Source organism: Aeromonas sp. V90_14 (assembly GCF_029967615.1).
Classification (GTDB): Bacteria; Pseudomonadota; Gammaproteobacteria; order Enterobacterales; family Aeromonadaceae; genus Aeromonas; species Aeromonas hydrophila.
On the sequence record NZ_JASCAS010000045.1, the window covers coordinates 1 to 114122 of the forward strand.

The window sequence follows — 114122 nt, forward strand, 5'->3', positions numbered from 1 at the left end:
GCCTCCCAAATACAAAGCTAAGGGGTCGTATGGCCCTCATGTTCATACCATCTTTTTGATGGATGAAGGGAACCTTAGCCTTCACGAGTCCCATTGGATCGCCCAGATCAGCCGCCTTGTAGTATTTGCGGAGATCATTCTGCTCAAGCAACTGCCTCACTGCAGTCTCCAATTTCTCGGTTGCAGAGGGCTGCTTGGCAAAACTATGGTGAACATAGTGCTCGTAGAGCTTTTCAAGATACTCAGCTAAATCTCCATCCACTAAAGCAGGCTTTGCCTGGCTGAAGTAGATCAGCCCTTCTTTAGCTTTAGTTGCCTCGTGGAAAAGGCGAAGTGTGCTATCAGGGCTACCCAGATAGAGGCTCGTCTCTTGAACCCGTTGCAGCTCATCAGACACGAACTTTGCCACCATCCTCGGGAGCTTCACATCAAGCTCACTGAAGAAGCCGGTAACTCGAGAGAAACGCGTTGTTTCAATGCGATAGTCCAAAAAGCCCGCTTTAGGGGCACATAGAACCACCCCCACGTTGGCAAACTCTTCGGTTTCACGATAGGGGCGGAACTGAACGACTGCGTAGACAACTTGATGTGTCATAGCTCTATCCACCTCCAAAAATGATTCTCAAACCGTCCCAGAAGAGGCATCACGACATCATCAATGATGTCCCCGCCTCCCAGTTGGCTGTTCGCTTCCTCCCTCCAATGAGGTGGGATTGCGGCGATGACCTGGGGTAACTGGCTCATGGCCTGAACCATGCGTTCAATATACTCATCTTGTGTTGCGATGTCATTGAGGGAGATCCCTGCATTGTCACCAGAGAAGACATGGTTGCTCCGGATCTTGATGTCCTCTTCCTCTGGCAGCAAAGCCAAATTGTGGTCAAAAACAACAAATGGGGGAGCGCTGGCTGTATCGAAGAGCAGGTTTACGTTTCCACCCAAGTCAGACAACGTCCGGTCCCCATTCTTGATCCAGACATCGAACACGAGGATATCCGTCTTTAGCTTGGAAGGCGTCGCCCTGGCCATCGCCATGTTCACGGCCATGGTGTTGCCATGAAACCGTGATGCAAACCCGACAGTATCGTCATCCCAGAAAGAATGGCTTCCCTGGAGTCTCATTAACTCAGGAATCCCCTCAACCAGGCGGCATTCGGGGGTCATCAAGCCAAACGCTTGAGCTAAATGACTACACACCCATTCAGCTATCAGCTGCCTAGGGGTGACCTCATCAAGGGTTTTGACAACGTACAGTAGCCCATCATGACATTCACACAAGCGGGCACCAGTGCTGCCTTCTCGCATGACCTCAATGATACGTGTGACCTGATAAGGCGCGGACTCGACTGTGAGCAACTTGGGTTGAATATCTTGCAAATAGCACTATCCCCATACCAAGTGCTGACACCTGTTAAAGGGAAGACCTCCATCCAGACGAAAATCCGAGCAAGTATACTGTAGCACCCGAAACGAATGGAACCCATTGGAATACCTAAATTTTTGTCTTTTGCCCCCAATCACAACTTCCCCAAAGCATCTCGGGGGGCAAGCCCTCGCCTTCCTCCCCTCCTTACAACTCCCCCTCTGCAAAATCTGCGATCCCCTCTCATATCCCCCTTCTTTTCGCTCAACAACCAGCATCGTTTGAGATACGATTTCCGCACGGTGCCCAAGCTCCATGCAAGGCTTACCTATGACAAGGAAGTGTCATCTGATCGCAGGTCAAAAGCAAAAAACCAGTGTTCCAAGGCTCTTAAAGTTGCAAAAAATAAGACATATCACTATTACATACTAGGATTTAACATGGAAATAAAGGATATAGATAGTTGGGATGACTTTGACAAATTAGTCAGCAGGATGAATTATCGAAAGTGGATTTTCAGAGGCCAAGCCAGTTCAGATTGGCTTCTGGAGAGTTCACTACATAGAGCCTTTGAAGATGCCCAGTCAATATTTAGATTGAAATTCAATGGAAGTAAAAAAATAAACAGATTGGAACACGAAAAGGTAATGATAGACCGATTCAAATGCAACGCTCATTTGTTTCTTACTCACCTCCCAAAACCTGAAGATGACTTAAGTTGGCTATCATTAATGCAACATCATGGAGCTCCCACTAGGCTTTTAGATTTCTCTCTTTCGCCTTATGTTGCACTTTTCTTCGCTTTAGAGGTTGGCGACACTGATGCAGTTATTTATTGCATAAATCATAATTCAATAGTAAGTGATGATGAAGATTATTTTGGAAGTAAAAGACCAGATGTATATTCAAAAATACTTGACCCTCTCCCAACTGAAGATAGTATTTGCCTCTTTGCTTTTGAGCCAACATTCTCAAACCAACGATTACTAGCACAACAAGGGCTTTTTGTTGCAACAAACACACTAGATATTAGTCATGATAAAATCTTGCAAGACTACAATATTAGCAAGAGAGATGCTTTTAAAATCGTTATACCAGCAAAGCTAAGATTTGATGGCCTCCGAAAACTTAATAAAATGAATATTAACTCAGCAAACATATATCCTGGACTAGACGGCTTTTGTAAAAGCATGCGCCGACAACCAGTTTTTGGCCTTGAATGGCAAAAAAGAATTGGTAATATTCTTTAAGAGGAATAGCCATGCACCACCTGTAAGATAGATGATATGTACTAGGGGAATAAATGGCACTTTTTGATATATTTATTCGTTCTGAATTAGAACGTTTGATTAATCTGTCCGACAATAAAGTTCGGGATGAATTTCATTTAGGTCAGGTTGTTGGTGAGGACGACTATACATCTAACCTAACACTTCGCATCCGAAGCGAAATAATGAGATGCTTACCTTTACAGGTAACTGCATTTTCACAAAAACTTCCCCCTACATTAGAAAGGAAATGGGGAGTGGATGCTTGCATCATATTAATTGACAATAATAGCAAAGAGTATAAAATTTGTTTGTTTGAAGCCAAAGAAAACAAAAACTCATGGGACTATAAGCAAAAAAATAAAAAAACAAGCCTCTCTCATTTCTCAACTCAATTACATCGGCAAACCATTCCAAACAAATTAGGATATGTGGTATGGGAACAATTCTACTCAAGAGCGCCTAATGGGAATTCTATTGGAAGAACAAATTTAAATGGTTCGACGTGTATTCTACACAATATTGCACATACACACAAAGGGGTTCATCCGAATCACAACGTATGGAGCATGAATGATGTAGATTATTTGGCCTCTATTCAATCATTTTTACCTAAAACAATGGGGGGGCTAGTAAAGACAGTTTGCGAGTGTAGGGTTGGAGTTGCTCGTTCAATGATGGAACTAGACACATTTCTTAAAAGCGAAATTCCAGCTAAGCACCTTCTTTTTCTGGAAGGTGGGATAAATAACTCAAGTGAACAAAATCTTATAAGTTACGCTGACTCATATATCAAAAACCATCCTAAACATCTTAACCTTGCTATTTATTAAGCGCTCAGAACGACCTCGCCAACAATCAAGATAACACTTCATCCATATGCTATGTCTTTCGACATAGTGTATGGAGCCATCATGTCATTAAAATGACACCCATGCGTGCAACGAAAGTTAACAATTGAACCAGATATATTTTATATACGTAATTCACTCCATAAAACTAGTGTTAGTTTAAATGCTAATGTTAATGGTATAAACTATATGCCAATAGCTATGTACCGACCTAGTTATCACCGGCCTCAGGCCGGTGTATCACTTCCCCTTATGAACAACCCCTTTATCTTCCCTGCTTCCTAGTAGCACTACGTGCTGTGCGGGATTATCTCCCTGCCCCCACATTTTACCTCACTCCTTCGCGCGCTTACTCTGCCAGCACCTGCTCCAACGGCCCCCTGCTCTGAGTGCTCCCGCAGAAATACCCGGACAACGGCCTCCATCTCACGGGCCTCATCCACACCTGGCAGCTAGTCGGAGCAACTAGGAAGCTTGTTTTAGCTGCTGTGCCCCAACTCCTCTACAAACTCCCTGCCTCAACCCCAACAGATCTGTGATCCACTCGGAATTAATCACTCATATGACTCCCGACTGATAATCATATGAGTTATGATCGTAAATTGGTCTTATACACCATACAGACCAATCCATGGCAAAAAGCAGTCACGTAATAACCAGTAAAGAGTAGCCATCTGAGGGCTGTAACTTAGGGACGGTTGCGTACCAATTTTTAATATGATTCTCCCCTCAACAGCCCAAATACGAAAAAGCAATTTTAAGACAACTCAGCTATCTCATTATTTTTTACTAATAATTTGTTCAAAGGTTATTTTATGGAAACTGAAGTTAAAAGTTATGATGAAGTAATTAATTATTTACATAAAAAAAACAGAACCCCTCATCTTTTATTAGGGAACGGTTTTAGCATGGCATATGACCATGAAATATTCTCTTATAATGCTTTGTATAGATTTATTGAGGATCAGAAAGACCCTCTAATCACATCTCTATTCAAGGTAGTGCAAACCAAAAACTTTGAACTTGTCATGCGACAGTTAAGTAATTTTATTGAGCTTGGGCTTGCGTTTCAAGCAGATAAAGCATTAATAGAAAAGATAGAATATGCGGAAGGCAGGCTAAAGGAAAGTCTCATTGATGCTGTTGAATCACTTCACCCTGAACATGTCTTTAAGTTAAGCGAGACCGAGATTAATAAATGTTCAGAGTTTTTATCTTTTTATACAAAAAATGAAGGCTCAATATTTAGCACTAACTATGACATTTTATTATACTGGGTCCTTATGAGAAAGGGGATTAAAAACTCAATTGATGGTTTTGGAAGAGATAGAGAAGATGATGGTTCATCTCCAGAAGATGCGGAATATTCAGAACTCAGATGGGGGGTTAACAGCTCTAAACAAAACATATTTTATGTTCATGGAGCACTCCCCATTTTCGATGAGGGGGTTCACATAACAAAAGAGCAATATACTGGTTCCAGCTATCTGTTAGAAAATATTAAAAAGAGAATAGATGCGGATCAATATCCTGTTTTTGTCGCATCAGGGAATGGTGATGATAAATTGAATCATATATTGCACAATAGATATTTAACTTTCTGCTACGACTCGCTATGTAATGTAGTGGGCTCGCTTGTAACCTTTGGGTTTAATTTCGGCGATTATGACCATCATATAATCAACGCCATAAATAAAGCCGCTAAGCCTGGTAGAAAAACGGGGGATAAGCTTCTAAGTATATATATTGGGGTCTATAGTGATGAAGATATGAAGCATATTTTGAGAATAAAAGATAAGTTCAAATGTAAAGTCAATCTGTTCGATGCAAAATCAGTTAGGGTATGGAGGTAAGACGTCCACTTAAATTACGAGCGAATTATCCATGGTATATTATTACTCCCCTCATACCATTGATGTACAAATTTTGCTAACACCGGCCTCAGGCCGGTGTATCCCGCTCTTCCCTTCTTCTTCTGAACAGCGCCTTTAGGCTTGCAACCCCCCGTTGCCCCGTTTCTTGGTAGAACTCAGGGCTGTACCTCTTCGTACTAGGCCCCTCAAGTTACGCCCCCATCACACTCACACCTTGTCGGGCTTTCTCAGCCAACACCTTCCGCAGCTCAGCCTTGACCTCCTCTGCAGGCACACTGCGATCCCGCAGGTACACCCTCACCTCCGCCTCCATCTCACATACTCGCAGAGACACCTGGCGGCCAACTGACGCGGTGCGGGGAACTGGATTATTCCGCAGGATAACAGCCCGCACCTCCGCTGGCCGTGGCGCAAACTGCCGCTCGACATCCTCCCCAAGCTGCAGCACCGCCTCGCGGATCTGCTGCGCATTGAAACCTCTGAGCATGCTCCCCCAGGCCAACGCCACGCCGCGGGCATTGCTGTCCAGCTGGTTGGCACTGGCTGGCCAAAGTCCGGCCATCAGCGGCAGCAGCTCCTCGGCCAGGAACACCGACATCCGGGCGCTGACCTGCTGAACATCCCCTGGTGCGCTCAGAGCCGTAGCCTCGTCAGAGTGGAGTGCTGTCGTCATAGACTCCCCTCCCCGACTCTCTGAGTGCCTTAGCAGCCTGCTGGGCCGCCTGTAGGTTTTCCAGTGGCTTGCGCTGCGCAGTGGTCCGGAACGAGCTGGCAGCACGGCGAATCCAGTTACGCCAGGTCTTCTCCCAGTCCAGCTTGATGGCCTTGGCGCCGGGCAGCGCCTGCCAGTAATCAGCGAAAGTGGCCGCCTCCAGCAGGATCCGCTCTCTGGGGAGTCCAGTCTCCTGCATAGCCCACCTCCCCCACTCGCCAGGAAGCACCCAGTCGTTCGGCAAGCGTGTACCTCGTCGTGGCGGCTCACTGTCTGGGCGTTTGTCCCCTTGGGGGGATACAGGGGGGATCTTTGGTTCAATGACTGGATCTAAAGAGTGACTGATTCTATGTGCAGCTCCTGCACCACCCCCTAGTGCAGCTCCTGCACTACCCTGGTGAATCTCCTGCACCTCTGGATGTGCAGCTCCTGCACCATCCAATGTCAGCACATAGACGTTCGATCTCTTCCCTTGAGGTCCTACCCGAGACTCCTTAGTCAGGAGCCCAGAGTCACATAGCGCATCGATATGATTAATCACTGAGCGCCGGGAGATCTCACACTGATCTGCAATGTGTTGGTACGACGGCCAGCATTCGCCAGTATCGCTGGCGTTGTCCGCCAGCTTGATCAGCACCAACTTCCGCAGTGGATTACCCACCTTGATGCTCATGGCCTTGGCCATCAGTAGCATGCTCATGCCGCCACCTTCCCTTTCTTCTTATCTTCCCTCGCCTGCTGGCGCTGTTTCTTCTGGACCAGCTTGGCCATGCGCTTGGCGACCCGCAGACACTCCGAGAACACGGCCCCCTTGCGGAAACCTGAACTCTTCTCGTAGTGGCTGACAGCCTCCTTACAGGCCAGGTGGGTAGCTTCGGCAGAGAAACCGTCAGCGAGCAGAAGTTTGCGAACATGGCGCTCGATGAACTCCTTAGGATGCATGGCGTACCTCCTGCTCGGTGTAGGCACAGGCCGGGCACTCAAATGCGTGGTCATCGGTACTGGATCGCAGTTCACTGCCGCATCGCGGGCAGTGGTCGAGATCATGAGGTAATGGGTGGCCCCCATGGGCCATGGTTGAATTGGTCATTGGATGGGTCCTGGTATAAAGCCCGGTGGTTAAGCGGGCCCGGATAAATTAGGCGCTTGGCTGCTTCTCGGCGCGTTCAAGAGTGCGTGCCTCAAGCTCTCGAGCCAGGCGGACAGCTTGGCGGTCGGTGCCGGCGGCGTGGGCAGTCGAAATCAGCGGCTCATCGAGGGCCAGGGCCAGCTCATGCATGACCGATTTCAGGATGATGTTGTCCCGATCGCTGACATGCTGGGATGCCGGGCGCGGCGGGCGAAGTTGCGTGGTCATGTGGTTACCTCCCGAGGACGAAGTTGATGAGTTTTTGCAGGGGGCGTAGGGGGCGCTCCTCGTTGTAGGCGGCCTCGTCTTCCGGGCTGAACTGAAGCAAGCCGCGCTCGGGAAGGCCGGAGCCGTCCAGGATCTCCTCGACGGTCACAGGCGGAAATCCCTGCTCCAGCAAGCTCCGATTGGCCCGTTTCACGGCCCTAGCCAGGATTTGCGGCTCATGTTGGGATATGGCCTTGAGCAGGATCAGCAGCGAGGTGCGGGCAAATGCAGTTTCGGTCATGCGCAGTTCTGCGCCCACTTCCTGCCACACCTGGCGCTGGCCCGGGGTGCCACGCACCTTCAGCGGTGACAGCGTGTCGAGTTTTTCATGATCGGGGAGCGATATTCTTCCCATGGAGTTGGTCCTCTGTGTTGGGTGGGAAAGCGGGCCGGTGGTTAGGCGGCCTGCTTAGAGTCCTGTTGAACAGGACGGTAATCTTCCAAGCCGAAATCCAGCTTTCCTCCGGACTTGAAGTGGATGCGGGTTGCAAACTGCTCCGGAATGACTTCAGGCCATTCAGACACGGTGCTTTTGCCTGCCCCCAGCGCCCGGGCAAGAGCGTTATTGCCGCCAAAGAAATTGATGGCGTCCTGTTTTTTCATTGGTCAGGGTCCTTTGTTGCTCCCTTATAGTGGAGGCGCCATTTTGGTTCGGTTTCGCGAACGTGTCAATCATCGACATTTCGGACATGCAATAGGTGAAAATACATCTGTGTTTTAATTAGCGAACGGGAACGACATGACCTCTTTTAGAGATCGACTGGAATACATGATGAAGGAGCGTGGCTACAAGCAGGCTGACCTAGTGCGCAAGTCAGGGATCAGCAAGGCCGTGATCTCCGTCCTGCTGTCGGACCCGTTAAAAGATTTGCGAGTGAGTAGCCTTCTCTCTATTGCCAAAGCCCTTGGCTGTGACCCGCTCTGGCTCTACACCGGCAAGGAAAGTGGTACCTATGTGACCGACACCAACCTCGGGAAAGTACCTGTATGGGAGATGTCAGAACTGGGGAAGCATCCGTCTGATGCGCTCTCAACCCTGGATAGCGGACGCCATATATTTAGCGAGTTAGACGGGCAGCTCATTGGTGTGGTTGCCAACGATGACAATCTTGCTGGCTCCGGCATCAAGACTGGTGATATCTGCGTGATTGACTTGGCAGACAGAGCCCCCAGTCATGAAGACATACTTTTAGTCCAGTTAGGTGACAACAAGCAGCATAGGCTTCTCAAAGCCCTTGATGGCCTATCAGGCATCAGCCTTGTAACAGATGATCAGCGTCTTGGCACTGTGCCAATCAAAGATGCAATTGTTTATGGGCGGATGGTAGAACTACGCCGTGACGTAAAGGAGTAGCCCACCCCATCCCCATCAAGCCCGCTTCACGCGGGCTTTTTTGTGCCTGTCATTTAGGGGGCGACGGCACCGCCTCCAAAAAAGTTCGTTTTAGCGAACATTTTTCATTGACGTTAATGTTCTTCAATATTAACCTTCGCCTTGTTCGGTAAAACAATCGAATCGCTCATAGATAGAGCGCAAAACCAAACCAAACCAGAGGACCAACTCATGAAAGTGAATGACCAAGTGCAGTACACCAACCCCCGTACCCGCGTCTCCGTGCCGGCGGTGATCACCGACATCACCGACCTCGGCAAACGCCGCGGAGGTGGTCTCTTCTACACCGTCAAGACCGAGGCGGGTAAGGAACACCGGGCACGTGCAGCAAGCCTGCAAGCAGCTGCGTAACGAGTTGCTCCCGTCGAGCGCGGGAGCACTCAACCGCATGAGCATTGGCTCAGTGTTCAACCGGTTGAGAAGCATCATCGACAACCAGCAACAGGACCCAGCCCCTAACCAGGGCAGAAGAAAAGCGCCTGACCAGCGCGTAAGAACGACAAAGCCCGCACAAGGCGGGCTTCGAAGGACTGGGGTACCACCCCAATCAGATGTCACCAGGGGACCAACCCCAGCAACGGGACCCATCCAGCCAAAAAGCTAGGAAGGGAGTTAACGAGGACCAACTCGTCAACAGGAGCAAATGTACCATGACCAAGCACATTTTTTCCAGGGCCGCAAAACGTGCCGACCAAGTGGTAGCAGCCATCACTGACCGCCTGAATGGCAACGCCGCTCGCCGCCGCAACATCAAACAACGTCTGCACTTGGCCATGATGGCCGCAGAGCAACACCACATCGTTGCCGCACGCGCCGCCCAGAAGCGCACCGCCGGCATCACCAAGCACGGCGCACTCCTCCACTGGCGCGCCGAGTTCCACCGCAACGCCGTCTGACCCGGGTCTGGCGCTTCCCTTATAGCGCCGTAACCAAAGCCTCTTTCTCAAGCACCACAAGGATGCTTTGGCTTCGCTCACGCCAAATTCGGCTGAGCTCGCTCTTTAACAACCTGGAATGGGCAGTCACCGCTCGTAATTTGCTGGCCCGGCAAATCCCCGTTAACCCGTTCAATCCGGAATGTGGGGCAGGAAGGTGACAAGGTGTCTCCTGCACTACTCAGGGGACATCCCAGATCATTCCCTGGAGTGCTCTGGGATGTCAGAAAGAAGAAGCGCCTGCAAAAGCAGGCGCATCGTAACAACCACGTTAATCGACATACTCGCAGTTACAGCTGCTGTAGTCCAAATTCTTGCCCGTGTACACGTGGCATGACTTCTCATGCACGTTGTCCTTATAGAGCCGCACCGTCAGATGGGTTTTGTTATCCGTCGCTGTCTCATGAGGACCTGCTACAACCATAGCCCCCGACCTGGCTCCAGCCATGTTGCTATAGGCCGCGACTGCTTTGCACTGCATGACCACGTTGGTAGCCGCCTTTTTACTCATTGGCTTTGTGGATGGCGCATCCCAATTCGGCGTGAAATCGAGATAAGCAGCCAACGCGCTTTGAGAAAACACCAACAGCATGGCTGTAATCGCTACAGAGATAATTGTTTTCATCCTTAAAGACCTCATTGATTGCTGCGGTGAAATACCGCACGAGAAACCTAGCTGGAATAAGCAACCAACTCAAATGATACAAATATCAGTAGAGAAAACTCCTTTCTGATACTAGCGAAAGCAAACGAGGGATAAACAAGCCCCAGTTCGCTCCTTTCGCACGCCTGCATTGCTCACAACCACCACAGGACCCAGACCATGAAAAAGCGTACCGACCAAAGCAACCTTACCATCCCCCCTCTCAATGACGCATGCCGCAAGCGTCTGCGTCAGTTGCGTGAGCACCTCGGCCTGAGCCGGCCGAAGTTCGCCGACATGCTGGGCATCCCGCCCACCACGCTCAAGAACTACGAGTTGAACTACCGGGAAATCAGCGGCGGTACCCTGCTGTTGATCGCGCAGCACCCCGAGCTCTCAGCCCACTTCACCTGGCTGACGACCGGACAGGGCGAACCATTGGCCATGGCAGCCTGAGAGTAGAGGAACTCTTCATGAAGCAATTGACCGAAGCCCAGGTGATGGGCTTTCGCGGCTCAATGCCGCCCCGCACTGAGCACCACTACAGCGTGAACGTCGAGCCTGGTACCGAAGAACGCCAGGTTGCCCATAAACGCACTGCCACCCGCCGCGCTATCGAGGAATACCACGAGGAGCGTGCTCTCCGCCTTGAAATGGGGATCTAGCCATGTCTCTTGGCATCGAATATCGCTATTCCGAACGAGGGCCAGAGCCAGAACCAGTATCCGACAACGCCCCTGAGCCTGTGCTTATTGGCCCACCTATCCCGCGCCACATCACCAACCAACGTCAATTCCGCATCATCACCGAATCCAGGGCTCGCATGGACAAAGCCAAATCCATCGCTCTGGATAAGGCGCTGGCTGCCATGGACGCACTATTTAACAAACGAGGACCAACCATGGATAACTTCAACCAGAAAACCCAGATTGCCGACGCCATTGTTACCAAGTTCGAGCCTGCAGCCCCTGGCATTTACCCCGGGATCCCCGGCGAGGCCTACCACGGTGGACCAGGTTTATCCAAAAGTGGCTTGGATTGGGCTTTGGTGTCTGGCCAGCACTATCACTACTACCAAGTAGAAGGTAACGACCAGAAGCAAACTGCAGCACTGCGAGAAGGCCGGATCCTGCACAAAGTCGTGCTGGAGTTTGAGGACTTCAACAGCGAATTCGTTGTTGAGCCTGAATGGCCAGAAGATGCCATCAACGGTGCCGAGCAGATGAAGGCCATCATCCAGGCCTACAACGAAAACCTCGAGCAGAAACCAGCTGTCGAGGAACTCGTCCAGGCGATCGAGATCCACAACGCTAAGCTGCCGAAGCCAATTGACGCAGGCAAAAGCGTGGGGGAACACGAGGCAGCTTATGAACTGCTGCCCGAAGCATTCCAAACTCTGGGTGAAGATGACAAGCGAACAGCCACAGTGCTCAAAGCCTGTATCAAGGCCTACAACGACAGCCTACCCAAGCCTGTCAAAACATCTGGTAGCTATCAAGCCGTGCTCGAGAATTACGCCCTGCTGGGCATCCAGCAGGCAGAGCGGGCAGCACATATCAGCGCCCTGCCCTGCACACTCCCGCTGAATGGTACTAAAGCGGAAATGGCCGAGCGGATCCGCACTTTCAACCCTGATGCAGTGTTCCTTGATGAACTCAAAGAACAGTTCATGCAAGAAGCCGGCGGACGCGAGGTGTTGACGGCCAACGAGTATCAGCATGCCCTTCGCTATCGGGAGGCCGTGATGGCTCATCCCGAAGCGGCTGTGTTGCTTGATGAAGGGGTCGCCGAATCAAGCCTCTACTGGCATCACCCCGAAACCAAAGCTCTGCTCAAATGCCGGCCTGACTGGATGCGTCCCGATCACGTCCTGGTAGATCTGAAATTCGTGCGTAACGCCAGCCCTAGCGGTTTCGCCCGGGATGGCAGCGCCCACAACTACCATATTCAGGACGCCCACTACTGCGATGGCTATGAAACCCTTACTGGCCACAAGCCGAGCTTTGTATTTGTCGCAGTCGAGAAGGACGGCCCCCTGGGCCGAGACGTGTTCAAGCCCATTCTGGTTGGCGTCTACTACTACGGTCAGGACGACCAGCGCCGGGCGCTGGAGTTGCGCAACATGGCTGTACGAAACGTGGTGCGCTGGAGCCAGGACAACTACTGGCCCGGTCACGATGGTATGGGAGAGATCATCGTCCCCACGTACCAAGCCAATGCCGAGCGCAGCAGCCTCAATGAAGATGAGAGTGGCATAACGCTCACTCAAATCACTGACGTTGAGCAGCCGCTTGACGCCCTTCCCGACAACCTCTTTGGCAGCGAGGCCGCATGATGAACAATCAAGTAGCAACCCAAGAGGCCAGCCCTGTCCTGGCCAATGAGCGTGGCCAAGCCAACATGCTCAGCCTGATGATGAACGTCGATTTCATGGCGAGCATCGACAAGATGGCATCCATGATGGCCAGCGGTAAGACAACTGTTCCTCAGCATCTGCGAGGCAACCAGGCTGACTGCTTCGCCATCTGCCTTCAGGCGATCCAATGGGGGATGAACCCCTTCCCCGTGGCCCAGAAGACACACCTGGTCAATGGAACCCTCGGTTATGAGGCGCAGTTGGTCAACGCAGTGGTGGTCAACTCCGGTGCGATCAAGGGGCGCTTTGACTACGAGTTCTTCGGCCCCTGGGAACGGGTGATCGGCAAGTTCAAGGTGATACGCAAAGAAAAAGAAGGGAAACCCGTCGAGTATCGCGTACCTGACTGGACATTTGCAGATGAGACGGGGTGCGGCGTCAAGGTCATTGCGCACCTTGCCAGCGGTCAGACTCGTGATGTGACCCTGTTACTGCAGCAAGCTCGCACTCGAAACTCCACCCTTTGGGCTGATGACCCTAAACAGCAGTTGGCCTATCTCGGGGTCAAGCGGTGGGCCCGACTCTACACCCCAGAAGTGATCCTCGGGGTTTACTCCGTCGATGAGCTGGAGGAGATAGACGTAACGCCCCCGAGTGACGGCCCGCAAGGCGGAGCTGATGCAAAAGCAGAACTCACCCGCAAAGCGGCCGAACGCCGCGCCCAACAGCAAAAAGGACAAGTTATCGAAGGTAAAGCCCAGGTCGTCAGCGTCGGACATGAGCCCGCGGCAGAGCCCATCTCAGATACCAATGAGCAAAATGAGCCAAAGGACCTCGAAGCAGAAGACCTCCTCGCCGATATCCTGTTCAAGATGGATCTCGCTCAGTCTGGTTCTGAGATGAAAACCCTGGTTACCGAGGTCAGCCTGCTAGGCCCCCGCCTTACCACTGAACAGAAGAAGTCAGCATCTGGCATCTACCAGAAAAACGTTGACCGCCTTGGGCTCAGTACCAAGAAAGCTGCATAACCCATCTATCCAGCCCACAAACCAGTGGGCTCTTTTCTCCAAGGACCCAACCATGACTACCAAGCTGAACCCCAGCGAGGAGACCAGCCTCGCCCTGAATACCTTTAGCACTCAACTTCGGGCCATCCTCCAGATGCCGGACGGCTCGGCCAAGGTCGCCATCGCCAGCGTCGAAACCCTTCTCGCCGCCAACCTGACCATGATTAGCGACGCGGCAACTGCCGGATCCACGATGTCAGCAAGATAACCCTTGTGCTGGCGGGTACAGAACCCATCAGTGTTGCAGCCTGATACCCCAGCCATGATTTTGGGTGACAAGTAATCACGGCCCTTCCTTCAACTCAACCAGCGCCCCATCCTCTAGGACAGGAGGGCCACGCCATGCAACAACTTCAACTGACCATCGACCAAGACAGCCAGCTACTCAACGAACTGGTAAGCACCGTGCGCTCCCCCACCCTTTCCCGTTCGGCCAAGCTTGCCGAGATCGGCCGTATCCTGGCGCACTTCGACCTGCCTATCGAAGCGCCCCGGGTAACCGGCCAGCTCTGGAGCGCCACCGAGCTGGGCAAGGAGCTGGGGGTCAGTGCCCAGGCCATTGGCCGGCTGGCCAACCAGAACAACCTGAAAACCACCGAACTGGGGGAATACCGCCTTGACCAGGCGGCCAACTCCCGCAAGCAAGTTCAAACCTTCTACTACAACCAGCTCGGGCGTCACCGGCTCGAGTTTCTTTTAACCGCGAGGACCAAACCATGCAGCAATTTGTCTATCCCTGCGCCAAATGGGTAAGACCAAAGCTTTTCGCTGAACTGACTGGCATGACAGAGAAAGCCGCCGAAGGGCGCCGCTTGAAAGGAGAGTGGCCAGAGGGGCGCGTCTGGCTCAGAGCCCCTGACAACCAGATTCGTTACAACGTTGCGGAGTATGACAAGTGGGTAGAGTCAAGCATGATGATCTAGTGGCTGGAGTCACCGGATTGGAAGTTCATGGCAAAAAACTGCGCATCAACTTCACCTACAAAGGTGTTAGGTGTCGGGAGGTCTTGGATCTCCCCATCACCAAGGCGAACGTGAAATTTGCCGCAAACAAGCTGGCCACGATAAAGCACGAGATCGCCATCAACACCTTCAACTACGCCTCCCACTTTCCAAACAGCGGCACAGCGGACAAATTCGGCCCGGTAAGAAAACGCCATCAGCTGGGGAGCGCCTACGCCGAGTTCTGGCAGCTGCTGGAACCAACCCTCAAGCCGACCACCAGAAAGATTTACCCTTATGGGTTCAAGTCCTGCCTTGCTATTCTCGGTCAGGAACGTGACATGGCCAGCTTGAAGCCAAAGGATCTTGAGCGGCTGCGAAATGAGCTGATGGTTCAACTGCGCCCCGCCACGGTGAACACCTACCTGAAACGTTTCTGCCAGTTCCTACTCTGGTGCGAGCGCAACGACATATTGAAGAATGCCGGCAAGATGCTGTCGGCCGTGAAGCTGGTATCCTCTAGCAACGGCTCGCCTGCCGACCCCCTCGAATATTCAGAATACCTGCTGGCGCTGAAGTCCTGCACCCACGTCCAGCACCAAAACATGATCACCGTCTCCGTTTATACCGGGCTGCGTCCGGGTGAACTGCGCGCCTTGGCGTGGGAAGATATTGATTTCGACAAGCGGACGATTACGGTGAGGCGCAGCGTCGGCCCAGGTGGTGACTACTTCAAGCTGCCAAAGACCAGCTTGGTCAGGGTTGTGGATATGCAGCCCCCGGTGATAGAGGCGCTATCAGGCCAGCGTGAGCTCACTTACTCGAGAAAGCCGGTGGCGATCACCGTTGACCAGACCGACGGGAAGGAAACCCTATCAGTTCGGCCAGTGTTCTCGCCCAAGCTGACTTCGACGTTTGAGCACAACTCAGGAAACTGGTTCACCCAGTCTGGCTTTGTGACCATGTGGGTTCGGGTGGTTGAGCGATCTGGCATCCGTTATCGCCGCCTTTACCAACTGAGACACACTTTCGCCAGTTGGAATTTGACATCACACGGAAACCTCGCTTATATCGCCGACCAGATGGGTCACGCAGATCTTGAAATGCTTCAGTCCGTTTACGGCAAGTGGATCGCGTCAGCCAGCAAATCTGAGGCTGCTCGGATCTGGGAACTGATGACGTCAAAAGGCCATTTTGCCCCAACCACGCCCCAAGAAAACGGCGAATAACTATAAGGCATTGTTTTTAAAGTGGTAAAAACCTACATCTACTACCCCGGCATGGAAGTGCGCGACGAGCTGTGGCTCAAATTTGCCCTGCTCTATCTGGAGCGGCTCGCCTTCGTCTTCACCGTCAGTGAGAAGAGCGGCCTCACCGCCCTGCTGCAGACGCTCGAACAGGAGACGGATCTGCTGGCCGAACGGCCGGATGCCACCTTCTTTGCCGCCATCACTCCCCAGTTGGAGAGTCAGCTGAGCAGCCTGCTCGCCCCCGACTTCGTGCGTCACAAGGTGTTTGGCAACAAGGAGCTGATCGGTCGCTGGCGCACGCCGGCCAACCACGACTGCTTCTGCCCGGCCCAGGCAGGGCTGGAGCGGCTGCACGGCTTTTGCCTGACGCACGGTTTTGCCAGCCGGGAGGAGGGTGGGTTCAGGATGGCGCGCCGCTTTGCCAACCTGCTCTCCATGCGGCTCGCCCGCGAGTGGGCGCTCGCCAATGAGGGGGCGCTCATCACCGATCACGACTATCTGGACCGGCTGCTCCACCTGCTTGAATCTCGCTATCACAACCGGGGGGGCCAGGATTGCTTTCATCTGGAAATCCCGCTGCAAGTACCCACTCACTTGGCCGACATTCCGTTTGCAGAGCTGATCGCCCTGCGCGGGCGCAGCGGCTTTCGCCAGCAGTTGGCCGAGTTCAATCAGGCGCTCGATGCCCTGCTCACCATGCTGGGCAGCGGCTACGCCGAGCCCACCGTGCTGACCCGCTTCGAGCAGGCCCAGCAGGGGCTCAACCAGCTGCTGGGGCCGCAGACCCAGAGTCTGCCGCTCACCACCCTGGTGAGTACCGGCCTGCCCGCCATGGCGATGATCCATCGTCTCAAGGCGAGCCATCCGGACAGCAAGCTGGTGTTTCACTCCATCAAGAAGAGCCACTTCCACCAGCGCAAGAGCCAGCACTTCTTCACCCGGCTGGGGCAGGTCAAGCCCTGACTCCGCGACACCCTGCGGGAGAATCGGCAATCCGCTGACGACATCGCAGCCATCCCCCGATGTCGTCAATATTCGGACACCCCAAAGAGCGGCGCCTCCCCTCAGGAGGGATTTTCCAACCGAAACTCGATGCGATCGCTGTTGCCCGCCTCATCCACCACCACCAGCTGGTATCGACCCGCCTCGCTCAGCACCTGATCCCCGTCCCAGCGCAGCCGCTGGCCGTTGAGAAACCAGGCCGGCTTGCCGACACCGCCCAGCACCTTGGGCTGCAACCGATAGCGCTGGCTGCGAATAAGATTGCCCTCCCCCAGCGCCACGATGCGAATGGGGGCCTGCAGCTCGGCGCTCTGCCCCTCCCCAGCACAACTACTTGCCAGAAGCGCCTGCCGCCGCTCACCGGGCACCCGCCACGGCTCCAGCGACAATGGCCAGAGCGCCCTAAAACCGGATTGCGCCACATCCTGGCAGCGGGTCAGCGTCGGCTTGCCCCCGGCAGTGAGTGCAACTTGACGCAGCGGCGAGGGCCAGTCCATGGGATCCGGCAAGGTGGGAGGATCCCGCCCTTCCAGCAGCCAGGCGCTCTGACGCTGCAAACAGGCCTCTGGCAGGGTCGCGCTGGCCTTGCGCCCCAGCGGCCAGCAAATCTCGGCTTCGCTCACCGTGTTGGGTTGTGCCGGCAGAGGGCTGTTGTCAGCCAGCCGCGAGTAGACCGAAAGCAGCAGTGGCACCGCTGCGCTCTGGCCGTAAAAACCGGGCATGGGGGTGCCGTCGGGGCGCCCCAGCCAGACGCCGATGGTCCAGCGACCGGAGACCCCCATCGCCCAGCTGTCGCGATAGCCATAGCTGGTACCGGTCTTCCAGGCCAGTCGATTGACCCGGCCGGTCGCCTCGCTGGCAAAGGGCTGATCCGCCCGCCCCTGCGCGCTCAATATTTGCCAGATGATCCAGGCCGCGCCCGGGCTCAGCAAGGGGCGCGACACCGCCTGCTGCCCCGCCAGCCAGACCGGCATGGCCACCTGCCCCTGCCGGGTCAGCGAGCTGTAGAGTGCCACCAGCTGTTCGAGCCGAATGCCCGCCGCCCCCAGCGCTATGGCCGGGTTGGGCTTGTCGGAGAGGGCCAGCCTCATCCCGGCGTTGTCGAGGCGGCTGACCAGTTTGTCCGGCCCAAGCGCCTCCAGCACCTGCACCGCCGGCACGTTGAGGGATTGCTGCAGCGCCTGCGCAAGGGTCACCGGCCCCTGAAAGGCACCGGAAAAGTTGGCGGGGCGATAGTCAGACCCGAGCCTCGGCGCGTCGGAGAGCAGGGAGGCCGAGTGTACCAGCCCCTCGTCCATGGCCAGACCGTAGATGAAGGGTTTCAGCGTAGAGCCGGGAGAGCGGATCGCCTGCACCATGTCGAGGTAACCATGGCGGCGCAAATTGCCATACTCGGCGCTGCCCACATAGGCGCGCACCGCCATGGTTTTGTTGTCTACCAAGAGCAACGCCGCTGAGGTCTGCTCGGGGAAGCGACGGATATAGCTCGCCACCCGCCCCTCCAACCAACGCTGCAGATCACCGTCGATGGTGGTGTGCACCAGCGCTCCCGCCTGATTGTCGGCGGCGAGACGGGCAAACAGTGGCGCCTCCATCGGCGTGAAGTGACCGCGAGCCAGCACCGGCTCGATGCGCCCCTCCAACCACACCGGCTCGGGCCAGACACCCTGTGCCACCAGCCGCTGCATCACCTTGTCGCGGGCGGCGCGGGCCCGTTCGGGATGCCGGTCCGGCCGGTTGCGGCTGGGAGCCTGCGGCAGCACCGCCAACAGCGCAGCCTCGGCATAGGTCAGCTTGGCCGCACTCTTGCCGAGATAGGCAAAACTTGCCGCCTGCACCCCCTCCAGATTGCCGCCAAACGGCGCCCGGTTGAGGTAGACGGTGAGCAGAGTGCGCTTGTCGTAGTGCCACTCCAGCTGCAGCGCGCGCGCCATCTGGCGCAGCTTGCCGGGCACGCTCCTGTGGTAGGGCTCGATGAGGCGGGCAACCTGCATGGTGAGGGTCGAGCCGCCCGACACGGCGCGCCCGTAGCGCAGCCACTGACCGATGCCGCGCACCATGGCCACCGGATTGACCCCGGGATGACGCCAGAAGTAGCGATCTTCGTAGCCGAGCAGTGCCTCGATATAGCGGGGGGAGACCTGCTCCAGGGTCACGGGGTAGCGCCACACCCCGCTGGTATCGGCAAAGGCGCGCAGCGGTCGCCCCTTCATGTCGAGCACCACTCGGGCATAGGCGGGGTCGAGTGGTGGCGGCGGGAAGAGTCGATCCAGCGCCAGCAATGACAGGCATAGAGTGATGATCCCCAATACCGAGAAACGCAGCCAGCGCGGCAGACGGCCAAGCCTGCGCCAGCCAGCGCGGCCACTGCGACCCAATTTCAGCCAGCCACGCTGCCAGAAAGTGAGCGGGCAAACCCGCTCACTGGAAGGAACGTTGCTCAGAGGGCGTCTGCGACTCATCAAGCGCCAGCTACTCAGAGATAGTTACCTCATGGATATCCTCACCCAGAGCCCTGAGCTCGGGCCGGTACATATCCTCCACCTGGGTCGGCGGCACCTGATAGCGACCCGGCGTCACCGCACGCATCAGGTAGACCAGCTGCTGGTTGCTCCCCTCGCTCAGATCCAGCGCTGCCGTGTAGCGGTCGTCGCGAAACTCCTGATGCTTGAGGTAGTCGTTCCACTCGCTCTGCCACGCCGGTTTCCCTTCAATGGAGAGATCTTCCAGCTTGATGCTGTTGCCAAGGGCCGGGTTCTCCAGCTCGAAGCCGGCGGGCACCATCTCCACCAGCAGAGCATCGGGCACCGCCGATTCGCTGCTGACGTTGAGCCGCACCACCACCAGATCGCCCACCTTCACCTTGGCGGGATCAAAACGCTGCCCATCGCTATTGAACCAGCTGCGGGTCACGCTTATCCCCTGACTCAACCGGGTAGGAGCCTGCTCGGGGTAACCGATCAAGGTGCGCTGCACATAGAGGGATCCCTTGCCCTCGTTGGTGACGGTACTCGCCGCCAGCGCCTCGGGAGTACCCTGCTGCAGCGGAGCCGAACCGCTCAGGGATCCACTGCCAAGAGAGGAAGTTACCCTGGCCTGCCAGTCGACGGCCGGGTCGAAGCGGGCAAGTCGCAGCAAGGCGAGCCGCTCCTGAGTGCTGAGCCACTGACGGTGAGCCAGGGTATCGGCCACCTTGGCACTGAGGGCTGGCCAGCGCTCCGCAGCCAGCTTGTGCTGGCGCAGCAGGGAGAGCTCAAGGGCCTGGTCGCGCAGCGCAGAGCCGTAATCACCCAGATAGTCGTCACCGCGCTCGGTCGCCAATGCCCGGCTGAGGGCCTTGGCGGCATTCTGCTCATCCCCCATGGCCGAGAGGGCCAGCGAGAGGTGGAGCAGCGGCAAGCCGGAGCGGGCGTGATCAGCCTGCTGCTCCCAGACAAGGCGCAGGGTAGCGAGCGGCGCCTTGCCCACCCGGGCCAGCACATAGGCGCTGTAGGCCTGATAGGCCAGCCGGCTGTGCTCGGGGGCACTGCTCCAGCGCTCACCATACTGGCTGTCGGTGAGATAGCTTTGCAGCCGGTTCAACGCCTGATTGAGCATCGCCTCCGGCACGGCATCGCCCGCCTCCTTGCGCGCCAGCAGGTAGTCGGCGGCGTAGGCGGTGAGCCACTGCTCCTCGTCGGAGCGACCATCCCACAGACCAAAGCCGCCGCTTGGCTGTTGCAACCGCTGCAGCCGTTGCAGCAGGGCGCGCTGCACGTCCGCCTCACTCGCCGCTTTCTTGCCCTCTGCGGGTTTGCTCCAGGCGGCCCGCTCATCCGCCGTGGTCAGCAAGTAAGGCCAGGCACGGGACAGGGTCTGCTCCAGACAGGCGTAGGGGTAGTCGGCCAGCGCCTGCCACTGGGCTGCTGGATCCCAGGGAGGGGTGCCGGAAAGGCTGAGCAGCCCCTGCAGATTGGCACGATCCAGCCCGGCCAGCTCAGCTGGCGCAAAGCTCATCTGCTGGCCGGGGGCCAGCATCTGGTAGCGCTGGCGAGTCTCTGCCGGCCAGGGGGAGCGCAGCGGCAAATACCAGTCGCGGCTGATGGCAAAATCCTTGCCGCTGGCCGCCAACTGCAGACTTGCCACACCGCTCGCCCCGGTCACGGTGAGCGACAGGGTCAGCCACTGCTCCTCGCCATTTTTAAGGGAAAGGGTGCGGGGCAGCTCGCCGTTTGCTTTCAACCCGCCATTGAGGGTCCAAGCAAGGGAGAGGCTCTGATCCTCACCGCTCATGTTGCGCAGCTGCACCAGCGCCCGGGTCTCATCCCCTCTGGCGCCAAAGCGCGGCCAGCCGATCTCGGCCACCAGCGGCGCCACCACCTTGACGGCGCGCTCGGCCTCACCGACCTGCTGTTCGTTCCAGGCCAGCGCCATCAGTGCCAACTCGCCGTTGAAGTTGGGCAGATCGAGCGGGATCACCGCCTTGCCCTGTTCATCAAAACTCACCTCGCCACTCCACAGCGCTGCTATTTCGACCCGACTCTCCAGCGCGCCGCCCTTTTTCAGCGGCGCCCGATCGCCCCCGTAGTTGAGGCGGGCCAGCTTGCCATCCTGCGGCGGGATCACCTGGCCGTAGTTGTCGAACAAATCTTGGGCGAAGCGCTTGCGGCCAAAGAAGAGCTCGAACGGGTCGAGGGGCTGGTAGTCGCTGATATTGAGCACGCCCCGATCCACCGCCGCCAGCACCACGCGGCCCTGACTGTTGGGGGTGGAAGTGGCGGTCACCTCCAGCCGGGTGAGCGGAACCGCTTTATCCGGCGCGCTCAGGGTAAGCGGCAGACGGCGCGCTTCCCGATCCAGGGTGAGCGGCACCAGCCCGACCGAGCGCAGGCTTTGCCCCTGCTGCTTGCCAGCCGGTTTGGAGGCGCTGTCTGGCGCGGCGATCTGGGCCGAAATGTGCAGGTCATGACGCTGCCACTCGGGGCTGACCGGGATCTCGAACTCGCCACGGGCATCCTTGGCATCGCCGCCGGCGCCCTTGAGTTCGATGCGCTGCCACCAGCGCAGGCCGTCGCCATCCTCCACCAGCAGCAACCCCTTGCCGGGGCGCGGCGCCACCAGCGTCACCTTGGCCTTGTCACCCGCCTGATAGGCGCGCTTGTCGAGGGTGATGGCAATCTTGTCGGGCCGCGCCTGCTCGCCACCGCCACCCCAGGCGTAACTGCCGATCTCCACCCGCAGGCTGGATTGATGGCCCTGACTGTTCTCAACCTCCAACCGATACCAGCCCGCCGCCAGTTGCAGCGTGAGCGGGGTCGGCCCCTTGCCATCCAGTTGCAGGGTTTGCTCCTGCTCCAGATAAGGCTGGCTGTTGAATTCATACTTCCACCCCTCGCCATCGGCGTAGTGCCAGTAGTAATCGCGGTACTCGTTGACAAGGCGCACCTTCACCGCCCCCGCCTGCGGCTGGCCCTTGTCATCGAGGTTGAGGATCTGGAAGGGCAGCGGCTTGCCCCCCTCTACCCGCTCCGCCACGAAATCGGCCTTGAGCGCGGGCCACTGGCTACCCGCGGGCCAGCCATACTGGGTGCGGCTGCGATTGACGGCGCGGCCACCGGGCTCTGAGAGCGACACCCGATAGGCCACCTCCAGCGGCCCGAGAGCGCGCACTCCATCGAGCTCATCAGCAAGCGAAAAAGTCCCCTGCCCCTGCGCATCTAGGGTGAGATTGAGGGGCTCGAGATCCTTGGCCTGCTCGGCGAGCAGCACGTCACCCAGAGTGAACTCCTGCCACTGGGTAAAGGGCATAGTAGCGCGGCTGATTTTCACCTCCGCCTTGGCCTTGGTGGCACTCGCCGGCGCGCCGTAGAGATAGTCCCCTTGCAGCGATAGGCTGAGGGCGGCGTCCAGATCCATTACTTCCCCATCCTGCCCCTTGCCAAGCTGCAATTTCAGCCGTTCCGGCAGAAACTCCTCCACCAGAAAGGGCCACTCGAAGCGGCTGCCGGCGGCGGTTTTGAGGTTGATGGTCCAGCGCCCGAGCGGCGCATCGTCCGGTAGACGCAGGCCGTAGTGGGCGGCGCCAAGGCTATCGGGCAGCAGCCGTTTCTGTTCGAGCAGCTGGCCGTCCGGCTGTTTCACCTCCAGCTCTACCGCCATCCCCGGCAACAGCTGGCCATCCTGTCCTTTTAGCAGGATCTCGCTGTCGAGCCGCTCGCCGGGGCGATAGAGATCCCGCCCGCTGAACAGATAAAGCTGCTGGGCCTGCCAGGGCTGGGTGCCGAGATCGAAGGTGGAGAGATCAAGCGCCGCCCCATCGAGGCGCAGCACCGCCAGATGGCTGCCCTGTTCGGCCAGCAGCAAGCGGGCCCCCTGCACCTGATCGAAGCGACGATGGCCCTGCGGATCCGTGGTTTGCACCTGCAACCGGTTGCCCTTCTCGTCGAGCAGGGAGAGCTGCACATCCTTGAGCGGGTCGGCGCTGGCCAGGGAGCTCACGAACACCTCCAGCTCATCGCGGTAACGGCGGGCACTGAGCCCCATGTCGCTCACCGCAAAATAGGTGGTCTCCTTGCGCCAGTCGTAGTTGCCAAGGGGCGACATCACCGCAAAGTAGACGCCAGCTTCGGCCAGCTGCGGCTCCTTCACATTGATAAGGCGGGTCTCGCGCCGGTTGGCATCGAGTTCCAGCGCGTAGCGGCCGCTGAACACCCGCTTGGCCCGCTTGGTGATCTGTTCAAGCTCCCAGTTGCCCATGCCGGCACCGGGACGATACTCGGCCAGAAAACGGGGCAGATATTCCGCATCGACCCGGAAGAAATCGATATTGACCTCGTCCACGTTGACCGCGCTGATGGGCAGGCGCAGCTCGTCGCGCAGCGGCAACACCATGCCACTGGCGGTAAACGAAGCCCCCGCCTCCAGCGGCCGGGTCTTGAGAGTCCAGCTCTGGGGGGATGGGCCCAGCCCCGCCTTGAGGCTCACCTCATAGCTCTTGTCGGGCTGTACGTTCGGGAAATAGAGGGTGCGGCCATCGTCGGCCAGGATCCACTCCCCCTGCACCTGCTTGCCCCCCTCGCTCACCGAAAGCCAGCTCTGCCAGTTTGCCTTGGGTGCCAAGGGGCCGGAGAAGACCAGCGCCAGCGCCGGGGCATCGCGATATTGACGGGCATTGGCCTGCACAACTGAACTCGGCGCCCCGGCCTCCTGCTGGACAGCCGCTTGTGTGGTCGGCCCATTGGCGACAACAGGCTTGTCGGGGCCGCAGCCGCTCAGCAGCAGTGCCGTGAATCCCGCCAGCAGCAGGGCTGGCCAGCGGCGCCCCGGGGCGGTCATCTGTTGCGGTGAGGAACAAGAGAGGCGAGGGTGAGAGTCGACGCGGCGCATAAATGTCATCCCTGATTGGCTCGCTGCCAGTGCAGCGCAATAGCCAACAGGATAAGGGATCAGGCTCGCTTGACACAAAACTCATTGCCATGTTTGCGACAACACAGGAGGTAACTGCCACTATGACGACAGGGTGCTCTCGCGAGACACCCTGCCTTTATTTACCCGTAGTCAATGCTCAACGCAGCTATTGTGCCGGACCCGCCGATTTGGCCAGTACGCTAAGCGCGGTCGCCGTATTGACCCTGGCCCCGACCGGAATGGCGGCCAGATCCACGAAGAAATCGGGATTGTGCAACCCATAAGGGAAGGTTTTTCCCTCCGCCCTGGCCTTGGCAAATACCGCGGGCGGTGCCACTCCGATGAATTGATAGGCATAAGGGACATTCATCCCCTTGAAGGCTTCGGCAAAATCTTCTGAGCCCATGGCAGAGGGGAAATCACTGATCACGTTCTGCTCCCCCAGCAGCTGACGCAAGACAGGCGTGACTCGGCTCATCAACTCGGCATCATTGACCACGGCACCGGCACTGCCTTTCATCAGCCGGGTCGGCAACTTGTCATCCGGTACCCCGGCAGCGATGGCGATGCCCCGGTTGACCTCGTCGATACGCCGCAGCAGCAGTTCACGCACTTCGTGGCTGAACCAGCGCAGATTGAGCTTGAGCACGGCACTGGCCGGGATCACGTTGTTGTCACGCCCCGCCTCGATGGCACCCACCGTCAGCACCGCTGGTTGCTGGGGATCGAGATTGCGGCTGATGATGGTCTGATAGGCCAGCACCGCCTGGGCCGCCATCACCACGGGATCCAGCGTCAGCTCGGGGGTCGAACCGTGACCGCCTACCCCGTGAAAAGTAATGTCGAGCTGATCGACCCCCGCCATCCGCACTCCCGCCGCGCTGGCAACCAGCCCGGTGGGGCCAGGTACCACGTGGGCACCAAAGGCGTAATCCGGCTTGGGGAAACCGCGCTGCCACAGACCGTCATCCACCATGCTCTGCGCCCCGGTCCCTGGCTCCTCCGCAGGCTGGGCATATACCACCAGGGTACCTGACCAGGCGGGCTTGAGCGCGACCATGGCCTTGGCCATGCCAAGCAACCAGGTGACATGGGCATCGTGACCACAAGCATGCATCACATCGATCTCGCTGCCATCTGCCAGGCGTTGTTTGGTCTTGGCGGCATAATCGAACCCAGTCGCCTCCCGTACCTGCAGCGCATCCATGTCAGCCCGATACCAGACCGTCGGACCGTCCCCGTTTCTGAGCACCCCGACCACCCCGGTCTTGGCGATCCCTTCGGTGACGTCGAACCCCAACTCGCGTAACTGCTGACTGACGATACCGGCGGTGCGCACCTCCGTGTAGCCAATTTCGGGATGCTGGTGCAAGTCCTTGTAAAGCGCGATCAGACGCTCGCTGTCACTTGCCACTGTATCATTAAGCTGGGTCAGCAGCTGGCTGGAGAGAAGATGGGCCTGCGTCGGCAAACTCTCTCTTGCATTCGTTACCGGCGTGATGGCCGAGGAAAGGGCCAGCATGGCGGCGATGGAGAGCCCCTGGCAACATGTGGATTTGTTCATTCAGATCCCTTTGCATGAGATGAAAACGGGGTGGACCGTCAAGGGCGGAAGACACGTGTAGATGCCAGTGCTGGTAGCCCGCGCCAAGCAACGCCCTGGATGGCGATTGCCAGCATGGCACAGGCAAACAACCTCAGCGAGAAATAAGTTGCGTTCGAGTCGCCACAAGCCGGTTAGTGTTCGCAGTGAGACCTACCCTACCAATGGCGGTATTGTCTTCACGTTGACAGGGTTATAACCACCGCAAGCTGTACCGGGGTTTAATCTGTAACGGCAAACCGGCGGAAAACATGTTTCAAAATATGACAAGCACCGGTTTGGTACACATCAACACATGGATGCTGTCAGCATGCTTCCTGTCAATGTCCAACTGTCAACATCGAGCACCTGGCTGCGGACACGTCTTCCTCACCGCCATCTGTGGCAACAGAAATATCCAGCCATGACAGGGCCGCAATATCCGCCATTCTACTGCGCACGCTGCCGACGCTATTTTATATAGGCAAATCCGCCCCGTTTTCTGGCTGCAGACTAGACTGGAAACAACTGTTCTCTGGTGCCGCAGGTGATCGGACTCCTTATTATCCAGCCTCATCAGCGCCATTGAACCAATCGACTAGATATCAATCAGTTAAATATTTATTAAACATGGATTGTCGGCACAACAAATAAACCGGGGGCAACCTCGAAATACCCCCTACACTCTGAACTCAGTCTATTTATTACCGTACAACCCGCTTGCTGGGCAGTCCTTCACGTCAGACAAGCACGGTTGTGTGCTCATCCCTCGTTGGAGTCATACCAGAATGGAAAATAACGATCTGTCCATCGTCGAAAAGCGATTGGTTGCCCGGTTCCTGGATATGTTCATCAAGTTCGGCCTGATCCTGGCGTTGGGCTCTTTCTGCTTCACCGTGTTCTCCCCCTTCATGAACATGATGTTGTGGGCCCTGATCCTGGCCGTCACCCTCTATCCTCTCCACCAGCGCTTTGCCGTGCGGCTGGGGGGAAAACAGGGGCGGGCCTCCACCCTGCTGGTCTTGCTGGGCATCCTGCTGATCGTGGTTCCCACCGTGGCCATGCTGAGTTCCCTGGGTGACAGCGTCAGCGCCCTGATGGAGCGAATGGACAGCAACACCCTGCAGATCCCGGCGCCTTCCGCCGACATCGCCAGCCTCCCGCTGATCGGCACCAAGCTCCACGCCATCTGGCTGAAGGCATCGGTGGACTTGCCCAGCCTCCTCATCAGCTACAAGCCGCAACTCGGCGATCTCGCCAAGCAGGTGGTCGGCATGCTGGCCAGCATGGGGGGTGGACTGCTGGGCTTCGTCGTCTCCTTCATCGTGGCCGGCATCATGATGGCCTGGGGAGCTCCGGGCGCCCTGAGCGCCGATCGCATCGCCATGCGCATCACGGATGAACGCAAGGGATTGTCGCTGACCAAGTTGTGCACCAGCACCATCCGGGCCGTGGCCATGGGGGTCATCGGAGTGGCCTTCATCCAGGCCCTGCTGGCGGGGATCGTCATGATGCTGGCAGGGATCCCGGCGGTCGGCATCTTCTTCGTCCTGGCGCTGCTCCTCGGTATCGCCCAGGTGCCCGTGATCCTGGTAACGGGGCCCGCCATCGCCTACATGTGGAGCGCAGGCGATCACGGCACCCTGTTGAACATCTTCTACAGCGTCCTGCTGATCGTCGCCGGCATGGCCGACAACGTGCTCAAACCGCTGCTGCTGGGGCGCGGGGTCGATGCGCCCATGCCGGTAGTATTGCTGGGCGCCCTTGGCGGCATGGCCACCAGCGGCATCCTCGGCATGTTCATCGGGGCCACCCTGCTCTCCATCGGTTATCGCATCTTCATGGCCTGGGTCAACGAAGGTCTGGCTACTGCGGGAAAATAGCCCCATGGCCGCCCAGCGTCATACCATGCGCCCTCTGCTCACGGGGGGCGCATGCCTGCTGTTGAGTGCCTGCACCCTGCTTGGCCCTGACTATCAGGCGCCCCGCGTCGAGGAGATGGCCGGCTGGCACCCCGCCAGCACAGGCCAGCAGGTATCTTCGGCCACCGACTATCGCCAGTGGTGGACCCGGTTGCACGACCCCGTGCTGAGCACGCTGGTGGAAGAGGCGTTCATCAAGAACCCGGATGTGCGAATAGCGGGATTGCGGATCCTCGAGGCCCGGGCCCAGCTCGGCATCGCCGAGAGCCTGCTCGGCCCCCAGGCCACCATCGGCACCGCCGAGCTGCTGCAGGCGGGCCAGACCCGCAACGGCCACAGCAGCTCGGGCAGCAGCTATGGCGCCGGCTTCAACCTCGGTTGGGAACTCGACTTCTGGGGCAAGTTCCAGCGCGGGATCGAGGCGGCGGATGCCAACTACTTCGCCACCCTGGCGCAATATGATGACATCCAGGTCCTGCTGGCGGCTCAGGTGGCCCAGCTCTATGTGAGCATTCGCACCGTCGAGGCCAGACTGCAGATCGCTCGCGAGAATGCCCGTATCCAGCAGCGCAGCCTGGAGATCACCGAACGGTTGTTCAAGAGCGGCAACAGTGCCGAACTGGACGTGCAGCAGGCCAAGACCCAGTACCTGGGCACCCTCTCCGGCATTCCGCAGCTCGAAACCAGCCTGCGCCAGAGCCAGAATGCCCTCTCCACCCTGCTCGCCAGAGCCCCGGGGCCCCTGCCCGAGATGAATGCCGATACCGGCAAGATCCCCCGGGGAGAGCTGGCACTGGTCACCGAACTGCCGGCCGATCTGCTGCGCCGTCGCCCCGATGTGCGGGTAGCGGAGCGACAGCTGGCCGCCCAGTCGGCGCTGATCGGCGTGGCCGAGAGCGAACTCTACCCCTCCATTACCCTGCTCGGTACCCTGGGCATCAGCGCCACCAGCGGGGAGAGCGGCACCTTCTCCTGGGCCGCCGGGCCGTCGCTGAGCTGGAACCTGCTCGATCAGGGGCGGCTCGGCAACCAGATCCTGGTGCAGGACGCCCGCTTCCAGCAGTTGCACGAACGCTATCGCGACAGCGTGTTCAAAGCGGCCAGAGAGGTGGACGACGCGGCCGTGGCCTACGCCAACGGCCAGGACGAGATCGCTCTGCTGACCCAGACCGGCGAGGCCGCCCGCCGCTCCCTCAACATCGCCAACACCCAGTATCGCGAGGGGATGGCGGACTTCCAGCGGGTACTCGACTCCCAGCGCGCCCTGTTCAATCAGCAAGAGCGGCTGGTCAACAGCCGTGGCGCCCGGATGCGCGATCTCATCACCCTCTACAAGGCACTGGGTGGCGGTTGGGAACAGGGGCGAGAACGTCCTCTGGTCACCCCGGCAGTGGAAGCCCGCTTGCGCCAGCGCGCCGACTGGGCCCCGCTGCTCGACGCCGCCCACCCCTCATCCTCTGCCCGAAAGGTAACCTCGAATGACTGACAGCTCCGCTTCCCCCGGCCAGGCCAGCCGCCGCGCCACGCTCGGCTTGCTGGTACTCATCCTCCTGCTGCTCATCTGGTATCTGCTGGCTGACCGGCTGACCCCCTACAGCTCCCAGGCTCGCGTGCAGGCCTTCGTGGTTCCCGTCGCCGCCGAGGTATCCGGCCAGATCAAGCAGGTATATGTACGCGACAATCAGGACGTGGAAGCCGGCGCCCCCTTGTTCGAGATCGATGCCGAACCCTATGACATCGCGCTGGCCAAGGCGCGCTCCGATTACCAGACGGTGTTGAGCGGTGTCAGAGCAAATAGCGAAGGGGTCAAGGCGGCCGAAGCGGCCCTGATGGCCATGCGCGCCGCCTACGACAACGCGGCCAAGGACGCCGAGCGGCAGGAGCGGCTCTATCGGGAAGATCCGGGCGCCATCTCGGTGCGTCGCCTCGAGGTGGCCCAGGCCAGCCGCGAGACGGCCAGGAGCCAGGTGGCGGCAGCCCAGGCCGACGTGCGCCGCGCCATCGAGGCCGCCGGGGAGAGCGGCGATCACAACTCCCAGCTGCTCAGCGCCCGTGCGGCGGTACACAAGGCCGAGCTGGATCGCCAGAACACCCGGGTGGTGGCACCGGGCCGCGGTCTCATCACGGATCTTCACACGGATGCAGGCCAGTTTATCGGTGCCGGTGCCCCGGCCATGACCCTGATCGCCATCCACGACGTCTGGGTGTCGGCGGATCTGACGGAGAACAACCTCGGCAACATTCACGCCGGTGACAGGGTCGCCATCCTGCTCGACAGCCTGCCCGGCCGCCTGTTCGAGGGGGAGGTGCGCAGCATCGGCTACGGGGTGAGCGACGGCAAGGGTCAACCGGCGGGCACTTTGCCAAGCGTGGACAACAACCGCGACTGGCTGCGCCAGGCTCAGCGCTTCCCGGTCAAGATCGCCTTCAAGGCCGCTGACTTCCCCCCGGTCGAGGCGCTGCGGGTCGGCGGTCAGGCCGACGTGCTGGTCTATACCGGTGGCAGCGCCGGCGGCAGCTGGGTGATGAACCTGCTGGGCTCGCTCCATATCCGGCTGATGAGCCTCTGCTCCTTCCTCTACTGAGGCACCCATGCATAACGCCGACAGGACCGTACTGCGCATTGGCACCAGCATCGCACTGGCAACCCTGATCTGCTACGGGCTGGCGCTGCCCATGCCGCATCTCGGGGTCATCATGGCCTGGGTGGTGCTGTGTCGCCCCGGCGAGCCGCTCAGCCTTGGCAAAGGGTTGCTGAGTGGCGCCCTGCTGCTGGCCGTGATGGTCGGCGGCGTGCTGCTGGTGCCCCTGCTGACCCACTATGCGCTGGCGGCGGTGCTGCTCGTCGCACTGCTGCTCCATGGTCTGATGCAACAGGTGCTGGCGGGCAAGGGGGCGGCTGCCATGCTGCTCATCATGGCCATCACAGTGCTCCCGGTGGCCGGCCTCATCGAGCAGGCACTTGCCATCGCCCTTGCCCAGCTGATGGCGCTGGGGATCCTGATAGGCACCCTGGTCAACCGGCTGGCCCACAGCCTGTTCCCGCCCCAGCCGGTGACGGGAACCCAGACCAGGGCCACGCCTCAGCGCCCCGAACGTCCCGAGCGACTCGCGCTACGGGCCGTGGCCACCGTGCTGCCGGTGTGGCTGCTGGCGCTCGGCAATCCGGCCTTCTATATCCCGGCAGTGATGAAGACGGTGATGCTGGCCCAGCAGAGCAGCTCGCTCACTGCCAAAGAGGCAGGCAAGGAGCTGGTGCTGTCGACCCTGACAGGCGCCCTGCTGGCGTTCCTGCTCTGGCAGGGGCTCGGCCTCTGGCCCTCGCTGTTGATGCTGGTGCTGCTGCTGGCCTTGATGACGCTCTGGCTGGCACGACGGCTGGTGCGGCTGGTGCCAAGTCGCTTTCCGCCCTCGTTCTGGAGCAACGCCTGGATCACCGCGCTGATCCTGTTTGGTCCGGCGATCGAGGACAGTGCCACCGGCAAGGATGTCTGGCTGGCAGCCGCGATGCGCTGCGGCCTCTATCTGTTGGTGGCCGGCTACGGCTGGCTCTGTATCTGGCTGCTTGAACAGTGCTGGCCCGTCGGCCGGCCACTGGCACAAGCATCGATAGGAGAGTGATATGTTTTCCATTTTTCTGGTCGGCATCCCGGTGATCCTGGCCAACATGCTGCTGCAATCCCTGATGTCCGTCTGGTGTATCCGCTTCTACGTCAAGCGGTTCAGCGAACGGGAAGGCATGCTGGCCGGGGTGCTGGCGCTGTTTGGCATCATCACCCTGGTGATGCTGGGCAACCTGGTGCAGATCGGCATCTGGGGCGCCCTGTTCCTGTGGCTGGGCGAGTTCAACACGCTGCAGGAGGCCGTCTATCACTCGGGTGTCAATTTCGCCACCCTGGGCTATGGCGACATCGTCATGAGTGCGCAGTGGAAGCTGCTCGGGCCGCTCGAGGCGGTCAATGGCGCCCTGATGATAGGCCTCTCCGGTGCCTGCATGCTGGCGATCCTGCAACACCATGTTCGCAAGCAACTGGGCAACACGCCGCACTAGCCATCCATCCGTTAAGCAATGAAAACAAAAAGGCCACTCTCTGGAGTGGCCTTTGGTTGACATTGCCTCTTATGCCCTCCTCGGGCCAACGCTATTCGGCGGTGGCCATCTGCCAGGTCTTGAAGCCGCCGGAGAGGTTCTTGACCTTGAAGCCGTGCTGGCTCAGCAGGCGACAGGCCACATGACCGCGCAAGCCCACCTGGCAGCTGATGAGCAGCTCTTTATCCCTGGGCAGCTCATGAAGGCGGCCACGCAGCTCATCGAGGGGGATATGCAGCGCACCCGGAATGCGACCCAGCTTGTCGAGTTCGGGGCCATTGCGCACGTCCAGCACCTGCTGATGGGGGTGACGGGCCTCTACCTCCGCTGCGTGGCAGAGCAGGGTATCCCCCTTCAAGTGGTTGCTCGCCACGAAGCCGGCCATGTTGATCACGTCCTTGGCCGAGCCGAAGGGCGGCGCATAGGTGAGCTCCAGATCCTGCAGATCAAACACGGTGAGACCGGCGCGCTGGGCCACCGCCAGCACGTCGATGCGCTTGTCGACCCCGTCCTTGCCGATGGCCTGGGCGCCATAAACCTTGCCATCGGGGGCAAACAGCAGCTTGAGGCTGACCGGATGAGCACCGGGATAGTAACCGGCGTGGCTGCCCGGGTGGACATAGGCCTTCTCGAACGGCAGCCCCAGCTGCAGCAACCGCTTCTCGTTGAGACCGGTGCTGGCTACCGCCAGATCGAACAGCTTGCAGATGGCGGTGCCCTGGGTCTTCTTGTAGGTTTCGGCTCGGCCCAGCATGTTGTCGGCGGCGATGCGCCCCTGCCGGTTGGCGGGGCCCGCCAGCGGGATCAGCACAGACTCGCCGGTGACGAAGTCGGTCTCCTCCACCGCATCCCCCACCGCATAGATGAAGGGATCCGAGCTGCGCATGCCGGCGTCCACCTTGATGCCGCCGCGCGGCCCCAGCTCCAGCCCTGCCTTGGCGGCGAGCAGGGTTTCCGGTTTGACGCCGATGGCGAGGATCAACAGGCCGGTATCGAGCCGGGAGCCATCGCTTAGGGTCAGGCGCAGCCCGCCCCGCTGCGCGGTCGCCACCGCCGAGGTCTTTTCGGCCGGCACGTCCAGGCTCTCGATGGCCGAGAGGCCGGTACGCAGACGCAGATCGACCCCCTCCTCCCGGATGCGGGCATGGAGCATGTTGGCCATCTCTTTATCCACCGGCGCCATCACCTGATCGGAGAGCTCCAGCAGGGTGACCGCCAGCTTGCGCTGGTGCAGCGCCTCCATCATCTCCAGCCCGATGAAGCCGCCCCCCACCACGGTGACATGGCGCGGCTGATCGTGCGCCAGCGCCGCCAGAATGCGATCCATGTCGGGAATATTGCGCAAGGTGTGCACACCCGGGCTGTCGATGCCGGGGAACGGAGGCCGGATGGGGGCCGCCCCCGGGCTCAGCAGCAGCACGTCATAGGCTTCACGGCGCTCTTCGCCGGTCAACAGGTTGCGCACCAGCAGGCTCTTGCCGGCCTTGTCTATCTCGATGACGTCGTGAAAGACCCGCACATCCACGTTGAAGCGGCGTTTGAAGCTCTGGGGGGTCTGCAACAGCAGGGCATCCCGGTTGGGGATGTCGCCACTGATGTGATAAGGCAGCCCGCAGTTGGCGAAGCTGACGAACTCGCCCCGCTCGAACATCACAATTTCCGCTTCTTCGCTCAGACGGCGGGCTCTGGCCGCCGCAGAAGCACCACCGGCCACACCGCCTACAATCAGGATCCGTTTCATCAGCAAGACTCCAGTCAACGACAGATTGCCATTAAATTAGTATTTTCTAATTTAGAATTCAATGAAATTTTGTTTGTACCGATTTTGCAGTATTCTTGCCACCCGACAGTCGTTCAACAGGATGTTATCAGTTCATGTCGTCAACCGCGCTCAGTCACCTTTCTTCTGCCAGCCAGACACCGCTGTTCTTTCGTCTGGACGTGCGCAGCCAGCGGCTGGTCGCCCTGACCGATGTGATGCAAACCCCGCTCTACTGGCTCGATGAGCCCAGAGGCCCCTGGCCGGCCCAGTTGCCGGATGCGCTGCGCCTGCCCATCGAGCAGGCCCTCACCAGCGGCCAGGGCGGCAAGCTGGTGCTGCGCTTTGCCGGCCAGCAGTGGCACGTTGCCCTCTCCCACGAACAAGATGCCTTCTGGCTCATCTGCCTGCAGACCCTGCGCCAGGAGCCGGTGGCCGATCTGGCGCTGCACCTGCCGCGCCTGAGCCAGATGGCGAGCCAGCAGCAGTTTGCCGCCATGCTGGAGACCCTCAAGGAGAGCCTGGGGGCCGATCGCCTCATCCTCTGGCACTATCAGGCCAACGGGCCCCTCGGCAGCGAGCAGCTGACCCCGGTCTTCACCCTGGGGGCCGACGAAGTGGCTGCCATTCGCGGCGACAGCCGCTACATCCGCGCCCTGCGCACCCGCAAGTCCCTAAGCTTTTCGGAGGCTGCGCACCAGCCCATGCTGAGCCAGCACTACTATCTGGCCAGTGCGGGGGTGAGCTCACGCCTCGACGGCGCGTTGCTGGAGCAGGAAAAACTCATCGGCGTGCTGAGCCTCGAATACCTCAACGCCACTCCGCTCAGCGAGGAGATGCTGCAACTGGTGCGGCACAGCGCCCAGCTACTCGGCCACTGGCAACCGCTCCCCGAACCTGTGCACAACCCAGTGCTGGCCCTGCCGGCCGAGCTCACCCTGCTGACTGGCATCGCCTATTGCCGCGCGCTGGTGCGCTGGGGCATGAGCGTCAGTGGCGCGCGCATCGGCTGGATCGGCGAGTACCAGCCCCGCGGCCAGGAGCTGTGGATGATCCCGCGCTGCGTGCTGGAGGGGGAGACCTTCTCGGTGCTCAAACCCATCCAGATGGACCCGGGCCCCGGCCAGGAGCTGTTCCAGCACGGCCAGGCGGTCTATGTGGAAGACCTGCCCCTGCGCTATCCCCAGGCCAGCCAGCTGCTGGCCCTCAATGCCCACGTCTATGTCGGCATTCCCCTGCACGGCCAGCACGGTGCCCCCATCGGCCAGCTCACCCTGCTGCTTGACACGCCGCTGGCCGACCCCATGCCGCTGCTCGACGCTCTCAGCAGCCAGCACGAGCGGGCCGCCGTCGAACTGCAACGGCTGGCCGCCGACGAAGCCTTGCGGCTGGCCGAGGTGGCTTTCAACACCCACGACGGCCTGCTGGTGATGGATCACAAGGGGATCATCCTCAAGGTCAACAACTCCTTTACCCGCATCACCGGCTTTGCCGACGATGAGATGATCGGCCAGCATATCGTCCGGCTCAGGCCCACCTACTATGGCGATCACCTGAAACAGGATGTGCGTCAGGCGGTGGCGGCCCAGGAGTTCTGGATGGGGGAAGAGCGCTGCCTGCACAAGGATGGCCACCTGTTCCCGGTCCGCTTGATGGTGAGCGGGGTGCAGGACGAGCACGGCGAGATCAGCCACTACGTCTGCAGCTTCTACGACATCAGCAAGGAGAAGGAGGCGGCGCGCCACATCGAGCAGCTCGCCTATTACGACGATCTGTGCGGTCTCTACAACCGCCGCAGCCTCAACGACATCATGCAGCGTACCCTGCAGGAGGCCAGCGGCCAGTGGGGCGCCCTGCTGCTGGTGGATCTGGACAACTTCAAGTCGATCAACGACTCCCTCGGCCATGCCTGCGGCGATCTGCTGCTGCAGGCGGTGGTGGAGCGGCTCAAGGGGCTGCCGCAGGACAACCTGGTGCTGGCCCGCATCTCGGGGGACGAATTCGCCCTGCTGTTCACCGCTCTGGGCCAGGGCTATGTCACCGCCAAGATCCTGGCCGAGCACTTCGCCCGCGAGCTGATGGGGCTGTTTCGTATTCCGTTCGACATCGAGGATCACAAGCTGCACTGCAGCGCCTCGGTGGGGATCAGCCTCTTCTCCAGCGAGGACAAGGATCACCTGGTGCTGATGCAGCAGGCCGACACCGCCACCCACATGGCCAAGCGATCCGGCCAGGGCAACTATGTGTTCTTCAGCGAGGCGATGGCCGAGAAGGAGAAGAGCAAGCTGGCGCTCAACAACCAGCTGCGCGACGCCCTGCGCCACCACGAGCTGCAACTGCACTATCAGCCGCAATACCGGGTCGACAACGGCGCACTGTCCGGCATCGAGGCGCTGCTGCGCTGGCAGCGCAGCGACGGCAGCATGGTGCCGCCGGCGGAGTTCATCCCCATTGCCGAAGAGACCAGCCTCATCCAGGACATCGGCTACTGGGTGATGAAGACCGCCTGCGCCCAGTACAGCTTCTGGCTCAACCGCGGGCTGGCCATTCCCCATCTGTCGGTCAACGTCAGCGCCCGCCAGTTCCACACCGTCGGCTTCGTGCAGCAGGTGGAATACATCCTGCGCGATACCGGGGTGCCTCCTTCCCGCCTGCTGCTGGAGGTGACCGAATCCGTGGTGCTGGAGAACCGGCTGGAGAGCATCGCCAGAATGCGCCAGCTCAAGGAGCTCGGCATCCTGCTCTCCATCGATGATTTCGGCACCGGCTACTCGTCGCTCGCCTATCTGCGCGACCTGCCGGCGGACGAGGTGAAGCTCGACAGAAGCTTCATCCAGACCCTGGTACACAGCGAACAGGACAAGGCCATCGTCAAGGCAATTCTGGAACTGGCCAAGGTTTTTCGTTTTACCGTCACCGCCGAAGGGGTGGAGGATGAAGAGCAACTTGCCATCCTCAAATCCCTCGGATGCCAGCATTATCAAGGCTTCCTGACCAGCCGGCCGCTCACCGCCAAAGCCCTCGAGAGCCTGCTGGGTGCCCCGGTACCGGGCTAAACATGTAGGATTTATAGGGCTTTATGTAATAAAATAACGGCCTGCTCGAATCATTGGAGTCGTCTATGTCTGTCATTAATCGGATCCCCACTGTCGAAGTCAGCGCCACCGCCGCTGAAACCAGTGTGACCGCCGATGCATCCGGGGTCATTGGCCGGATCCATTCCGTTGAAACCTGCGGCACCGTCGATGGCCCCGGAATACGCTTCATCGTGTTCATGCAGGGCTGCCTGATGCGCTGCAAGTACTGCCACAACCGCGACACCTGGGACACCCAGGGCGGCCGCGAGGTGACAGTGCCGGAGTTGATGAGCGACATCACCAGCTATCGTCACTTCATGAATGCCTCGGGTGGTGGCGTCACCGCCTCCGGTGGCGAAGCCATGCTGCAGCAAAATTTCATCGCCGAACTGTTCGCCGCCTGCAAGGAGAAGGGCATCCACACCTGCCTCGACACCAACGGCTTCGTGCGCCACTACGACGAGCAGCTCGACAAGGTGCTCGACAATACCGATCTGGTGCTGCTCGACATCAAGCAGATCAACGACGACAAGCACATTCCGCTGACCCACGTCAGCAACAAGTACACCCTGGAGTTTGCCCGTTATCTGGCCGCCAAGGGCAAGACCATGTGGATCCGCTACGTGGTGGTGCCGACCTGGTCGGATGACGACGAGAGCGCCGAAGGGCTCGGCCAATTCATCGCCGAACTGGGAGAGTGCGTCGAGAAGGTGGAACTGCTGCCCTACCACGAACTTGGCAAGCACAAGTGGGACGTACTGGGCGACACCTATGATCTCAACGGGATCAAGCCGCCCAGCAAGGAGACCATGGACCGCGTCCAGGGCATCCTCGCCAAATACCACAACAACGTAAAATACTGATAGCTCAGGGGCTGGCCGGGAAAACGCCGGCCCCTTTCACATCGGGCTTCGCCCATCTGCATGCCGTCACCGGACAAGGATCTGCCATGAGTGAAGGACAAGCCGCCGCCCTGCTGCTCTGGGTACTGCTGCTCATATTCAGCCTGCGCGGCACCTTGCTGCGCACCCTCTATCACCATCCGCTCTATCAGCATCTCTGCCTCGGCGGTGCCATCGTGCTGGTGCCGCTCTGGACCCTGCGGGCCGGCCTGCACGAGGGACTGGACGTGCACTTTCTCGGCCTCACCAGCCTGACCCTGCTGCTGGGCTGGCGTCTCGCCCTGCTCGCCCCCTGCCTCACCCTGCTGGTGCTCAGCTATTTTGGCGTAATCCCGCTGGCCGAGATCGGTTGGCAAGCCCTCATCGGCGTGGCCTTGCCGGTCGCCACCACCTGGCTGCTGTTTCTGGCCAGCTGGGCCTGGCTGCCGCACCATCTGTTCGTCTACCTGTTCGTGGTGGCCTTTCTTGGCGGCGCCCTCTCCATCTCGGTCAAGGTGGTGGCCAGCGCCCTCCTGATGGGTCTCAGCGACACCTACCCCTGGTACACCATCAGCGCCGACTACCTCTCCATCTGGCCACTGCTGCTCTTCCCCGAAGCGCTGCTCAACGGCATGACCATGACCCTGCTCGCCATCTACCGCCCCCACTGGGTCAACACCTTCTTCGACCGGGAATACCTGGGCCGCTGAGCAACACGCAGCGACAAAAAAGCCCGCGATTGCGGGCTTTTTTTATGGCGTTTACACGGTGCGGGGGCGCAGGTGGGCGTGCCAGCGGGCTTCCCACTTCTTGAACAGCCAGACGATGACGAAGGTCAACAGCATGTAGAGCAGGCCGGCGGTCAGGAACGCCTCGAACGGGCTGTAGTAGCGGGAGTTGATGATCCGCGCGGCACCGGTCAGATCGACGATGGTGATGATGCCCGCCACCGCCGAGCCCTGCAGCATGAAGATCACCTCGTTGCTGTAGGCCGGCAGTGCCCGACGAAACGAGTTGGGCAAAATGATCCGGGTCAGGGTCTGCCAGCGGGTCATGCCGAACGCGTTGGCCGCTTCAATCTGCCCCTTGGGCATGTTGAGCACGGCGCCGCGCACGATCTCGGCGGTGTAGGCCCCGGTGTTCAGGGTGAACGCCAGCAGGGCGCAGAACCAGGCTTCGGCGAACAGATCCCAGGCGATGCTGTTTTTCAGCCACTCCCACTGGGCGGCGCCGTAGTAGATGATGAACAGCTGCACCAGCAGCGGGGTGCCGCGAAAGAAGTAGATGTAGGCCCATATCGGCCCCTTGATCAGCCAGTTGCGGCTGTTGCGCAAGATACCGAGCGGCACCGCCAGCATCAGCCCGAGGATCAGGGAAGCCGCCACCAGCAGCACCGTGGTGTAGAGGCCCTGCCAGTAGGTGGGCCATTCGGTGAGAATGATTGAGAAATCCATGGCTTACCTCGTCTTTATCGCATAATGACGCTCGGCCCACTTCAGTGCCGAGGTGGAGACCGCAGTGAAGATCAGGAAGATCAGGGCCACCGCCATGTAGAAGGTGAAGGGCAGCTGGGTCGAGCCCGCAGCCAGGGACGCTTTGCGCACCATGTCATCGAGCCCGATGATGGAGACCAGCGCCGTGGTTTTCAGCAAGACCAGCCAGTTGTTGCCAAACCCCGGCAGGGCGTGGCGCATCATCTGGGGAAACAGGATCCGCACAAACACCTGGGTTGCCCGCATGCCGAAGGCCCGGGCCGCCTCCAGCTCGCCCTTGTCCACCGCCAGGATGGCGCCACGGAAGGTCTCGGTCATGTAGGCGCCGAAGATGAAGCCGATGGTGGCCACCCCGGCCGCAAACGGGCTGATGTCGATGTAATCGGGCAGCAGGGAGACCCACTCCTGATTGGGATTGCTCGCCAGCAGGTAGTTGTTGTAGCTCTCGTTGACCCAGGTACAGAGGTTGTTGATGAGCACCTGGCCGCCGAAGAACAGCAGCATCATCAGCACCAGATCGGGGATGCCGCGAATGACGGTGGTATAGGCGGTGGCAAAACCGCGGGCCCACTTGTAGGGGGAGAGCTTGGCCAGCGCTCCCAGCATGCCGAGCACTAGCGCCAGCAGCAGGGAGGCCAGCGCCACTTCCAGCGTGACCCAGGCCCCCTCCAGCAGGGAGGTTTCGTATCCTTTCAAATCAAACATATGCGGCTCCATTGCAACTCATTGAGCGGGATCTCCCGTCCCAATATCCTTTCAAACCAAACACATGCAGCTCCATTGCAACTAAGCGGGCCCATCGCTCCCTTGCGAGAGACAACGGGCCCGATGACTACAGACTAGGGTCAACCTGTCGTGATGATTCGCCGCAATTGCGCCGGCGGCTACCGCGGTAGCGCGCCTTCGGGGTTACTCGCCGTACACGTCGAAGTCGAAGTACTTGTCGTTGATCGCCTTGTACTTGCCGTTGGCACGCAGCGCCAGGATGGCGGCGTTGAATTTCTCTTTCAGATCCTTGTCGGCCTTGCGCACCGCGATGCCGGCACCCTCGCCAAACCACTTGGGATCGGTCAGTTTCGGGCCGATGAACTCGAACGCATCGCCACCCTCTTTCTTGAGCAGGCCGTCGCTGATGGCGGCGGAGTCGGCCATCACGTAGTCAACCCGGCCGGATTTCAGATCGAGATAGGCCTCGTCTGCGGTGCCGTAACGCTTGATGGTGGCGTTGGGGAAGTTGTCGGTGATGTAGGTGTCCATGGAGGTGGCGCGCTGCACGGCCACCGTCTTGCCACTCATGAACTCCTTGTCGAGCTTGATCTCGGTGCCCTTCTTGGCGGCGAAGCGAGCCGGAATGTGCTGGTACTTCTGGGTGAAGTCCACCTTCTTCTTGCGCTCTTCGGTGATGTCCATGGTGGCGATGATGGCGTCATACTTGCGCGACAGCAGCGCCGGAATGATGCCGTCCCAGTCCTGCTTGATCAGGGTGCACTTCACCTTCATCTCCTCGCACAGGGCGTTGGCGATGTCGATGTCGAAACCTTTCACCTCGCCGCTCGGCTCGGTCCAGGAGAAGGGGGGATAGGCACCTTCCACCCCGATCCGCACCTCTTTCCACTCCTTGGCCATCAGGCTGCCGGAAGACAGGGCAGTGACTATGGCGGTCGCCAGCATCAGCTTGTTCATGTATCTCTCCTTGATAAAGTCATCGACTGTTGCAATTGCAGATTATTGGGGTTCAGCTCCGGCCATCAATAGATGGAGGAGATGAATTGCTTGAACCGTTCGGACTTGGGATGGGCGAAGATCTCCTTGGGATTGCCCTCCTCCTCCACGCGGCCCTGATGCAAAAACATTACCTTGTTCGACACATCGCGGGCAAACGACATCTCATGGGTCACCACCAGCATGGTGCGCCCCTCTTCGGCCAGTTCGCGCATCAGGCCGAGCACTTCGCCCACCAGCTCGGGATCGAGCGCCGAGGTGGGTTCGTCAAACAGCATCACCTCGGGCTCCACCGCCAGCGCCCGGGCAATGGCCGCCCGCTGCTGCTGGCCGCCGGAGAGGTGACCTGGGTAGTAGTCGCGCCGCTCCCACAATCCCACCCGGTTGAGCAGGTGTTCCGCCTTGGCCATCGCCTCGGCGCGGGGCACCTTGAGCACCTGGATCGGCACCTCGATGATGTTCTGCATGATGGTCATGTGGGACCAGAGATTGAAGCTTTGAAACACCATGGCCAAGCGGCTGCGAATGCGCTCCACCTGGCGCACGTCCTCCGGCAACCGTTCACCGGCCCGGTTGGTTTTCATGCGAATAAGTTCGCCATGGAGGGAAACCGTGCCGGAAGAGGGTGTTTCCAGCAAATTGATACAGCGAAGAAAGGTCGACTTCCCCGAACCGGAGGAGCCGATAAGGGAGATGACATCCCCCTTGTGGGCGGTCATATCGATGCCCTTGAGCACTTCGTGGGTGCCGAAATACTTGTGCAGATCACGAACTTCCAGTGCGGCAACGTCGCTCATCCATTACAACCTTGTCTGTCCCTAGACGCCGCTGGGGCGTGACTCACGCCATCGCTTATTTAACAAAAAGTTAACCGATGGCAACCTTCAGCGAAAATATCACTCGGATAGTTAAAAAACAATACAGAACCGAGGTCTTTGGTGTTTTGTCTGTATTTTTATTGGCCAAACAGGTATTTTTCAGCACTTTGTCTGCATAAAACGCTAATCCACCCTGCCTGACGACACCGCCTTTTTATACCCCCAGCGCAAGGCTGGCAAGAAGATTCCTGCGTTTTGACCGCAAGCCACCCAGATTGACTTTATTCAACCATGCAGTACGCGCATCCTGTTGAAAAATGGGCCTGTCAGACCCCGTTCTGGCTGCACCAGAATGGGCCGGCGCCCCAACAGCGGGCCTCATTTCGCACCAAAAACATAACATATTGATAAAAAAGCTCCGGATGGAGCAGGTAAACACACAAATATGTGACACAGGCCCAATAAGTGATGATAAGGTGTCATTTTTGTCAGTTTTTGTGATCGAGGCCCCGATGTTGCTCAATGTGTTGCTGATCCTGCTGCCGCTGGTAATCGGCTATCTGGTACCCCTCTCCTCTGCCCGTTTGATCAAGCTGGTCAATCAATCGCTGGGCAAGATGGTCTATCTCATTTTGTTCCTGATGGGGCTGGGGCTCGCCTACGTGGAGAACCTGGGCAGCAATCTGGCGGTGATCTTCAAGGTGGCGGGAGTGATGCTCGCCGCCATTACCCTGTGCAACCTGCTGGCCCTCTGGTGGCTGGACCGGCGCTCACCTCCCACCCACGAGGCCAGTGACGGCCAGATGCCGAGCAAGCTGCACCTGTTGTGGGAGTCGCTGCAGCTCTGCTTCGTGGTGCTGGGCGGTGTCTTGCTGGGGCTGCTGGTCGACCTGCGCGCCCTGCCCATCGACAAGTGGAGCGAGTGGGCGCTGATGCTGCTGCTGTTTCTCATCGGGGTGCAGATGCGCAACTCCGGCATGCGGCTGCGCCAGATCCTGCTCAACCCCTGGGGCATGAAGATCGCCGTCACCGTCATCCTCAGCAGCTGGCTGGGCAGCCTGCTGGCCGCCCAACTGCTCGGCATGCCGCTGACCCATGGCCTGGCCCTCAGCTCCAGCTTCGGCTGGTATTCGCTCTCCGGCATCCTGGTGGCTGACAAGCTGGGGCCGGTGCTGGGCTCCGCTGCCTTCATCAACGATCTGGGGCGCGAGCTCATCGCCATCCTGATCATTCCGATGCTGATGCGCCGTCACCCCTCCGCAGCCATCGGCTATGGCGGCGCTACCGCGCTCGACTTCACCCTGCCGGTCATCCAGAAATCCGGCGGCATCCAGGTGGTGCCGGTGGCCATCGTCTCCGGCTTTATCCTGAGCCTGCTCGGCCCCATCCTGATCCTGGGCTTCCTGGCCATCTGATTGCCCCTGAGCGGCCAAGCGCCAACGACAAGCCCGGCACTGCTGCCGGGCTTGTCGTTTAAAAGAGGGGGAACCGGGCGTGACAGCCCCGCCGTCAACTAGCGGCCTTCAGGTGCGCCAGCGGCCGCCGCTCATCACCCGCTCGATGGCCAAAGTGGCCGGGTCGATCAGCAGCAGATCCGCATCCTGCCCCACCGCCAGCGTGCCCTTGGTCGCCAGCCCCAGCGCCCTGGCCGGATTGGCCGTCACCACCGCCAGCGCCACCTCCAGCGCGACCCCCTTGCTGCAACTCTCCACCAGCGCCTGCCACAGACTGCCGATCTGGCCGCAGCGCAGCTCGATGAGACGCCCCTCGCCATCGAAGCGCGGCAGGCTGGCGTTGGCGTCCGAGCTGAAGCTGATACGATCGGCAGGCACTCCGGCCGCCAGCAGTTCCACCAGGGCGTCGGCCGCCAGCTGCTCGCCATCGTCCAGCAAGTCCGGAAAGCTCGAGGTGGTGAGATCGACCCAGCCACCGGCCCGGCCCCACTCGATGGCCTCGGCAAACAGCCAGGGGTTGCGGTTGCAATGGGTGGGATAGAGCTGGCGCAGCGGGATGTCGGTGCCATCGCGCAAAGCCCGCAGCGGCGCCAGCGCCCCGCGCCCGTCCCCCAGATGAAAGAAGCTGACCCCGCTCTTGCCGGCGAGCAGCCCGGCCACCCGCGCCTCGCTCACCAGCCGCGCCAGCTCGTCGTGGGTCGGCGCGCTGGATCGGTGATCGCTGATGGCCACCTCCCCCACCCCCAGCACCTCGGGAATGAGCATGATGTCCGACTCCACCGTGCCGGTGAGGGTCTTGACCGGCAGATGGTAGGAGCCGGTATACATGAAGGCGCTCACCCCGGCGGCGCGAAACTCGCGCACCTTGCCGAGCACCTGAGCCGGACTGCGGGTCAGGCTGTCGGTACCGAGCGCCGCCACCAGGGTAGTGACCCCTGCGCTCAGCGCCTCCCTTGCCGCCAGCTCCGGCGTGCGAAAACCAAAGCCCCCCTCGCCGCCACCGCCGGTGATGTGGGCCAGCGGATCCACCAGCCCGGGCACCAGATAGCGGCCGCGGCCGTCCACCCGCGTCAGCGGCCAGTCGGCGGGGACTGACAAGCCCCGGCCGAGCCAGGCGATGCGGCCATCGGCCACCAGCAGATCCTGGCGGCCCAGCGCAATCGGGCCGTAGAGTTCGGCGCCCTCGATCAGGGTCAACATGTGCATGCTCCTCGTGATGATGATGGGCGCCACAAAGCGCCAGCCATGCTGCACTCTACCCAGCCGGCGGTCATGGAGGGAAGCACTTCCGCACGGCCAAGCGCCCGTTCCCGTAGGCAAGGGCCGCCGGATCCGCTAGGCTCAGCGACAATCCCCCTGGCTGACGTCACCCTTCATGAACTATCTCGCTCACCTGCATCTGGCAGCCCATACCCACAGCTCCCTCACCGGCAACCTGCTGGGGGATTTCGTCAAGGGCGCCCTGCCAAGCGCGCTCGGCACCGAACTCGACGAGGGGATCTGGCTGCACCGCAAGATAGATGCCTTCACCGACAGTCACCCCGAACACAGGGCGGCGGTGGCCTGCTTCGAGGCCCCCTGGCGCCGCTTTGGCGGTATCCTGGTGGACATGCTCTACGACCACTGGCTCAGCCTGCACTGGCCGCAGTTTCATGACGAGGCCCTGCCCCGCTTCCTGCAGCAGAGTTACCGGCACCTGCTGGTGGATGCAGACATCCTGCCTGATGGGTTGCCGCTGCCCCTCAGACGGATGGCGGAGCAGAACTGGATCGCCGCCTATCAGCACAGAGAGGGGCTGGCGCAGGCACTCAACGGCATCGGCCGCCGGCTGCGCCGTCCCCTGCCGCTCGGCGATGCGCTGCTCACCCTCAAGCAAGTGCAATGGCAAGGGTGCGAGGCGGGCTTTCTGCGCTTCTACCCCCAGCTGATGAGCCACAGCGTGCAGCAGTTGGCCCACTATCGCGAGACCGGCGGCCACGCCGGCTTGCGGCCATAAAAAAGGCCCCGTGAGGGGCCTTCTACCAACGCTTCATCAGGCCCCTGGCGTGGCAGGCAGGAAGGTGAACGCCTTGGCCGGCACAAACTTGTCCGCCGTTTCCCCCGCATAGAGCTGACGCTCGGTCAGCGGGAGTTTCTTGACCGGGGCGCCCGCACTCAAGTCCAGCTGGTCCATGCTCACCCAGAAGGTGTTGGGCAAATGGGTCAGCTCGAAGAAGTAGCGGCGATGCTGCTGATCCGACACGCTGCGCCAAAGGGTGGTGGAGATGTTGGGTTGATCCGGCGTACTGATCCCCATGGGCACCGAGACGTTGCGCATCACGCTCATCACACCGGCCACGGCCTCATTGGCCTGATCCGTCTTGGGCAGAGTCTTGATATAAAAAGAGGCCCGGGCGAAACGATCCGCCGACCGGTTGGTGCCCGGCAGCATGGTGAGCCCGCCTATCTCCTCCCAGTACTCGTTGAGTGCCAGCTGCTTGTCGAACACGGGGGAGTTGGTCATCACCTGATAACTGCGGTCGTGGTGGATCTGCAACTTGCCATCCACGTACTGGAAAATGGCCGAGTCACCGCTGGCATCCGAGATGGAGAGGTGCAGCTGGCCCGGCTTGCCATCCGGCGTCAGGGTGGTCACCACATAGAACTCGTCCTTCGACAGGGCGGCGACCGCCTCGCTGACGGTGGCAAAATTGTCCAGCACATACTGGGCCCAGAGGGAGATGGAGAGCGTCTTGCGCGGATCCTTGTTGCTTGGAGTCACATACTCGGACTCGGTCAGATAGAGCAGGTTGGCCACCAGCCCCTTTTCGTTCATGCCATCGGCGGTACCCGCGTCAAACCCCGCGGCGACCAGGGAGCCATAGCGCGCGTTCCACGTCATGGAGTGCGGGCCGGCCGCCCCGCTCCGTTCGATGCCACGCGGCAAGGCCCAGAGGTTGGTCGGCATGGCGGCGCGCCAGTCCATGGTGCGGCCGGTCACCACCAGACCGCCATCGCCCTGATAAACGGCGCGGGTGCAGGCCTCGGCCAGCGAGCTGACCGACAGGGCCATGGTCAAGGCCAACAGGGTTTTCTGAAACAGGGGGCGGGATTGGCGTTTCATAGGGTGCATCACTCAAGGCTGGTGAAAACGACAGGCTAACGGCTGCCGCTGTATGGGAGCTTAATGAGGATAGTCAGCGGCCCGCCCCCCTCCCACCTCGCGGCGGCCAAGATGTGATCAGGTCGACATAGTTGCTGCAAGATCAGCGAGATACAGCGGACATCTGCGTTGCCAGCAAGCCCTTGCCCCACCAGCAGTCAGGTCAACCCCGGTCGTGTCATGCCGGGGCTGCGCATCCATAAAAAAAACCGGACGCCAGGTCCGGTTTGCACAGAGCAGGCACGCTGACGCGGGCCTCAGTGATCTTGCGCCGAAGGCTCACCCTTCTTCTTGCGAATGCTCAGGCCCAGCTCGCGGCCGCGCAGGCGGGCGTAATAGATGGTGCCGATGAAGGCGAGCACGGTGAACACCAGCTCCACCACCGCCAGCCACCGCTCCCCCTCATCCGTGGTGATCAGGGTCAGGGCATGCAGGAAGTAGGGCATCAACACGAAGTTGCCCCAGGCGTGGGTGTAGGGGTTGCCCTGCACGATCCCCTTGAGCGGGAACAGCAGCGGCACCGTCCAGATCACCGGCAGCAGCCAGGGGTTGAGGTCCGGATGGGGCGAGAGCCACAGATGCCAGAGGATGACCCAGCCCAGCAGGCCGAAGAAGCCGACCAGGGTCAGCAGGCGGGCGAAGCGGGTGCTCACTTGAGGATCTCCAGCACCTGCTCGGGCGGACGGCCGATGCGGGCCTGACCGTTCTTGATGACGATGGGCCGCTCGATGAGCTTGGGATGCTGATGCATGACGCGAATGAGGTCATCGCCGCTCACCTCGGCAAGCCCCAGCTCCTTGTAGAGATCTTCCTTGGTGCGCATCAGCTGGCGTGGATCGCTGAACCCCAGCTGGCTCAGCAGGGTGCGGATCTCTTCCTCGCTCGGGGCCTGCTCCAGATAGAGCACCACATCCGGGGCGATCCCGTGCTGTTCCAGCAAGGCCAGGGTTTCACGGCTCTTGGAGCAGCGCGGATTGTGGTAGATTTGGGTCTCGCTCATGATAACTCCCTGATTAATCGCAAGATGGGACAAGAAACGGCGCTATTGTAGGGGAAACTGATGGTCAGGGTAAGCGCGAGAGTGCAGGAATTGAAACGAATTTGTTGGCTGATTGTGGCCGGCCTGCTGACGGCCTGCCACCCGGCCCCTCCGTTCACCGACAGCCAGAACCAGCCGGTGGCCCTGGCCGACTTTGCCGGCAAGCCGCTGTTGGTCAACTACTTCGCCCCCTGGTGTGCCCCCTGCCTGCGGGAGATACCGCTGCTGGAGGCGCTGGCGCGAGAGGGGCAAACTGCCGTGGTGATGGTCAACTACGACCCGGCCACCCCGGCCGAGCTCGCCGAACTGGCCGGGCAGTACCGCATCGAGGTGCCGCTGCTCATCGCCCGGCAGGAGGCGAGCCTCCCCTTCCCCCGCCCCGCCGGGCTGCCCACCAGCTATCTGCTCGATGGCGAGGGCAAGCTCCGGCAAACCCTGGTGGGCGAGCTCACCCCATCGCGGCTCGAGGTCCTCAGGGCATCCGTCAAGCCGGTGGGCCGCTGAGCGCCCAAACCCTTGCGAAAAAGCCAGCCGGCTGGCGTTCCCGCCATTCTCTTCGCCATCATAAAACACAAGGGCGCACCGAGGTGCGCCCTTGTCACGAGTGAGAGCCGCTGGCCCGTCAACCCTTGAGGCTGTCGAGATCCTTCTTGGCCCGCTCCAGCTCGGTGATGCGCGCCTCCAGCCTGGCCAGGGTCAACTTGTCGTTGGTGGTGCCACGCGCCACGATCAGCTCGTCGATGGCCGCCTGGTAGTCACCGCGCAGGGAGAGCATCTCGGCCCGTGCCATGTGCAGATCGGTCATCCTGCCCGCCTTGCGATAGGCATCGGAGAGCAGGCTCCAGGCCAGGTTGTTCTCTTCGTGCTCGCGGGCATAGGGGTCGAGAATGGCGATGGACTTCTTGTAATTGCCCCCTTCCAGATAGGCGTTGCCGAGGTTCACCACCACCACCTCGTTGTCCGGCATGCGGGTGCGGAACTTCTCGAGCCGGGCGATGGCCTGGGCGCTGCGCCCCTTGGCCAAGTCGATGTCGGTGAGGGCATCCACCACGAACAGATCTTCGGGGTGGCGAGTCGCCAGCTCCTGCATCAGGGCATCGGCCTCGTCGGTGCGCTTGAGCTGCAGCAGCGCCAGCGCCTTGCCGTAGGTGGCCGCATCCTTGAGCGGGTAGTCCCCCTTCTGCAGGCGGTTGTCAAAATAGGTGAGCAGGGCCTGCGGGCTCTCGGTGCCAAAACGCACCTGAATGCGCACCTTGGCCAGCCAGAAGTCGAGGCTCGGCGGCAGATCCCGGCGGCCATAGCTGCCCGCCCGGGCGCGCGCCTCGCTGATCCGGGTCTCCGGCAGCGGATGCGTCAGCAGCATCTCAGGCGGCTTGCTGGCGTAGCGGTACTCGGCCGCCAGCTTCTGGAAGAAGTTGGCCATGCCCATGGGATCGAAGCCGGCGTCGTAGAGGGTCTTCATGCCGATCCGGTCCGCTTCGTATTCGTTGTCGCGGGTGTAGTTGATGGCCGACTGCATGGAGAGACCGAGCGTGGTCTGCAGCGCGGCGATGCCCGCGGTGGGGTTGATCACCGCCAGCGCGATGGAGCCCACCAGCCCGGCCAGGGTCATGGCGGAGCTGCTCGCCTGCGCTTCCATGTAGCGGGCGATGTGGCGCTGGGTCACGTGGGTGATTTCGTGCGCCAGTACCGAGGCGAGTTCGCTCTCGCTGTCGGCATAGAGAAACAGGCCGGTGTGCACCTTGACCCGCCCGCCGAGGAAGGCGGCCGCGTTGATGCTGGGGTCGTTGATGAGAAAGAAGGTGAACGGGAAACGCACGCCATCGGCGTTGGAGAGCAGCCGCTGGCCCAGATCGTCGATGTACTGGCTCAAGACGGGATCATCGATGATCGGCAAGCCGGCCCGGGCAAAGCGCATGAAGGCGTTGCCGTAGCGCACCTCCTGCTCGATGGGCAGGGCGGCCACCCCGGCGGTGCCGATGTCGGGAAGCTGGTTGTTGGCCTGGGCATGGAAAGTGGCACCCATCAGGGAAGCCAGCAGGGGGAGCGATGCCATCAGGGGGGAAAAGCGTGCCACGTTATCTCTATCTCCAATCAGACCCTACCGGGACACCGGCAGAATACCCTTGCCCATCAAGGGCTACAAGCGTTGTTTCGCGCTCTCATCACGGCCATAATAGCCGCCTCACGCGCGATGGAGCCTCCATGGAATACCTCGACCTGACCCCCTGGCGCTGCCCCGAGCCGCTGATCCGGCTCAAGCTCTGGCTGCGTCAGGCCAACGCCGGTCAATCCCTGTCCATCCGGCTGGCCGATGCCGGCTCCCGGCAGGACATTCCCGCCTATCTGCAACGCCAGGGTCATGCCTTCACGTTGCAGGAGGCGCCAGACAATACCCTCTCTTTGCAGTTGGTGGTCGGGGCCCAGCACCACGGCAAGCCCCAGTAACCTAAGGATGTCGCCATGTTAGAAGTCATCAAGCGCTGGTATCAGACCCGTTTCTCCGATCCCGATGCCGTCACCCTGTTCCTGCTGCTGGTGGCCTGTTTCGCCGTGCTCTGGCTGTTCGGCGATCTCTTGGCGCCGCTGCTGGTGGCGCTGGTGATGGCCTACCTGCTGGAGTGGCCGGTGAGCCGGCTGCAACGGGCCGGGCTCTCCCGTACTCTGGCCACCAGCCTCATCCTGCTGTTGTTCATCGCCCTCACCGCCATGGCGTTCCTCGGGCTCATCCCGACACTGGCGAGCCAGGGGCTGAACCTCGCCAAGGAGTCCCCGGCCATGCTCTCCCATGCCCAGGACTATGTGCGCACCCTGCCGGAGCAGTACCCCGAGCTCATCAACGTCACCCTAGTGGAGACCATCATCGACAACATCCGCCAGCGCATCCTGACCGGGGGCGAGCAGCTGGTGAGCGCCTCCCTCAGCTCCCTCATCAACGTGGTGGCCATCCTCATCTACGCCATTCTGGTGCCGCTGATGGTGTTCTTCATGCTCAAGGACAAGCAGATCCTGATGGGCGGACTGCGCCGCTTCCTGCCGCGCAACCGCACCCTGGTCAACCGGGTCTGGGTGGAGATGAACGAGCAGATCCTCAACTACATCCGCGGCAAGGTCATCGAGATCCTGATCGTCGGGGTGATCAGCTATGTGGCCTTCGCCATGCTGGGGCTGCGCTACTCGGTGCTGCTGGCGGTGGCGGTCGGCTTCTCGGTGCTGATCCCCTACATCGGCGCCGCGGCGGTGACGGTACCGGTGGCCATGGTGGCCCTGTTCCAGTGGGGACTGACGCCGGAGTTCACCTGGCTGATGGTGGTCTACACCGTTATTCAAGTGCTCACCGGCAACGTGTTGGAGCCCATCCTCTTCTCCGAGGCGCTCAACCTCCATCCGGTGGCCATCATCATCGCCGTGCTGGTATTCGGCGGCCTGTGGGGATTCTGGGGGGTCTTCTTCGCCATTCCCCTCGCCACCCTGGTCAAGGCGGTGCTCAACGCCTGGCCCAAGCGCGAAGAGCTGCCCGCAGCGAAATAACCCACTTCCCATGCAATCGTGACAACGGAGTGTCCATGACCTTTTTGCGTCAAATCAGAGCAGCAGGGCTGACGGCCCTGCTCCTCGCGGCCGCCATGCCCGCCCGTGCCGATATCGACCTTGGTGCCATGGATCTGCTCACCAGCGACAGTCCCACCAGCCCGGTGCCACAAGGCTTTGTCGCCGGTGCGGCGCTCATCGGGGGACAAGCCCGCTATGAGGCGCAGGATAATGCCACCTACGCCATCCCGGGTTTTATCTACTTCGGCAAGCAGTTCATGTTTCTCGGCGATCGGGCGCGTTACTACTTCCACAAGGATGAACATGTCGCCCTGTATGGCTATGGCCGGGTGCGTTTTGGCAATCTGGATCCCGAGGAGTCGCCCGCCTTCACCGGCATGGAACAGCGCAAATGGCAGCTGGAAGGCGGGATCGGTGGCAACCTCACCACTCCCTACGCCCTCTTGACCGTGCGGGCCAGCAGCGACATCAGCGGCCGCAGCAAGGGTCAGGAGCTGCTGCTGTGGGCCGATTTTCCCATCCTGCGTGACAAGCTGCTGATCATGCCGGGGATGGGGGTGATGCTGCGCAGCGACAAGATGGCCAACTACTACTTCGGCGGCATCTCCGAAAGCGAGGCCACCGCCCAGCGCCCGGCCTGGGATACGGGGTCAACCCTCTCCCCCATGGCGGCGCTCATCACCAGCTATCGCTTCAGCCCCAACTGGATTGGCATGTTTGCCATGAACTACGAATGGTACGACGGCGACATCGAGCACAGCCCGCTGGTCCAGCACACTGGCGAACTCTATGCCGGCGTGGGGATCGGCTATATCTGGTAGTCGGCATAGCAGGCAACGACAAGACCACACGCGCAAAACAAAAAGGGAGCCATCGGCTCCCTTTTTCACGACCATCGTCAGGCTGATAGTGCAGCCTACTCAGGCTGCCAATTCAGGCTTACAGCGCAGCCAGAAACGCGCCGAGCTGCTCATTGACGAAGGCCGGATTTTCCAGCGAGGCGATGTGGCCGGCCGCCGGCACCTCCTTGAACGGGCAACCCAGCACCTCGGCCATCAGATAGCCTTCCAGTACCGGCCGTGCCTTGTCCTGACTGCCGGTCATCACCAGCGCAGGCACGCTGATCGCTTCCAGCCACTCGATGCGATCCTCGCGGGTCACGAAGCTGCGGCCCACCGCCACCATGGCGGCCACCTTGTCGGCCGGCCAGGCGGCGAGACGCGCCTTGAAACCGCTCATCAGGTCGGCATCCGGCTGATCGGCAAAGAACAGCGGCGCCACCTGCTCGACGATGGGGGCCGGGATGGTGCCAAGCTGCTCGATCATCGCCAGCATGCCGAGGTAGCGCTCGCTGGTGATCTGCGGCTCGAGGCCGACGAAGCTGTCCATCAGCACCAGGCCCTTGAGGCGCGCGGGTGCCATGCGTGCCAGCTCGACGCCCCACATGCCGCCGATGGAGAGACCCACCAGCACGAACTCATCGATGCCGAGCGCATCGAGCAGCGCCAGATGATCGCGCGCCAGGGTTGCCAGGGTGCAGGCCCCCTCGGGCAGCGCATCGGAATCGCCGTGGCCCCACAGCTCAGGCACGATGCAGCGATACTGCCCCTTGAGGGCCTCGATTTGCGGCGCCCACATGGCGCTGTCCCACAGGTAGCTGTGACCAAACAACAGTACCGGGCCCTGCCCCTCGTCCAGATAGCCCATCTGGCGGCCCGCGATCTCCATAAATTGCTTCATGTTTTCTCCTGTTTCTGGTGCCGACTATTGACGGGGCGGCAGTGTAGCACGACCCTCTTGGCAGTGACGCCTGCCTGGTGCAATCTGGAAAAGTGTCAATAAGGAGAAGAGCATGCCGAAGGACAAGAGCAAGAAACGCCCGCGCCTGGACAAGAAGACCTACGAGCATCACCTGGCCCATCTGCAGGAGGAGCTGGTCAAGCTGCAGGAGTGGGTCAAGCAGGAGGGGCTCAAAGTGGTGGTGCTGTTCGAGGGCCGCGACGCCGCCGGCAAGGGGGGCGTCATCAAGGCGATCACCGAGCCCCTCAACCCCCGGGTCTGCCGGGTCACGGCGCTGCCCGCCCCCTCGGATCGCGAGCGCTCCCAGTGGTACTTTCAGCGCTACGTGGCCCACCTGCCCGCCGCCGGCGAGATGGTGCTGTTCGACCGCTCCTGGTACAACCGGGCCGGGGTCGAACGGGTGATGGGCTTTTGCAGCGACAACGAGTATCGCGAGTTTTTGCGGGCCTGCCCCGAGTTCGAGCGGATGCTGATCCGCGCCGGCATCACGGTGATCAAATACTGGTTCTCGGTCAGCGACGAGGAGCAGGAAAAACGGTTCAAGGAGCGGATCAACACCCCCATCAAGCGCTGGAAGTTCAGCCCGATGGACCTGCAGTCCCGCTCGCGCTGGGTGGAGTACTCCCGCGCCAAGGACGACATGTTCACCTACACCGACACCGAGGATTGCTCCTGGTTCGTGGTGGAGGCGGACGACAAGCGCCGCGCTCGCCTCAACTGCATCTCCCACCTGCTGGGCAAAGTACCCTATGAGGCGATCCACTACGAGCCCATCACCCTGCCCCCCATCAACACCGAGGGGTATGAGCGCCCACCGCTGGCCAACCAGCACTTCGTGCCCGACATTACCGCCGCACTCGAGGGCTGAGCCCTGCCACCTCGCCTGCCGTTCTCGCCAAACGGCAGGCAATAAAAAGCCGGTCTTGCGACCGGCAAAAAGGCATTGAATCTAAAGAAAGGAAAACCTCGGCAGCCGCCCCTGATCAGGTGCGGATGTATTTGGCCGTGCGCGGGAAGGCTTGCTCCTTGGCATCGAACAGGTAGCAGGCTTCGGCCGGAATGCCGACGCTGTACTGCTGGCCGGTGGCCACATCCACGTCGGAGCTGGCCTTGACGGTGAAGTCATGCCCTGCCACGTCCATGTAGACGAAGGATTCGGCCCCCAGGTGTTCAGCCACCTGCACCACCCCGCTCACCTTGCTGTCGGCATGGGGGTGATCCAGCGGCACCAGGTGCTCGGGACGAATGCCCAGCTCCACCTTGTCGCCGACCGCGCCGCTGCGGGCATCGACCCGGGCACGCACGGTATCGCCGGTGGTCAGCTTGACCACGCACTCCTGCTCGCCAATCTCCACCAGCTCACCGGCCAGGAAGTTCATCTTGGGAGAGCCGATGAAGCCGGCCACGAACTTGTTGTCCGGGTTGTGGTAGAGCTCGAGCGGAGTACCGAACTGCTCCAGGTTGGTGGTCGCCTCGCCCTTGAGCGGGCTCAGCACCACGATGCGGTTGGCCAGGGTCATGGCCTCCACCTGGTCGTGGGTCACGTAGATGATGGTGGAGTTGAGCTCCTTGTGCAGCTTGGCAATCTCGATGCGCATCTTGACCCGCAGGGCGGCATCCAGGTTGGACAGGGGTTCGTCAAACAGGAACACCTGCGGTTGCTGGACGATGGAGCGGCCGATGGCGACCCGCTGACGCTGACCGCCGGAGAGTGCCTTGGGCTTGCGGTCCAGCAGCGGCTCGAGACCCAGGATCTCGGCGGCGCGCATCACCCGCTTGTGGATGTTCTCCTTGTCCATCTTCTTGAGCTTGAGGCCGAAGGCCATGTTCTCGTAGATGTTCATGTGCGGATAGAGGGCGTAGGACTGGAACACCATGCCCACGTTGCGCTCTACCGGCGGCACGTCGTTCATGTAACGACCGCCGATGGTCAGCTCGCCGCTGGTGATGTCTTCCAGACCCGCGATCATCCGCAGCAGGGTGGACTTGCCGCAACCGGACGGACCGACGAAGACGATGAACTCCCCTTCCTTGATGGCCAGGTTGATATTGCGCAGGGTGTCCTTGTGAACAGCCGGGTCGTAATTTTTGCGAACGTTGTTGAGTACTACTTCAGCCATGTCGAGCTCCGCTCTTGAATCTTTGCAAATCGTGATGGCGGGGGGAGTCGGCTCCCCCGGCCATGAACCTTAACCTTTCACGCCGCCAGCGGTCAGACCGCCAACCAGCCAACGCTGTGCGAGCAAGAACACCACTGTGATGGGGAAGCCCGACAGCACGGCGGCTGCGGCAAAGTCACCCCACAGGTAGTTCTGCGGATAGAGGTACTGCTGGGCCCCGACCGCCAGGGTCAGATTGTTCACATCCTGCAGCAGGATGGAGGCCATGGGCACCTCGGTAATGGAACCGATGAAGGCCAGGATGAACACCACCGCCAGGATGGGCACCGACAGGGGCAACAGGATCAGGCGGAATGCCTGCCACGGGGTGGCACCGTCGATGGCCGCCGCTTCCTCCAGGGAGGAGTCGATGGTCTCGAAGTAGCCCTTGATGGTCCAGACGTGCAGGGCGATGCCGCCCATGTAGGCCAGGATCAGGCCGCCGTGGGTGTTGAGACCCAGCCAGGGGATGTAGTCACCAATCTTGTTGAAGAGCGCATAGATGGCCACCAGTGCCAGCACCGCCGGGAACATCTGGAAAATCAGCATGCCCTGCAGGATGGTGGACTTGCCACGAAAACGCAGGCGGGCAAAGGCGTAGGCACAGGTGGTGGAGAGCACCACGATCATCAGGGCGGTGATGCCCGCGATCTTGATGGAGTTCCACAACCAGGTCAGCACCGGGAACGGCGGCGGCGTGATGCTGCCGTCGGCGTTGGTGATGGACATGCCCAGCGCCAGCTTCCAGTGATCCAGGGTCGGGTTGGAGGGGATGATCTCCCCTACCGCGAAGTTGCCGTTTCTAAACGAGATGGCGATGACCATGATCAGCGGGAAGATGATCAGTGCCAGGAAGCCCCACATCACCAGGTGGGTTGCCCACACCCGGTATTTGACTGATTTGGGTTGTACGATTGCCATGTTGAAGCCTCCTTACAGTTGCTTGTCGGCTTTGGACAATTTCAGGTTGAGCAAGGCCAGCGCACCCACGATGAGGAAGATGGCGGTGGCGATGGCACTGGCCAGACCGTAGTCCTGACCACCCGAGCCCTGGAACGCGATCCGGTAGGTGTAGCTCACCAGCAGGTCGGTGGTACCGGCCGGGGTGCTGGCGCCGATGATGTCCGGCGCGCCGTTGGTCAACAACTGGATGAGCACGAAGTTGTTGAAGTTGAAGGCGAACGAGGCAATCAACAGCGGTGTCAGCGGCTTCATCAAGAGCGGCACTGTGATCTTGAAGAAGTTCTGCACCGGACCGGCACCGTCCATGGCGGACGCTTCATAGAGATCTTCCGGAATGGCTTTGAGCAGGCCCATGCAGAGGATCATCATGTAGGGGTAGCCAAGCCAGGTGTTGACGATGAGGATCATCACCTTGGCCAGGAAGGGGTTGGTATACCAGTCCGGCTTGATGCCGAACGCCGCTTCCAGGAACAGGTTGATCTCACCGAAGTTCTGGTTGAACAAGCCCTTGAACACCAGGATGGAGATGAACGCCGGGATGGCATAGGGCAGGATCAGCATGACCCGGTAGAAGCCGCGCCCCTTGAGGGACTCCCACTGCACCAGACAGGCCAGCACCATGCCGATGGCCAGGGTGAAGCCCACCGAACAGGCGGAGAAGATCACGGTCCAGACGAAGATCTGCAGGAACGGAGCCTGGATACCCGGATCGGTGACGATGCGGGCGAAGTTCTTCCAGCCCACGCTCACCACGAAGCCTGGCGCCACGCTCTTGCCGACAAACTGGCCCTGTTCGTCGATGTATTGATAGAAGCCGGTGTCGCCGTTGGGCAGCATCAGCTCGCCGCTCTGGTTGTCACGCAGCAGGTTGCTGTCTTTGATCACCACCCCGGACTTGAGCACGGCACCGTCCAGCAGACGGGTGTACTGCTGCTTCTGGGCGGCGAACTTGCGCAGGCTGCTCAGGGTCAGGTGGGTTCCGCCATCCGGCAGCACCAGATCGAGTGCGCTCAGGTGGGTGCGATGGTCGACGATGGCCCGGATGGGCGCCACCTTGTCCACGGCCTCCCCTTCCAGGGGTTGCAGCTGAACAACCTGCACCGGTTCATGGACTCTGCCCTCGCGGACAGCCAGTTCACGGGCCTTGTTGCTCATCAGGGTAACGGGTTGACTGATAAAGGATTGGTCGTCCTGTTTCAGCAGCAGCTGAAACTGATTGTTCTCACCACCCAAGAGGGTGAAATCGAATTCACCGCCCGCCACCTTATAGGTTTTTTTCAGATGGTAATCTCGCGCCTGCTCGATGGAGAGCAGGTTGGATCCCGAATAGTTGGTGAAGGCGATGCCGATCGTGTAGGCAAGAGGGAAGATGATAAAAACAACCATGCCGGCCACACCGGGGAAGATATAGCGGTGGGCATAGGTCTTCTTGTTCATGAAGACATACAGACCGACGGAGACCACCACCAGATCCAGCAGAGCGAATACCCACTCACCGCTGGCGTACATCATCACGGCTGCATAACCGTTGAGGATGGCTACCAGAGCAGCAATGGTCCACTTAAGCCAGGTGTGCTTATCCTTCGGACCGGCATAGGATTCAATAGAAGGTACTACTTCCATGCCAATTAACCTTTATAACGCCAAGAGAGATTTGAGAGAGTGGGAGGCCATTGCGGCCTCCCGGGTAGTGCGTGCTTACTGAACGATACGCTTGGCAGCGGTATCCAGGGCTTCGTCAACGCTCTGACGGCCGGAGGTTACGTTCTTGAGGGCAGTTTCGAAGGAGGACCAGAAACGGCTCATCTCAGGCACGGACGGCATCGGCTCGCCATTCTGGGCGTTTTGCATGGTTGCCTTGATGTGCGGATCGGATTCCAGGGTCTTCTGGAAGGACTTCAGCGCCACGGCGCCCAGCGGCTTGTCGGCGTTGACCGGTGCCAGACCGGCGTCGGTCAGCAGGTAGTTTTCCAGGAACTCGATGGCCAGATCCTTGTTCGGGCTGGCGGCGTTGATGGTGGCACCCAGCACGCCGACGAAGGCCTTGGCCGGTTTACCCTTCAGGGTCGGCAGCGGCGCTACGCCGTACTTGATGCCGCTCTTGTCCAGGTTGCTCCAGGCCCAGGGACCGTTGATCATCATGGCCACTTCGCCCTTGTTGAACTTGGCGTCCATCACACCGTAGTCGATGCCTTTTTCCAGGTGACCGGACTTGATCATCTCGGAGATGTAGCCGACACCGGCCTTGGCACCCGCGTTGGCCACGCCGGTGTCTTTCACGTCATAACCGGTAGCGGTTTTCTTGAAGGCATAACCACCGTTGGCAGCCACCAGCGGGTAGCTGAAATAGGGGGTGTCATAGGCCCACATGATGGCGCGCTTGCCGTTCTTCTTCAGAGTCTCGTCAATTTTGGCGATCTCTTCGAAGGTCTTCGGCGGCTCCGGCAGCAGATCCTTGTTGTAAATCAGGCTGACCGCTTCCACGGCAACCGGGTAGCCGTAGGTCTTGCCATCGACGGTCATGGCATCCCAGGCGAACTGTTCAAACTTGGCTTTGGTGGCTGCATTCGGGGTCACGGGGACCAGCAGACCGGCCTTGACCCACTCACCGTAACGGTCGTGAGCCCAGAAGAAGATGTCCGGGCCGTTGCCGGTGGCAGCGGCTTGCTGGAATTTCACTTCCACCTGATCAGGGTGCGCAACCGTCACCTTGATGCCGGTTTCGGCTTCAAACTTCTTACCTACTTCGGCCAGACCATTGTATCCCTTGTCACCGTTAATCCAGATGGTCAGTTGACCTTCGTCAATGGCGGCAGTGGCAGAGCAAGCCACGCCCAGAGTAGCCAGACCGATCAGGGATGACAGCAATTTCTTTTTCATGAGCCTTTCCTTGTATTAGTTCCGCGCTGTAAGAGCATTGTGTGCGAGATGAATATTATCCCAAGCCGTTACCGCCTCACATGACGCAACTCGCATTTTTGAAACGCAATTACGTATTTTCTTCCAGAAAGTTCTGAAAACATTTTCTTATTTCAGGGGGTTATCGCCATTTATTGGCATATTTATCGCCAAATTAAGAAATTAAATTACCAAAAGGAAATAAAAAAACATGAATGAAAGGGTTTTCACCTCACTGAAAACCCTTTCACGGGGATTATTCTGTTTAATTTGTTAACAAAGCACCGAGTTGGTTTCGCTGCTGCCTACCCCGTTAAATAAAAAGACACCGCAGCGAAGTGCGGTGTCTTTTTGCCAAAACTGGAAAGCAGATCACATTACGACTGGCGCAGCAGCTGATCCTTGAGGTTGGGCGGAACCCCCTTGATGGTCAGGGTATCGGTCTGGGGATCGTAGAACACCCGGCTGTTGAGCAGCTTCTGCTCGAAGCTCAAAGTCAGGCCGCCACCGGAGCCGACGAACTTGGTCAAGCCGCGCAGGGTCGAACGGTCGGCCGGGAAGCGATCTTCCAGCTCGTACTCCTGACCGATGAAGCTGTAAAAATCGAGATCGCCATCGCCCGGCAATTCCGCCGACAGCTCCTTGATCTCGATCTCTTCACCGGCGCTGGCCTGCTCGGTGCAATATTTGAAGACCTGTTTCTTGTAGTCGTTGCGCTCGGCCGGCTCGAGCTGGCGGCTGTCGCAATAATCGTCCACCGCCTGCAGCAGCCCCTTATTCTGGATCTTGGCATCCATCCCCTCGCGGGCACCCAGCAGATCCATGAAAAAGTCACCCAGCTTGCGGCCGACCCGGCCCTTGCTGAAGGTGATATAACGGCGCGAATCCGGCTGGGTTTTCCATTCGGTCAGATCGATGCGGGCCACCAGGTTCAATTTGCCGATATCCAGATACTGGATGTGACGCAGCTCCAGCGCCTCGCTGACGGTGACGCTCTCCTTGCCCTCCAGCAGGGCGATCATCAGATAATCCACCCCCACGTAGTTGTATTTGGCAAACAGCAGCACCCCCTGCTCGTCGAGGGCGTGCTCCACCAGCTGCTTGACCAGCAGCTGGGTCATCTCGACCGAGAAGGGGACGAAGTCGGTCTGTTCGCCGAGCAGCCGTTCGAGGGCGATGCGAAAGAGCGGAGAAGGCTGTTTGGGGGCGCTCTCCCCCTCCATCAGCTCGGCGACGGCGGCCTCGGGGTCGGCAAAGAAGCCGAAGCCCTTGCCCCCCTTGCCGTTGTAAATGCGATGCAGCTCCGCCATCAGCCCCTGTACCGCCTCATCGGCAGGCAGGAGCTGGCTGCGGGTGTCGGCGTGAGGTTGACCATCGCCGCCCTGGCGCAGGGAGTGAAGAATGATCTTGTCGATATCGAGACTCATGTCACAAAGCCATAGTGTTAGCCGAAAGGGTGAAGTATTATAAGGCGCTTTGAACCGAGATGAACCCAAGATTATGCCCATCGTATCAAAGTACAATAACGAGCAGTTTGACGCCCTGATGAACGACCTGATCACCGCCCTGGAGAAGCACAAAGCGCCGGTGGATCTGAGTCTGATGGTGCTCGGCAACCTGACCACCAATATCATCAATGGCATGGCCCCGGCCCAGCGTCAGGCGATCACCGAAAAATACATCCAGGCGCTCACCGCCTCGGTGGATCATCGCCACGATGCTCACTGAGTCTCTTCGCATTCTTTGATGTTTTTCAAGCAGATGGATCACTATGGTCGAAACCGGCAACCCCTATCGTGATAATGTTTCTCGCCTGATCACCTGGGGGCATTGGTTCTCCTTCTTCAACATCATTCTGGCCATGCTGATTGCCACCCGCTACCTGGGGGCGATCAGCTGGCCGTCGACCACGCTCGGCGTGACCTATCTCATCATCAGCTGGATCGGTCACTTCTCGTTTCTGAGCTTTGTCACCTATCTGTTGACGATCTTCCCCCTGAGTTTCGTGCTGCCCAAGGAGAAGCCGCTGCGCTTCATCTCGGCCATCATCGCCACCCTGGCGCTGGTGCTGCTGCTCATCGACACCCAGGTGTTCCAGCTGTTCAAGTTCCACCTCAACGGCCAGGTGTGGCAGTTGCTGCTGGATCAGGCCCAGACCGAGGAAGGCTCGATCTGGAGCATCATCTTCGTGGCGGTGCCCACCATCTTCCTGCTGCAACTGCTGCTGTCGGCCTATGTCTGGCGCAAGATCAACAAGCGCAAGCGCCGTCAGTACGGCAATCAGGTGGGGCTGGCCCTGCTGGTCTGCTTCATCCTGACCCACGTGGTCAACAGCTGGGCCGATGCCACCCTGTATCAGCCCATCACCATGCAGCGCGCCAACTTCCCGCTCTCCTACCCGATGACCGCCAAGAGCTTCCTCGCCAAGCACGGCTGGCTGGATCTGGACCAGTACGAGAAAAAGGCCGAATCACAGGATGGTGACAATGCGAGCCGCTTGCGCTACCCGCTGCGCCCGCTCAGCGTCAACGCTCCGCTGACCCACAAGAACCTGCTGATCGTGGTGGTCGACTCCCTGCGGGCCGACATGCTCAACAACATCAACATGCCCAATCTGCAGCGCTATGCGGATCAGCACCTCAACTTTGCCAACCACATGAGCGGTGGCAACGACGATGTGATGGGGATGTTCAGCCTGTTCTACGGCCTGCCGGGTCACTACTACGACGACATTCGCAACGACAAGACGCCGCCGGTGCTGTTCGACGAGATGCTGCGCCAGGACTACCAGTTCGGCCTGTTCGGCGCGCTGGAAGATGCCCAGAAGTACCGCCAGAGCATTCTCTCCGGCCTGCGCAAGCAGGTGTTCGTCTCCGAGCAGACCGACGACACCCAGCTCATCGGCGACTGGCAGCAGTGGCTTGCCAAGCGCTCGCCAGACCGGCCCTGGTTCTCGCTGGTCTATCTGTCGAGCCCGGGTGACTACCAGCTGCCGGCCAACGTGAAGGGGCCCTTCCAGCCGGAGCTCACCAAGTTCAACCCGGCCACCGCCTATCAGGCCGAGAATCTGGTGAAGCTGGAGAACCGCTACAAGAATGCGGTCTTCTATACCGACCAGTTGCTGGAACAGATGCTGGCCCAGCTGCAACAGCAGGGGCTTGGCGAACAGACCATCGTCGTCGTCACCGCCAACCACGGTCAGGAATTCAACGAGACCCAGAACAACAGCTGGGGCTATGGCACCAACTACTCGCCCTATCAGGTGCAGGTACCGTTCGTGCTGGCCTGGCCGGGCAACGATACCCTGCCGACGAGCCCGGTGAGCAGCCACCTGGATCTGGTGCCGACCCTGATGCAGAGCATGCTGGGGGTGCGCAATGCGCCACGGGACTACAGCATCGGCCGCAACCTGTTCGACACCAGCCCGCGCAACTGGCTGCTGGCGGGGGATCAACGCGACTTTGCCATCTATCAGGGCAACACCATCACCCACTTCAACAAGCAGGGTGACTTCGAGCTGCTGGAGCGAAACAGCTACCGTCCCATCAAGCACGGCACCCCGGACATGGGCGTCATGATCCAGGTGATGAACGAGCTGAACCGCTTCTATCGCGCCCCCTGATAGCCGCCTCATGCCCCTTGAAAACCCGCTCCTGCAGCGGGTTTTTTATTGCCGATATCACCTTGGCATGAGCTGCCAAGCCCTCAACCAACACCTTGCCACCCTCCCCCGTTTCATCCCCTGTCTGCCCGCCTTGCGCCCTGCAGGCGCAAACGTTGGCCCGTGTTGCTACTGATGCCTTCATCAAAAAATGCAGTCTGATCAGGATCATAAAAACAAAATGATAATGATTATCAATCGTTGATCTGGCTGGATCTCTCTGCAATAATCCGCGGCCTTCAGGCTCAAATAATAATTATTCTCAACATGAAAACACTGCTTCACTACTGGCCCATGCTGCTGTCCGGTACAGCGCTGGCCGCCGGCGATCCCGCCGGCATAGACACCTCCGGTACCACCCCGCCCAAGGCGCGCGAGACCATAGTGGTCAAGGGTCAGCGGGTCGAACAGAAACTGTCCGACATCTCGGGCTCCATCACCGTCATCACCGAAGAGGATCTGGAGCGCCAGATAGCCACCGAGCTCACCGACGTGTTCAAGAACGAACCCGGCGTCTCGGTGACCGGCTCGGCGGGCCGGCCGCAAAACATCAGCATCCGCGGCATCGGTGGCAACCGGGTGCTGATCATCAAGGACGGGGTCCGGGTCAGCGACGGCTTCGGCGCCGACGACCTCAACGACAAGGTGGGCCGTTTCAGCTTCGATCTCGATGACGTCAAGCAGATCGAGGTGGCCAAGGGAGCCGGCTCCGCCCTGCACGGCTCGGACGCCATCGGCGGCACCGTGGTCATCACCACCAAGCAGCCGGAAGATTACCTGCAGGGGCAGGATGCCTACCTCAGCAGCAAGGTGCTGCACGATGGCAGCAGCGACAAGCAGAAACTGAGCGCCACCGGCGCCGCCCGCTGGGGCGAGAGCGCCCACCTGCTGCGCCTCTCCGGCTGGCAGGGGCACGAGACCGCCAACTACGACCAGAGCCGCATCCCGGCGGATCTCGATGGCCTCAGCGCCTCCACCAGCTCCAGCCTGACCCTCAATGCACAGCATCTGCTGCGCCTCGAGCTCGACTACTTCGAGGACAACGCCAAGCGGGATCAGGGGCCGCGCGAAATTCCCCAGCCCGACGGCAAGTGGCAGGTGCGCCAGTATCGCGAGAATGGCACCCAGCGCTCCCAGGGCGGCAAACTGAGCTGGGAGGCGCAGGATCTGGGCCACCCGCTGGCCGACCGCTTTACCTGGAACCTGCACGGAAACTACGCCAAGAACACCGCCAACAAGCGCAGCCTGCTGCAAAATGACGAGCTGAGCGGCTACCCCCGCTATCGCAGCGAGCGGGAGCTGGCCACCTTCACCGAACAGCTGATCGGCAGCGAGCTGGATATCCGCCGCGATCTGGTCACCGGCCCCATCGAGCACAAGCTGAGCTACGGCATCGAGCTGGCGCGCACCCGGCACGAGCGACCGGTGGAGAAGCTGATGCTGGAAGCCGGCATTCCCCAGCCCACCCAGTCCGCCCCCTTCAGCAGCGCCCGCACCGATCGGGCCGGCATCTGGCTGGGAGACGTGGCGACCCTGGGCCAGTGGCAGTTCACTCCGACCCTGCGCATGGATCAGCAGTGGCTGAGCCCGCAGGATGGCCGGGGCGAGAGCAACCACAGCTGGCATATCTCGCCGAGCCTGGCCACCAGCTACCGCTTCAACGAGCAGTGGCGCAGCTGGCTGAGCTACGCCAACGGTTTCAGCGCCCCCTCCTACGACAAGGTGTACGGCAACATTCCCCACTACTTTGCCCTGCCGCCGTTCGAGATCATCGCCAACCCGAACCTCAAGGAGGAGACCAGCCACAGCTTCGAGTGGGGGGTGAGCGGCGAAGGGGATGAGTGGAGCATCAAGCCGGCCCTCTTTTACAACCGCTACTACAACTTCGTCGACTGGCGTCAGGTGGGCTTTCGCCTGAGCGACGGGGTCATGCTGCGTCAATACCGCAACGTCGCCAAGTCCGAAACCTGGGGCGCCGAGATCGCCGCCAGCTACTGGCTGACCCAGCAGTGGGAGCTGGCCACCAAGCTGGGCTGGGTCGACGGCAAGACCAGCCAGGGCGAATCGCCGCGCAACCTCACGCCGCTCGAGGGCAACACCCGCCTCAGCTATCAGGCCAACGACTGGAGCCTGGGGCTGCAGGCCGACTACGCCGCCGCCATGAGCCGGGTGCCCAGCTGTGGCAACAGCCTGACCCAGCAGCAGGGCGAGTGCCTGAAAACCGCCGGCTGGCTCAGCTTCGCCCTGACCGCCGACTGGCAGATCACCGACGCCCTCAAGGCCAACCTCAAGCTCGACAACCTGCTCGACACCCGCTACACCCGCTATCAGGACGTCGCCGGGCTGGAAGCAGGCACGGATGCGGGCCTCTACACCCAGACGGGCCGCTCCTTGAGTGCCAGCCTGCGCTACACCTTCGTGGGGCTCTGATGCACGCACTCCTGATGCTGGCCAGCCTGCTGGCCAATCCGGCGCCCGCCCAGCCTGTCGCCCTTGCACCTGCCGATACCCAGAGCCAGGCTGTCGCCACCTCGACGCCGATCGTGGCCCCGCTTATTCCTCACCGCCCGCGGCCAATGCAGGGGGAGCGGGCCCGGCTCGATCCCTATGGCGGCTGGCGCGACGACAGCCGCCAGGATCCCGCCCTGCTGGCCCTGCTGGGCGAGCAGAACCGCTGGACCGAGCAGCAGCTCGCCGCGCAGCGGCCGCTGGAGCAGGCGCTGCAGGCCGAGTGGCAGGCGCAAGCGCGCGGTGAACCCATGCCGCAAGAGTGGCTGAGCGAGGCGGGCAGCCAGTGGCGGATGGAAGCCGACGGCAGCCTGTGGCAGCTCAGCGACGAGCAGGCTGAACCCCGTCAACGGCTGGCGGCCCGCCAGCCGGCCAGCGGCTACTACGAGCTCGCCAGCTGGGCCCTGCACCCGAACGGGCGCTGGCTGGCCCTGGCCGAAGATCTGCAGGGCGATCGGGATTACCGCATCACCCTGCTCGACCTGGCCGACGGCAAGCCCCTGGCCACCCTGACCCACCGGGCCAGCGATCTGCTCTGGAGCCTGGACGGCAAGACCCTCTACACCATCGCCAACGAACCTCGCACCCTGCGCCCCTGGCAGCTGTGGGCCTGGCGCGATGGCAGGGAGCAGCAGATCCACCAGGAGGCGGATCCCGCCTGGCTGCTCAGCCTCTATCGCACCACGGATCGGCGCCACCTGCTGCTGCAGAGCAACAACCACGACAGCGCCGAGCAGTACCTGCTGGACGAGGGCACACCGGCTCTGCTCAAGGCCCGTCAGGCTGGCCTTGAGTACTACCTGGATACCCAGGGGGAGCGGGTGCTGCTCAAGAGCAACCGGGACGGTGCCCTCGGCCTCTATCAGGTGGCCGACCTGAGCCAGGTGGCCAAGGGAGAGTGGCAGCCGCTCTGGTCTGGCGAGCAGAGGAGCCTCGAGAAGTGGCGCCTGTTTGCCGACTACACGGTGCTGCAGTATCGCCATCACGGGGATGACTGGCTCGACGTGCTGGATGGCCGCGGCCGGCTCAGCCATCGCCTGCTGCTGACCGAGGGGGCCGGCACGGCCTGGATCCAGGGTGCCCACGACCCCGCCAGCGGGCAGATCCTGATCCGCCGCCAGGGCATGGCCGAGCCGCCGCACCAGCGCCTGCTCGATCTCGCCAGCGGCCACTGGCTGCCGGACGCCCGGGCCGCCCTCCCCTCCCCCTACCAGAGCGAGCGCCGCTGGGTGGTGGGCAAGGATGGCGTCAAGGTGCCGGTCTCCCTGGTGTGGCGCAAGGACATCCACACTCCCAAGGCGCTGCTGCTCTACGGCTATGGTGCCTACGGCACCCCCATGCGCCCCTACTACCAGCCGCAGGTGCTGAGCCTGCTGGATCGCGGCTTCGTCTACGCCATCGCCCACGTGCGCGGCGGCGGCATGCTGGGGGATGCGTGGTATCTGGCGGGGCGCGGTCGCCACAAGCAGCACAGCGTGGACGACTTCCTGGCCGTGGCCGCTGCGCTGGCCCGGGATCCCGCCATCGACCCCGCCCGGCTGTTCGCCATGGGCGGCAGCGCCGGCGGCCTGCTGGTGGCGGCGGCCCTCAACCAGGCGCCGACCCGCTTCGCCGGGGCCGTGCTGCAGGTGCCCTTCGTCGATCTCATCGGCACCATGAGCGATCCCGAACTGCCGCTCACCCGCCAGGAGTATGTCGAGTGGGGCAACCCGGCCATTGCCGCCGATTACGCCGCCATGCGTCGCCTGAGCCCTTACGACAACCTGCATGCGGCCCCCTATCCCCCCGTCTATGTGACGGCCGGGCTGCACGACAGTCAGGTGCCCTACTGGGAGCCGCTCAAGTGGGTGGCCCGCCTGCGGGAACACAGCACGGGAGCGGGCCCCTATCTGCTCAGCACGGCCCTCGACGGCGGCCACCGCACCAGCCCCGGCAACGCGCGCCAGCAGGCGGCCCGCGAGTACGCCTTTCTGCTCATCCAGGCGGGCGCCCGCCGGTGATCCCTTTTCTCATTTTTGTGTTGGAGTAAACCATGAAACCCTCTTCCCTGGCCCTCTGGCTGGCGGCAACCCTGCTCTCCCAGCCGCTGCTGGCGGCCGAGCTGCAGTTTGTCGATGAACAACCGCTGACCACCACGCCGAAGCTCTGGCTCGAACAGCGTCTTGGCGTGAGCCTGGCTCCCGACTACGAGCGGGCCAGCCTGCTCGGCCATCACTACAGCTTCCGCCAACTGGTCAACGGCCTGCCGGTGGCCACCATCCAGGCCGCCGTCAGCGTCGATCAAACAGGCAAGCCCTGGCGCATCTATCACAACAGCCGGCCGCTGCAGAGCCACGAACCCGGCTGCGACGCCGCCGGCACTCTGGATCCCTTGCTGGAGCAGCTGCGCGATGGCGGCAGCGACATCGACACCCTTGGTCCGGTTGAAGCCTGGTACTGGCGCGACGGAGACACCCTGGTGCCAGCCCTGCGCCAGCGGGTGCGCGAGCATCAGGCGGGCAACGCCAAGGCCAGCTATGTGCAGCTCTTCGCCAGCTGTGACGGCAGCCGCGAGCTCGGTCGCTGGATGGATGCGGCCAGCACCCAGGCCAGCCGCGTCGCCGACGCCGGCGACACCCAGCTGGAGGCTCGGGTATTCGATCCGGATCCCCGTACCCAGCTGCGCGATGCCAGCCTGGTCTGGCACGAAGCCCTGCAACTGGCGGACGCCGCCTATCAGGACAAGGTGCCGCTGCCGGTCACCCTGGCGGGTGGACGCTATCTGCTGAGCGGCCCCCACGCCCGGGTGGTGGATGCCATGGAGCCCACCACCGCCCCCTTCAGCGCCGACAACCCGCAGGCGTTTCGCCTCACCCGCGATGATCGCGGCTTTGCCGACATCAACGCCTACTACCACCTGGATCTGGCCCAGCGCCACCTCAAGCGCCTCGGCTTTGTCGATCTTATTCCGGGGGCGCTCGACATCGATACCGAGGCCGGCTATCAGGACAACTCCCTCTACGATCCGTTCGAGCGCCGGCTGGAGCTGGGCCGCAGCGGCGTGCCCGATGCCGAGGATCCCATGGTGATCTGGCACGAGTTCGGCCACGCGGTGCAGCACCATATAGTGCCGGATCTCGGGGACGAGGCGGACTGGGGCGCCATCGGCGAGGGCTTCAGCGACTACCTGGCCGCCAGCCACCGCCAGCGCAGCGAAGCCGGCCGTCAGTTCGAGCCCGCCATGGTGTTCAACTGGGATGCCCGCTTCACCGACCGAACTCCGCGTCAGCTGGACGATCTGCGCGCCCGCTACCACCCGGATTACAACTACCCGGCCCACCGCACCATCAACGGCAGCAATGGCGATCAGTTGTGGGGCACCCCGCTGTTCCAGGCGCTGCTGGCCGCGGTCGCCGAGCAGGGCGAAGGGGCGCGGGACGAGTTTGATCGCCTGATCATCGAGTCCCACTTCGGTCTCGGCCCGGCCATCCGCATGCCGCAGCTGGCCCGCATCACGGTGGATACCGCCGCCCGGCTCTACCCGGCGCGCCCCTATGCCAGGCTGCTGGAGCAGGCGTTTCGCCAGCACGGCCTGTTGCAGGCACCGGTCAATGTGGGCCTCAGTGATGGCAGCGTCATCGAGCTGGGGCAGCGCCAGTCGGTGCAGCTGACCCTCACCAACCAGGGCAAGGCGCCGGTCACCCTCAATGAGCTGGCCCTCACCCTGCCAACCGGGTTGCAGGCCGATCCTTACAGCTGGCAACCGGCGACCCTCGCGGCGGGTGCCAGCATGACCACCACCCTGCGCCTGCTGGCCCAGAGCCCGCTCGCCTGTGGCGACGAGGTGGCGCTGCCGGTGAGCCTCGCCATGAGCGGCACCAGCCCGACCGAGCGCCAGTGGCAGCAGTCGCTGACCCTGCCCATCGGCGCCCCCATCGTCAGCCGTGCCAGCGGCCAGCCGCTCACCTTGAGCGATGCCATGAGCGACGAGGTGCGTGGTCTCAGTGAAACCAGCCTGCTGATAGAGAGCAGCGAGGCCAGGGTGAGCGATCGGCTGCAGCTGAACCTGGATCTGCAACACCCGGCGCTCGATGAGCTGGAGATCTGGCTCAACTCCCCCTCCGGCACCCGCATCCAGATCTGGAACAAGGGCTACAGCCCGTTGCCGCGCCTCAAGGGGGTGTTCCCCACCGAGCTGCTGCCCCTGCAGCCCTTCAGCGCGCTGGAAGGGGAGCCGCTGGCCGGCCGCTGGACCCTGGAGATAGTGGACAGCAAGCCCGGCAATCGGGGCCGCATCAACGGCTGGAGCATCAGCCAGCGCACCGGCGCCCAGTGCAGCAAGCCGATCACTCCGCCCGATGACGGCATCATCCACTTTCAGGTGGACGACGGCAGCGGCGGCGGGGCAGCCAACCTGCTCTGGTTGCTGCCGCTGGCACTCTGGCGCCGCCTGCGCCAGCGCACCTGAATCCACCCCATCCATATATAAGAAGAGGGGGCCAAGGCCCCCTTGCCCAAGGACAAGAGATGACACCACATTACTCCCGCCTGGCCTGCCTGCTGGCCCCCCTGCTCACCGCCTGTGGCGGTGGCGGCTCGGACGAGGCGCCGCTGGCGGCTCCCGACTACAGCCTGACCGTGACCCTGCCCGAAGCCGGCACCCTGTGCGTCAACCTCAATCAGAATGCATCTTGTGATGCGGGCGAGCCCAGTGTCAGCGGCGCGGCCGGTACTCACCGGTTGAGCGGCAGCGCCCCGGCACTGTTGACCAGTACCTTGCTGTTCTTGCCGAGCAACCCGGCCGCCCCCGTGCTGCTGCACCCCGCCGCCCGGCTCGATGACCAGCACCTGACCCCCAGCCCGCTCAGCACCCTGCTGCAATACCGCATCGCCGAGGGGCAGCCCCCGAGACAAGCCCTCGACCAGCTGCTGAGTGCGCTGGCGCCACTGCAACCGGGCCAGGAGCTGGCCGCCCTGGCGCAGCTGGCCGACTTCAACCTAGCGCTGGGCCAGCTGCTGCAGGCGGTCGTCGAGACCGATCTACAGGCGCAGGAGGGCTTCTCGACCGCCACTCTGCATATGCTGGTGTGGCCCGCCATCGGCAGCCTGCTGCCCGAGCTGGCCAGCCACTTTGCCCTGCACGGCGAGCTGGCCAGCCAGCAAGCAGACGTCCGCGCCCGGCTGCTGCAACAGCACTCCCATCCACTGATCACCGGCAGTGGCGTCACCACCTACACGGATGGGGTCGACTACCTGCTCACCCAGGAGCCCGCCGACCACCCGGGGCAGGAAGCCAGCCTCAACAAGGCGCCGTTGCGCTATCGCAAGCTCGACGGCCAGGGTCAGCCGCTGGCCGATGACGCCCCCGCCTGGGAGTGCGTGGAGGATCTCAATACCGGCCTGGTCTGGGAGAAGAAGCTCGATGATCCCGCCAGCCTGCGCGATCTGCACCGCACCTTCGCCTGGGAGCTTGGTGACTATCACCCCACCCAGCAGGAACGTGACTACGCCTGCCCGGATGGCGAAGCCATCTGCACCACGGAGCAGTACCGCCAGTGGCTCAACGCCCAGCAGCTGTGCGGCATCACCAGCTGGCGCATGCCCCACTCGCGCGAGCTGATGAGCCTGCAGCACTATGGCTCCCTCGCCCGCCAGGACGACCAGCCGGTGAGCATGGACGTGCGCTACTTCCCCGATGTCGGCACCACCAGCAAGGATTTCAGCGGCTACTACTGGAGCCAGACCCTGACCCCTTCGCGCCGGCTGGAGAGCGCTCCCATCAGTGCCATTGCCCACATCTTCCTTGGCGATGACGCCGGCACCGACTACGCCACCACAGTTCAAAACAGCGATGATGCCAACGGTCTGCAACTGCGACTGGTGGCGGAGGTAACCCGATGAACCGCTTGATGTTGACCCTGCTGCTGACCCTTGGCAGCCCCCTCGCCCTGGCCACCGCCATCTGTGATGACAACATGCCCAGAACCAGCCCCACCGCCCGCTTCATCGACCGCGGTAACGGCACCGTCACGGATCGCTCCACCGGCCTGACCTGGATGCGCTGCCAGCTCGGCCAGACCTGGCGCAACCAGAGCTGCAGCGGCGAACCGACCCGGCTTTACTGGCAGCAGGCCCTGCTGACCGCCGAGCGGATCCGCACCGAGCCGAGCCATGCCCTCTACAACTTCGGCGGCCACGGTGGCTGGCGCCTGCCCACCATCAAGGAGCTTGCCAGCGTGCTGGAGTCCGCCTGCTACAAGCCGGCGCTCAACGAAACCATCTTCCCCCGCGCCATGGCCGGCGAAGGAAAAGAGGTGAACGACGGTTACGTCTATCTCTGGTCCTCCACCCCGGTACCGGCCAGCAAGGGGGTCGCCTATCTGGATATCACCAGCGGCGCCGTCGGCATGCGGGCGCCCGGCGCCTGGGCCAAGCAGGTGTTGCTGGTGCGCTGATGAAGCCGGGTGGCCAGGGGATCCCGATGAGCACAGGATCCCGGCTGGCCACCCGCGTTTGGCACCCGGCCTGTCATTCAGCCTCTCTTCCGTCCTGTCAGAAAATAGCCAGAACACGTCATTGTGTGCCGGATCTGCGTCATTTTACGCAGTTTTTACGTAGCAGATCGCTGGCATGAAACGGGCAGAGCGGTTAGTCTAGCGGCGTTGAACCAACCCCATGAGGTACAGATGAAAACCGTATTGCGTTTTAGCCTGCTGGGCGCCTTGTTGCTGGGCGGCCATGCCTTCGCCGCCGAACCGAAAAAATTTGATATCAGCATGTTCCCGGCCGCCGAAGTGAACCAGGAACGTGTGGTGATCCGCCTGCCGGAAGTCGAGAACGAAGCCGACATGATGGTCGAGCTGCAGGTCGGCAAGAAAATGATGGTCGATTGCAATGTGCCGCGTTTTGCCGGCAACCTGGAACAGCACAGCGTCAAAGGTTGGGGCTACAACTACCTGATGCTCGGCAAGGTGTCCGACCCCATCAGCACCCTGATGGCCTGCCCGGATGGCCAGAAGAAAGAGACCTTCGTCCAGATCTACGGTCAGGGCTTCTTCGTGAACTACAACTCCAAGCTGCCGTTCGTGCTCTACGTACCGCAGGAGTATGAAGTGCGCTACCGTCTGTGGCGTGCCGACACCCTGGCTCAGCCAGCCATGATAGAGTGAGTCTCCATCGAGACCAAACCTCCCGCATTGGTTCATGAATACAACAAAATAGAGCGCCGAATGGCGCTTTATTTTTAGCCAAATGTCGTCCGACCAGAGCCTCCAACCTTTACAGAACCTGACATAACTCCGCTTTTTTTCTCACTTTTTTGCCCTTCTCCCCGGCTCAGACCCACTGGATCATGGCTAAACCGCTTTCGATTAGAGATATTTATCCATATAGTGAAAAAATTGATTTTGCACTCTGCGACGGCCTGATGATACTTGCCCGCAAAGGTCAAACTAACCAGAAAAAGAGCACTATGAGCTTCGAATCAGACAAGCGTTTCAACGACTTCAAACATTTTCCCCGTGGCCTGCGTCGCAGTGGCGAATTCACTGTGGCCGAAGCGGACAGTCTGGAAAAATACGGTACCGCCATGCTCGCGCTCTATCAGGGCAACCTGGCCCCGCGCGATGACGTAGAAAGCGCCTTTATCGAACAGGTCAAATCCGGCGCCGCCGGCAGCAACCCCCACGCCAAGGTGTGGTTCAAGTATCTGAAGGTGATCGGTCCCAAGCGCGTGCACCGGCTGTGCACCGTCGCCGGCGGTGCCAACGAGGAGACCGGCGGTGGCGGCTTTGAAGGTGGCAGCGGTGGTGGCAGCGACGAGTCCATCGATTAATGGATACCGAACTGCTTCGGACGTTTATCGAGGTCAGCAAGACCCGGCACTTCGGCCGGGCAGCTGAAAATCTCTACCTGACCCAGTCGGCGGTAAGCTTTCGGATCCGCCAGCTCGAACAGCAACTCGGGGTCAGTCTGTTTGCCCGTCATCGCAACAACATCCGCCTGACCGCCTCCGGTGAGCGTCTGCTGCCCTACGCAGACGCCATCTTGCATACCCTGGGTCGCGCCAAGCAGGATGTGGCCCTCTCCCCCGGTTTCAGCCAGCAGCTCGCCATCGGCGCCCCCGCGGTGTTCTGGGAGCTCGACTTCAACGACTGGCTCAACCATGTGTATGCTCTGGCCCCTGGCCTCGCGGTGCGGCTCGAAACCGCCTCCCGCGAGCACCTGTGCCGCCAGCTGCTGGAGCGCTCCCTCGATCTCGCCCTGCTCTCAGAGCCGACCAAGATCGACGAGATTGCCCTGCACCCCATCGGCGAGCTGGTGTTCGAGCTGGTGAGCCGGGATGCCGCCGCCAACGCCGACAGCCTGATGCAGATGCCGCACATTCATCTGGATTGGGGCACCAGCTTTGAGCCACAACCCAGCCGGCTACAGAGCCTGCAAAAGACCCCGGTGCTACACTCGAGCTCCGCCAACATGGCGCTGCAGTTCGTGCTGGCCAACGGTGGCGCCGCCTATCTGCCGCGGCGCATGGTGAGCCCCTTCCTGGAGCAGGGGCGCCTGCACCTGGTGGAAGGCGCTCAGGCCTTGAGCCGCCCGCTCTACCTCGCCTATCTGGAAAAATCCGATCGGCGGGAGCTGATCGATCAGTTGCTGACCCTGCCGCTGGGCTGGGATGGCGCCGATCTGCGCTTGCCGCAGCCAGAATAAAAGACGGCGCTGCGCGCACTGAATGCAAAAGGGGCCGACAGGCCCCTTTTGCATTCAGTTATCGTCAGCCGTGATGGCGACGATCGTTGACCTGCGCCAGCAGGGTGCGGCTTTCGCGCAGGAACTCGTCCGCCCGCTCGCCGAAGAAGCCGGAGACCTGGCTGAAAGCCTCGATGAAGCCCTCTCGGTCCCCCCGCTCCAGCAACCCCAGCGCCTCGCCGAAGTTCTGGTAATAGCGGCGGATCATCGCCAGATTCTGCGGCGACGACAGTATGATGTCGGCGTAGAGGTGGGGGTCCTGGGCGAACAGCCGTCCCACCATGGCCAGCTCCAGCCGGTAGATGGGGGAGCTCAACGCCAGCAGGCGATCGATGTTGGCTTGCTCGCGGGAGAGATGCCAGCCGTAAGCAAAGGTGGCGAAGTGGCGCAGCGCCTGAATGAAGGTCATCGCCTCGTCGTGAGCCTTGGCCTCCACCTGCTGCAAACGCGCCCCCCAGATGGTCATCTGCTCCAGCAGCCACTGGCTGGCGGCGCCGTCGCGCCCCTGACAGCAGACGATCACCTGCTTGGCCAGGCTCGCCACATCCGGTCCGAACATGGGGTGCAGCCCCAGCACCGGCCCCTGGTGTACCGCCAGCATATGGGCAAGCGGTTCACTCTTGACGCTGGTCACATCCACCAGCAGGCAGTCCGCCGGCAGGTTGCCGAGCCGGTCGATCACCTCGCAGGTAACGTCGATGGGCACCGCCACCATCACCAGCCCGGCACCGTGCAGGATCTCGTCGGCGCGCGGCCAGTCGGCCTGACACAGGGTCTCGACCCGGTAGCCCGAGAGGCTGAACAGGTTGCCAAACAGGCGGCCAAGCTGCCCCTCACCACCGATGATCACCACCTTGCCGAGCTCAGGCTTCATGCACTTGAAGTGGTGCTCCTTGTCGCTGGCGGATTCCAGAATATAGGATTCGCGCATCACCCGACGCAGAACATCCTCGATAAGGTCCCCCGGCACCCCCAGGACTTCGGCCTCGGCGCGGCGGCGGGCCAGCATGCTCGCCTCCCGATCCGGTGCATAGATGGGCAGGCCGTGCCGGCTCTTCACTTCCCCCACTTCCCCCACCAGGGCGAGACGGGCAGCCAGCAGATCAATCAGCTGCTTGTCCACCGCATCGATTTTGTCCCTGAGGGCATTCAACTCTTCAGCCATATCCGGTCCCTGCGGCGCCGCCCGCAGCGACGCCCTGTGATTCAAGAGGCAACGAGGTGTCACCGCCTCGGCCGGTGACACCTCGATTGTTCAATCAGTGCTGACAAGATACCACGGCTTATGCCTTGGTTCTGGCCAAAAGTGGTGCCGCCAGCTGGCTGTGGCAGCGGGCCAGCAGCGCATCCGTGGTCTCCCAGTCGATGCAGGCATCGGTGATGGAAACGCCGTAGCGCATATCGCACTTGGGCTGCTCGCTGGACTGGTTGCCTTCGAACAGGTTGGATTCGAGCATCACCCCGATGATGGAGCGGTTGCCCTCCTGGATCTGGTGGATGACGTTGTCCGCCACCTTGGGCTGCAGCCGGTGATCCTTGCTGGAGTTGCCGTGGCTGCAATCCACTACCAGGCCGGGCAGCAGGCCCGCCTTCTCCAGCGCCTCTTCCGCCAGCGACACATTGACCGAGTCGTAGTTCGGATGCTTGCCGCCGCGCAGGATCACGTGACCATCCGGATTGCCCTGGGTCTGCAGCAGCGCGACCTGGCCCTGCTGGTTGATCCCCATGAAGGCGTGGGGGCTGGAGGCCGCCTGCAGCGCATTGATGGCGGTGCCCAGGTTGCCGTCGGTGCCATTCTTGAAGCCGACCGGCATGGAGAGGCCGGAGGCCATCTCCCTGTGGGTCTGGGACTCGGTGGTGCGGGCACCGATGGCAGACCAGGAGAAGAGCTCCGCCAGGTACTGCGGGCTGATGGGGTCGAGCGCTTCGGTCGCCAGCGGCAGCTCCAGCTCGGCCAGCCAGCAGAGCAGCTCGCGGGCGCGGTGCAGCCCCAGCTCCACGTCGAAGGTGCCATCCAGGTTCGGATCGTTGATAAAGCCCTTCCAGCCGACCGTGGTGCGCGGCTTCTCAAAGTAGACCCGCATGACAATGTAGAGAGAGTCCTGATAGGCGTCATGCAGCGCTTTGAGTCTGGTTGCGTACTCTTTGGCGGCGTCCATGTCGTGGATGGAGCAGGGACCACAGATCACCAGCAAGCGGTGATCGCGACGGTGGATGATGTCGGCGATGGTATTGCGGGCCCCTTGCACGAATGCCAGCGCGCGATCGGAGATGGGCAGTTTCTCCTTGAGCTGGGCAGGCGTAATCATCACTTGTTCGGACTGGATATGGATGTTGTTCAGGGGATCTCTTTGCATTTTCTCATTCTCTCTACTGTTTCAAGCCAACTGCGCCGACCGTTCATTTATATTTACACAAGTCAGCACTTTGTTACGCAACCGCCCTCACCTTACCAATTAAAAACAAACAATCAAGTGAAACCAGTGGATTTATTCGCTAACAGATGGATAAATGACCACAAAAGGGACCCTTTCGGCCAGAAAGTAGTGCTCTATGCATACTCCACACACTAAAATCGTAAACCTTTAGTTACACTTCTTCTGTCTTCCCTTGCCAACCGACACAAAAAAGCGGGGCACCTGGCCCCGCTTGCATTCCCGTGTTGCTCTTCTTTTATTATTTGCCGTGAGCCTTGATCACCTCGACCGCCTTGTCGGGGAAGTCGCTGAATACCCCGTCCACATCGGCCTGATAGAGGAAGATGTTGAGCAGGTCGGTGAAGTCTTTCGCATAGGTCGGGATCTGGCCCTCATCCTGACGGAAGGTATAAGGATGCACTTTGAGGCCGGCCGCGTGGGCCTCTTTCACCATGCCGGTGAAGGTCGGTTTGCCCAAGGTGCCCGGCTCCGGCACTATCATCGGCTTCCAGGGGCCGATCCCCTCGGCATAGCCGGCGATCTCCTTCATGGCACCCGGCTTGAACATCCAGTCATAGCTGTAGGGGGTCGCCTTGCCCTTGGCGTCATAGACCATGGTCTCGTTCCAGTCGGTCTCGGCCATCAGCTGCACCAACTTCAAGTCCATGCCCATGGCAGGCATCAGCTCGCTGTTGATGCGCTTGAGCTCGTTGGTATCGAAACACTGCAGATAGACCTTGTCGCTCTTGCTGGTGTAGCCGTACTCCTTCAGTACCTTGAGCACCGCCTTGGAGATGTCCTTGCCCTCGTGGCGGAACAGCCAGGGGGCTTTTATCTCCGGATAGATACCGATGTTCTTGCCGGTGCTCTTGTTGAGCCCCTGGATCATCTCGATCTCTTCCTGGAAGGTGTGGATCTTGAAGCTCGACTTCCACAGCGGGAAGCGCGCCGGATAGACCGGCACCTGCTTGCCGTCCACCAGCTGGAACGGCTCTGTCATGCGCAGGGAGCGCACCTCGTCCAGGGTGAAATCCACCACATAGTAGCGACCATCCGGGCGGGCCCGGCCGGGGAAGCGCTCGGCCACATCGGTGATGCCATCGAGGAAGTGATCGTGCATCACCACCAGCTGGTCATCCTTGGTCATCACCAGATCCTGCTCCAGATAGTCGGCCCCCATGCCATAGGCCAATGCCTTGGACTCCAGGGTGTGCTCGGGCAGGTAGCCGGAGGCCCCCCGGTGAGCGATCACTATCTTGCCTTCATCGGCCGCCAGTGCGGGCAATGCCAGGGCGGCCCCCAGACCAAGGGCAAGCAGGGAGAGAGTGTGTTTTTTCATGCGCGGTGCTCTTTGTTATTGTTTATGGGATGTAGGTTATTGTTATAACAGAGGTTTATTGCATTTTTACGGCGGGCGGCCAGGGCCGCCCACCGGGGGTGATCAGCAGGCTTCGGGCAGGGCGTGGTGGTGTTCGCTGAGCCAGGCAGCCAGTTGCTGCTGCTCGGCTTCGGACAGACGCAGCCCCAGCTTGCTGCGGCGCCACAGAATGTCTTCCAGGCTGCAGGCCCACTCCCGCTCGATAAGGTAGCGCACTTCAGATTCGTACAGTCCGGCACCAAAGTGCTGACCACGATCCTGATGCAGCCAGAGACGGGCATGGGCGCCATAGGCCTCGGCGATGCGCAGGGCACTGCGATCATCGAGCCAGTCAAATTCCAGCGCAAAGGCGCGCGCCAGCTCGCGCACCGAGCAGTCGAACTCGCCACCGGGCAGCCGGCTGTTGGCGGTCCAGTCATCCCCCATCTGGCTGAACCAGGGCTTGAGCTTGTTGCAGGCAGCCTGGGCCAGCTTGCGATAGGTGGTGAGCTTGCCGCCGAACACCGACAAGAGCGGCGCACCGTCGGATTCGCCGGACAGTTCGAGGGTGTAGTCGCGGGTCACCGCCTGCGGCGAGTCGGACTCGTCATCGCACAGCGGGCGCACCCCGGCATAGGTCCAGATCACGTCTTTGGGGGCGATCTGACGGGTGAAGTGGGCGTTGACCACCTTGCACAGGTAGTTGATCTCGGCGTCGCTGATCTTCGCTTCGCGCGGGCTGCCCTTGTGCTCCACGTCCGTGGTGCCGATGAGGGAGTAGTCCTGCTGATAAGGGATGACGAAGACGATGCGGTTGTCCTCGTTTTGCAGGATATAGGCCTCTTCGCGCTCATGGATGCGCGGCACTATCATGTGGCTGCCCTTGATGAGGCGAATGCCGCGCGGGGATTTCTCGTGCAGGCTCTCGTCATAGAAGGTCTTGACCCAGGGGCCGGCCGCATTGACCAGACCGCGGCAGGTGACGTTGAACTGCTCGCCCCCTTCCCGCTCCAGGGTCAGGGTCCAGTGTTTGGAGCCGCGCACCGCCTTGACGCAGCGGGTGCGGGTCTGCACGTCGGCGCCCTTGTCGCGCGCCATCATGGCATTGAGCACCACCAAGCGGGCGTCGTCGACCCAGGCGTCCGAATACTCGAACCCCTTGCTGATGCCGGCGGTGAGGCCGTCCTGCGGCAGGAAGCGCACGCCGCAGCTGCCCTTGAGCTTGTCGCGCTTGGCCAGGTTGTCATAGAGGAACAGGCCGGCGCGGATCATCCAGGCCGGGCGCAGGTGCGGGCGATGGGGCAGCCGAAAACGCATGGGGCGGGCGATGTGGGGGGCCATGCCGAGCAGCACCTCCCGCTCCGCCAGCGCCTCTTTCACCAGCCGGAATTCGTAGTGTTCGAGGTAGCGCAGGCCGCCGTGGATCAGCTTGCTGGAGTTGGAAGAGGTGGCAGAGGCGAGATCGCGCGCCTCGAACAGGGCAACCTTCAGACCCCGCCCCGCTGCATCAGCCGCAATGCCTACCCCGTTGATGCCGCCGCCGACGACGACCAGATCATAATGTTCGCTCATGTTCACCTACTTTCTTATTTTGACCTTGCGAAACCGTCGCAATGTTTGATTTCGCTCATATTAGAGCATGAAAAAATGATAAACGAACATTTTATGGAGAAAATGTGATCGCGATTGTTTTGGCAATGCTAAAAATGCTGCCGGTCGGTGATAAAGCGACGCAGCCTGGGGAAAACGGGGGCAAGGCTGTGAGCGAGATCGCGCTTTTTGGGACATCAGCACGGCATTGGCGGTGGAATGAGGGCGAGCAGAAGTGTGGGGAGGCTGAAAACGAAGCGGCCGCCCGATGGCGGCCTGGTGCTGGAACGGGTTAACGGCGACTCAGCAGATGTGGCACTCGATCTGATGCTGGGACATCAGCCGCATCAGCTTCTCCGGCGGCTCCTGATCGGTGAACAGGGCGTGGATCTGGCTGAGGTTGCCGAGGTTGACCATGGCGTTGCGACCAAACTTGGTGTGGTCGGCGGCCAGGAACACCTGGCGGGAGTGGGCGATGATGGCCTGGGCAATCTTCACCTCGTGGTAGTCGAAGTCGAGCAATGAGCCGTCGCTGTCGATGCCCGAGATGCCGATGACGCCGTAGTCCATGCGAAACTGGCCGATGAAGTCGCGGGTCGCCTCCCCCACGATGCCGCCGTCCCGGTTGCGAATTTCGCCGCCGGCGATGATGACGGTGAAGTCATCCTTGGCGGTGAGGATGCTGGCCACGTTGAGGTTGTTGGTGACGATGCGCAGCTCGCGGTGATCGAGCAGGGCGCGGGCGATGGCTTCGGTGGTGGTGCCGATGTCGATAAAGAGCGATGAGCCGTCGGGAATATTGGCGGCCACTTCACGGGCGATACGCTCTTTCTCCTTGAGCTGCATCACCTTGCGGGCGCTGTAGGCGGTGTTGACGGTACTCGAATGCAGGGAGGCCCCGCCATGGTGGCGCCGGATCTTGTTCTGCTCGGCGAGATCGTTGAGATCCCGGCGAATGGTCTGGGGGCTGACGTCAAAGTGGGTCACCAGATCCTCGGTCGAGACAAAGCCCTGCCGCGTCAGGACGTCCAGGATCTCCAGATGTCGTTGGGTTTGCTTCACGCTTGAACTCCGATGATGAGACGAAAAAAGGCCCCGGCAGATGCGGGGCCTTGGGGAGTTTACCTGATCCCTTTTCCAATCGATAAGGGCAGGATCACGTTTTATGCCTTATGGGCAGCCGCTTTGGCGGCAATCGACTGGTTCTCGTGCTTGAGGGTCATCGCCAGCAGGATGATGGAGAGCACGCAGGAAGCGGTCAGCACCATGAAGCCGCCATCCCAGCCGAAGTGGTCGACGGTGTAGCCCAGCATGGCGTTGGCCGCGACCGCACCGCCCAGATAACCGAACAGACCGGTGAAGCCTGCCGCAGTACCGGCGGCCTTCTTCGGCGCCAGCTCCAGGGCATAGAGGCCGATCAGCATGACGGGGCCGTAGATGAGGAAGCCGATGGCCACCAGCGCCATCATGTCAACGGTCGGGTTGCCGGCCGGGTTGAACCAGTAGACCAGCACGGCCACGGTCACCAGCACCATGAACAGGATACCGGCCGGTGCACGGCGGCCTTGGAACATCTTGTCAGAGATCCAGCCGCACAGCAGGGTGCCCGGAATACCTGCCCACTCGTACAGGAAGTACGCCCAGGAGGAGTTGTCGACGCTGAAATCCTTGGCCTCTTTCAGGTAGGTCGGCGCCCAGTCCAGTACACCGTAACGGATGAGGTAAACGAAGGCGTTGGCAATGGCGATGTACCACAGCAGTTTGTTGTGCAGCACGTACTTGACGAAGATCTCCTTGGCGGAAAACTCCTGCTCGTGGCTTTCGTTGTAGTCCTTCGGATAGTCGTTCTTGTGCTCCTCGATGGGAGGCAGACCGACCGATTGCGGGGTATCGCGCATCACGAAGAAGGCGATCACCGCAATGGCGGCAGCGGCAGCAGCCGGCACATAGAAGGCACTGCGCCAGTCGTTGAACCAGCCCATCCCCAGAATGAACAGCGGACCTATCATGCCGCCACCCACGTTGTGGGCCACGTTCCAGACCGCGACCACTTCGCCGCGCTCCTTCTGTGACCACCAGTGCACCATGGTGCGACCGCAGGGCGGCCAGCCCATGCCCTGTGCCCAGCCGTTCAGGAACAACAGCACGAACATGATGGCGATGCTGGAGGTGGCCCAGTGCATGGTCCCCATCATGAACATGATGCCGGCCGACAGCAGCAGACCGGCGGAGAGGAAGTAGCGGGCGTTGGAGCGGTCCGACACGTTCCCCATCAGGAACTTGGAGAGACCGTAGGCAATGGAGACGCCGGACAGCGCCAGACCCAGATCACCGCGGGAGAAGCCCTGTTCGATCAGATAGGGCATCGCCAGACTGAAGTTTTTCCGTACCAGGTAGTAACCGGCATAACCGAAGAAGATCCCGAAAAACACCTGCCAACGCATGCGTTTGTAGAAGGGGTCGACCTTGTCGGCCGGGAGCCTGTCTATGTGTGGTGCAGGCCTGAAGAGACTAAGCATGTTCTGCTTCCTTATTGTTGTTGTGGGCGGTTGAGGGTGCCCTGTCCATGCTGACCAATCAGATGAGTCCTGATTCGAAAGCGAGCCTATTGTGCTCATATGTGAACATTTAATCTGTGATGGAGGCTTAAATATTGCAGTTTTATTACAAAAGAAAGTGCCAAATGAGCAATCACTCATCAGCCGCAATCCCTTGTGTAGCAAGGCTTTTGGCTACCCACTAAGTGGTATAACCACTGTATCAACTTGCTTTCCGTCACATTTTCTTAGCAATGAGTGGGATCTTGTCCACATTTCCTGCGGGGAGGGAGTGGTGAATGGGCGATTTAGGTTTATTTTCTCTCTCGTCCGAGAACGAGCGCAAACGAGCATAACGTTTGCGTCAGCTCAAAAAACAAGAAGAAACGTTTTCGGACGCAATAATGGGAATGAAAAACAACAAAACGGAACATCAAACCTACTCTGGGTGGATATAAGGAATAACGGTATGAGCATACAAAGACCCAATACCCTGCTTGGCGAGTGCATTGCCGAGTTTATCGGAACCGGCCTGCTGATCTTCTTCGGCGTTGGCTGCGTGGCCGCACTGGTGCTGGCCGGAGCCAACTTCGGGCAATGGGAAATTTCCATTACCTGGGGTCTGGGCGTCGCCATCGCCATCTATGTCACCGGCGGTATCTCCGGTGCCCACCTCAACCCGGCCGTGACCCTGGCGCTGATGACCTTTTGCGGGTTCGACAAGCGCAAAGTGGTGCCCTACATCATCGCCCAGGTTGCCGGCGCCTTCTGCTTCGCGGCGCTGGTCTACTTCCTCTATGGTAACCTTTTCACCCAGTGGGAAGTGACCCACAACGTGGTGCGCGGCAGCGTCGAGAGCCTCGGCAGCGCAGGCATCTTCTCTACCTACCCCAATGCCCTGCTCTCCAACATGCAGGCCTTCGCAGTCGAGATGGTGATCACCGCCGTGCTGATGCTGGGCATCATGGCACTGGGTGACAACAACAACGGTGCCCCCAAAGGCTTCGCCGCCGCCCTGTTGATCGGTATCCTGATCGCGGTGATCGGCGCCTCCCTTGGCCCGTTAACCGGTTTCGCCATGAACCCGGCCCGTGATTTCGGCCCCAAACTGTTCGCCTTCCTGGCCGGCTGGGGTGACGTGGCCATGACCGGTGGTCGTGACAACCCCTACTTCTGGGTTCCCATCCTCGGCCCCATCGTCGGTGCCCAGATCGGTACTGCCCTCTATGTAAAAGTGTTGGCTCCCTGTGTACCGGGCAACCGCGTCGCCACCGAAGAAGCCGCCAAGCTGTCTAACAAAGAAGAGGCCGCCGCCTAAGAGCGGCCCTCCCCAACGTGTAAAAACGTGGAAAATAAAAACGTGGAGAACATCATGTCTGCTGAAAAGAAATATGTCGTCGCTCTGGACCAGGGTACTACCTCTTCCCGTGCCATCGTGTTTGACCAGGACGCCAACATAGTCGGTACCTCCCAGCGCGAATTCACCCAGCACTACCCGAAAGCGGGCTGGGTGGAGCACGACCCGATGGAGATCTGGGCGACCCAATCCTCCGTCTTCACCGAAGTGCTGGCCAAGACTGGCCTGCGCAGCGAAGAGATCGCCGCCATCGGCATCACCAACCAGCGTGAAACCACAGTGGTATGGGAAAAGGCCACCGGCAAACCCATCTACAACGCCATCGTCTGGCAGTGCCGCCGCACTGCGGCCATCTGTGAAGAGCTGAAAGCGCGCGGCCTGGAAGAGTACGTGCGTGAAAACACCGGTCTGGTGCTAGACGCCTACTTCTCCGGCACCAAGGTGAAGTGGATCCTCGACAACGTGGAAGGGGCCCGCGAGAAGGCGATGAACGGCGAGCTGCTGTTCGGCACCATCGATACCTGGCTGGTGTGGAAGATGACCAACGGCGAAGTGCACGTCACCGACCCGACCAACGCCTCCCGTACCATGCTCTACAACATCCGCGACCTGAAGTGGGATCAGCGTATGCTGGACGAGCTGGGCATCCCCATGTCCATGCTGCCGGAAGTGAAGCCCTCTTCCGAAGTGTACGGCTACACCACCCGTGGCGGCGGCTCCCGCATCCCCATCGCCGGTATCGCCGGTGACCAGCAGTCTGCCCTGTTCGGCCAGCTCTGCTTCGAAAAAGGGATGGCCAAGAACACCTATGGCACCGGCTGCTTCATGCTGATGAACACCGGCACCGAGCCGGTTCGCTCCAGCAACGGCCTGCTGACCACGGTCGCCATCGGCCCGAAAGGGGAAGTGAACTACGCGCTGGAAGGTGCGGTGTTTATGGGCGGCGCCACCATCCAGTGGCTGCGTGACGAGCTGAAGATCATTCACGATGCCCGCGACACCGACTACTTCGCCTCCAAGGTTGGCGACACCAACGGCGTCTACCTGGTACCGGCCTTCGTCGGTCTGGGCGCCCCCTACTGGGATCCGTATGCTCGCGGCACCATGGTCGGCCTGACCCGCGGCGCCAACCGCAACCACATCATCCGTGCCGCGCTGGAATCCATCGCCTATCAGAGCCGCGATGTGCTGGATGCGATGCAGCAGGACTCCGGCATCAAGCTGGCGGCCCTCAAGGTGGACGGTGGCGCGGTAGCCAACGACTTCCTGATGCAGTTCCAGGCTGACATGATGCACACCCCGGTGGTGCGTCCGACCCGTATCGAGACCACCGCCATGGGTGCCGCCTTCCTGGCCGGCCTTGCCGTCGGCTTCTGGAAGAGCTCGGAAGAGCTGGAAGACAAGTTCAGCGTGGACCGCGAGTTCATCCCGCAGATGGACCGCGACGATCGCGCCAAGCGCTACAACGGCTGGAAGAAGGCGGTGGAACGTTCACGCCGCTGGGCAGAAGAGGAGTGATCGGGCAACCGACAGCTCTGAGCTGAAAAACGTGAGAGGCCAACAGCGATGTCGGCCTCTCTTTTTTAGCGCCGCCCCGATGATGACGCCCCCTATCTTCCCTCGGCAGGCACCCCAAGCACGGCGGGCCCTTTCTGCCGGGCAGCCCGGTCAGAGCACGGGCGCTAGAGCATCTCGCTGCCGAGCTGCTCCTTGAGGAAATCGAGCCAGACCCGCAGCCGGATGTCGCGCTGGGCATCGGAGTAGAACACCGCATTGATGGGGCGCGAGGCACCGCTGTTGCTGCGGGCCAGCACCTCCACCAGGGCCCCGCTCATCCGATCCTGCCCGGTCATGAAATCCGACAGGCAGACGATCCCCTGCCCCCGCAGCGCCAGCTGGCGCAGGGTTTCACCGCTGCTGGCGCGCAGGGTCGGGGTGATGGGAAAGCGGTCCCCCTGCTCCTGGCTCAGCAGCGGCCAGTGGTTGAGGTGATCGGGATGCAAAAAACCGAGTAGCTCGTGCCCGCTCAGTAGATCCGCCGGCTGGCGCGGGGTGCCATGCTCGCGCAAATAGTCGGGGGACGCCAGCAGCCGCAGCCGCGAGCGGCCCAGCGGCAGCGCCCGCAGGGAGGAGTCGGTCAGCTCGCCGATGCGAATGGCCATGTCCACCCGCCGCTCCATCAGGTTGATAAAGCCCTCGGAGCTGTGCAGTTGCAGCTCGATGGCGGGGTAGCGGCGGCGAAACTCGCCGATGATGGGCACCAGCCGGTGCAGGATGAAGGGGGTGGCGGCATCGACCCGCAATACCCCCTCCGGCTGCTCGCGGCGCATCAGCAGCAGCCCCTCCGCCTCGCTCATCTCGGTCAGGATCTTCACCGCCCGCTGATAGAACCAGCTCCCCTCCTCGGTCAGGCTGACCCGCCTCGTGGTGCGGTTGAGCAGCACGGTCGAGAGCTTCTCTTCCAGCCGCTTGATGCCGCGACTTACCACCGAATTGTCCATGCCGAGGTTCTCCGCCGCCTGGCGAAAACTGCCCGCCTCCACCACCGCCACAAACAGGGTCAGTTCATCAGAATGGGTCTTCATTGCTGCAATCCAGACAAGAGTAATGGGCCTTTATAGGCGTATTATCCTTGGGTTGGCAAGTGAGGCATCGCTTCGTATCGTGACATACCGCCTGTTTTATCTCCGTCCTTGTCAGTACAATGCCGTCAACTGGCATCGTATGGCGCCACGCTATGACAAGGACGACCTATGATATTCGACAACAGACTGGCCGCCGCCCATCAGGAGCTGGCAGAGAAGGGCGTGCAGACGCTCAACTACAACCCGCCGATCACCTGGCTGCTGCGAAAGGCTGGGTTCACCATCAGACCGCCCCACTACGAACGCTTTCTGGTCAATGTCCTTGCTCTGGGGATCCCCACTGGCGCTATCTGGGGGATGTTGATGTGGTTCTTCGGCTGGCAACATGAGGTAACGCCAGCATTCGCCCTGCGCCAGAGCCTGCTGTTTGGCATAGGGTTCGGTCTGCTGATGGCGACCTGGCTCTGGTTTCGGCGCAAACAGCTCAAACTGACTCCTTGGGACGCTTTGCCCCACTCCACGATCCGCACACAAAAACGCTGGCAACCGAAATAATCACCGACAAGGAGATCCTCATGACCAAGGCCCATGAAAAACTGAACTATGTGGAGTTTGCGGCCAGGGACCTTGCCGCCACCAAGGCCTTCTTTCAGGCCGCTTTCGGCTGGCAATTTGCCGATTATGGCCCCGATTATTGCGCCTTCGAGGGAGAAGGGCTGGATGGCGGCTTCTATCGCGCCGATCTCTGCAGCCAGAGCGCGCAAGGCGGCGCCCTGCTGGTGTTCTACAGCGCCGATATTGAAGCGACCCAGAGCAAGGTAGCCGGCGCCGGGGGCACCATAGTTCGCCCCCTGTTTGATTTTCCCGGTGGCCGCCGCTTTCACTTCGTCGAGCCCAGCGGCAATGAGTTTGCGGTCTGGTCCGAGCCGGCCAGCGCCTGATAACCACAGGCCGGAAAACTAACCACACAAAAGGAAGCCCAATAAGTACATAATTTATATCTCGTTGCAAATTTAATACTGGGCATAGAGAGAAGAACAGACAAAAAAATAAAATATCATATTTCTTTTTCGCCAAGCCTTGAAACTGAAAGTGGAATAACTGTGTAGGCAAAGAAAATAATTTATGATATCAGCATGCTAGATGCATGGTAATATTATGTTAACTCATTAACATTTAACTAAGCAGGAGAGATACTGTGGGTTGGAAGGGGACGTTACGCTCAATAAATGCCGCAGCAAAAAGAGCTGATAGACATGCTAAACGTAGGCAAAAAGAACTATTGAAAAGTCAAATAGCCTACGAAAAGATGCAGGAATTAGAAAAAGCCGCATACGAAGTAGATGTATTTGAAAACTACATCGATGTCATTCAATCAATACATAAGGATTGTGGCGATAGTGTAGACTGGTTAAAGATATCAACATCCCAAGAACCAGCAAAGCCGCTTATTACACGTGATAATGAACACCAAGCTATCGCAAGGCTAAATAGTTTCTCACCAAGTTTTATAGATAAACTATTCGGAAAGGTAACATCTAAAAGACAAAAATTAGAAAAAGAAGTTTCTATAGCAAAAGTTAAAGATACGCAAATAAATAGCACTAACCTTTCTCAATGGAACATTGATGTAGAGGAATGGAAAGAAAGAGTCTCTCTTGCAAGAAGATTATTAAATGGCGATGTAAGTGCGAAAACAGATATTATCAAAGATCTTAATCCATTTTCAGAAATAGACCATCTTGGCTCCGGAGTGAACTTTACCATTCAAGATAATGGATTGTTGATAGTCACTATAAATGTCCATAGCGCCAATATTATCCCTAAAGAACAAAAGACTCTTTTGAAAAGCGGAAAGCTCTCTATAAAATCCATGCCGGTCAGTCGATTTAATGAGATTTATCAGGATTATGTTTGCAGTGTCGTATTGAGAGTGGCGAATGAGATATTTTCTATATTGCCTGATGACAAATTAATAATCAACGCAGAGGATTACTTATTAAATAAAAGTACTGGTCACTTGGAACCACAGTCTCTTCTTTCTGTTTACATTACGCGTGATGGAGTCTCAAGATTGAACATGGAGTATATCGACCCATCTGATGCCATGAATAACTTCATTCACAACGTAAACTTCAAAAAAACAAAAGGATTTGAGCCGGTTAATGAAGTAAAAGTACCAGAAATGAACGCGTGAATATAACTTAATAAGCAAGGCATTATGTTATGATGCCTTGTTGCTTTTATTTTTATGATAGAAGACATTGCTGCTCACCTCTCAATTCACTATTGCAATAGTGACTCTTTTTCCCTGCCAGCCTCACATTCATACTGAATCTCCATTAAGCAAGGAGGTTCAGATGTCATCCCCCGTGATTGTGATTGCCCAGCTTGAGGCCAAACCCGAATTCGCCGCCCAGTTTCGCGCCGCCCTAGATCCCTTGATCGCGGCCACCTTGCAGGAGGCTGGCTGCCTGCGCTACCAGCTGCATCAGGATCTGGACAATCCCCACAGCTGGATGCTCTACGAGGTATGGGAGAGCGAGGCCGCCCTCCACGCCCATCAGGGCCAGCCCCACTTTACCGACTTTGTCGCCAAGGCCGAGCCCTGGTTTGCCGGCAGCACCATTCGCCGCTATCAGCCGCTGGACGCCTGATTTTCCGCGCCGCTGAGCGCCCTTTTGCCACCTATTTGAGGAATAACATGATGAAGATGCCCAACCTGGGTCTTGGTACCTTTCGCCTGACCGGCCAACCCCTGCGTGACTCCCTGCTGCAAGGGCTCGAGCTTGGCTACCGCCATATCGATACCGCCCAGATCTACGCCAACGAGGCCGAAGTGGGCCAGCTGATGAGCGAGAGCGGCGTGTCCCGCCAGGATATCTATCTGACCACCAAGGTGTGGACCAGCGAGTTCGGCCCAGGCAAGCTGATCCCGAGCCTGGAGGTGAGCCTGGAAAAACTGGGCACCAACTATCTGGATCTGACGCTGATCCACTGGCCCTCCCCCAAGGATGAGGTGCCGATGGCGGTCTATCTGGAGCAGCTGGCCGAGGCCAAGGCTCGGGGCCTGACCCGCGAGATCGGGGTCTCCAACTTCACCGTGGCCCAGCTTAAAGAAGCCATCGATATTCTGGGGCCGGGCGTCATCGCCCATCAGCAGGTGGAGATCCACCCGCTGCTGCAAAACCGCAAGGTGGTGGCGTTCTGCCAGGCCCATGGCATCGCCATCACCGCCTATATGCCGCTCGCCTATGGCAAGGTGCTCACCGAGCCGCTGCTGATGGAGATCGGCAAGCGCCACGGGGTCTCGGCGGCCCAGGTGTCGCTGGCCTGGCTGCTGGCTCAGGGCATGACGGTGATCCCGAGCTCCACCAAGCGGGTGAATCTGGCCGCCAACCTTGCCGCGCTGAAGGTCACGCTCACTGCCGACGAGATGGCCGCCATCGCTACCCTGGAGCGGGGGGAGCGCTGCGCCAACCCGGACTTTGCACCGGATTGGGACTGATAAGCAGGTTCAACCGGATTGTTCCCTCTCCCCATGGGAGAGGGCTAGGGTGAGGGTATAGCAGGCTACCCCAGGCTAGTTTTGCTGCATATACAGATTGCCCCTCATCCCCGCCCCTTCTCCCGCCAGGGGAGAAGGGAGGCAATAACGATCCGGGATATTTATCCAACCCCTAGCGGGAGGCACTGTGCCTCCCGCTTTTTTTGGTTTTGTGCGCCACTCACACAATTCCCCGCCCGATAAGACCCGAGCCATCGCGATGATTGCTGCTGATTTGGCAAAAGTAATTTGATGTTGCCGTCATTTTTACCAACAAACGCTCTCGGCATACTGGCGCCATTCTCCCGTCGGGAGTCCCTATTCAAGGAGTTGTTATGCCACTGGCGTTATTTGCCCTCACCCTGAGTGCCTTTGCGATCGGCACCACCGAATTCGTGATCGTGGGGCTTATCCCCACCATCGCCGAACAGCTGAATGTCTCGCTCCCCTCCGCAGGCCTCCTGGTCAGCCTCTATGCCCTTGGCGTGGCCATCGGCGCACCGATCTTAACCGCGCTCACCGGCAAGGTGCCGCGCAAGTGGCTGCTGGTGGGGCTGATGGCGCTCTTCACCGCCGGCAACCTGCTGGCCTGGCAGGCCCCGGGTTACGAGAGTCTGATTGTGGCCCGCATCCTGACCGGGCTGGCCCACGGGGTCTTCTTCTCGGTGGGCAGCACCATCGCCACCGGCTTGGTGGCCAGGGAGAAAGCGGCCAGCGCCATCGCCATCATGTTCAGCGGCCTCACCATCGCGCTGGTGACCGGCGTACCGCTCGGCACCTGGATTGGTCAGGTCTTCGGTTGGCGCGAAACCTTTCTGGTGGTAAGCCTGCTGGGGCTGGTCGCCATGGTGGGCAGCCTGCTGCTGATCCCGAGCAACCTGCCCAAGGGGGCGGCCTCGACCCTTCGCGAGCAGCTCTCGGTGCTCACCAAAAAGCCGCTGCTGCTGGTCTACGCCAAGACCGCGCTCGGTTACGGCGGCGCCTTCACGGCGTTCACCTTCCTCGCCCCCATCCTGCAGCAGGTGAGCGGCTTTAGCGCCGGCGCGGTGAGCCTGATTCTGCTGGTGTACGGGGTATCGGTCGCCGTCGGCAATATCTGGGGTGGCAAGCTGGCCGACAAGATGGGCCCGCTGCCTGCGCTGAAGCTGCTGTTTGCCGGTCTCGCATTGGTGCTGCTGGTGCTCACCTTCACCGCGCCGCACCCGGTGCTGGCGGTGCTCACCGTGCTGGTGTGGGGCGCCTTTGCCTTTGGCAACGTGCCGGGTCTGCAGGTGCTGGTGGTGAAGCAGGCCGAGCAGCACACCCCCAGGGCGGTGGACGTGGCATCGGGCCTCAATATTGCCGCCTTCAACGTCGGCATTGCGCTGGGCTCCGTCGTCGGCGGCCTGGTGGTGGAACACCTGGGGTTGATGCACACCCCCTGGATAGGCGCGCTGATCGTGCTGCTGGCCTACGGCCTCACCCATGTCAGCGAGCGGCAGGCCGCCCGGGTTGCCCTCCCCGCCTAAACGAGCCTTCCGACCAGATGCAAAAAGGCCGACACCTGTGTCGGCCTTGTTCATGGCTGCGTCTCAAGACTCCTTGAGATCCTCATCGGCGGCCCAGCGGGCCTCCAGCCAGAGCAGGTTGACCAGCCCGCACAACAGGGCGAAGCCCAGTCCCAGAATCCAGGTGAAATACCACATATCGCATGATCCTTTGGTTGAAGAGGGTTAGTAGAGGCTGTGACCGTGCTGGCGGATCTGCTGGGCGCTCATCTTGCCGCGCACCACCCGGTAGACCCAGAGGGTGTAGCCGATGTTGATTGGCATCAGCACCCCGACAATCCCCAGCATGATGAAGAGGGTGCGCTCGCTGGAGGTGCTGTCCCACAGGGTCAGGCTGCTGGACGGATCCAGCGACGAGGGCAGCACGAACGGGAACAGGGCGATGGCGATGGTCAGCATCATGCTGGCGCAGGCGCCGCCACTGGCGAGCAGGGCCGTGCGCGGCAGCTCGCGGGCGCTGGCCAGGCTGCTCACCATGGGCAGCACCAGGCCGAGCGCCGGCACGCACCAGAGCCAGGGATGGGCGACGAAGTTGGCAAGCCAGCCCTGCTGGGCCACCCCCACCTCCTTCATCAACGGGGTGAGCGCCCCGTTGATATCCCCTATCTCCAGCACCCGGTAGCCGGCCATCTGGCTGAGCCAGACGCCGCCCAGGGCAAACAGGCCGCTCGCCAGCGGGCCGAGCCAGAGGCTCTGGCGGGCGCAGCGCCGGGCGATCTCCCCCTGGGTCTTGCACTGCAGGAAGCTGGTGCCGTGCAGCAACAGCAGCGCCAGCGCCGTCCCCATGCAGGTCAACAGCAGCGGCCAGTGGAAGTCAAAGGCACCGTAGTGGATGCGAAGGGCCGCATCGAAGCGAAACGGCAGCCCCTGCAGCAAAAAGCCCAAGGTAGCGCCAAACACCAGGGTCGGCAGCAGGCCACCCACCACCAGGGCGCGATCCCACCAGCGGCGCCAGACCGGGTCCGCCAGCTTGCTGCGATAGTCAAAACCGACCGGGCGCAGGAAGAGGCCGAACAGCAGGAACATGAAGGGCACGTAGAGCGCCGAGAAGGCGGCGGCATAGACCAGCGGCCAGGCGGCGAACAGGGCGCCGGCCCCGGCGATGAGCCACACCTGGTTCCCCTCCCACACCGGCCCCACGCTGTTGAGCAGCACGCGCCGCTCCTCGTCGTTCTTGGCCACCACCGGCAGCAGCATGGCTACGCCGAGATCGAAGCCGTCCATCACCACGAAGCCGACCAGCATGAACAGCACCAGCCCCCACCAGATCAATTTCAGGGTTTCGTAATCCATCAGGCAGGACTCCCGTTTTGCAACACTTCACCTTGATAGCGACCCGTCTGCAGGCTGGCTGGCCCTTTGCGGATCACATGACGCAACAAGAACAGCTCCACCACCAGCAGGCTGGTGTAGATGAGACAGATAGAGATCAGGCTGAACCAGAGCTGGCCCGGGGTCAGCAAGGAGACGGACGCCGACACCGGCAGCACGTCGCTGATGGTCCAGGGCTGGCGACCGAACTCGGCCACGAACCAGCCCGCCTCGATGGCAATCCAGGGCAGCGGAATAGACCAGAACAGGGCCTTGAGCAGACGCGGGGATTGCACCAGCTTGCCCCGGCACAGCTGCAGGAAGGCGGCGGCAAACAGCGCCAGCAGCACCACGCCGATACCCACCATCAGCCTAAAGCTCCAGAACAGCGGCGCCACCTGGGGGATGGAGTCCGCGACTGCCTTGGCGATGGCCGCCTCGTCCGCCTTGCCAATCTCCTTGGCATAGGGGGTGAGCAAGAGGCCATAGCCCAGATCCTGGCGATGACGCTCGAAGGTGGCTCGCGCCGCCTGGTTGCTGCCATCGGCCCGCATCATCTCCAGCGCCTCATGGGCCAGCATGCCGCTGCGAATGCGCGCCTCGTGCCGCGCCTTGAGATCCTTGAGGCCCGTCACCTGCTCATCGAGGGAGCGAGTGGCGATGATGCCCATCAGATAGGGGATCTTCACCGCGGCGTGGGTGGTCTCGGCGGCCTGATCCGGAAAGCCGAACAGGGTGAAGGAGGCCGGCGCCGGCTCGGTGTGCCACTCCGCCTCGATGGCGGCCAGCTTCACCTGCTGCACCTCACCGGTGCGATAGCCCGACTCGTCGCCGAGCACGATGACCGAGAGGATGGCCGCCAGACCAAAGCCCGAGGCGATGGCAAAGGAGCGCAGGGCGAAGCGCACCTCCATGCGGCGCAGCAGATACCAGCTGCTCACCCCCATCACGAACAGGGAGGCCGCCACATAACCCGCCGCCACCGTGTGCACGAACTTGACCTGGGCCACCGGGTTGAAGATCACCGCGGCCACGTCCACCAGCTCCATGCGCATGGTCATGGGGTTGAACTCGGCGCCGACCGGGTTTTGCATCCAGCCGTTGGCGATGAGGATCCAGAGCGCGGAGAGGTTGGAGCCAAGCGCCACCAGCATGGTCACCAGCAGGTGCTGACCGCGGGAGAGCTTGTCCCAGCCGAAGAAGAACAGCCCCACCAGGGTGGACTCGAGGAAGAAGGCCATCAGCCCCTCCACCGCCAGCGGCGTGCCGAAGATGTCGCCGACATAGTGGGAGTAGTAGGCCCAGTTGGTACCGAACTGGAACTCCAGGGTAATGCCGGTGGTCACCCCCATCACGAAGTTGATGCCAAACAGCTTGCCCCAGAAACGGGTGATGTCTTTGTAGATCACCTTGCCGGTCATCACGTAGGCCGACTCGGCGATCACCAGGATCCAGGACAGCCCCAGGGTGAGGGGCACAAACAGAAAGTGGAACATCGCCGTCGCCCCGAACTGCATTCGGGAGAGGCTGACCACATCATCCAGGCTTATCATGCATGACTCTCTATGTTGCATTTAACAGACAGGTTTTCGCCCGTTAAGTACATCACGGTCCATGACACCTATAACAGATGCAGTTATAGTGAAATACACCTATAACAGTTTAACAATCCCATGTCCCTATACGGCCAGCTGGCAGATCAGCTGCAACAGCAGATAACGAGCGGCCTCTGGCAGCCGGGGGAGCGCATCCCCTCCATCCGCCAGAGCTGCAAGACCCATGGCCTCAGCCCCATGACGGTGCTGCAGGCCTATCAGCTGCTCGAAAGCCGCGGCCTCATCCTGGCGCGGCCCCAGTCCGGCTACTACGTCAAGGCCGCCCCCTCCCGCCCGGCAGTCAGCCTGCCCCAGCAGGCGCACTACAGCGGTTCAGTGGACATCAACGATCTGGTGTTCGAGGTGTTGCAGGCGAGCAAGTCGCGGGAGCTGGTGCCGCTCGGCATGGCGGTGGCCGATCCCACCCTGTTCCCCCACCCCCAGCTCGGCCGGGCGCTGGCCAGCAGCATGCGCCGGCTCGACCCCTTCAGCACGGTGGCCGATCTGCCCCCCGGCAACGAGGCGCTGCGCCGGGCCATCGCCCAGCGCTACGCCGGCGAGGGGCTGGCGGTAGATCCCCAGCAGATCATCATCACCACCGGCGCCATGGAGGCACTCTCCCTCAGCCTGCAGGTACTGACCGAGCCGGGCGACTGGGTGGTGGTGGAGTCCCCCACCTTCTACGGCGCCCTGCAGGCCATCGAGCGACTCAAGCTCAATGCGGTGGAGATCCCGGTGATCCCGGGGGGGGGCATCGATCTCGCCCTGCTGGAGGAGGCCCTCGCCCAGCGCCCCATCAAGGCGTGCTGGCTGATGGGCAATGTCCAGCACCCGCTCGGTCACACCATGCCGGATGAGCACAAGCAGGCGCTGATGGCGCTGCTCAACCGGCACGGGGTAGCGCTGGTGGAGGACGACGTCTATGCCGAGGTCTACTTCGGCCGCGAGCGGCCAAGGCCCATCAAGTATTGGGATACCAGTGGCGACAGCCTGCTGTGCAGCTCCTTTTCCAAGTGCCTGGCACCCGGCTTTCGGGTCGGCTGGGTGGTGGCCGGTCGTCACGCCGAGCGGGTGCAGCGACTGCAGCTGATGTCGACCCTCTCCACCAATGTGCCAAGCCAGCTGGCGCTGGCCGAGATGCTGCGCCAGGGCGGTGTGGATGCCCATTTTCGCCGGCTGCGCCACACCCTGGCCCAACGCCAGCAGCAGATGCGGGCCGCCCTGCTGCGCCTGCTGCCGGGGGAAGTGAGCATCTCCTCCCCCGATGGCGGCTACTTTCTCTGGCTCGAATTTGACCCGCGCCTCGACAGCCGCGCCCTGCACGCCCAGGCGCTGGCCAGCGGTTTTTCACTGGCCCCCGGCGCCCTCTTCTCCAGCAAGGGGCTGCACAACCACTGCCTGCGCCTCAACAGCTCCCATCCCTGGAGCCCGCAGTTGGAAGCCGCCCTGGTCCGGTTGGCCGAGCTTATCCATCGGCAACTGGCCGTTGTCCCCACCAAAAACAACAAGGCCCCGTAACGGGGCCCGACTGGCTTGCCCGACTTGAGCAGGCTACCTGGCGTAAATTTCTGACTGGCGCGTGAACCCCAGGGATTCGTAGAGTGCCTTGGCCCGTTCGTTGAACGACATCACCTCCAGCCGGATCTGGTGGGCACCGTGCCCCTTGCCCCACTCGTCACAATGGGCGATCAGCGCCTTGCCGATGCCTTGGGAGCGGCACCCCTCATCGACCACCACGGTGCCGATGCGGCAGATGGGCTCTTTGCTCAGAAACGGGATGGTTTCGTTGATGTCGATGCGCGCAGTCAAAAAGCCCACCACGGCCCCCTCCTGCTCGGCAACGCAAAACAGCCGCCCTTCGGCGGCGATGGCCGCCAGCAAGAAAGCCCGCTCCTCGGGGGACGGAGGACAAAAGACCTGCGGGGCCTGCTCGAAGTGGATCTCTCCTATCTGCCGGTTCAGCTCGAGGATGGCGTCGATGTCCTGCCCCTGTGCCTTGCGTATTTCCAATGAATGCTCCTTGCCTCTGTGTCCTGGCGATGATGTGCCTGAGCGATGAGACGGTCTCATCTGCTCCCTTTTGGCCGAAGAGCCATCATAGTGGCTGCCCGGCCAGACATGAAGGGGCGCAACGACCTTTGCCAGGCATCTGGAAATAACAAGGCCCCGTCACGGGGCCTTATCGACAATCCATGTACTGAGCGGGGTTCAGGCGGGAGCGCCCAGCTGGGCCACCTGCCGCTCTATGCTGCCTTTGAGGTTGTCATCGAGCTTGAGGGCGCGCGCCAGCTCGTCCAGATAGCCGCGCTCCATAAAGTGATCCACCTCGATGGCAAGCAGGGAGGCGAGGTAGACCTCGGTCGCCAGCTCCATGTCGGTCACTTCCCGCGCCAGGGCGTGGGGGTCGAGCGGGCGGGCCAGCTCGGCATCAATCCAGCGGGCCGCATCACTCTGCCCCTGTTCGGTCAGGTACTGCTGGATCTTCTGGCGCTCGTCGCCGTCGATATGACCGTCGGCCCGGGCTGCCGCCACCATGGCGCGCACCAGCAGGGCAGCTCTGGCATCCAGCGCATTGCCCTGCAGGGTATCGAGCGGCTGGGTCGGCTGGGCCGGGCTTGACTGCTGGGCCTGCCAATCCTGATAGAGCTTGTAGGCCAGCCCGCCGAGCGCCGCCGCGCCGCCCACCGCCGCCACCTTGCCGCCATATTTGCGCATCTTCTTGTTGCCAAGCAGCAGGGCCATGGCGCCGGCCGCGAGGCCTCCTTGCGCCATCCCCTTCATCTGCGCCTTGCGGCTGTCGCCGCCTTCGTTGAGCCAGCCCTTGCCAGCGCCCATCAATTGCTCCAGCATTTGTTTCATAAGACCTCCTCTTTTGCATGATTTTCCATGCTGGGCTGCGCCCACTGAACTCAAGGTGAATGGATGCCACTGCCACGCCTGATGCTGCTGACCCTGCTGACCCTGATGGCGTTCGCCGCCAACTCGGTGCTCTGCCGGCTGGCCCTGTTCGAAGAACGGATGGATCCCGCCCTCTTCACCCTGCTGCGCCTGACCAGCGGCGCCCTGGTACTGGTGCTGCTATGCGGCGCGCGCAAGCAGTCGCCCCGCCAGGGAGACTGGGGGGGCGCCCTGGCCCTGGTCACCTATGGCGCCGCCTTTTCGTTCTCCTACCTCACCCTGACGGCGGGCACCGGCGCCCTGCTGTTGTTTGCCGCCGTCCAGCTCAGCATGCTGGCACCGCCCTTGCTGCGCGGGGAGTCCCTGCCCCGGTGTCAATGGCTCGGTCTGCTGCTCGCCATGGCGGGTTTGCTGGTGTTGCTGCTGCCCGGCCTCAGTGCGCCGGATCCGCTGGGGGCGGCCCTGATGATCCTGGCCGGCATCGCCTGGGCCAGCTATACCCTGCGGGCCTCGCGCTTTGCCGATCCAATCGCCGCCAACGCCGGCCACTTTCTACGCGCCAGCCTGACAGCCGCCCTGCTCTATCTGCTGCTCGGGCAGTTGCAGACCAGCCCCGCCGCCATCGGCTATGCCCTGACCTCCGGTGCACTGGCCTCCGGCCTTGGCTATGCGCTCTGGTATCTGGTGCTGCCCCACCTTGGTCGCACCCTGGCCGCCAGCGTGCAGTTGCTGGTGCCTCTGCTCGCCGCCCTGGCCGGTCTCATCTGGTTGGATGAGTCCTGGTCGCTGCGGTTGTTATTGTCATCACTGGGCATTCTGGGGGGGATAGCCCTGGTCATCGCGGGACGCCCCCCTTCAGGAGAAAAGCCATGAAAATTGCCATACTGCTGCTCGGTTGCAGCCTCTCGGCCAGCCTGCTGGCCGCGGTAGAAGACAGGGATGCCAAACAGGCCAAGCTGGATGCCGCCTGCCAGCAGGCCCAGCAACAGCTGGTCGAACAGGGCAAGCAACAGCGGATCGACGCCTGCATCAAGGCGGGCGGCAAGGCTGCCAAATGCCAGCAGGAGTTCGCCAGCTTTGGTCAGCGCGAGGGCAACAAGCGGCCCGATCTCAACAACCTAGCCCCCTGCCAGCAGGCTGACGCCTATCGCAAGAGCTACCGGCAATGACCCTCAATCAAGGAGCACCCATGACCCCACCCCGCGAGCTAACCCTGCAGTTTCTGGCCGAGCCTGCCGACGTCAACTTCGGCGGCAAGGTACACGGCGGCATGGTGATGAAGTGGATCGATCAGGCGGGCTACGCCTGCGCCGCCGGCTGGTGCGGCGGCTACGCGGTGACCGTCTACGTGGGGGGGATCCGTTTTCTGCGCCCCATCCAGATAGGCCAGCTGGTGGAGGTGCACGCCCAGGTGATCCACACCGGCACCACCAGCATGCACCTGGCGGTAGATGTCTACAGCCGCCATCCGGCCAGCCGGGAGCGCCACAAGACCACCCACTGCATCATCATCTTCGTGGCCATAGACGAGAACGGCAAACCGAGCAAGGTGCCCCAGTGGCAGCCGGTGAGCGAGGGGGATCTTCAGTTGCAGCAGTACGCCCTCAAATTGATGGCCCTGCGCGAGCAGATCGAGCAGGAGATGCGCCAGCACCTCTAGCCGGGTCACCCACAACACCAGACAGGTCCCCATCCGGGAGCGGCCCTGTATAATGGCGTTTTCCCCGTTACGGAGTCTGTCATGTCATTGGAAACTGCCCCGCCCGAGGTCCAGCTCGCGGTGGATCTCATCGAACTGCTGGAGACCAACCGGATTGAGCCGGCCCTCGCCCTGGCGGCGCTGGCCATCGTCTCCGCGGACTATCAGCGCAAGCTCAACGAAGGCAAGGAGTGCTGAGCGCGCAGCGCTGCCACCCCATCCTGCCCAGGAGGTGTCATGACAGATCCCATCCGTATTGAAACCGGCCGCCCCATGCTGCTTGGCGGCCTGCGTCGTCACCATGCCTTCGCCCACGCCGACTTCGGCGGCCAATGGCGCGATTTCAGCGCCCTCGGCCCGCTGCCGGACCAGCTGGGCGAGCATGCCTATGGTGTCATCTGCGGCGTGACCTCCACCGAGTGCGAATACATGTGTGCGGTGGAGGTCGCCGCGCTGGAGGTGCTGCCCAGGACGCTGGGGCGGATGCGCATCGAGCCCCAGACCTATGCCGTCTTCCTGCATCAGGGACATGTCTCGACCATGCCGCACACCTGGCAGCAGGCGCTGGACTGGCTGGCGCAGTCCGCTTACCAGTCGGCCCACAAGCCCGATTTCGAGCGCTATGGCGCCGCCTTTGACCCGGACACCGGCAGCGGCGAGGTCGAACTCTGGCTAGCCGTGCTGCCGCGCCAGGTCATCGCCTGAGCATCCCGCGCTCTCTGCCCTGATAAACCGGCAAGGTTTAACCCAGACGAGGGGCTGACTCGGCGCTCGGGCAGTGCAAGGATATGGCTCCCTTACTGCCCGAGAGTTGTTATGGATAACCAGGAATGTCTCGACCAGGCCGGTCTCTGGAGCCGCTCCACCCGCATCATGACGCTGGCCTGCCTCATCGTCTTCATGGCCCAGATGGCCACCACTGTTTACCTCCCCTCCCTGCCCGTGGTGATGACGGATCTCGCCATGACCCGGCAAGGGGCCGAGCTCTCCATCTCGCTGTTCGTCATCGGCGCCGCCCTGCCGGTGCTGTTCTGGGGCGCCGCCGCCGATCGCTACGGTCGCCGCCTCCCCCTCGCCCTGTCACTCTTGCTGTTTGTCGGCCTCAGCCTGCTGCTGGCCACCACCAGCCAGGGGCCACTGCTCTTGATCCTGCGCACCCTGCAAGGGGTGGCGGCCGGCGGGGCGGCCATCATCGCCCGTATCCTGGTGCGGGATCACTGGCACGGCGACGAGCTGGCGCGCCGCCTCTCGGTGCTCTCCATCGCCTTCATCACCGCCCTCGGCGGTGGTCAGTGGATAGGCGGCCTCATCAGCCGCTATGCCCATTGGCAGCTGGGATTCGTGCTGATGGCCGGGGTTGGTGTGCTGGCGCTGATCTTGATGAGCAGCCTGCCGCTGCAGGGGCCCAATCCGGCGGCGAGCGGTGGCATGTGGGCCCGTTACGCCAGCCTGCTGCGCCGCCCCGGCTTTTTCTGGCCGGCCTGCGCCGGCGGCATCGGCTTTGCCATCACGGTGACCCTGCAGGAGGTGAGCCCCTTCGTGCTGCAGCAGGGGTTTGCCCTCGAGGTCACCACCTTCGGCAGCCTGGGGTTGCTGATCGGTATCGCCTACTTCGCCGGCGCCATGACGGTCAACCGGCGGGTCGCCCGGGTGGGAGGCCGCCAGCTGATGCGCCAGGGGGCCGCGCTCATACTGCTGGCTGCCGGCGGCATGCTGCTGCTCTGGGCTCTGGGCGCCCTTCAGGGCAGCGGTGGATTGGTGGCCATGATGACCTGCTACTGCCTCATCATCTTCGGGCAGGCGGTGCTCTTTCCCAACAGCATGGCGCTGGCGGTGAGCGATGGCCGCGAGCACGGCGCCTACGCCATGGCCCTGTGCGGCTTCCTGCAGCAGGGGGTGGCCGGGGTGGCCGCCGCCGGCGCCACCCTGGTGAGCCATCACGGTGCCTGGGCCCCGCTCGTCTTCACCCTGGCGCTCATCACTCTGCTGATCGTGCGCACCAGGGTGCGCTAAGCAGGCCCCTGCCTGCGTCCCCTCACCGCTCAGCGGGCCCCATCACCCGATCGCACAGGCTGATGAGGGCCTCGCAGAGGCGCGTGAGCGGCTCGCCGCGCTCTGCCCCCAGGTGCAGCGCCAGCTCCACCGGCGCCACCGCCGGCCAGTGGGTCAGCTCCCGCTGATCCGGCTGCAGCAAGCGCCGGGGCAGCAGGCTGACCCCGATCCCGGCGCTCACCGCCCCCTGCAGGCTGGCCAGGCTGGCGCTGACGTAGGCGATGCGCCAGCGCCGCCCCATCCCGTCGAGTGCCTCGGTCACCTGCCGCCGATAGAGCCCTTCGCTCGGGAACACCACCAGCGGCAAGGGTTCCCGCTCGCTGGCGGGCCAGGCACGGCTGTCGACCCAGGCCAGCGATTCGCGCCAGCAGGCGCGCGGCGCCCCCTGTCCCCGTGCCTGTTTGACCAGCGCCAGATCCAGCTCGCCGGCCTCGAAGCGCTGCCAGATCTCGTGGCTGAGGCCGCTGTGCACCTCCAGCCGCACCTGCGGGTAATCGCGGGCAAAGGCCGCCAGCACCGGGGCGATGGCGCCGGCGGCAAAATCCTCCGGTACCCCCAGGCTCAGTTGCAGGCTGGCCTCGGCCACCTGCTCCTCGGCCCGGGCCAGCAGGGCCAGGATGCTGCGGGCCAGCCCCAGCAGCTTTTCTCCCTCTGCCGTGGTCACCACCTGGCGACCGGAGCGGTCCAGCAGCGGGCAGCCGAGCTGCTGCTCGAGCCGCCGCATCTGCTGGCTGATGGTGGATTGGGTGAGGTGCACCCGTTCACCGGCGCGGGTAAAACTGCCGCTGTCGACGATGGCGACAAAACTGCGCAGCAAGAGGGGATCCAGCATGGCGACTCCATTTACAAAACCACTGGATGTCATTCTATCATTTAATTTCCCCATGACTGATTCCCCCGCTAGGCTGGTCTCCTCCCATCCCCTTGCCTCGAGGATCCGTCATGCCCCACTCCCTTGCCGAACCCGCCGGCTCACGCCTGATCGCGTCGCTGACCGCCAATCCCAGCCATCAGGAGTGGCTGGAGCAGGCGCTGCAACTGGCCCTTCATAACCGCCAGCAAGGAGGCCGCCCCTTTGCCGCCCTGCTGGTGCAAGGCAACCAGCTGGTGACCAGCGCCGTCAACGGCATGCACCAGGATGGCGACCCCACCCGCCACGCCGAGCTGGAAGCCCTGCGCCAGGCCAGCCAGGTCGGGCCGCTGGCGGGCGCCATCGTCTACGCCAGCGGTCACCCCTGCCCCATGTGCCTGAGCGCCCTGGTGATGAACGGCATTGCCGCCGTCTATTACGCCTTCGATAACGAGGATGCGGCCCCGTTCGGCTTTGACAGCACGGCCGCCTACCACAAGCTGGGCCTGCCCCTCGCGCCAGCCCCCCTGCCGCTCATCAAGCTGCCGAGCCCGCTGGCCGCCGCCGAGCTCTATGGTGCACCAGACCATGACTGAGGCCCGCATCGATGCGCGCCAGCAGCAGGCCCTGCTGGTGCTGGTGATCCTGATTGGGCTCAACCTGCGGCCGTTTCTCACCGCCATCGGCCCCCTGAGCCGCGACATTGCCGAGGCGCTCGGGCTTGGCATGGACACCCTGGCCTGGCTGACCCTGCTGCCACTCTGGCTCATCGGCGGCGGCGTGCTGCTCACTCCGGCCCTGCGCAGTCGCACCGGGCCGCGTCAGTTGCTGGGGGCCGCCCTGTTGCTGCTGGGCCTAGGCAGCGCCATCCGCTTCGAGGCGGCCAGCGGCGCCCTGCTCATCGCCAGCGCCGCCCTCTGCGGGCTGGGCTCGGCCCTGGTGCAGGGGGTACTGCCCGGTCTCATCAAGCAGGCCTTTGCCCAGAAGGTGCCGCTGGTGATGGGCATCTTCTCGGCCTGCATGATGGGGGGCGGGGCGCTGGGGGCAAGCCTCACCCCGCAGCTCGCCGCCCGGCTCGACTGGTCCCAGGCGCTGGCGCTGTGGAGCCTGCCGGTGCTGCTGGCCATGGGCTGGCTCGGCTGGCGGGTACGGCTGCCCGCGACGCCGGTGGCAGTGTCCGGTGGCGGAGAGCAGCGCCTCATCAGCCTGCCCCGCAGCTGGCTGCTGATAAGCTGCTTTGGCATCATCAACAGCGGTTACGGCATCGTCGTGGCCTGGCTGGCGCCGGCCTACATGGCGCAGGGCTGGAGCCCCCAGCAGGGCGGCGAGCTGGTGGCCTGGCTGGCACTGGCCCAGACCGTGAGCGGCCTCGGCCTGCCGCTGCTGGCCGCCCGCCGGCTCGACCGGCGGCCCTGGATGGGATTGGCCATCGCCATGCAGCTGGCGGGCTTTGGCGGCCTCTGGCTGGCGCCGACTGCCGCCCCCATCCTCTGGTCCATGCTGTGCGGCGCCGGGCTTGGCGGCAGCTTCTCCCTCATCATGGTCATCGCGCTCGATCACCTGCCGGACCCGCGCCGCGCCGGCACCCTCAGCGCCCTGATGCAGGGGTTCGGCTTCATGCTGGCGGCCACCGGCCCCTGGGTGGCGGCCCGCCTGCACCACCTGAGCGGTGACTTCGCCGCCGCCTGGCAGTGGCAGCTGGCCGGCCTGGTGCTGATGAGCCTGCTGGTTCTGCGCCTGGATCCACGCCGCTACCCCAGCGCCATGAAGCTGGCCACACCGTCTCCCGCCCCCACTCCCATCAGCTGATCTGTGCTCGCCTCCTCTTTCCCGAATGAGGAGGCAAGCTCACCACCTTCCAGCCTCTCCCCATTACTTGCTCGCTTTCCGGTATCGGGCCAGCTGAGCAAACCATCAGCAAAAAACTGCATATCCATTTGATTTATAACACATTAAACCTTCCCATATGGTGGGTTGCACCGCCATATGAGCCCATTAAGGTAAGGCACTCAGACGAGAATTAATCTCGTTTCGTCTGACAGGGAAGAGGCTGTATTCATCAAGGAGGAGAACGCCACGCGCCAGTGGCTTTGCTATCACTCAAAGGAAATCACATGCAGACAAACACAAAATGGGCTTCTCTACTTGGTGGCTTGGCCATGCTAGGCGGTGCCATCTCACCGGTCATGGCCGACGAGTCATTCAACCTGTGGCAGGAGTGCGCCACCCGTTGCACTTTGGATCTGGCCCAGGGGGTGCGCGCCAGCCAGCTCGATCTCACCGGCCTGCTGGGTGAACAGGCGGGGTCAGGGGTACTGCACTACTCCATGGTATTGGAGGAAGGGGGAGACAGCCTCAAGCTGGCCCTCGGCAATGCGCTGACCCTGCGCACGGATGGCACCACCATCACCCTGACCAGCGCCACCGCGGGCAAGGGCCCGCGCACCTACAGCTATACCCGCCAGGGACACGGCAACTGGTCGCTGCATTGGCTGGTTCCCGTCGGCGACGATGCGCCCGCCAGCATCAAGGTCTTCTTCCATGAGCTGGATGCTGGATCCGAGGTGAGCCATATCTCCCCCATCTACAGCATCGAAGTGAGCGACGACCTGCTGCGCAGCATGGCCAGCAACTCGACGATCTTCGTCAGGCACGTGGAAAACAATCAGATCAATCGCAGCCTCACCCTCAGTGCGGCCGGTGTCGGCTTCGTGGCGGCGCCCACCCAGCACAGCCGTCAGAAGCGCTGGAGCGAGTGGCACACCGGCAAGGTGTTGTGCCTGCTGGATCCGCTGGATGCGGTCTACAACTACCTGTCGCAGCGCACCTGCAACCTGGGTGATACCTGGGAAGGCAAGGTCTACCGGGTATTGGCCGGCGCACCCGCCTCTCACGACACCCATATCGTGCCGACCGCCATCAGTCATCGTCTGCACTTTGCCAAAGGGGACGGTCTGGCGGCCCTCACCACTCATCAGGTTTGCGCCATACCGCTTGAATCCCTGGCCAGAAGCCGTCAACCCAGAGGCTGGGAAGAGCTCAGCCAGTGTGGCTATCCGGTCCACAATCTCATCACCCTCTATCTGCTGACCCGCCTGCCATGGTCCCAGCTTGATACCGTGATCACCCAGGCGCTGGCCAACACCACGCCAGAGGATGGCTCAACGCCCCGGGGGCAGCTGGCGCAAGCCATTCGGGAAAACCCGGCCCAGGCACGGCTGGCCCTGAGCATGGCGGCCGCCCAGAGCGATGCCTTCAGCCACCAGCAGGCGGCCAATAGCCAAGAGCAGGCCGCCAGCGCCGACGTGGTCAATCTCACCTGCCCCGCCGCCGATCTCAACTGCCTGGCGCCGGCCGACAGTGTCGATGCCCTGCAGGAGCGGGACTATCCGAACGGTGCCAGCTTCCTGGGTGACGGGGATGAGGTCAGCTTCGGCACGGCCGGTACTCGCAACTGGTCGGTGACCCGTCTGGAGCAGGCCCATCGCCAGCTGCTGGCGCGCGGTTATCTCTTCGTCGGTTATCACGGCACCTTCCTCGAAGCCGCCCACAGCATAGTGTTTGAGGGAGTGCATGAACGGGATCAATCCTCCATCGCCCCCTGGCAAGGCTTCTACGTCGCCGGCGATCCGGCCCTCGCCTACGGTTACGCACAGGATCAGGAAGCGGATGCCCGTGGCCGCATCCGCAATGGCGTGTTGCTGCGGGTGTATGTGACGCGCGCCGCACTGCCCCACCTCTACGCGACCCAGCAGACACTGGCCGATCCCGGCGCCGTCGATGAGGTCGGCCGCCTGATCGGTCACCCCCTGCCGCTGCAGCTGGAAGCCATCACAGGACCGGAAGAGGAAGGTGGACGCCTGGAAACCATTCTGGGTTGGCGGCTGGCGGAGCAGGCGGTGGTGATCCCCTCCACCATACCGACGGATCCGCGCAATGTCGGCGGCGATCTTGACCTTGCCAGCGTGCCGCAGGAAGAGAGCGCCATCAGCAGCTTGCCTGATTACACCACCCAGCCCCGCGAAGACCTCTGAATCGCGGTTCATCGATACAAAAACACCGGCCTGTGGCCGGTGTTTTTTCCTGTCAACGCGGGGAGTGAGAGGGGGCTTAACGCCCCTTCTTCTGCCGCCCACCCTGACCGGCGCGCGGTTTGCCGGCGGCCGGTTTGGCCCCCTTGTTCGGGGCGCCTTTGCCTGCGCTCCCTTTGGCCGAGCCGCCTTTTGCTGCGCCGCCTTTGCCGGCTGGGCCCTTGCTTTCAAATGCCGACGGCCCCGGCACGTTGGGACGCCCGCCAATCTCGTGATCATCATCCCGGCGCGGTTTTTTGCCCGGTGCCGGCTTGCCGGCTTGTGCGGCGGATGCCTTGGGTTTACCGCCCTGCCCGGCGGCAGCTTGGCCCCCTTTGGCCGGTTTCACCTCGGAGGAGGAGTCTTCAATCAGCTTGAACAGCTCGATCAGCTCGTCGTCGGTGAGATCGCGCCACTCGCCCACCGGCAGCCCCTTGAGGCTGACGTTCATGATGCGGATACGCTCGAGCTTGGTCACCTCGAAGCCGAAGTGCTCGCACATGCGGCGGATCTGGCGGTTCAGCCCCTGCACCAGCGTGATGCGAAACACGAACGGCGCCTCTTTCTTCACCTTGCACTTCTTGGTGACGGCACCCAGGATCGGCACCCCGGCGCCCATGCCCCGAATAAACTCGTCGGTGACCGGCTTGTCCACGGTCACCAGATACTCTTTCTCGTGATCGTTGCCCGCCCGCAGGATCTTGTTGACCAGATCGCCGTGGTTGGTCAGGAAGATGAGCCCCTGAGAGTCTTTGTCCAGTCGGCCGATGGGGAAAATGCGGGTACTATGGTTGACGAAGTCGACGATGTTGTCCTTCTCGCCCGCCTCGGTGGTGGAGACGATGCCCACCGGCTTGTTCAACACGATGAAGACCAGGCTGTCCGCCTCGCGCGGCTCGATCACCTGGCCGTTGACCTTGACCAGATCCCCGGCAAACACCTGATCCCCCACCCCGGCCCGCTTGCCGTTGATGAAGACGTTGCCCTGCTCGATAAAGCGGTCGGCCTCGCGGCGCGAGCAGATGCCGCTCTCGCTGATGTATTTGTTCAGGCGCATGGATTCATCAGCCAGCATGGGTCACCTGCCACTGGCCTGCGGCCTGGATCCGGGTCATCAGGGCGGCACGCTGCCGGTTCACTAACTCAAAATTGTGCATATCATTCCATCTTCAAAAAAGGCCGCTACCGACCTGTCCGGCAAAAAGCGCCGACACATTAACATATTGCCCCCTGACACACGCCGGATAGTTGCACTCGGCCCGTCCCCTTCTCGCAAAATGCGCCCCCTGTCACGCGGCAAGCCCCCGGTATTGCATCGTCATGCGCGGCCATTCGATTGCCGCCAGCGCCGTCGAAGCCAGCATGGCAATGGCCACTTCCGCCGTTGTGCGGGGTTCTCTCGCTACGCAATAAAGATGCATGAAATATGCAATAAACGATAACCCAAGCCAAATGACAGCAACATTTTCTTGCTATTTATTAATCAAAAATGCATAAAAAGATTTTGATTCGCGCAAATTATCTGCCCCTTCCGGCGCTCTTTTCTGCTGTTTTCGGCGATTCGCACAACAATTTTCACCCAATTGCGAAAAACACCAAATATTCACCTGCATCCAGGCCTGACAAAAACCATAAATTTGGCTGCAGGGTGTGCACTTTTCTCTGGCAAGAGGCCACTTTTACCCTTCACTACAGGAGTTACAGATGAGTCATTCCCTCTCCCAGGCGGATTTTCTGGCCCAGGTCGCCAGCCGCAATCCCCACCAACCGGAGTTCATTCAGGCCGTGAGCGAGGTGATCGCCTCCATCTGGCCCTATGTGGCGCGCCACCCCCGCTACCTGCAGCACGGCCTGCTGGAGCGGCTGGTGGAGCCGGAGCGGCTGATCCAGTTTCGGGTGAGCTGGGTGGATGATCGAGGGCAGGTGCAGGTGAACCGGGGCTACCGGGTGCAACACAGCTCCGCCATCGGTCCCTTCAAGGGGGGGATGCGCTTTCACCCCTCGGTGGATACCTCGGTGCTCAAGTTCCTCGCCTTCGAGCAGACCTTCAAGAACGCCCTCACCACCTTACCCATGGGCGGCGGCAAGGGGGGCAGCGATTTTGATCCCAAGGGCAAGAGCGAGGGAGAGGTGATGCGCTTCTGCCAGGCGCTGATGCTGGAGCTGCATCGCCACCTCGGCGCCGACACCGACGTGCCGGCCGGCGACATCGGGGTGGGCGGGCGCGAGGTGAGCTACATGGCGGGCATGATGAAGAAGCTCACCAACAGCGCCGAGTGCGTCTTTACCGGCAAGGGGCTCTCCTTTGGCGGCAGCCTGATCCGCCCGGAAGCCACCGGTTACGGCCTGCTCTATTTCGTCGAGGCCATGCTGGCCAACCGGGGACAATCTCTGGACGGCATGACGGTCTCTGTGTCCGGTTCAGGCAACGTGGCCCAGTACGCCATCGAGAAGGCGATGGCCCTCGGCGCCCGGGTCATCACCGCCTCCGACTCCGGCGGCACCGTCTACGATCCGGCAGGCTTTACCCCCGAGAAACTGGCGCGGCTGATGGCGCTCAAAAACGAGCAGCGCAAGCGCATCGCCGATTATGCCCACGAAGAGGGGCTGGAATTTTTCAGCGGCCGCACTCCCTGGCACCTGCCGACGGACGTCGCGCTGCCCTGCGCCACCCAGAACGAGCTGGATGAGTCGGACGCCGCCACCTTGATTGCCAATGGCGTGCAACTGGTGGCCGAGGGGGCCAACATGCCGAGCAGCGCCGCCGCCATCCGCCGCCTGCACGAGGCCAAGGTGCTGTTTGCCCCGGGCAAGGCCGCCAACGCCGGCGGGGTCGCCACCTCGGGCCTCGAGATGAGCCAGAATGCCCAGCGTCTCTGCTGGAGCCGGGAGGAGGTGGATGCCCGCCTCAAGGGGATCATGACCAGCATCCACGCCACCTGCGTACACTATGGCCAGGATGATACGGGTCACGTGAACTACGAAAGCGGCGCCAACATCGCCGGCTTCGTCAAGGTGGCCGACGCCATGCTGGCTCAAGGGGTCTGCTGACGCCGCCAGCGACCACGAAGACGGACAGCATTACCACAGAGGGCAGCCCCGGGGCTGCCCTCTGTTTGCTTGGATGAGCCGCTCACTGTCTGTACTTATCACCTTGTTTCCCTTAGGCTTTAAGCCAGCTTTCGACCCTTAGTACGGCCGCCGTGGACGCGGGGCCGCCCCTCTTTTATCAGTGCCAAGGACTCTCCCATGCTGGCTCGCACCCGCCGCCTCGTTCGCCGCCTTCTTCTCAGCCTGCTGGGCTTGCTGTTGCTCGGCTGGGCCCTGATCGCCTACTTCGCCTGGCAGGCGGCGCCACTGCAGCCCTGGCACACCCTGGTGCCGCCCGAGCTCAGCGCCGAGCAGCTCGATGACAGCGACTGGCAGGCCTATCTGGCCCACGAGCAGCAGCTGTTCGAGCTGGTGACCAAGGAGGTGATCGCCAGAACGCCGCCGGAGCAGCAGCTCGACAGCAATCGCTACTATCAGGATGCCCCCATCAATCCGGCTCATTTTGCAACCGACTGGAACCGTTCCTATCTGCTGCGCCCGAGCGGCGAGGTAAAAGGGGTGGCGGTGTTCCTGCACGGTTTGACCGACTCCCCCTACAGCCTGCGCCACCTGGCCCAGCGCTACCGCGAGCAGGGCTTCATCGCCCTGGGGCTGCGCATTCCGGGCCACGGTACCGTGCCGGCCGGGCTGGTCGACATCGACTGGGAGACCTGGCTGGCCGCCACCCGGCTGGCGGTGCGCGAGGCCAGGGTGCTGGCGCCAAGCCCGCTGCCGCTGCATCTGGTGGGGTTTTCCAACGGCGGGGCGCTGGCGGTAAAATATGCGCTCGATGCGGAAGGTGACAAGACAGGGGCACTGGCAAGGCCGGATCGGCTGGTGCTCATCTCCCCCATGATAGGGGTGACCCGCTTTGCCCGCTTCGCCGGCCTCAAAGCGGTGCCCGCCCTGCTGCCCGCCTTTGCCAGCGCCGCCTGGCTCGACACCATGCCGGAGTTCAACCCCTTCAAGTACAACTCGTTCCCGGTCAACGGCGCGCGCCAGTCCTACCGGCTGACCCACACCATCCAGCAGCAGGTGCGTGAGCAGGCTGCCAGCGGCGAGTTGGCGGCCTTCCCGCCCACCCTAACCTTCCAGTCGGTGATGGACTACACCGTCAGTACCCGCTCCATCATCGCCGATCTCTATCACTTCCTGCCTGCCAACGGCAGCGAGCTGGTGCTGTTCGACATCAACCGCGGCACCCTGTTCGGCCCGCTGCTGAGCAGCGCCTCCGAGCTGGCGCTGAGCCACCTGCTGCCGCGCCCGCCGCTCTCCTACCGGCTGACGGTGGTAGGCAACCAGGCGCCCGCCAGCACCCGCACCCAGGCCAGCAGTTTGCCGGCCGGTGGCGGGCCTGAGCAGATCCAGCCCCTCGACATCGACTACCCCAGGGAGATCTACTCCCTCTCCCACGTGGCCCTGCCCTTCCCGATGGATGACCCCCTCTACGGCATGGCGCCACGGCCCGAGCAGCGCGAGCAATACGGCATCAACCTGGGGGGCCTGGCCCTGCGCGGTGAGCGCGGTGTGCTGATCGTCAACTCCGGCGCCCTCACCCGCACCTCCTCCAACCCCTTCTTCCCCTATCTGCAACAGAAGGTGATGCAGACGCTGACAGCGCCAGCCCTACCGCCGGCCGGCAAACAGCCAACCCCGGTCTGGGACAGCGAAGACGAGGCCGCCTATCAGGCGGAGCGGGAACAGTTTCTACAGGATGCGCAGGAGAGCGAGGCTCCCTTCTAGGGCCCTTGTCAGGACCCGTTGCGGCTGTGTGTCAGGATGGGGCTAGCACGGAGCCTTTTACCACTTGCCCCGATCGCCCCGGCAGGGCGACATCTACCGGCCGTCACCCGATGCCAAGCGCCATCAGGGATAACGGCTGATCTCAATCAGGTTCTGATCCGGATCCAGGCAGTAGACCGACTCGATGGGGCCGCAGGCCCCGCTCTTGGTCACCGGCCCTTCCACTATCGCCACCCCGTGGCAATGGAGCTGGGCGATGACCTGTTCCAGCGGCCAGCGGGTGATGAGGCAGAGATCCCCCGCGCCCACCTGCGCCCGGTTGCGCGGCTCCTGCCCCAGCAGTTGCAGATTGATCTTCTGGTTGCCAAAGCGCAGGGCCCGACGCCCAGCCCCGAAGGTGATGGCTTCCATGTTGAGCACCGAGCTGTAAAACGCCACGGCCCGCTCGATATCACTGACCGTCAATACCAGATGGTCGATATGGCTGATCATGTCCCCTCCTGGCTGATATGTGTCGATAGCGCTGGCCCGACAGACTGACCTGTGGGCGCCCTCATCATACTCAAGTACACACCCAGCATCTGTGCTGAATGGCGCAAAGATGGCCGAGCAAAGCCGCTAGTTGAGTGAAGGCGGCGTTGGCCTTCACTGTTGGGTGCGACACGCCTGGTCACGCTGGGCCAGTAGAGTTTCATCATCACTGTCCATCGCGGCCAGAATGGCTTGATTGCAGGCGCGCTCAGCCTGCCGGGCCGCATCCGGTTTACTCTCGCGAATATCGGCGATCATGGGGCGGTAGTTAACTGAAGCGGCGCAGTACATGGCGCGATACTGGGGCTGCTGCGAGTGGCTGTCATCCTGGCGCGACAACTGATCACACAGCTTGCTAAATAGCGCTGCCGCCTTGACGGTGCATTGGCTGAAGCGCCGTGCATCCTGCTCGTAGCTGCGGCAGACGCTTTTCGGCTGCAGCTGCCAAAACTGGAAGGCAAAGGGGATTTGTTCCCCCTCATACTCCACCACCAGCGACTTGAGCTCAGTGCCATAAATATCCGATACCTGCTGCTGTACCAGATTGAGATAAGCCGAGAAAAGATAAGAAACCGGATCCATCACCACCTCCCTGTGGTTACCACTGCCGAGTTGTATCACGGAAAATCGGGGCAATTTTCAAACGAGTAACAGGCGACAACAGCTTACTGATTTGGTTGGAAAAAATGATACTCTTCTCGCCACCCTCATGTACAACGTTCAAGGCCAGTGTTCGATGCAACAATGTGGTATTTATGAACAACTCATTACTCAACTGCTGACATCTCGACTCGACCGCGAGCGCTTTTACGTAGGGGAACGCCAGCTTGAACCTGCCGAAGCGGCAGTCTGGTTATCCAGATTTCTGAGTCGTGTTTTGGAATATGCGGTGGGTTCTGTCACTGGAGAAGATCAACTGCAACGGCAGATTGAGCTGGCTAACCAGTTATTGCTTTGGCTAAAAGATCGCACGCAAGACCCAGATTTTATTGGTGAGAACCTCATCGATAGTCAGGGGAAAATTCTGACCGCGCTCTACCAGTTGGATAACCCCATCTCTGCCAATTTAAAGCAATATGCCGAAGATATTTTTCCTCTGACCGGTCTAACGCAAAGCGAGCTGTTCTGCGGCAGCAATGCGGGTTTGTCAATGGAGTCAGAGATTAAACGGGAGATATTATCGGCAGATAGCATCTGCTGGCTGGTCTCATTTATCAAGTGGGCAGGTATCCGTATTTTCCGTCATGAACTGGAGGAGTTCACCCGTAGCGGCCGCCAATTGAAAGTGATTACCACCTCTTATATGGGAGCAACCGACGCTAAGGCAGTTGAATTTTTAGCCAACCTCCCCAATACCGAAGTCAAACTCAGCTATAACACCCAGCGCGAGCGGTTGCATGCCAAAAGTTATCTATTTTGCCGAAATACCGGCTTTCATACCGGCTATATAGGTTCATCCAACCTCTCTCACTCTGCCCTCACCAGCGGCTTGGAGTGGAACTTAAAAATCACCTCGCAAGAGATCCCTCATATTATCGAGAAATCCCTGAGTACCTTTGAAACCTATTGGGAATCCGATGATTTTGAGCTGTTTGATGGCAGGCTCGAAAGCCGTACAAAATTGCAGCATGCACTGCAAGAGGCCCGTGGCGATGGTGATAGAAATAGCTCTTCCTATTTCTTTGATATCACGCCGTTTCCCCATCAACTGGAGATCCTTGAACAATTGGCGATGGAGCGCGCTTTACACCAGCGCTTTCGTAACTTGGTGGTAGCGGCTACCGGTACAGGGAAAACTCTGATCTCCGCCTTTGATTTTGCGCGTTTTCTGAAAACCAAACCCGATGCCAAGTTTCTGTTTGTCGCCCACAAAGAGGAGATCTTGCGCCAAGCATTAGCCTCGTACCGCGGAGTGCTCAAGCAATCAAATTTTGGCGAACTCTTGGTCGGCGGCGCCGTGCCAACCCACTACCGTCAACTATTTGCCTCGGTGCAATCCTTGAATAACCAGCTGGCTAATTTACGTCTTAGCCAAGACTATTTTGATTACATCGTCATTGATGAGGTTCACCATATTGCGGCGGCCAGTTATCGCGGTCTGCTCGCCGCCTTTGAACCTCAGATTCTGTTGGGATTAACCGCAACGCCAGAGCGCCATGATGGCGGTGATATTCTTGCCGACTTTTGTGGTGTCATCGCAGCAGAAATCCGCTTGCCCGAGGCAATCAATCGTCGCCATCTCTGTCCATTCCAATATTTTGGTATCGATGATGATACTGACTTGCGCCAAGTGACTTGGAAAAATGGCCGTTATGACATCACTGAGCTCACCAATATCTATACCCACAGTCAGCAGCGGGTACAGAAGATAGTCCAGAGCCTCAATGAGATCGTCACCGATATTACCAAAATCAAAGCACTGGCATTTTGTGTGAGCCGTGAACATGCCGATTTTATGTGCAAGGCATTTTTATTGAAGGGCATCAAGGCTGACATCCTCACTAGCGATAACCGAGACGAGCGACATAGTAAGCAACAAGATTTGCGTACCGGCGTTATCAATATTCTCTGCGTGGTGGACATCTTCAACGAAGGGGTTGATATCCCGGAAGTCGATACCTTGCTGTTTTTACGACCAACGGAAAGCCTCACCATCTTCTTGCAGCAATTAGGGCGCGGCCTGCGGCTGGCGAGCGATAAAGAGTGCTGCACCGTATTGGACTTTGTTGGGAATGCCCGTGCGGAGTATGACTTTGCCCAGAAATTCCGGGCACTGGTGGGTAAAACCAATAAGGCGATCAGCCACGAGATCAAACAGGGCTTCCCTCACGCCCCCTTGGGCTGCCGCATCGAGCTCTCAAAACAGACCCAAGAGTTAATTCTGAGCAATATCAAAAAGGCGACTCTCAATACCTCGCGCCTCATGGGCCTGATCCGCCGTTTCTCACAGGATTGCGATTTACCGCTGACACTGGCGAATTTTTTGAAGTTCTACCCTCATATCAGCCTTGAGGAGATCTACAAGCGCGGTAATTGGAGCGCCTTGGTCAAACAGGCCCACAACCATACCATTTCTGAAATGAGCGATGAGAAGCTGTCGACCCTCTACACCCGGGCCATCAAAACCCGGCTATTGGGCTGCGATGCGCTCCATTACTTGAACTTCTTACAAACCTTGGTGGAAAGCGCCTTTACCTTAACGGCTGAGCACGATGAGCGGATGGCCTTGATGTGCCATTACGACTTCTGGCAACAGAGCGGCCCCAACGCAGGCTTTAGCTCCTTGGGGCACAGCCTGAAACAACTCAATCAACCTGAGTTAAGGGCCGAGCTGGCAGATCTGTTGCCTATGCTGATCAACCGGGTGCAACACGAGCAACTGGCCATGCCTGACCTTCCCGGCAATCCACTGCAACTGCATGCTCGCTATGCCAGAGAGCAGGTGCTGGTTGGCTTTGGGGCAACCACCTTCACGCAACAGCCCTCGGCTCGCGAAGGGGTGTATGTCATCACAGAGCAAAATATCGAGTTGCTGTTCGTGACCTTGAACAAAACGGAGCAGCACTTCTCCCCCACCACCCGTTATCACGACTACGCCATCAACGAGTCGCTGTTCCATTGGCAGAGCCAAAACAGCGCTCGCCCAGAGCGAGGCAAGGGGC

104 protein-coding genes and 1 pseudogene (1 of these 105 running past the window's edge) are annotated in these 114122 nt (G+C 61.0%); 60 read left to right on the forward strand and 45 right to left on the reverse strand.

Going from position 1 to position 114122, the window contains the following annotated elements; genetic code table 11:
• Positions 1–595: DUF3037 domain-containing protein (locus QLG02_RS18560; RefSeq protein ID WP_282465855.1), on the reverse strand; the 595-nt coding region annotated here is incomplete at its 3' end.
• Positions 592–1377 carry a HipA family kinase gene (locus QLG02_RS18565; protein WP_279452609.1) on the reverse strand — a complete coding sequence of 262 codons (786 nt, stop codon included), beginning with the start codon at positions 1375–1377 and terminating at the stop codon, positions 592–594. The genes QLG02_RS18560 and QLG02_RS18565, both read right to left, overlap by 4 nt.
• Positions 1378–1803: 426 nt before the next feature.
• Between QLG02_RS18565 and QLG02_RS18570 the strand changes: the two genes are divergently transcribed.
• From QLG02_RS18570 to QLG02_RS18580, 3 genes are all read left to right on the forward strand, one after another.
• On the forward strand, positions 1804–2613 hold the full coding sequence (locus QLG02_RS18570) for an FRG domain-containing protein (protein WP_279452607.1): 810 nt from the start codon (positions 1804–1806) through the stop codon (positions 2611–2613).
• 53 nt (positions 2614–2666) lie between these two features.
• Entirely contained in the window at positions 2667–3464 is a 798-nt protein-coding gene (locus tag QLG02_RS18575; RefSeq protein ID WP_282465856.1) for a hypothetical protein, read from the forward strand.
• Between the two features lie 833 nt (positions 3465–4297).
• Positions 4298–5335 (forward strand): DUF4917 family protein, encoded by a 1038-nt coding sequence (locus QLG02_RS18580; RefSeq protein ID WP_282465857.1) that lies wholly within the window; start codon positions 4298–4300, stop codon positions 5333–5335.
• 211 nt (positions 5336–5546) lie between these two features.
• On the opposite strand, the gene QLG02_RS18585 is transcribed toward QLG02_RS18580, so the two are convergent.
• From QLG02_RS18585 to QLG02_RS18615, 7 genes and pseudogenes are all read right to left on the reverse strand, one after another.
• Positions 5547–6029 (reverse strand): hypothetical protein, encoded by a 483-nt coding sequence (locus QLG02_RS18585; RefSeq protein ID WP_282465858.1) that lies wholly within the window; start codon positions 6027–6029, stop codon positions 5547–5549.
• Positions 6007–6267, reverse strand: a complete 261-nt coding sequence (locus QLG02_RS18590) for a hypothetical protein (RefSeq protein WP_282465929.1) — start codon at positions 6265–6267, stop codon at positions 6007–6009. The genes QLG02_RS18585 and QLG02_RS18590 overlap by 23 nt, the downstream gene beginning before the upstream one ends.
• A 312-nt stretch (positions 6268–6579) precedes the next feature.
• Positions 6580–6768: pseudogene (locus tag QLG02_RS18595) on the reverse strand (helix-turn-helix domain-containing protein); the annotation flags it as partial.
• Positions 6765–7010 (reverse strand): hypothetical protein, encoded by a 246-nt coding sequence (locus QLG02_RS18600; protein WP_045525500.1) that lies wholly within the window; start codon positions 7008–7010, stop codon positions 6765–6767. The pseudogene QLG02_RS18595 and the gene QLG02_RS18600, both read right to left, overlap by 4 nt.
• 196 nt (positions 7011–7206) lie before the next feature.
• On the reverse strand, positions 7207–7425 hold the full coding sequence (locus QLG02_RS18605; RefSeq protein ID WP_041218129.1) for a hypothetical protein: 219 nt from the start codon (positions 7423–7425) through the stop codon (positions 7207–7209).
• Between the two features lie 4 nt (positions 7426–7429).
• Complete coding sequence (locus tag QLG02_RS18610; protein WP_282465859.1) at positions 7430–7819, reverse strand: hypothetical protein; 390 nt, start codon at positions 7817–7819, stop codon at positions 7430–7432.
• A 41-nt stretch (positions 7820–7860) separates the two neighbouring features.
• The gene (locus QLG02_RS18615) at positions 7861–8067 is read right to left on the reverse strand and encodes a Cro/CI family transcriptional regulator (protein ID WP_017766133.1); all 207 of its coding nucleotides are present in this window, start codon (positions 8065–8067) and stop codon (positions 7861–7863) included.
• Positions 8068–8203: 136 nt separating this feature from the next.
• On the opposite strand from QLG02_RS18615, the gene QLG02_RS18620 reads away from it, so the two are divergent.
• The 3 genes from QLG02_RS18620 (at position 8204) to QLG02_RS18630 (ending at position 9753) form a co-directional block, all read left to right on the forward strand.
• Positions 8204–8818: a helix-turn-helix transcriptional regulator gene (locus QLG02_RS18620; RefSeq protein ID WP_231586280.1), complete on the forward strand. Its 615-nt coding sequence runs from the start codon at positions 8204–8206 to the stop codon at positions 8816–8818.
• Between the two features lie 210 nt (positions 8819–9028).
• A complete protein-coding gene (locus QLG02_RS18625) occupies positions 9029–9208 on the forward strand; it encodes a hypothetical protein (protein ID WP_011705891.1) in 180 nt (59 codons plus the stop codon).
• Between the two features lie 299 nt (positions 9209–9507).
• Positions 9508–9753: a hypothetical protein gene (locus tag QLG02_RS18630; protein WP_135319756.1), complete on the forward strand. Its 246-nt coding sequence runs from the start codon at positions 9508–9510 to the stop codon at positions 9751–9753.
• Between the two features lie 310 nt (positions 9754–10063).
• Here QLG02_RS18630 and QLG02_RS18635 read toward each other — a convergent pair whose 3' ends face one another.
• Positions 10064–10417 carry a hypothetical protein gene (locus QLG02_RS18635; RefSeq protein WP_102988726.1) on the reverse strand — a complete coding sequence of 118 codons (354 nt, stop codon included), beginning with the start codon at positions 10415–10417 and terminating at the stop codon, positions 10064–10066.
• Positions 10418–10615: 198 nt separating this feature from the next.
• On the opposite strand from QLG02_RS18635, the gene QLG02_RS18640 reads away from it, so the two are divergent.
• The 8 genes from QLG02_RS18640 (at position 10616) to QLG02_RS18675 (ending at position 17012) form a co-directional block, all read left to right on the forward strand.
• The gene (locus tag QLG02_RS18640; protein WP_216972539.1) at positions 10616–10891 is read left to right on the forward strand and encodes a helix-turn-helix transcriptional regulator; all 276 of its coding nucleotides are present in this window, start codon (positions 10616–10618) and stop codon (positions 10889–10891) included.
• Positions 10892–10908: 17 nt separating this feature from the next.
• On the forward strand, positions 10909–11100 hold the full coding sequence (locus tag QLG02_RS18645) for a hypothetical protein (RefSeq protein ID WP_282465860.1): 192 nt from the start codon (positions 10909–10911) through the stop codon (positions 11098–11100).
• Between the two features lie 2 nt (positions 11101–11102).
• Positions 11103–12770 (forward strand): PD-(D/E)XK nuclease-like domain-containing protein, encoded by a 1668-nt coding sequence (locus tag QLG02_RS18650; protein WP_282465861.1) that lies wholly within the window; start codon positions 11103–11105, stop codon positions 12768–12770.
• Positions 12767–13819, forward strand: coding sequence for a RecT family recombinase (locus tag QLG02_RS18655; protein WP_282465862.1), 1053 nt, complete (start codon positions 12767–12769; stop codon positions 13817–13819). Before QLG02_RS18650 ends, QLG02_RS18655 begins: the two co-directional genes overlap by 4 nt.
• Before the next feature lie 52 nt (positions 13820–13871).
• Positions 13872–14066, forward strand: coding sequence for a hypothetical protein (locus QLG02_RS18660; RefSeq protein WP_282465863.1), 195 nt, complete (start codon positions 13872–13874; stop codon positions 14064–14066).
• Between the two features lie 134 nt (positions 14067–14200).
• A complete protein-coding gene (locus QLG02_RS18665; RefSeq protein ID WP_274439201.1) occupies positions 14201–14611 on the forward strand; it encodes a hypothetical protein in 411 nt (136 codons plus the stop codon).
• A 169-nt stretch (positions 14612–14780) separates the two neighbouring features.
• Positions 14781–16028 carry a site-specific integrase gene (locus QLG02_RS18670; protein ID WP_282465864.1) on the forward strand — a complete coding sequence of 416 codons (1248 nt, stop codon included), beginning with the start codon at positions 14781–14783 and terminating at the stop codon, positions 16026–16028.
• A 51-nt stretch (positions 16029–16079) separates the two neighbouring features.
• Positions 16080–17012, forward strand: coding sequence for a hypothetical protein (locus tag QLG02_RS18675; protein WP_282465928.1), 933 nt, complete (start codon positions 16080–16082; stop codon positions 17010–17012).
• A gap of 101 nt (positions 17013–17113) precedes the next feature.
• On the opposite strand, the gene pbpC is transcribed toward QLG02_RS18675, so the two are convergent.
• The 3 genes from pbpC to QLG02_RS18690 all read right to left on the reverse strand — a co-directional run bounded on the left by pbpC (position 17114) and on the right by QLG02_RS18690 (position 26001).
• Complete coding sequence (gene pbpC / locus QLG02_RS18680) at positions 17114–19513, reverse strand: penicillin-binding protein 1C (RefSeq protein ID WP_282465865.1); 2400 nt, start codon at positions 19511–19513, stop codon at positions 17114–17116.
• Positions 19514–19523: 10 nt separating this feature from the next.
• Positions 19524–24494, reverse strand: a complete 4971-nt coding sequence (locus QLG02_RS18685) for an alpha-2-macroglobulin (protein WP_282465866.1) — start codon at positions 24492–24494, stop codon at positions 19524–19526.
• A 109-nt stretch (positions 24495–24603) separates the two neighbouring features.
• The gene (locus QLG02_RS18690; RefSeq protein WP_024943695.1) at positions 24604–26001 is read right to left on the reverse strand and encodes an amidohydrolase; all 1398 of its coding nucleotides are present in this window, start codon (positions 25999–26001) and stop codon (positions 24604–24606) included.
• Between the two features lie 806 nt (positions 26002–26807).
• Here QLG02_RS18690 and QLG02_RS18695 point away from each other — a divergent pair.
• From QLG02_RS18695 to QLG02_RS18715, 5 genes are read left to right on the forward strand one after another with little or no spacing between them, the layout of a single operon-like run.
• A complete protein-coding gene (locus QLG02_RS18695) occupies positions 26808–27902 on the forward strand; it encodes an AI-2E family transporter (RefSeq protein WP_282465867.1) in 1095 nt (364 codons plus the stop codon).
• A gap of 4 nt (positions 27903–27906) precedes the next feature.
• Positions 27907–29427, forward strand: a complete 1521-nt coding sequence (locus tag QLG02_RS18700; protein ID WP_016350338.1) for a TolC family protein — start codon at positions 27907–27909, stop codon at positions 29425–29427.
• Positions 29420–30526, forward strand: coding sequence for an HlyD family secretion protein (locus QLG02_RS18705; protein WP_282465868.1), 1107 nt, complete (start codon positions 29420–29422; stop codon positions 30524–30526). Before QLG02_RS18700 ends, QLG02_RS18705 begins: the two co-directional genes overlap by 8 nt.
• Before the next feature lie 7 nt (positions 30527–30533).
• Positions 30534–31562 (forward strand): hypothetical protein, encoded by a 1029-nt coding sequence (locus tag QLG02_RS18710; RefSeq protein WP_282465869.1) that lies wholly within the window; start codon positions 30534–30536, stop codon positions 31560–31562.
• A 1-nt stretch (position 31563) separates the two neighbouring features.
• Complete coding sequence (locus QLG02_RS18715; protein WP_016350335.1) at positions 31564–31992, forward strand: ion channel; 429 nt, start codon at positions 31564–31566, stop codon at positions 31990–31992.
• Positions 31993–32083: 91 nt separating this feature from the next.
• Here QLG02_RS18715 and QLG02_RS18720 read toward each other — a convergent pair whose 3' ends face one another.
• Positions 32084–33772 carry an FAD-dependent oxidoreductase gene (locus tag QLG02_RS18720; protein WP_282465870.1) on the reverse strand — a complete coding sequence of 563 codons (1689 nt, stop codon included), beginning with the start codon at positions 33770–33772 and terminating at the stop codon, positions 32084–32086.
• 134 nt (positions 33773–33906) lie between these two features.
• On the opposite strand from QLG02_RS18720, the gene QLG02_RS18725 reads away from it, so the two are divergent.
• The 3 genes from QLG02_RS18725 to QLG02_RS18735 all read left to right on the forward strand — a co-directional run bounded on the left by QLG02_RS18725 (position 33907) and on the right by QLG02_RS18735 (position 38458).
• Entirely contained in the window at positions 33907–36846 is a 2940-nt protein-coding gene (locus tag QLG02_RS18725) for an EAL domain-containing protein (protein ID WP_282465871.1), read from the forward strand.
• Positions 36847–36911: 65 nt separating this feature from the next.
• Positions 36912–37730 carry a pyruvate formate lyase 1-activating protein gene (gene pflA, locus QLG02_RS18730; protein ID WP_282465872.1) on the forward strand — a complete coding sequence of 273 codons (819 nt, stop codon included), beginning with the start codon at positions 36912–36914 and terminating at the stop codon, positions 37728–37730.
• Between the two features lie 86 nt (positions 37731–37816).
• Positions 37817–38458: a hypothetical protein gene (locus tag QLG02_RS18735; protein WP_282465873.1), complete on the forward strand. Its 642-nt coding sequence runs from the start codon at positions 37817–37819 to the stop codon at positions 38456–38458.
• A gap of 51 nt (positions 38459–38509) precedes the next feature.
• On the opposite strand, the gene QLG02_RS18740 is transcribed toward QLG02_RS18735, so the two are convergent.
• The 4 genes from QLG02_RS18740 to QLG02_RS18755 all read right to left on the reverse strand — a co-directional run bounded on the left by QLG02_RS18740 (position 38510) and on the right by QLG02_RS18755 (position 41760).
• Positions 38510–39202, reverse strand: a complete 693-nt coding sequence (locus QLG02_RS18740) for an ABC transporter permease (RefSeq protein ID WP_039214955.1) — start codon at positions 39200–39202, stop codon at positions 38510–38512.
• 3 nt (positions 39203–39205) lie between these two features.
• A complete protein-coding gene (locus QLG02_RS18745) occupies positions 39206–39946 on the reverse strand; it encodes an ABC transporter permease (protein ID WP_011705576.1) in 741 nt (246 codons plus the stop codon).
• A 204-nt stretch (positions 39947–40150) separates the two neighbouring features.
• Positions 40151–40924 carry an ABC transporter substrate-binding protein gene (locus QLG02_RS18750; RefSeq protein WP_011705575.1) on the reverse strand — a complete coding sequence of 258 codons (774 nt, stop codon included), beginning with the start codon at positions 40922–40924 and terminating at the stop codon, positions 40151–40153.
• 65 nt (positions 40925–40989) lie between these two features.
• A complete protein-coding gene (locus QLG02_RS18755; RefSeq protein WP_011705574.1) occupies positions 40990–41760 on the reverse strand; it encodes an ABC transporter ATP-binding protein in 771 nt (256 codons plus the stop codon).
• A 533-nt stretch (positions 41761–42293) separates the two neighbouring features.
• Here QLG02_RS18755 and QLG02_RS18760 point away from each other — a divergent pair.
• Positions 42294–43196 (forward strand): lysine exporter LysO family protein, encoded by a 903-nt coding sequence (locus QLG02_RS18760; RefSeq protein WP_043119622.1) that lies wholly within the window; start codon positions 42294–42296, stop codon positions 43194–43196.
• Positions 43197–43304: 108 nt separating this feature from the next.
• On the opposite strand, the gene iadA is transcribed toward QLG02_RS18760, so the two are convergent.
• On the reverse strand, positions 43305–44435 hold the full coding sequence (iadA, locus tag QLG02_RS18765) for a beta-aspartyl-peptidase (protein ID WP_282465874.1): 1131 nt from the start codon (positions 44433–44435) through the stop codon (positions 43305–43307).
• Positions 44436–44610: 175 nt separating this feature from the next.
• Between iadA and QLG02_RS18770 the strand changes: the two genes are divergently transcribed.
• Positions 44611–45231: an ACP phosphodiesterase gene (locus QLG02_RS18770; protein WP_282465875.1), complete on the forward strand. Its 621-nt coding sequence runs from the start codon at positions 44611–44613 to the stop codon at positions 45229–45231.
• A gap of 36 nt (positions 45232–45267) precedes the next feature.
• Here the strand turns inward: QLG02_RS18770 and QLG02_RS18775 are convergent, their stop codons facing one another.
• From QLG02_RS18775 to arsC, 3 genes are all read right to left on the reverse strand, one after another.
• Positions 45268–46338, reverse strand: coding sequence for a linear amide C-N hydrolase (locus QLG02_RS18775; RefSeq protein ID WP_282465876.1), 1071 nt, complete (start codon positions 46336–46338; stop codon positions 45268–45270).
• Between the two features lie 296 nt (positions 46339–46634).
• Positions 46635–47030 carry a DUF2069 domain-containing protein gene (locus QLG02_RS18780; RefSeq protein WP_016350325.1) on the reverse strand — a complete coding sequence of 132 codons (396 nt, stop codon included), beginning with the start codon at positions 47028–47030 and terminating at the stop codon, positions 46635–46637.
• Complete coding sequence (arsC, locus tag QLG02_RS18785) at positions 47027–47377, reverse strand: arsenate reductase (glutaredoxin) (RefSeq protein WP_282465877.1); 351 nt, start codon at positions 47375–47377, stop codon at positions 47027–47029. Before arsC ends, QLG02_RS18780 begins: the two co-directional genes overlap by 4 nt.
• A 60-nt stretch (positions 47378–47437) precedes the next feature.
• Between arsC and QLG02_RS18790 the strand changes: the two genes are divergently transcribed.
• Entirely contained in the window at positions 47438–47920 is a 483-nt protein-coding gene (locus QLG02_RS18790; RefSeq protein WP_282465878.1) for a TlpA disulfide reductase family protein, read from the forward strand.
• Positions 47921–48038: 118 nt separating this feature from the next.
• Here QLG02_RS18790 and QLG02_RS18795 read toward each other — a convergent pair whose 3' ends face one another.
• Entirely contained in the window at positions 48039–49493 is a 1455-nt protein-coding gene (locus QLG02_RS18795) for a M48 family metalloprotease (protein WP_348981351.1), read from the reverse strand.
• A 128-nt stretch (positions 49494–49621) separates the two neighbouring features.
• Here QLG02_RS18795 and QLG02_RS18800 point away from each other — a divergent pair, with 128 nt between their 5' ends.
• From QLG02_RS18800 to QLG02_RS18810, 3 genes are read left to right on the forward strand one after another with little or no spacing between them, the layout of a single operon-like run.
• Positions 49622–49864: a sulfurtransferase TusA family protein gene (locus QLG02_RS18800; protein ID WP_011705565.1), complete on the forward strand. Its 243-nt coding sequence runs from the start codon at positions 49622–49624 to the stop codon at positions 49862–49864.
• Positions 49865–49879: 15 nt separating this feature from the next.
• Positions 49880–50947: an AI-2E family transporter gene (locus QLG02_RS18805; RefSeq protein WP_039215776.1), complete on the forward strand. Its 1068-nt coding sequence runs from the start codon at positions 49880–49882 to the stop codon at positions 50945–50947.
• Positions 50948–50982: 35 nt separating this feature from the next.
• A complete protein-coding gene (locus QLG02_RS18810) occupies positions 50983–51789 on the forward strand; it encodes a MipA/OmpV family protein (RefSeq protein WP_282465879.1) in 807 nt (268 codons plus the stop codon).
• 118 nt (positions 51790–51907) lie between these two features.
• Here the strand turns inward: QLG02_RS18810 and QLG02_RS18815 are convergent, their stop codons facing one another.
• Entirely contained in the window at positions 51908–52708 is an 801-nt protein-coding gene (locus QLG02_RS18815; RefSeq protein WP_282465880.1) for an alpha/beta fold hydrolase, read from the reverse strand.
• A 112-nt stretch (positions 52709–52820) separates the two neighbouring features.
• Here QLG02_RS18815 and ppk2 point away from each other — a divergent pair, with 112 nt between their 5' ends.
• Positions 52821–53636, forward strand: coding sequence for a polyphosphate kinase 2 (ppk2, locus tag QLG02_RS18820; RefSeq protein ID WP_282465881.1), 816 nt, complete (start codon positions 52821–52823; stop codon positions 53634–53636).
• 115 nt (positions 53637–53751) lie between these two features.
• Here the strand turns inward: ppk2 and ugpC are convergent, their stop codons facing one another.
• The 5 genes from ugpC to yejK form a co-directional block, all read right to left on the reverse strand.
• Positions 53752–54888, reverse strand: a complete 1137-nt coding sequence (gene ugpC / locus QLG02_RS18825) for a sn-glycerol-3-phosphate ABC transporter ATP-binding protein UgpC (RefSeq protein WP_011705560.1) — start codon at positions 54886–54888, stop codon at positions 53752–53754.
• Positions 54889–54957: 69 nt separating this feature from the next.
• Positions 54958–55848 carry a maltose ABC transporter permease MalG gene (malG, locus tag QLG02_RS18830; RefSeq protein ID WP_005299600.1) on the reverse strand — a complete coding sequence of 297 codons (891 nt, stop codon included), beginning with the start codon at positions 55846–55848 and terminating at the stop codon, positions 54958–54960.
• Positions 55849–55860: 12 nt separating this feature from the next.
• The gene (malF, locus tag QLG02_RS18835; protein ID WP_043166496.1) at positions 55861–57513 is read right to left on the reverse strand and encodes a maltose ABC transporter permease MalF; all 1653 of its coding nucleotides are present in this window, start codon (positions 57511–57513) and stop codon (positions 55861–55863) included.
• Between the two features lie 75 nt (positions 57514–57588).
• Positions 57589–58770 carry a maltose/maltodextrin ABC transporter substrate-binding protein MalE gene (gene malE / locus QLG02_RS18840; protein WP_011705558.1) on the reverse strand — a complete coding sequence of 394 codons (1182 nt, stop codon included), beginning with the start codon at positions 58768–58770 and terminating at the stop codon, positions 57589–57591.
• 395 nt (positions 58771–59165) lie between these two features.
• Positions 59166–60215, reverse strand: coding sequence for a nucleoid-associated protein YejK (gene yejK, locus QLG02_RS18845; protein ID WP_282465882.1), 1050 nt, complete (start codon positions 60213–60215; stop codon positions 59166–59168).
• Positions 60216–60288: 73 nt separating this feature from the next.
• Between yejK and QLG02_RS18850 the strand changes: the two genes are divergently transcribed.
• The 10 genes from QLG02_RS18850 to hdfR all read left to right on the forward strand — a co-directional run bounded on the left by QLG02_RS18850 (position 60289) and on the right by hdfR (position 73645).
• Complete coding sequence (locus tag QLG02_RS18850; protein ID WP_011705556.1) at positions 60289–60516, forward strand: DUF1414 domain-containing protein; 228 nt, start codon at positions 60289–60291, stop codon at positions 60514–60516.
• A gap of 43 nt (positions 60517–60559) precedes the next feature.
• A complete protein-coding gene (locus QLG02_RS18855) occupies positions 60560–62410 on the forward strand; it encodes a DUF3413 domain-containing protein (RefSeq protein ID WP_282465883.1) in 1851 nt (616 codons plus the stop codon).
• Positions 62411–62716: 306 nt separating this feature from the next.
• Positions 62717–64879 (forward strand): TonB-dependent hemoglobin/transferrin/lactoferrin family receptor, encoded by a 2163-nt coding sequence (locus tag QLG02_RS18860; protein WP_139389219.1) that lies wholly within the window; start codon positions 62717–62719, stop codon positions 64877–64879.
• Positions 64879–66957, forward strand: a complete 2079-nt coding sequence (locus QLG02_RS18865; RefSeq protein WP_282465884.1) for a prolyl oligopeptidase family serine peptidase — start codon at positions 64879–64881, stop codon at positions 66955–66957. Before QLG02_RS18860 ends, QLG02_RS18865 begins: the two co-directional genes overlap by 1 nt.
• Before the next feature lie 32 nt (positions 66958–66989).
• On the forward strand, positions 66990–69404 hold the full coding sequence (locus tag QLG02_RS18870) for a proprotein convertase P-domain-containing protein (protein ID WP_282465885.1): 2415 nt from the start codon (positions 66990–66992) through the stop codon (positions 69402–69404).
• Positions 69405–69463: 59 nt separating this feature from the next.
• Positions 69464–70837 (forward strand): DUF1566 domain-containing protein, encoded by a 1374-nt coding sequence (locus QLG02_RS18875; protein ID WP_282465886.1) that lies wholly within the window; start codon positions 69464–69466, stop codon positions 70835–70837.
• Entirely contained in the window at positions 70834–71391 is a 558-nt protein-coding gene (locus tag QLG02_RS18880) for a DUF1566 domain-containing protein (protein ID WP_017409924.1), read from the forward strand. The genes QLG02_RS18875 and QLG02_RS18880 overlap by 4 nt, the downstream gene beginning before the upstream one ends.
• 231 nt (positions 71392–71622) lie before the next feature.
• Positions 71623–72105, forward strand: coding sequence for a serine protease inhibitor ecotin (gene eco / locus QLG02_RS18885; protein WP_005299572.1), 483 nt, complete (start codon positions 71623–71625; stop codon positions 72103–72105).
• A gap of 302 nt (positions 72106–72407) precedes the next feature.
• Positions 72408–72770 carry a DUF413 domain-containing protein gene (locus QLG02_RS18890; RefSeq protein ID WP_016350309.1) on the forward strand — a complete coding sequence of 121 codons (363 nt, stop codon included), beginning with the start codon at positions 72408–72410 and terminating at the stop codon, positions 72768–72770.
• Positions 72770–73645: an HTH-type transcriptional regulator HdfR gene (hdfR, locus tag QLG02_RS18895; RefSeq protein ID WP_016350308.1), complete on the forward strand. Its 876-nt coding sequence runs from the start codon at positions 72770–72772 to the stop codon at positions 73643–73645. Before QLG02_RS18890 ends, hdfR begins: the two co-directional genes overlap by 1 nt.
• 64 nt (positions 73646–73709) lie before the next feature.
• Here the strand turns inward: hdfR and tyrA are convergent, their stop codons facing one another.
• From tyrA to glpT, 6 genes are all read right to left on the reverse strand, one after another.
• Positions 73710–74849, reverse strand: a complete 1140-nt coding sequence (gene tyrA / locus QLG02_RS18900; protein ID WP_282465887.1) for a bifunctional chorismate mutase/prephenate dehydrogenase — start codon at positions 74847–74849, stop codon at positions 73710–73712.
• 118 nt (positions 74850–74967) lie between these two features.
• Entirely contained in the window at positions 74968–76041 is a 1074-nt protein-coding gene (locus QLG02_RS18905) for a 3-deoxy-7-phosphoheptulonate synthase (RefSeq protein WP_282465888.1), read from the reverse strand.
• A gap of 319 nt (positions 76042–76360) precedes the next feature.
• Entirely contained in the window at positions 76361–77440 is a 1080-nt protein-coding gene (gene glpQ, locus QLG02_RS18910) for a glycerophosphodiester phosphodiesterase (RefSeq protein ID WP_282465889.1), read from the reverse strand.
• Positions 77441–77542: 102 nt separating this feature from the next.
• Positions 77543–79030: a glycerol-3-phosphate dehydrogenase gene (glpD, locus tag QLG02_RS18915; protein ID WP_060389015.1), complete on the reverse strand. Its 1488-nt coding sequence runs from the start codon at positions 79028–79030 to the stop codon at positions 77543–77545.
• 321 nt (positions 79031–79351) lie between these two features.
• Positions 79352–80110, reverse strand: a complete 759-nt coding sequence (locus tag QLG02_RS18920; protein WP_011705542.1) for a DeoR/GlpR family transcriptional regulator — start codon at positions 80108–80110, stop codon at positions 79352–79354.
• 101 nt (positions 80111–80211) lie between these two features.
• Positions 80212–81567, reverse strand: coding sequence for a glycerol-3-phosphate transporter (glpT, locus tag QLG02_RS18925; RefSeq protein WP_011705541.1), 1356 nt, complete (start codon positions 81565–81567; stop codon positions 80212–80214).
• Positions 81568–82054: 487 nt separating this feature from the next.
• Between glpT and QLG02_RS18930 the strand changes: the two genes are divergently transcribed.
• Both QLG02_RS18930 and glpK read left to right on the forward strand, forming a co-directional pair.
• Entirely contained in the window at positions 82055–82903 is an 849-nt protein-coding gene (locus tag QLG02_RS18930; RefSeq protein ID WP_011705540.1) for an MIP/aquaporin family protein, read from the forward strand.
• Positions 82904–82957: 54 nt separating this feature from the next.
• Entirely contained in the window at positions 82958–84460 is a 1503-nt protein-coding gene (gene glpK, locus QLG02_RS18935) for a glycerol kinase GlpK (protein WP_024943722.1), read from the forward strand.
• A gap of 164 nt (positions 84461–84624) precedes the next feature.
• Here the strand turns inward: glpK and QLG02_RS18940 are convergent, their stop codons facing one another.
• Positions 84625–85527, reverse strand: coding sequence for a LysR substrate-binding domain-containing protein (locus tag QLG02_RS18940; protein ID WP_201975162.1), 903 nt, complete (start codon positions 85525–85527; stop codon positions 84625–84627).
• A gap of 168 nt (positions 85528–85695) precedes the next feature.
• On the opposite strand from QLG02_RS18940, the gene QLG02_RS18945 reads away from it, so the two are divergent.
• The 6 genes from QLG02_RS18945 to QLG02_RS18970 all read left to right on the forward strand — a co-directional run bounded on the left by QLG02_RS18945 (position 85696) and on the right by QLG02_RS18970 (position 90582).
• Entirely contained in the window at positions 85696–86082 is a 387-nt protein-coding gene (locus QLG02_RS18945) for a DUF6404 family protein (RefSeq protein WP_282465890.1), read from the forward strand.
• 20 nt (positions 86083–86102) lie between these two features.
• The gene (locus QLG02_RS18950; protein WP_085735223.1) at positions 86103–86468 is read left to right on the forward strand and encodes a VOC family protein; all 366 of its coding nucleotides are present in this window, start codon (positions 86103–86105) and stop codon (positions 86466–86468) included.
• 257 nt (positions 86469–86725) lie between these two features.
• Entirely contained in the window at positions 86726–87724 is a 999-nt protein-coding gene (locus QLG02_RS18955) for a hypothetical protein (RefSeq protein ID WP_269383691.1), read from the forward strand.
• Between the two features lie 163 nt (positions 87725–87887).
• On the forward strand, positions 87888–88184 hold the full coding sequence (locus QLG02_RS18960; protein WP_282465891.1) for a putative quinol monooxygenase: 297 nt from the start codon (positions 87888–87890) through the stop codon (positions 88182–88184).
• Between the two features lie 47 nt (positions 88185–88231).
• Positions 88232–89035: a 2,5-didehydrogluconate reductase DkgB gene (gene dkgB, locus QLG02_RS18965; RefSeq protein ID WP_282465892.1), complete on the forward strand. Its 804-nt coding sequence runs from the start codon at positions 88232–88234 to the stop codon at positions 89033–89035.
• 374 nt (positions 89036–89409) lie between these two features.
• Positions 89410–90582, forward strand: coding sequence for an MFS transporter (locus QLG02_RS18970; RefSeq protein ID WP_201886442.1), 1173 nt, complete (start codon positions 89410–89412; stop codon positions 90580–90582).
• 63 nt (positions 90583–90645) lie between these two features.
• Here QLG02_RS18970 and cydX read toward each other — a convergent pair whose 3' ends face one another.
• The 3 genes from cydX to QLG02_RS18985 are packed head-to-tail and all read right to left on the reverse strand — an operon-like array spanning position 90646 to position 93485.
• Positions 90646–90759, reverse strand: coding sequence for a cytochrome bd-I oxidase subunit CydX (gene cydX, locus QLG02_RS18975; RefSeq protein WP_005310033.1), 114 nt, complete (start codon positions 90757–90759; stop codon positions 90646–90648).
• A 27-nt stretch (positions 90760–90786) separates the two neighbouring features.
• On the reverse strand, positions 90787–91914 hold the full coding sequence (gene cydB, locus QLG02_RS18980; RefSeq protein ID WP_039215757.1) for a cytochrome d ubiquinol oxidase subunit II: 1128 nt from the start codon (positions 91912–91914) through the stop codon (positions 90787–90789).
• Positions 91914–93485: a cytochrome ubiquinol oxidase subunit I gene (locus QLG02_RS18985; RefSeq protein WP_282465893.1), complete on the reverse strand. Its 1572-nt coding sequence runs from the start codon at positions 93483–93485 to the stop codon at positions 91914–91916. The genes cydB and QLG02_RS18985 overlap by 1 nt, the downstream gene beginning before the upstream one ends.
• Before the next feature lie 120 nt (positions 93486–93605).
• Here QLG02_RS18985 and QLG02_RS18990 point away from each other — a divergent pair, with 120 nt between their 5' ends.
• Positions 93606–95045, forward strand: coding sequence for a PLP-dependent aminotransferase family protein (locus tag QLG02_RS18990; protein ID WP_282465894.1), 1440 nt, complete (start codon positions 93606–93608; stop codon positions 95043–95045).
• Positions 95046–95078: 33 nt separating this feature from the next.
• Here QLG02_RS18990 and QLG02_RS18995 read toward each other — a convergent pair whose 3' ends face one another.
• Positions 95079–95597 (reverse strand): GNAT family N-acetyltransferase, encoded by a 519-nt coding sequence (locus tag QLG02_RS18995; protein WP_282465895.1) that lies wholly within the window; start codon positions 95595–95597, stop codon positions 95079–95081.
• A gap of 138 nt (positions 95598–95735) precedes the next feature.
• Positions 95736–96386, reverse strand: a complete 651-nt coding sequence (locus QLG02_RS19000) for a tellurite resistance TerB family protein (protein ID WP_039215754.1) — start codon at positions 96384–96386, stop codon at positions 95736–95738.
• Positions 96387–96449: 63 nt separating this feature from the next.
• Between QLG02_RS19000 and QLG02_RS19005 the strand changes: the two genes are divergently transcribed.
• The 6 genes from QLG02_RS19005 to QLG02_RS19030 all read left to right on the forward strand — a co-directional run bounded on the left by QLG02_RS19005 (position 96450) and on the right by QLG02_RS19030 (position 100137).
• Positions 96450–97298: an EamA family transporter gene (locus QLG02_RS19005; protein WP_282465896.1), complete on the forward strand. Its 849-nt coding sequence runs from the start codon at positions 96450–96452 to the stop codon at positions 97296–97298.
• On the forward strand, positions 97295–97594 hold the full coding sequence (locus QLG02_RS19010; RefSeq protein ID WP_024943735.1) for a hypothetical protein: 300 nt from the start codon (positions 97295–97297) through the stop codon (positions 97592–97594). The genes QLG02_RS19005 and QLG02_RS19010 overlap by 4 nt, the downstream gene beginning before the upstream one ends.
• Before the next feature lie 20 nt (positions 97595–97614).
• Complete coding sequence (locus tag QLG02_RS19015; RefSeq protein WP_043160549.1) at positions 97615–98085, forward strand: acyl-CoA thioesterase; 471 nt, start codon at positions 97615–97617, stop codon at positions 98083–98085.
• 81 nt (positions 98086–98166) lie between these two features.
• Positions 98167–98322 carry a pleiotropic regulatory protein RsmS gene (rsmS, locus tag QLG02_RS19020; protein ID WP_005299504.1) on the forward strand — a complete coding sequence of 52 codons (156 nt, stop codon included), beginning with the start codon at positions 98167–98169 and terminating at the stop codon, positions 98320–98322.
• Positions 98323–98361: 39 nt separating this feature from the next.
• A complete protein-coding gene (locus QLG02_RS19025) occupies positions 98362–98829 on the forward strand; it encodes a GyrI-like domain-containing protein (RefSeq protein ID WP_282465897.1) in 468 nt (155 codons plus the stop codon).
• A gap of 111 nt (positions 98830–98940) precedes the next feature.
• On the forward strand, positions 98941–100137 hold the full coding sequence (locus tag QLG02_RS19030; RefSeq protein ID WP_282465898.1) for an MFS transporter: 1197 nt from the start codon (positions 98941–98943) through the stop codon (positions 100135–100137).
• Positions 100138–100159: 22 nt separating this feature from the next.
• On the opposite strand, the gene QLG02_RS19035 is transcribed toward QLG02_RS19030, so the two are convergent.
• Positions 100160–101008, reverse strand: coding sequence for a LysR substrate-binding domain-containing protein (locus QLG02_RS19035; protein WP_282465899.1), 849 nt, complete (start codon positions 101006–101008; stop codon positions 100160–100162).
• A 110-nt stretch (positions 101009–101118) separates the two neighbouring features.
• On the opposite strand from QLG02_RS19035, the gene QLG02_RS19040 reads away from it, so the two are divergent.
• From QLG02_RS19040 to QLG02_RS19050, 3 genes are all read left to right on the forward strand, one after another.
• Positions 101119–101622 carry a nucleoside deaminase gene (locus QLG02_RS19040; RefSeq protein WP_252376885.1) on the forward strand — a complete coding sequence of 168 codons (504 nt, stop codon included), beginning with the start codon at positions 101119–101121 and terminating at the stop codon, positions 101620–101622.
• Positions 101615–102835, forward strand: coding sequence for a cyanate transporter (locus QLG02_RS19045; protein ID WP_282465900.1), 1221 nt, complete (start codon positions 101615–101617; stop codon positions 102833–102835). Before QLG02_RS19040 ends, QLG02_RS19045 begins: the two co-directional genes overlap by 8 nt.
• Positions 102836–103179: 344 nt before the next feature.
• Positions 103180–105060 carry an exotoxin A binding domain-containing protein gene (locus QLG02_RS19050; protein WP_348994639.1) on the forward strand — a complete coding sequence of 627 codons (1881 nt, stop codon included), beginning with the start codon at positions 103180–103182 and terminating at the stop codon, positions 105058–105060.
• Positions 105061–105136: 76 nt separating this feature from the next.
• Here the strand turns inward: QLG02_RS19050 and rluF are convergent, their stop codons facing one another.
• Entirely contained in the window at positions 105137–106171 is a 1035-nt protein-coding gene (gene rluF, locus QLG02_RS19055; protein WP_282465902.1) for a 23S rRNA pseudouridine(2604) synthase RluF, read from the reverse strand.
• Between the two features lie 629 nt (positions 106172–106800).
• On the opposite strand from rluF, the gene gdhA reads away from it, so the two are divergent.
• A complete protein-coding gene (gdhA, locus tag QLG02_RS19060) occupies positions 106801–108147 on the forward strand; it encodes an NADP-specific glutamate dehydrogenase (protein WP_254202437.1) in 1347 nt (448 codons plus the stop codon).
• 198 nt (positions 108148–108345) lie between these two features.
• Positions 108346–109929 carry an alpha/beta hydrolase gene (locus tag QLG02_RS19065; protein ID WP_282465903.1) on the forward strand — a complete coding sequence of 528 codons (1584 nt, stop codon included), beginning with the start codon at positions 108346–108348 and terminating at the stop codon, positions 109927–109929.
• Positions 109930–110052: 123 nt separating this feature from the next.
• Here QLG02_RS19065 and QLG02_RS19070 read toward each other — a convergent pair whose 3' ends face one another.
• Positions 110053–110421, reverse strand: coding sequence for a VOC family protein (locus QLG02_RS19070; RefSeq protein WP_282465904.1), 369 nt, complete (start codon positions 110419–110421; stop codon positions 110053–110055).
• 153 nt (positions 110422–110574) lie between these two features.
• Positions 110575–111042: a hypothetical protein gene (locus tag QLG02_RS19075; protein WP_270827101.1), complete on the reverse strand. Its 468-nt coding sequence runs from the start codon at positions 111040–111042 to the stop codon at positions 110575–110577.
• A gap of 154 nt (positions 111043–111196) precedes the next feature.
• Between QLG02_RS19075 and QLG02_RS19080 the strand changes: the two genes are divergently transcribed.
• On the forward strand, positions 111197–114122 hold the 5' portion of the coding sequence (locus QLG02_RS19080; protein ID WP_282465905.1) for a DEAD/DEAH box helicase. It continues 218 nt past the right edge of the window; 2926 of the gene's 3144 nt are visible here — the first part of the coding sequence; the start codon lies at positions 111197–111199; its stop codon lies off the right edge, out of view.

Excerpts from the sequence above, each read along its gene's own strand:
- QLG02_RS18570 (WP_279452607.1), top strand. The coding sequence starts at position 1,804 with ATGGAAATAAAGGATATAGATAGTTGGGATGACTTTGACAAATTAGTC.
- QLG02_RS18575 (WP_282465856.1), top strand. The coding sequence starts at position 2,667 with ATGGCACTTTTTGATATATTTATTCGTTCTGAATTAGAACGTTTGATT.
- QLG02_RS18580 (WP_282465857.1), top strand. The coding sequence starts at position 4,298 with ATGGAAACTGAAGTTAAAAGTTATGATGAAGTAATTAATTATTTACAT.
- QLG02_RS18585 (WP_282465858.1), bottom strand. The coding sequence starts at position 6,029 with ATGACGACAGCACTCCACTCTGACGAGGCTACGGCTCTGAGCGCACCA.
- QLG02_RS18590 (WP_282465929.1), bottom strand. The coding sequence starts at position 6,267 with ATGCAGGAGACTGGACTCCCCAGAGAGCGGATCCTGCTGGAGGCGGCC.
- QLG02_RS18600 (WP_045525500.1), bottom strand. The coding sequence starts at position 7,010 with ATGCATCCTAAGGAGTTCATCGAGCGCCATGTTCGCAAACTTCTGCTC.
- QLG02_RS18605 (WP_041218129.1), bottom strand. The coding sequence starts at position 7,425 with ATGACCACGCAACTTCGCCCGCCGCGCCCGGCATCCCAGCATGTCAGC.
- QLG02_RS18610 (WP_282465859.1), bottom strand. The coding sequence starts at position 7,819 with ATGGGAAGAATATCGCTCCCCGATCATGAAAAACTCGACACGCTGTCA.
- QLG02_RS18615 (WP_017766133.1), bottom strand. The coding sequence starts at position 8,067 with ATGAAAAAACAGGACGCCATCAATTTCTTTGGCGGCAATAACGCTCTT.
- QLG02_RS18620 (WP_231586280.1), top strand. The coding sequence starts at position 8,204 with ATGACCTCTTTTAGAGATCGACTGGAATACATGATGAAGGAGCGTGGC.
- QLG02_RS18625 (WP_011705891.1), top strand. The coding sequence starts at position 9,029 with ATGAAAGTGAATGACCAAGTGCAGTACACCAACCCCCGTACCCGCGTC.
- QLG02_RS18630 (WP_135319756.1), top strand. The coding sequence starts at position 9,508 with ATGACCAAGCACATTTTTTCCAGGGCCGCAAAACGTGCCGACCAAGTG.
- QLG02_RS18635 (WP_102988726.1), bottom strand. The coding sequence starts at position 10,417 with ATGAAAACAATTATCTCTGTAGCGATTACAGCCATGCTGTTGGTGTTT.
- QLG02_RS18640 (WP_216972539.1), top strand. The coding sequence starts at position 10,616 with ATGAAAAAGCGTACCGACCAAAGCAACCTTACCATCCCCCCTCTCAAT.
- QLG02_RS18645 (WP_282465860.1), top strand. The coding sequence starts at position 10,909 with ATGAAGCAATTGACCGAAGCCCAGGTGATGGGCTTTCGCGGCTCAATG.
- QLG02_RS18650 (WP_282465861.1), top strand. The coding sequence starts at position 11,103 with ATGTCTCTTGGCATCGAATATCGCTATTCCGAACGAGGGCCAGAGCCA.
- QLG02_RS18655 (WP_282465862.1), top strand. The coding sequence starts at position 12,767 with ATGATGAACAATCAAGTAGCAACCCAAGAGGCCAGCCCTGTCCTGGCC.
- QLG02_RS18660 (WP_282465863.1), top strand. The coding sequence starts at position 13,872 with ATGACTACCAAGCTGAACCCCAGCGAGGAGACCAGCCTCGCCCTGAAT.
- QLG02_RS18665 (WP_274439201.1), top strand. The coding sequence starts at position 14,201 with ATGCAACAACTTCAACTGACCATCGACCAAGACAGCCAGCTACTCAAC.
- QLG02_RS18675 (WP_282465928.1), top strand. The coding sequence starts at position 16,080 with ATGGAAGTGCGCGACGAGCTGTGGCTCAAATTTGCCCTGCTCTATCTG.
- pbpC (WP_282465865.1), bottom strand. The coding sequence starts at position 19,513 with ATGAGTCGCAGACGCCCTCTGAGCAACGTTCCTTCCAGTGAGCGGGTT.
- QLG02_RS18690 (WP_024943695.1), bottom strand. The coding sequence starts at position 26,001 with ATGAACAAATCCACATGTTGCCAGGGGCTCTCCATCGCCGCCATGCTG.
- QLG02_RS18695 (WP_282465867.1), top strand. The coding sequence starts at position 26,808 with ATGGAAAATAACGATCTGTCCATCGTCGAAAAGCGATTGGTTGCCCGG.
- QLG02_RS18700 (WP_016350338.1), top strand. The coding sequence starts at position 27,907 with ATGGCCGCCCAGCGTCATACCATGCGCCCTCTGCTCACGGGGGGCGCA.
- QLG02_RS18705 (WP_282465868.1), top strand. The coding sequence starts at position 29,420 with ATGACTGACAGCTCCGCTTCCCCCGGCCAGGCCAGCCGCCGCGCCACG.
- QLG02_RS18710 (WP_282465869.1), top strand. The coding sequence starts at position 30,534 with ATGCATAACGCCGACAGGACCGTACTGCGCATTGGCACCAGCATCGCA.
- QLG02_RS18715 (WP_016350335.1), top strand. The coding sequence starts at position 31,564 with ATGTTTTCCATTTTTCTGGTCGGCATCCCGGTGATCCTGGCCAACATG.
- QLG02_RS18720 (WP_282465870.1), bottom strand. The coding sequence starts at position 33,772 with ATGAAACGGATCCTGATTGTAGGCGGTGTGGCCGGTGGTGCTTCTGCG.
- QLG02_RS18725 (WP_282465871.1), top strand. The coding sequence starts at position 33,907 with ATGTCGTCAACCGCGCTCAGTCACCTTTCTTCTGCCAGCCAGACACCG.
- pflA (WP_282465872.1), top strand. The coding sequence starts at position 36,912 with ATGTCTGTCATTAATCGGATCCCCACTGTCGAAGTCAGCGCCACCGCC.
- QLG02_RS18735 (WP_282465873.1), top strand. The coding sequence starts at position 37,817 with ATGAGTGAAGGACAAGCCGCCGCCCTGCTGCTCTGGGTACTGCTGCTC.
- QLG02_RS18740 (WP_039214955.1), bottom strand. The coding sequence starts at position 39,202 with ATGGATTTCTCAATCATTCTCACCGAATGGCCCACCTACTGGCAGGGC.
- QLG02_RS18745 (WP_011705576.1), bottom strand. The coding sequence starts at position 39,946 with ATGTTTGATTTGAAAGGATACGAAACCTCCCTGCTGGAGGGGGCCTGG.
- QLG02_RS18750 (WP_011705575.1), bottom strand. The coding sequence starts at position 40,924 with ATGAACAAGCTGATGCTGGCGACCGCCATAGTCACTGCCCTGTCTTCC.
- QLG02_RS18755 (WP_011705574.1), bottom strand. The coding sequence starts at position 41,760 with ATGAGCGACGTTGCCGCACTGGAAGTTCGTGATCTGCACAAGTATTTC.
- QLG02_RS18760 (WP_043119622.1), top strand. The coding sequence starts at position 42,294 with ATGTTGCTCAATGTGTTGCTGATCCTGCTGCCGCTGGTAATCGGCTAT.
- iadA (WP_282465874.1), bottom strand. The coding sequence starts at position 44,435 with ATGTTGACCCTGATCGAGGGCGCCGAACTCTACGGCCCGATTGCGCTG.
- QLG02_RS18770 (WP_282465875.1), top strand. The coding sequence starts at position 44,611 with ATGAACTATCTCGCTCACCTGCATCTGGCAGCCCATACCCACAGCTCC.
- QLG02_RS18775 (WP_282465876.1), bottom strand. The coding sequence starts at position 46,338 with ATGAAACGCCAATCCCGCCCCCTGTTTCAGAAAACCCTGTTGGCCTTG.
- arsC (WP_282465877.1), bottom strand. The coding sequence starts at position 47,377 with ATGAGCGAGACCCAAATCTACCACAATCCGCGCTGCTCCAAGAGCCGT.
- QLG02_RS18790 (WP_282465878.1), top strand. The coding sequence starts at position 47,438 with ATGGTCAGGGTAAGCGCGAGAGTGCAGGAATTGAAACGAATTTGTTGG.
- QLG02_RS18800 (WP_011705565.1), top strand. The coding sequence starts at position 49,622 with ATGGAATACCTCGACCTGACCCCCTGGCGCTGCCCCGAGCCGCTGATC.
- QLG02_RS18805 (WP_039215776.1), top strand. The coding sequence starts at position 49,880 with ATGTTAGAAGTCATCAAGCGCTGGTATCAGACCCGTTTCTCCGATCCC.
- QLG02_RS18810 (WP_282465879.1), top strand. The coding sequence starts at position 50,983 with ATGACCTTTTTGCGTCAAATCAGAGCAGCAGGGCTGACGGCCCTGCTC.
- QLG02_RS18815 (WP_282465880.1), bottom strand. The coding sequence starts at position 52,708 with ATGAAGCAATTTATGGAGATCGCGGGCCGCCAGATGGGCTATCTGGAC.
- ppk2 (WP_282465881.1), top strand. The coding sequence starts at position 52,821 with ATGCCGAAGGACAAGAGCAAGAAACGCCCGCGCCTGGACAAGAAGACC.
- ugpC (WP_011705560.1), bottom strand. The coding sequence starts at position 54,888 with ATGGCTGAAGTAGTACTCAACAACGTTCGCAAAAATTACGACCCGGCT.
- malG (WP_005299600.1), bottom strand. The coding sequence starts at position 55,848 with ATGGCAATCGTACAACCCAAATCAGTCAAATACCGGGTGTGGGCAACC.
- malF (WP_043166496.1), bottom strand. The coding sequence starts at position 57,513 with ATGGAAGTAGTACCTTCTATTGAATCCTATGCCGGTCCGAAGGATAAG.
- malE (WP_011705558.1), bottom strand. The coding sequence starts at position 58,770 with ATGAAAAAGAAATTGCTGTCATCCCTGATCGGTCTGGCTACTCTGGGC.
- yejK (WP_282465882.1), bottom strand. The coding sequence starts at position 60,215 with ATGAGTCTCGATATCGACAAGATCATTCTTCACTCCCTGCGCCAGGGC.
- QLG02_RS18850 (WP_011705556.1), top strand. The coding sequence starts at position 60,289 with ATGCCCATCGTATCAAAGTACAATAACGAGCAGTTTGACGCCCTGATG.
- QLG02_RS18855 (WP_282465883.1), top strand. The coding sequence starts at position 60,560 with ATGGTCGAAACCGGCAACCCCTATCGTGATAATGTTTCTCGCCTGATC.
- QLG02_RS18860 (WP_139389219.1), top strand. The coding sequence starts at position 62,717 with ATGAAAACACTGCTTCACTACTGGCCCATGCTGCTGTCCGGTACAGCG.
- QLG02_RS18865 (WP_282465884.1), top strand. The coding sequence starts at position 64,879 with ATGCACGCACTCCTGATGCTGGCCAGCCTGCTGGCCAATCCGGCGCCC.
- QLG02_RS18870 (WP_282465885.1), top strand. The coding sequence starts at position 66,990 with ATGAAACCCTCTTCCCTGGCCCTCTGGCTGGCGGCAACCCTGCTCTCC.
- QLG02_RS18875 (WP_282465886.1), top strand. The coding sequence starts at position 69,464 with ATGACACCACATTACTCCCGCCTGGCCTGCCTGCTGGCCCCCCTGCTC.
- QLG02_RS18880 (WP_017409924.1), top strand. The coding sequence starts at position 70,834 with ATGAACCGCTTGATGTTGACCCTGCTGCTGACCCTTGGCAGCCCCCTC.
- eco (WP_005299572.1), top strand. The coding sequence starts at position 71,623 with ATGAAAACCGTATTGCGTTTTAGCCTGCTGGGCGCCTTGTTGCTGGGC.
- QLG02_RS18890 (WP_016350309.1), top strand. The coding sequence starts at position 72,408 with ATGAGCTTCGAATCAGACAAGCGTTTCAACGACTTCAAACATTTTCCC.
- hdfR (WP_016350308.1), top strand. The coding sequence starts at position 72,770 with ATGGATACCGAACTGCTTCGGACGTTTATCGAGGTCAGCAAGACCCGG.
- tyrA (WP_282465887.1), bottom strand. The coding sequence starts at position 74,849 with ATGGCTGAAGAGTTGAATGCCCTCAGGGACAAAATCGATGCGGTGGAC.
- QLG02_RS18905 (WP_282465888.1), bottom strand. The coding sequence starts at position 76,041 with ATGCAAAGAGATCCCCTGAACAACATCCATATCCAGTCCGAACAAGTG.
- glpQ (WP_282465889.1), bottom strand. The coding sequence starts at position 77,440 with ATGAAAAAACACACTCTCTCCCTGCTTGCCCTTGGTCTGGGGGCCGCC.
- glpD (WP_060389015.1), bottom strand. The coding sequence starts at position 79,030 with ATGAGCGAACATTATGATCTGGTCGTCGTCGGCGGCGGCATCAACGGG.
- glpT (WP_011705541.1), bottom strand. The coding sequence starts at position 81,567 with ATGCTTAGTCTCTTCAGGCCTGCACCACACATAGACAGGCTCCCGGCC.
- QLG02_RS18930 (WP_011705540.1), top strand. The coding sequence starts at position 82,055 with ATGAGCATACAAAGACCCAATACCCTGCTTGGCGAGTGCATTGCCGAG.
- glpK (WP_024943722.1), top strand. The coding sequence starts at position 82,958 with ATGTCTGCTGAAAAGAAATATGTCGTCGCTCTGGACCAGGGTACTACC.
- QLG02_RS18940 (WP_201975162.1), bottom strand. The coding sequence starts at position 85,527 with ATGAAGACCCATTCTGATGAACTGACCCTGTTTGTGGCGGTGGTGGAG.
- QLG02_RS18945 (WP_282465890.1), top strand. The coding sequence starts at position 85,696 with ATGATATTCGACAACAGACTGGCCGCCGCCCATCAGGAGCTGGCAGAG.
- QLG02_RS18950 (WP_085735223.1), top strand. The coding sequence starts at position 86,103 with ATGACCAAGGCCCATGAAAAACTGAACTATGTGGAGTTTGCGGCCAGG.
- QLG02_RS18960 (WP_282465891.1), top strand. The coding sequence starts at position 87,888 with ATGTCATCCCCCGTGATTGTGATTGCCCAGCTTGAGGCCAAACCCGAA.
- dkgB (WP_282465892.1), top strand. The coding sequence starts at position 88,232 with ATGATGAAGATGCCCAACCTGGGTCTTGGTACCTTTCGCCTGACCGGC.
- QLG02_RS18970 (WP_201886442.1), top strand. The coding sequence starts at position 89,410 with ATGCCACTGGCGTTATTTGCCCTCACCCTGAGTGCCTTTGCGATCGGC.
- cydX (WP_005310033.1), bottom strand. The coding sequence starts at position 90,759 with ATGTGGTATTTCACCTGGATTCTGGGACTGGGCTTCGCCCTGTTGTGC.
- cydB (WP_039215757.1), bottom strand. The coding sequence starts at position 91,914 with ATGGATTACGAAACCCTGAAATTGATCTGGTGGGGGCTGGTGCTGTTC.
- QLG02_RS18985 (WP_282465893.1), bottom strand. The coding sequence starts at position 93,485 with ATGATAAGCCTGGATGATGTGGTCAGCCTCTCCCGAATGCAGTTCGGG.
- QLG02_RS18990 (WP_282465894.1), top strand. The coding sequence starts at position 93,606 with ATGTCCCTATACGGCCAGCTGGCAGATCAGCTGCAACAGCAGATAACG.
- QLG02_RS18995 (WP_282465895.1), bottom strand. The coding sequence starts at position 95,597 with ATGAGACCGTCTCATCGCTCAGGCACATCATCGCCAGGACACAGAGGC.
- QLG02_RS19000 (WP_039215754.1), bottom strand. The coding sequence starts at position 96,386 with ATGAAACAAATGCTGGAGCAATTGATGGGCGCTGGCAAGGGCTGGCTC.
- QLG02_RS19005 (WP_282465896.1), top strand. The coding sequence starts at position 96,450 with ATGCCACTGCCACGCCTGATGCTGCTGACCCTGCTGACCCTGATGGCG.
- QLG02_RS19010 (WP_024943735.1), top strand. The coding sequence starts at position 97,295 with ATGAAAATTGCCATACTGCTGCTCGGTTGCAGCCTCTCGGCCAGCCTG.
- QLG02_RS19015 (WP_043160549.1), top strand. The coding sequence starts at position 97,615 with ATGACCCCACCCCGCGAGCTAACCCTGCAGTTTCTGGCCGAGCCTGCC.
- rsmS (WP_005299504.1), top strand. The coding sequence starts at position 98,167 with ATGTCATTGGAAACTGCCCCGCCCGAGGTCCAGCTCGCGGTGGATCTC.
- QLG02_RS19025 (WP_282465897.1), top strand. The coding sequence starts at position 98,362 with ATGACAGATCCCATCCGTATTGAAACCGGCCGCCCCATGCTGCTTGGC.
- QLG02_RS19030 (WP_282465898.1), top strand. The coding sequence starts at position 98,941 with ATGGATAACCAGGAATGTCTCGACCAGGCCGGTCTCTGGAGCCGCTCC.
- QLG02_RS19035 (WP_282465899.1), bottom strand. The coding sequence starts at position 101,008 with ATGCTGGATCCCCTCTTGCTGCGCAGTTTTGTCGCCATCGTCGACAGC.
- QLG02_RS19040 (WP_252376885.1), top strand. The coding sequence starts at position 101,119 with ATGCCCCACTCCCTTGCCGAACCCGCCGGCTCACGCCTGATCGCGTCG.
- QLG02_RS19045 (WP_282465900.1), top strand. The coding sequence starts at position 101,615 with ATGACTGAGGCCCGCATCGATGCGCGCCAGCAGCAGGCCCTGCTGGTG.
- rluF (WP_282465902.1), bottom strand. The coding sequence starts at position 106,171 with ATGCTGGCTGATGAATCCATGCGCCTGAACAAATACATCAGCGAGAGC.
- gdhA (WP_254202437.1), top strand. The coding sequence starts at position 106,801 with ATGAGTCATTCCCTCTCCCAGGCGGATTTTCTGGCCCAGGTCGCCAGC.
- QLG02_RS19065 (WP_282465903.1), top strand. The coding sequence starts at position 108,346 with ATGCTGGCTCGCACCCGCCGCCTCGTTCGCCGCCTTCTTCTCAGCCTG.
- QLG02_RS19070 (WP_282465904.1), bottom strand. The coding sequence starts at position 110,421 with ATGATCAGCCATATCGACCATCTGGTATTGACGGTCAGTGATATCGAG.
- QLG02_RS19075 (WP_270827101.1), bottom strand. The coding sequence starts at position 111,042 with ATGGATCCGGTTTCTTATCTTTTCTCGGCTTATCTCAATCTGGTACAG.